Source organism: Streptomyces sp. NPDC049813, from assembly GCF_044465085.1.
Classification (GTDB): Bacteria; Actinomycetota; Actinomycetes; order Streptomycetales; family Streptomycetaceae; genus Streptomyces.
Genome location: NZ_JBITLI010000002.1, coordinates 303,378 through 416,335, shown reverse-complemented (window position 1 = coordinate 416,335; position 112,958 = coordinate 303,378). Strand labels below are relative to the sequence as shown.

The window sequence follows — 112,958 nt, the reverse complement described above, 5'->3', positions numbered from 1 at the left end:
CGATCGTGCAGGGCGTCGACCACGTCGTCCCGGTCGACATCTACCTGCCCGGCTGCCCGCCCCGGCCCGAGATGCTGATGGACGCGATCCTCAAGCTCCACCAGAAGATCCAGTCGTCCAAGCTCGGCGTGAACGCCGAGGAGGCGGCCCGCGAGGCGGAGGAAGCGGCGCTCAAGGCGCTCCCGACGATCGAGATGAAGGGGCTGCTGCGGTGAGTGACGCGCAGAACGACGGGGTCAATCCCGAGAAGGACCTGGAGGCCGCCAACCTCCCAGGGCAGCGCGGCGACCAGGGCGAGGAGATCCGCGTCCAGCGCGGCATGTTCGGCGCGAACAACGGCGGTGACACCTCCGGGTACGGCGGCCTCGTCCGCTCGGTCCGCCTCCCCGGCGAGAGCGCCCGCCCCTACGGCGGCTACTTCGACGAGGTCGCCGACGAGCTGGAGGGCGCCCTGGAGGAACAGGGTCTCGTCCCCGCCAACGCCATCGACAAGACGGTCGTCGACCGCGGCGAACTCACCTTCCACGTCGCACGCGAGCACCTGGTCCGCGTCGCACAGACCCTGCGCGACGACCCGGCCCTGCGCTTCGAGCTGTGCACGGGGGTGAGCGGCGTCCACTACCCCGGCGACAAGGGCCGGGAGCTGCACGCCGTCTACCACCTGCGCTCGCTCACCCACGGCCGGCTGATCCGGCTCGAGGTCTCCGCGCCCGACGCGGACCCGCACGTCCCGTCCCTGGTCGCCGTCTACCCGACCAACGACTGGCACGAGCGCGAGGCGTACGACTTCTTCGGCATCGTCTTCGACGGCCACCCCGCGCTGACGCGGATCATGATGCCGGACGACTGGCAGGGCTTCCCGCAGCGCAAGGACTACCCGCTCGGCGGCATCCCCGTCGAGTACAAGGGCGCCCAGATCCCGGCTCCCGACCAGCGGAGGTCGTACAGCTGATGACCACTCCCCACGCGCAGGAACAATTCTCGTCGGCGCGCGCGACCACCGAAGGGACCGTCTACACGGTCACCGGCGGCGACTGGGACGAAGTCGTCCAGTCCGCCGTCAAGTCCGACGACGAACGCATCATCGTCAACATGGGCCCCCAGCACCCGTCCACGCACGGCGTGCTGCGGCTGATCCTGGAGATCGACGGCGAGACGGTGACCGAGGCCCGCTGCGGCATCGGCTACCTGCACACGGGCATCGAGAAGAACCTCGAGTACCGCACGTGGACGCAGGGCACCACCTTCGTGACGCGCATGGACTACCTGACGCCGTTCTTCAACGAGACGGCGTACTGCCTGGCCGTCGAGAAGCTCCTCGGCATCGAGGACGCGATCCCCGACCGCGCGAGCGTCATCCGGGTCCTGCTCATGGAGCTGAACCGGATGTCCTCGCACCTGGTCTGCATCGCCACCGGCGGCATGGAGCTCGGCGCGACCACGATCATGATCTACGGCTTCCGTGATCGTGAACTCATTCTCGACCTCTACGAGCTCATCACCGGCCTGCGCATGAACCACGCGTACGTCCGGCCCGGCGGACTCGCCCAGGACCTGCCGCCCGGCGCGGTGGACCAGCTCCGCGAGTTCGTGAAGAAGATGAAGAAGAACCTCCCCGAGTACGACAAGCTCGCCACCGGGAACCCCATCTTCAAGGCCCGCATGCAGGACGTCGGCCACCTCGACCTCGCGGGCTGCATGGCCCTCGGCGCCACCGGCCCGATCCTGCGCTCCGCGGGACTCCCGCACGACCTGCGCAAGACGGACCCGTACTGCGGCTACGAGACCTACGACTTCGAGGTCCCGACCGCCGACACCTGCGACTCCTACGGGCGCTTCCTGATCCGCCTGGAGGAGATGCGCCAGTCGCTGCACATCGTCGAGCAGTGCCTGGACCGGCTCGCCCCCGGCCCGGTGATGGTCGGCGACAAGAAGATCGCCTGGCCCGCCCAGCTGGCCCTCGGACCGGACGGGCTCGGCAACTCGCTCGACCACATCAAGAACATCATGGGCACCTCCATGGAGGCCCTCATCCACCACTTCAAGCTGGTGACCGAGGGCTTCCGCGTCCCGCCGGGACAGGCGTACACCGCCGTGGAGTCGCCCAAGGGCGAGCTGGGCGTGCACGTCGTCTCCGACGGCGGCACCCGCCCCTCCCGGGTCCACTTCCGCGACCCGTCCTTCACCAACCTGCAGGCGATGGCGGCGATGTGCGAGGGCGGCCAGGTCGCCGACGTCATCGTCGCCGTCGCGTCCATCGACCCCGTGATGGGAGGCGTCGACCGGTGACCACCAGTCCCACGGAATCCTCGGGGCAGGGCGTCAGCCTGGGCATGCCCCGACTGCCCGCGCCCGCGTACCCGGACGACGTCCGAGCCCGCCTGGAGAGCGACGCGAAGGAGATCGTCGCCCGCTACCCCGGCTCCCGCTCGGCGCTGCTCCCGCTGCTCCACCTCGTCCAGTCGGAGGAGGGGCACGTCACCCGCACCGGCATGCAGTTCTGCGCGGACGTGCTCGGCCTGACCACCGCCGAGGTGACGGCCGTCGCCACCTTCTACTCCATGTACCGGCGGGCGCCCGGCGGCGACTACCAGGTCGGCGTCTGCACGAACACCCTGTGCGCCGTCATGGGCGGCGACGCCATCTTCGAGTCGCTCCAGGAGCACCTCGCCGTCGGCAACGGCGGCACCACCGACGACGGCAAGGTCACGCTCGAACACATCGAGTGCAACGCGGCCTGCGACTTCGCCCCCGTGGTGATGGTCAACTGGGAGTTCTTCGACAACCAGACCCCCGAGTCCGCCAAGCGCCTCGTCGACGACCTGCGTGCCGGAGCGGAGGTGTCCCCCACCCGGGGTGCCCCCCTGTGCACCTTCAAGGAGACCGCGCGCATCCTGGCCGGCTTCCCCGACGAGCGCCCGGGCGCCGTCGAGGCGAGCGGCAGCGCGGGGCCCGCGTCCCTGATCGGGCTGCGGCTCGCCAAGGGCGAGACGCAGCCCGCGCGCGTGGTCCACCCGCGCTCGGCCGCCGTCGAGGGCGACGCACCGCACGAGCCGTCACCCAGCGAGCATCTGAGCTCGCACGACGCGCCGCAGGACACATCGGCCTCCGACCCGTCCCACCCGGCGGGTCCCGCCGCCGAGGAGGGGGAGTGATGACCTTGGCAGCCGAGATCGACAACAACGACACCAGCCCGGAGAAGGTGCTCGCACCGGTCCTTTCCGCCTTCTGGGACGAGGACAAGTCCTGGTCCTTGGATGTGTACCGCCGGCACGACGGTTACGAGGGGCTGCGCAAGGCCCTCGCGATGGAGCCGGACGATCTGATCGCCTATGTGAAGGACGCGGGGCTCCGCGGGCGTGGTGGCGCCGGGTTCCCGACCGGGATGAAGTGGCAGTTCATCCCGCAGGGAGACGGCAAACCGCACTATCTAGTTGTCAACGCCGACGAATCGGAGCCGGGGACCTGCAAGGACATCCCGCTCCTGTTCGCCAATCCGCACAGCCTCATCGAGGGCATCGTGATCGCCTGTTACGCGATCCGTTCCGCGCACGCGTTCATCTACCTGCGCGGTGAAGTGGTCCCCGTCCTGCGGCGGTTGCACGAGGCCGTGCGCGAGGCCTACGCCGCGGGGTACCTCGGGCAGAACATCCTCGGGTCCGGTCTCGACCTTGAGCTCACCGTGCACGCCGGCGCGGGCGCGTACATCTGTGGTGAGGAGACCGCACTCCTGGACTCGCTCGAAGGCCGGCGTGGTCAGCCGCGACTGCGTCCCCCCTTCCCTGCCGTCGCGGGCCTGTACGCCTGCCCCACTGTGGTGAACAACGTCGAGTCCATCGCGTCGGTTCCCGCGATCCTGAACCGGGGCAAGGACTGGTTCCGCTCGATGGGCAGCGAGAAGTCGCCCGGCTTCACGCTCTACTCGCTCAGCGGCCACGTCGCCTCGCCCGGCCAGTACGAGGCCCCGCTCGGCATCACGCTGCGCCAGCTCCTCGACATGAGCGGCGGCATCCGCCCGGGCCACCGCCTCAAGTTCTGGACCCCGGGCGGCAGTTCCACGCCGATGTTCACCGAGGAGCACCTCGACGTGCCCCTCGACTACGAGGGCGTCGGCGCCGCGGGCTCGATGCTCGGCACCAAGGCGCTCCAGTGCTTCGACGAGACGACCTGCGTGGTGCGCGCGGTCACGCGGTGGACCGAGTTCTACGCCCATGAGTCCTGCGGCAAGTGCACGCCCTGCCGCGAAGGGACGTACTGGCTCGTGCAGTTGCTCCGCGACATCGAGGCCGGCAAGGGCACCCTGGCCGACCTCGACAAGCTGAACGACATCGCCGACAACATCAACGGCAAGTCGTTCTGCGCCCTCGGCGACGGCGCCGCCTCGCCGATCTTCTCCTCGCTCAAGTACTTCCGCGACGAGTACGAGCAGCACATCACGGGCAAGGGCTGCCCCTTCGATCCCGCCCGCTCGACGCTCTGGGCGGACGGCACCGACCAGCACCGCACGGAGGTGAACGCATGACCGTCACGACCAGCGCTCCCTCCGGGGGCGGCGAGGCGGCGGGGCCGTCGAAGGCCGTCGAAGAAACAGTCTCGCTGACGATCGACGGGATCGGGATCAGCGTGCCCAAGGGCACCCTGGTCATCCGGGCCGCCGAACTGCTCGGCATCGAGATCCCCCGGTTCTGCGACCATCCGCTCCTCGACCCGGCCGGCGCCTGCCGCCAGTGCATCGTGGAGGTGGAGGGCCAGCGCAAGCCGATGGCGTCCTGCACCATCACCTGCACCGACGGCATGGTGGTCAAGAGCCAGCTCACCTCACCCGTCGCCGAGAAGGCGCAGCACGGCGTGATGGAGCTGCTGCTCATCAACCACCCGCTGGACTGCCCGGTCTGCGACAAGGGCGGTGAGTGCCCGCTGCAGAACCAGGCGATGTCGCACGGCCAGTCCGAGTCGCGCTTCGAGGGCAAGAAGCGCACCTACGAGAAGCCGGTGCCGATCTCCCCGCAGGTGCTGCTCGACCGCGAGCGGTGCGTGCTGTGCGCGCGCTGCACCCGGTTCTCCAACCAGATCGCGGGCGACCCGATGATCGAGCTGATCGAGCGCGGCGCGCTCCAGCAGGTCGGCACGGGCGAGGGCGACCCCTTCGAGTCGTACTTCTCCGGGAACACCATCCAGATCTGCCCGGTCGGCGCGCTGACCTCGGCGGCGTACCGGTTCCGCTCCCGCCCCTTCGACCTGGTGTCGTCGCCGTCGGTGTGCGAGCACTGCGCCGGGGGCTGCGGGACCCGCACCGACCACCGGCGCGGCAAGGTCATGCGGCGCCTCGCGGCGAACGAGCCCGAGGTCAACGAGGAGTGGATCTGCGACAAGGGCAGGTTCGGCTTCCGGTACGCGCAGCGGCCGGACCGGCTGACGACGCCCCTGGTGCGGGACGCCGAGTCGGGGGCTTTGCGGCCCGCGTCCTGGCCGGAGGCGCTGGAGACCGCCGCCCGCGGGCTCGCGACGGCGCGCGGCCGTGCCGGGGTGCTCACCGGCGGCCGGCTGACCGTCGAGGACGCCTACGCGTACAGCAAGTTCGCGCGGGTCGCCCTCGCCACGAACGACATCGACTTCCGCGCGCGCGTGCACAGCAGCGAGGAGGCCGACTTCCTGGCCGCGCGCGTCGCGGGGCGCGGCCGTGATCTGGACGGCAGCGGCGTCACGTACACGAAGCTGGAGAAGGCGCCCGCGGTGCTCCTCGTCGGCTTCGAGTCGGAGGAGGAGGCGCCCGGCGTCTTCCTCAAGCTCCGCAAGGCCTGGCGCAATCACGGCCAGCGGGTCTTCTCGATCGCCACGCACGCGACGCGCGGCCTGGAGAAGGCGGGCGGCACGCTGCTGCCCGCCGCGCCCGGCACCGAGACCGAGTGGCTGGACGCGCTCGCCTCCGGCGCCGGCCTGGAGGAGGCGGGCGCGGCCGTCGCGCAGGCGCTGCGCGCCGAGGGCGCCGTGCTCGTCGTCGGCGAGCGGCTCGCGGCCGTCCCCGGCGGCCTCACCGCCGCGGTACGCGTCGCGTCGGCGACCGGCGCCCAGCTGGTGTGGATCCCGCGCCGGGCCGGTGAGCGCGGCGCCGTGGAGGCGGGCGCGCTGCCGTCGCTGCTGCCGGGCGGCCGTCCGGCGACCGACCCGCGCGCGCGGGACGAGGTCGCCGCCGCGTGGGGGGTGGCCGAACTGCCGCACCGCTACGGGCGCGACACCGGCCAGATCGTCGAGGCCGCCGCCACCGGCGAGCTGCGGGCCCTGCTCGTGGCGGGCGTCGAGATCGCCGACCTGCCCGACCCGGCACGCGCGCGTGAAGCGCTTCACGAGGCCGGTTTCCTGGTCTCCCTGGAGCTGCGGCCCAGCGAGGTCACCGAGCACGCGGACGTCGTGCTGCCGGTGGCCGCGGTCGCCGAGAAGGCGGGCACGTTCCTCAACTGGGAAGGCCGCGCGCGGCTGTTCGAGGCCGCGCTCAAGCCCGATCAGATGACGCGCCGCGTCGCGCCCACGGACGCGCGCGTGCTGCAGATGCTGGCCGACGCCATGGACGTCCACCTGGGGCTGCCGGACCTGCGCGCCGCGCGCGGCGAGCTGGACCGCCTGGGCAGCTGGGACGGGCCGCACGCGAGCGAGCCGCTGGAGACCGGCGGGCAGCCGCCGCGGCCGGCCGTCGGCGAGGCCGTCCTCGCCGGGCACCGGCTCCTGCTCGACCAGGGCCGTCTCCAGGACGGCGACGAGGCGCTCGCCGGTACGCGGCACGCCGCCCGCGCGCGCGTGTCCGCCGCCACCGCCGCCGAGCTGGGGGTGGCGGACGGCGCCGTGCTGGCCGTCACCGGTCCCGCGGGCGCGGTCGCACTGCCCCTGGAGGTGACGCGGATGCCGGACCGGGTGGTGTGGCTGCCGCTGAACTCCACGGGCGGCGGCGTCGCTTCGGACACCGGCGCCGTCCCCGGCGACCTGGTGAAGATCGGCCCGGCGCCCGCCGCGGCCCCGGAGGTGCAGTCATGAGCCCCACGGCACTGAGCCCGCTGGCGAGCGAGGACCTGTCGATGTTCGGCACCGACCCGTGGTGGCTGGTCGTCGTCAAGGCGGTGTTCTGCTTCGCCTTCCTGATGGTGACCGTGCTCTTCTCCATCGTGTGGGAGCGCAAGGTCGTCGCCTGGATGCAGCTGCGCATCGGGCCCAACCGGCACGGCCCCTGGGGCATGCTCCAGTCGCTCGCCGACGGCATCAAGCTGATGCTCAAGGAAGACCTGATCGTCAAGCGCGCGGACAAGGTCGTCTACATCCTCGCGCCGATCGTCGCCGCGATCCCCGCCTTCATGGCGATCGCCGTCATCCCCTTCGGCCCGGCCGGCAACGAGGTCTCGATCTTCGGCCACCGGACGGCGATGCAGCTCACGGACCTGCCGATCGCGATGCTCTACATCCTCGCGGTCGCCTCCGTGGGCATCTACGGCATCGTCCTCGCCGGCTGGTCCTCCGGCTCCACCTACCCGCTCCTCGGCGGGCTGCGCTCCTGCGCGCAGATGATCTCCTACGAGATCGCGATGGGCGCCGCGTTCGCCTCGGTGTTCCTGTACTCGGGTTCGATGTCGACCTCGGAGATCGTCGCCCAGCAGCACGACCGCTGGTACATCGTGCTGCTGCCGGTCTCGTTCCTGATCTACATCGTGACGATGGTCGGGGAGACCAACCGCGCCCCGTTCGACATGCCGGAGTCCGAGGGCGACCTGGTCGGCGGGTTCAACACCGAGTACTCGTCCATCAAGTTCGCGATGTTCATGCTCGCCGAGTACGTGAACATGGTGACGGTCTCGGCGGTGTCCGTGACGCTCTTCCTGGGCGGCTGGCGCGCACCGTGGCCGGTCTCCACGTTCTGGGAGGGCGCCAACCACGGCTGGTGGCCGCTGCTCTGGTTCGTCGTCAAGGTCCAGCTGCTGCTGTTCTTCTTCATCTGGCTGCGCGGCACGCTCCCGCGGGTCCGCTACGACCAGCTGATGAAGCTCGGCTGGAAGGTGCTGATCCCGGTCTCCGTGGTGTGGCTGATGCTCGTCGCGACGGTGCGGACCCTGCACAACGAGAACTACGACTTCGCCGACATCGCCCTCTACATCGGCGGCGCGATCCTCGTGATCCTGCTGCTCTCGTTCGTCGTGGACATCTTCCGCGACCGGGGGCACAAGCGGCGCGCCGAGGCCGAGGAGCCCGCCGCCTTCGACCCGATGGCGGGCGGCTTCCCGGTGCCTCCGCTGCCCGGCCAGACCCTGCCCCCGGTGCCGCGCCGACGCTCCCGCCACGAGCGGGAGTTGGTTGTCAGTGGTGGCCCCGATACTCCGAGTGACGAATCACTTGGCGGATCTCGTGACGGAAAGGAGGCGTCCGATGGCTGACGAGAAAGACACCAACCCGGGGTTCCAGAACCCCGTCGCCGGATTCGGCGTGACCTTCAAGGCCATGTTCAAGAAGCGGCTGACCGAGCAGTACCCGGAGCAGGAGAAGGTCACCGCTCCCCGCTTCCACGGCAGGCACCAGCTCAACCGCCATCCGGACGGCCTGGAGAAGTGCGTCGGCTGCGAGCTGTGCGCGTGGGCCTGCCCGGCGGACGCCATCTACGTGGAGGGCGCGGACAACACCGAGGAGGAGCGCTACTCCCCGGGCGAGCGCTACGGCCGCGTCTACCAGATCAACTACGCCCGCTGCATCCTGTGCGGGTTGTGCATCGAGGCGTGCCCCACCCGGGCGCTCACGATGACGAACGAGTTCGAGCTGGCCGACAGCAGCCGGGCCAACCTGATCTACACCAAGGAGCAGCTGCTCGCCGGGCTCGACGAGGGCATGGTCGACTCGCCGCACTCGATCTTCCCCGGCATGGACGAGCAGGACTACTACCGGGGCCTGGTCACCGAGGCCGCGCCCGGCACCGAGCGCCAGGTGGCGCTCAGCAAGGGGGAGACGCCCCAGGAGGCCGCCTCGACCTTCGGTGACGGCGAGCCCGCGTCCGAGCAGGTGATCCACTGATGTCGCAGCTCGCCGCCGCGGCGACGCTCGCCTCCGGCACCTCCACGGGCGAGGCCGTCCAGTTCTGGGTCCTCGGCACGGTCGCCGTCATCGGCGCCCTGTGCACGATCCTGATGCGCAAGGCCGTGCACAGCGCGCTCTGCCTGGCCGGGACCATGATCATCCTCGCGGTGTTCTACCTGGCCAACGGCGCGTACTTCCTGGGCATCGTGCAGATCGTCGTCTACACCGGCGCGATCATGATGCTCTTCCTCTTCGTGGTCATGCTCGTCGGCGTCACCGCCGCGGACTCCCTGAAGGAGACCATCAAGGGGCAGCGCTGGCTGGCCGCCCTGTGCGGTCTCGGCTTCGGTGTCCTGCTGGTCGCGGGCGTCGCGAACGCGTCGCTTTCGCAGTTCAACGGCCTCGGCAAGGCGAACGCGAACGGGAACGTGGAGGGCCTCGCCGCCCTCATCTTCACCAAGTACGTCTTCGCCTTCGAGATCACCGGCGCCCTGCTCATCACGGCCGCGGTCGGCGCGATGGTGCTCACGCACCGCGAGCGCACCGAGCGGGCCAAGACCCAGCGCGAGCTGGCCGAGCAGCGCGTCCGCGAGGGCAAGCACCTGCCGCCGCTGCCCGCCCCCGGCGTCTACGCCCGGCACAACGCGGTGGACATCGCCGGCCTGCTGCCCGACGGCACGCCCTCGGAGCTGACGGTGATGGGGACGCTGCGCGAGCGCGGCCAGATCCGGGACGTGTCCGCCGCGGCGCTGAGCGATCTCAAGGCCCTGGAGCAGCGGTCCGCCGAGCGGCTGGAGCGCACGGACCGCGACAGCGCCGCGCAGGCCGAGGAGGCGTCCAAGTGAATCCCGTCAACTACCTCTATCTCGCCTGCCTGTTGTTCACGATCGGTGCCACCGGCGTGCTCATCAGGCGGAACGCGATCGTGGTGTTCATGTGCGTCGAGCTGATGCTGAACGCGTGCAACCTCGCCTTCGTCGCGTTCTCCCGGATGCACGGCAACCTCGACGGCCAGATCATCGCGTTCTTCACGATGGTCGTCGCCGCCGCGGAGGTCGTGGTCGGGCTCGCGATCATCGTGTCGCTGTTCCGTTCCCGCCACTCGGCCTCGGTCGACGACGCCAGCCTGATGAAGCTGTAAGGGGCCGCGAACCACATGAATGCAGAGAACTTGATTGCGCTGCTGGTAGCGGCGCCCCTGCTGGGAGCCGCCGTCCTGTTGTGCGGCGGGCGGGCGCTGGACCGGGTGGGCCATCTGCTCGGCACGCTGCTCGCGGCCGCCTCCTTCGTGATCGCCGTCGTCCTGTTCACGGACATGCTCGGCAAGGACGCGGAGGAGCGCACGCTCACCCAGCACCTGTTCAGCTGGATCCCGGTCGAGGGCTTCCAGGCGGACGTCGCCTTCCAGCTGGACCAGCTGTCGATGACGTTCGTGCTGCTGATCTCCGGGGTCGGCACGCTGATCCACCTGTACTCGATCGGCTACATGGAGCACGACGAGCGGCGCCGCCGCTTCTTCGGCTACCTGAACCTGTTCGTCGCGGCGATGCTCCTGCTGGTCATCGCCGACAACTACCTGCTGCTGTACGTCGGCTGGGAGGGCGTGGGCCTCGCCTCGTACCTGCTCATCGGCTTCTGGCAGCACAAGCCGAGCGCGGCCACGGCCGCGAAGAAGGCGTTCCTGGTCAACCGGGTCGGCGACATGGGCCTGTCGATCGCGATCATGCTGATGTTCACCACGTTCGGCACGTTCGCCTTCAAGCCCGTGCTCGACAGCGTCGGTGACACGGGCGAGGGCAAGCTGACCGCGATCGGGCTGATGCTGCTGCTCGCCGCGTGCGGCAAGTCGGCGCAGGTCCCGCTCCAGTCCTGGCTCGGCGACGCGATGGAGGGCCCGACCCCGGTCTCCGCCCTCATCCACGCCGCGACCATGGTGACCGCCGGCGTCTACCTGATCGTCCGCTCCGGGGCGCTCTTCGACGCGGCGCCCCACGCGCAGCTCGTCGTCACCGTCGTCGGCGCGGTCACGCTGCTGTTCGGTGCGATCGTCGGTTGCGCGAAGGACGACATCAAGAAGGCCCTGGCGGGCTCGACGATGTCGCAGATCGGCTACATGGTGCTCGCCGCGGGCCTCGGCCCCATCGGCTACGTCTTCGCGATCATGCACCTGGTGACGCACGGCTTCTTCAAGGCCGGGCTCTTCCTCGGGGCCGGTTCGGTCATGCACGGCATGAACGACGAGGTCGACATGCGCAGGTACGGCGGCCTCCGCAAGTACATGCCGGTCACCTTCGTGACGTTCGGACTCGGGTACCTCGCGATCATCGGCTTCCCCGGCCTGTCCGGCTTCTTCTCCAAGGACAAGATCATCGAGGCGGCGTTCGCCAAGGGCGGCACGGAGGGCTGGATCCTCGGCTCCGTCGCGCTGCTCGGCGCCGCGATCACCGCGTTCTACATGACCCGCGTGATGATCATGACCTTCTTCGGCGAGGAGCGCTGGAAGAACCGCGCGACCGCCTCGCCGGAGCAGCCCAGCGCGGAACCCGCCGCCGAGACGCGCGGCGCCCACGACGAGCCGCACCCGCACGAGTCGCCGTCGTCCATGACGATCCCGATGATCGTGCTGGCCGTCGGCTCGGTCTTCGCCGGTGGCTTCTTCTCGATCGGCGACCGCTTCCTGCACTGGCTGGAGCCGGTCACCGGGCACAGCCACGGGCACGCGCCCGTCAGCGCGGGCGTGGTCACCGGCGCCACCATGGTCTGCCTGGTCGTCGGGGTCGGCCTGGCCTGGCTCCAGTACGGGCGCAAGGCGGTCCCCGCGGTCGCCCCGCGCGGTTCGCTGCTCACCCGCGCGGCCCGCCGCGACCTCCTCCAGGACGACTTCAACCACGTCGTCCTGGTCCGCGGCGGCGAGCACCTCACCCGCTCGCTGGTCTACGTCGACCACACCCTGGTCGACGGGGTGGTCAACGGGACGGCGGCGTCGGTGGGCGGCCTCTCCGGCCGGCTGCGCAAGCTCCAGAACGGCTACGTGCGCTCGTACGCCGTCTCGATGTTCGGCGGTGCGGCACTCATCGTCGCCGTGACCCTGCTGATGAGGGCGGTCTGATACCGATGTCCTTTCCTCTGCTGACAGCGACGGCGGTGCTCCCGGCCGTGGGGGCCATCGCCACGGCCGCCGTGCCGGCGAAACAACGCACCGCGGCCAAATGGCTCGCCCTCCTGGTCTCGGTCGGGACGCTGGTGCTCGCGGCGCTGGTCGCGATCCGCTTCGACCCGGACGGCGGCCGCTACCAACTCACCGAATCGCACGCGTGGATCGCCGACTTCGGTGTCCGCTACGAAGTGGGCGTGGACGGCATCGGGGTCGCGCTCGTCGCGCTGACCGCGCTGCTGATGCCGTTCATCATCCTCGCCGGCTGGCACGACGCGGATCCGCAGGAGACCGGGAACAGCAGGTGGCGGCCGACGCAGGGCTTCTTCGCCCTGATCCTGCTGGTCGAGGCGATGGTGATCATCTCCTTCGAGGCCACCGACGTCTTCGTCTTCTACATCTTCTTCGAAGCCATGCTCATCCCGATGTACTTCCTCATCGGCGGCTTCGGGGACCGGGCCCACGCGGGCACCGAGGAGAACGCGGCGGCGCAGCGCTCGTACGCGGCCGTGAAGTTCCTCCTCTACAACCTCGTCGGCGGTCTCATCATGCTGGCCGCCGTGATCGGCCTCTACGTGGTGGCGGGGAACTTCTCGCTCCAGGAGATCGCCGAGGCCCGGGCCAACGGTTCGCTCTCCATGGCGACCAGCACCGAGCGCTGGCTCTTCCTCGGGTTCTTCTTCGCCTTCGCGGTGAAGGCCCCGCTGTGGCCGCTGCACACCTGGCTGCCGAACGCGATGGGGGAGGCCACCGCCCCGGTCGCCGTGCTGATCACCGCGGTGGTCGACAAGGTCGGCACGTTCGCGATGCTCCGCTTCTGCCTCCAGCTCTTCCCGGAGGCCAGCAAGTGGGCGACGCCGGTCATCCTGGTGCTCGCCCTGATCAGCATCGTCTACGGCGCACTGCTCGCCGTCGGCCAGCGCGACATCAAGCGCCTGGTGGCGTACGCGTCGATCTCGCACTTCGGCTTCATCATCATGGGCATCTTCGCGATGACCAGCCAGGGCCAGTCCGGCGCGACGCTCTACATGGTCAACCACGGCATCTCGACGGCCGCGCTGATGCTCGTCGCCGGCTTCCTGATCTCGCGGCGCGGCTCGCGGCTCATCGCGGACTACGGGGGCGTGCAGAAGGTCGCCCCGGTGCTCGCCGGCACGTTCCTGATCGGCGGTCTCGCCACGCTGTCGCTGCCGGGGCTCGCCCCGTTCGTGAGCGAGTTCCTGGTCCTGGTCGGCACGTTCGCGCGCTACCCGGTGATCGGCATCATCGCCACCGTCGGCATCGTGCTCGCCGCGCTCTACACGCTGGTCCTCTACCAGCGCACCATGACCGGCCCGGTGAAGCCCTCGACCGAGGGGATCGCCGATCTGCGGGTGCGTGAGCTGGCGGTCGTGGTGCCGCTGATCGCCGTGCTGATCTTCCTGGGTGTGTACCCGAAGCCGCTCACCGAGCTGGTGAACCCGGCCGTCAAGCACACCATGTCCGACGTCCAGAAGAAGGACCCGAAGCCGGAAGTGGAGGCGGCCCACAAGTGAGCGCTTCAGCCGTCCACAGCCTGTGGACAACCGCCGCCGACCCGATCTCCAAGATCGACGCGCCGAAGATCGAGTACGGGCAATTGTCCCCGACCTTGATCGTCATCGGTGCCGCCGTCCTGGGGGTCCTGGTCGAGGCCTTCGTGCCCCGCAAGTCCCGCTACTACGTACAGGTGTTCCTCTCCGTCGTCGCGCTCGCCGCCGCCTTCGCCGCGGTCGTCGGGCTCGCGGCCGGCGGGTACGGCACCACGAAGGCGCACATCGCCGCCATGGGCGCGATCGCCGTCGACGGCCCGGCCCTCTTCCTGCAAGGCACCATCCTGCTGGCGGGCCTCGTCGCGATCTTCACGTTCGCCGAGCGCAGGCTCGACCCGGAGGCGCACGGCAACCGCGTCGACTCGTTCGCCGCGCAGGCCGCGTCCGTGCCCGGCAGCGACAGCGAGAAGGCCGCCGTCAAGGCCGGGTTCACCACCACCGAGGTGTTCCCGCTCGCGCTCTTCGCGATCGGCGGCATGCTGGTCTTCCCCGCGGCGAACGACCTGCTGACGCTCTTCGTCGCCCTGGAGGTCTTCTCCCTCCCGCTGTACCTGCTGTGCGCTGTGGCCCGCCGCAAGCGGCTCATGTCGCAGGAGGCCGCGGTCAAGTACTTCCTGCTGGGCGCGTTCGCCTCGGCGTTCACCCTGTTCGGCATCGCGCTCCTGTACGGCTACGCGGGCTCGGTCTCGTACGCCACCATCGCGAGCGTCGCCGACGGCACGGTGCAGAACGTCGACCCGGCGCTCGCCGACACCATGGGTAACGACGCGCTGCTGCTCATCGGCATGGCCCTCGTCGTCATGGGCCTGCTCTTCAAGGTCGGCGCCGTCCCCTTCCACATGTGGACCCCGGACGTCTACCAGGGCGCCCCGACACCGGTCACCGGCTTCATGGCGGCCGCCACCAAGGTCGCCGCGTTCGGCGCGCTCCTGCGGCTGCTCTACGTCGTCCTGCCCGGCCTGCGCTGGGACTGGCGGCCGGTCATGTGGGCCGTAGCCATCGTCACGATGCTCGCGGGCGCGGTCGTCGCCATCACGCAGACCGACATCAAGCGGCTCCTCGCCTACTCGTCGATCGCGCACGCCGGATTCATCCTGGCGGGTGTCATCGCGACCAGCCCGGACGGCGTCTCCTCGGTCCTCTTCTACCTGGGCGCCTACTCCTTCGTCACCATCGGCGCCTTCGCCGTGGTGACGCTGGTGCGCGACGCGGGCGGCGAGGCGACGCACCTGTCGAAGTGGGCGGGGCTCGGGCGGCGCTCGCCGCTGGTGGCGGCGGTCTTCGCGATCTTCCTGCTCGCCTTCGCGGGCATCCCGCTGACCTCCGGGTTCGCGGGGAAGTTCGCGGTCTTCAAGGCGGCGGCCGAGGGGGGTGCGGGCGCGCTCGTCGTGGTCGGTGTCATCTCGTCGGCGATCGCCGCGTTCTTCTACATCCGCGTGATCGTCCTCATGTTCTTCAGCGAGCCGAAGGCGGACGGTCCGACCGTCGCCGTGCCGTCGCCGCTGACCATGACGACGATCGCGGTCGGTGTCGCGGTCACGGTCGTGCTCGGCGTCGCGCCGCAGTACTTCCTGGACCTCGCGAGCCAGGCGGGCGTCTTCGTCCGCTGAGCGGCCGACGACGGCCGGCCGCCGTCCGCGTGGAGCCCGGTCCCCGGGGTGGGGCCGGGCTTTTCGCTGCCCGCGCGCCCCCAGCCTGTGGATAACTTCGTGGGCTGTCGGTGCGGACCCCTATCGTTGCGGGAGACGTCGGGCCACGACGCGTGGGGGACAGGCGAGGAATGGGACTGAGGGTATGAGCGAGGTGACGGAGCGCGAGGGCGTCGGGCGCGCCGACGGCAGCGGTGGCGTCGAGGACGCCGGCGGCGCCGGCGGTGGTGCCGGCGGCCCCGGGGGCGCCGGTGGCGTCCGCAGCGCGGCGCTGGACACGCTGCACCGCGTCTTCGGGTACGACGCCTTCCGCGGCGAGCAGGAAGCGGTCATCGACCAGGTGGTGAGCGGCGGGGACGCCGTCGTCCTCATGCCGACCGGCGGCGGCAAGTCGCTCTGCTACCAGATCCCGGCCCTCGTCAGGCCCGGCACCGGGGTCGTCGTCTCGCCGCTGATCGCCCTGATGCAGGACCAGGTGGACGCGTTGCGGGCGCTCGGTGTGCGCGCGGGGTTCATGAACTCGACGCAGGACTTCGACGAGCGGCGCGTCGTCGAGGCCGAGTTCCTCGCGGGCGAGCTGGACCTGCTGTACCTGGCGCCCGAGCGGCTGCGGCTCGACACCACGCTCCAGCTGCTCTCCCGCGGCCGGATCTCCGTCTTCGCCATCGACGAGGCGCACTGCGTCGCCCAGTGGGGCCACGACTTCCGCCCCGACTACCTGGCCCTCGAGGTGCTCGGGCAGCGCTGGCCGGACGTCCCGCGGATCGCCCTGACCGCGACGGCGACGCACGCCACGCACCAGGAGATCACCCAGCGGCTCGGCATGCCGGACGCCAAGCACTTCGTCGCCAGCTTCGACCGGCCCAACATCCAGTACCGGATCGTCGGCAAGGCCGACCCGAAGAAGCAGCTGCTCGCCTTCCTCCAGCAGGAGCACGAGGGCGACGCGGGCATCGTGTACTGCCTGTCGCGCAAGTCGGTCGAGGCGACCGCCGAGTTCCTGTGCCGGAACGGGATCACGGCGGTGCCTTACCACGCCGGTCTCGACGCGGGGACGCGCGCGGCGCACCAGTCCCGCTTCCTGCGCGAGGAGGGCCTGGTGGTCTGCGCGACCATCGCGTTCGGCATGGGCATCGACAAGCCGGACGTCCGCTTCGTCGCCCACCTGGACCTGCCGAAGTCCGTGGAGGGGTACTACCAGGAGACGGGCCGCGCGGGCCGCGACGGGCTGCCGTCGACGGCCTGGATGGCGTACGGCCTCCAGGACGTCGTCCAGCAGCGGAAGATGATCAACATGGGGGAGGGCGGCGAGGCGTTCCGCCGCCGCGCCTCGGCCCACCTCGACTCGATGCTGGCGCTGTGCGAGACGGCGCAGTGCCGGCGCGCCCAGCTCCTGACGTACTTCGGCCAGGAGGCGCCCGGCGCCTGCGGGAACTGCGACACGTGCCTGACCCCGCCGGAGACCTGGGACGGCACGGTCGCCGCGCAGAAGATCCTCTCCACGGTGGTGCGGTTGCAGCGGGAGCGGGGGCAGAAGTTCGGCGCGGGCCAGATCATCGACATCCTGCGGGGCAAGCGCACGGCCAAGGTGATCCAGTTCGACCACGACCAGCTCTCCGTCTTCGGCATCGGTGAGGAGCTCGCCGAGGACGAGTGGCGGGGCGTGGTGCGGCAGTTGCTCGCGCAGTCCCTCATCGCGGTCGAGGGCGAGTACGGGACGCTGGTGCTGACCGAGGAGAGCGGGAGCGTGCTCGGGCAGCAGCGGGAGGTGCGGCTGCGCAAGGAGGCGCCGAAGGCGGTGACGCGGGCCGCCGCGCGGGAGCGGCGGGCCAAGTCGCCCGCGGCCGACCTGCCGGCGGAGTTGATGCCCGTCTTCGAGGCGCTGCGGTCCTGGCGCGGCGCGCAGGCGAAGGAGAACGGGGTCCCGGCGTACGTCATCTTCCACGACGCGACGCTCAAGGAGATCGCCACGCAACGGCCCACGTCGCTGGCGCAGTTGGGCACGATCGGCGGGGTCGGCGAGAAGAAGCTGGCGACGTGGGGGGAGGGCGTGCTTCTCGCGCTGGCCGCGCTGGACGAGGGCGGGGCTGAGCCCGGGTCCGGCTCCCGGTCCGGCCCCGATGTGCCGGGGCAGGGCCGGGGCCAGGCACCGGCCCGGGCCAAGGTCCCGGGTCGGGCCCCGGCCGCCGAGGCGGAGCCGGACTTCGGGCCCGAGCCGGATTTTGGGCCGGAGCCGGAGGACATCGACTGGTGACATGGCCTCCGGCGGTTGGGGCGGTTGGGGCGGTTGGGGCCGGTGGGGAGTTGGGGTGCCGTAGCGCCGTTGCCGGTCGTTGAGGGGTTTGGCGGGTGCCGCGCCGTCGTGGTTGCTCGCGCCGTTCCCCGCGCCCCTGGCGGGGCGCTGGTTCGTTGGCGGGTGCGGCGCCGTCGTGGTTGCTCGCGCCGTTCCCCGCGCCCCTTTCGGGGCGCCGTTCCTCGTGCCCCTTATGGGGCGGGGGTGATGCGGCCCCTTACCTCGCCGAGGGCCACGCGGGTGCCTTGGGGGCCCGGGGCCCAGGCCGTGAGGGTGATCACGTCGCCGTCCTCCAGGAAGCCCCGCTTGCCGTCGGGGAGTTCGAGAGGGTGCTGCCCGTTCCAGGTCATCTCGATGAGTGAGCCGCGCTCGTTCTCCTCGGTGCCGCTGACGGTGCCGGAGCCGTAGAGGTCGCCGGTGCGCAGGGAGGCGCCGTTGACCGTCATGTGGGCCAGCATCTGCGCGCCGGTCCAGTACATGCCGGCGAAGGGGGGCTCGGAGACGACGTGGCCGTTGAGGGTGACCGTGATGCGCAGGTCGTAGCCGGCGGGGTCGAGGCCCGGGTCGCTGTCGTCCAGGTAGGGCAGGAGCGGGACGGTGCGTTCCGGGGCGGGCACGCGGGCCGCGTCCAGGGCGTCGAGCGGCGTCACCCAGGCGGAGACCGACGTGGCGAAGGACTTGCCGAGGTGCGGGCCGAGCGGGACGGTCTCCCAGGACTGGATGTCGCGCGCCGACCAGTCGTTGAGGAGGCAGAGCCCGAAGACGTGGTCCCGGTAGGAGGAGAGCGGCACGGCGGTGCCCTGCGCGGAGGGCGTCCCGACCACGTAGCCGACCTCCGTCTCGATGTCGAGGCGGACCGAGGGGCCGAAGACGGGGGCCGGATCACCGGGGCCCTTGCGCTGGCCGCGGGGGCGCACGACGTCGGTCCCGGAGACGACGACGGTGCCGGACCGGCCGTGGTAACCCACCGGCAGGTGCTTCCAGTTGGGCTTCAGGGGCTCCTCGTCGGGGCGGAAGAGGCGGCCCAGGTTCGACGCGTGGTTCTCGGAGGCGTAGAAGTCGACGTAGTCCGCGACCGTGAAGGGCAGGTGCAGCGTGACCGCGGAGAGCGGGCGCAGCAGCGGCAGGACGGTCTCGCGGTGGGCGGGCACCGTCACCCACGCGGTCAGCGCGCGGCGCACGTCGGACCAGGCGGTGCGGCCCGCCGCCAGCAGCGGGTCGAGGCTGGGCCGCGCCAGGAGCGAGACGTAGGGGGAGCCGAGGGCCGCGGCTGCCGCGCCCGCGTCGAGGACGTGGTCGCCGAGGCGGACACCGACCCGGCGTTCGCCGTCGGCCCCCTCGGAGAAGACGCCGTAGGGGAGGTTGTGCGGGCCGAAGGGGTCGCCCTCGGGGAGGTCGAGCGGGGTGTGCTCGGACGTGCCAGCCATGCCTACCTGCCTCACTGTTCATCGATTGGCGCTCACGTTACGGGGCGCACGCGGGTTCGGGCAGTGCCCCGCAGCGGGCCCGGGCCGCGCGGCACCCGGCCCCTTGGCGCCCCTTTACCACACCCGTGCCACAAGGCCGGTAGTCGTGGGCCCAGGCGGGCGATCGGTCCGTATTCTTCGGATCATGCCCGCACCCGCATATGCCCTCATCGCCACCGACCTGGACGGAACGCTGCTGCGCGACGACGACACCGTCTCCGACCGCACCCGGGCCGCGCTCGCGACCGCCGTCGGGGCGGGGGCCCGGCACATCGTGGTGACGGGCCGGCCCGCGCCCCGGGTCAGGCCGCTCCTCGGCGGCCTCGGCCCCGGCGGGGGAGGGCTCGCCGTCTGCGCGCAGGGGGCGCAGTTGTACGACGCGGCGCGGGACCGGCTGGTGTGGTCGCTCACCCTCGACCGGGAGCTGGCCGAGCAGGCGCTCGGGAAGATCGAGGCGGAGGTCGGGCAGGTGCACGCGGCCGTCGACCAGGACGGCGTCGACGGCCTCACGCTCATCGAGCCGCAGTATCTGATGCCGCACCCCACGCTCCCCGCCGTGCGGGTGCACCGCCGCGCCGACCTGTGGGCGGCCCCCATCAGCAAGGTGCTGCTGCGCCACGACACCCTGGGCGACGACGAACTGGCGGCCGTGGCCCGCGCGGCGGTCGGTCCGCTCGCCTCCGTCACCATGTCGGGCCCCGGCACCGTCGAACTCCAGCCGCACGGCGTGACGAAGGCGACCGGGCTGAGCCTGGCCGCCCAGCGCCTGGCCGCGGGCCCGGAGTCCACGCTCGCCTTCGGTGACATGCCGAACGACGTCCCGATGTTCGGCTGGGCGGCGCGCGGCGTCGCCATGGCCAACGCCCACCCCGACCTCAAGGCGGTGGCCGACGAGGTGACCTCGACGAACGAGGAGGACGGGGTGGCGGAGGTACTGGAACGGGTCTTCGGCTAGGAACCCGAGCGGCCCGGCGCGACCCGGCCGCGCGCGAGCGCCCCGGCTCACCCGGACTCCGAACGCGGCCCAGCCGTGCGCGAGCCCCCGTCTCACCCGGCCCGGCCCCGTCCGACCGTCCCGCTCTCACCCCGCCGTACGCGGAATGCGCTCCTCCCACGTCCGGTGGAACACCACCTCGTCCCCGTCCCGGCACACCACCTCACTCGACGTGACGAAATCGGTCGCCGTGCAGGTGATCTCGGAGCGGGTCTGCACCTGCGCGTCCCAGCCGAGTTCGGGCCGGTGCAGCCGGATCGTCCAGTCGGAGCGGGTGCGCGCGGAGAGCGGGTCGTCCTCCTGGATCACGTACGTCTCCACGGCGTCCTCGGTGAACTCCAGGCCGTCCGGGTAGACGCGCGTGCCGCCGTAGCGGGGGTCGACCTCCAGGCGCCACTCGCCCTTGGCCACGTCGCGCACGACGAGCCGCTCGGGCCGCGGCTCGTCCAGCGAGGCCGGGTACACGACCCCGAGCGGCTCGGACTGCTCGGGCGCGGCGAAGGAGACCGCGGGGCCCAGGTCGCCGGAGCGCACCGGCAGCCGCAGCGCGCTGCCCGCCGGGTTCAGGGTGAACCCGGCCTCCGAGCCGGGCTGCGGCCAGATCCAGGGCCAGTACGCCGAGGAGACGGCGAGCCGGATGCGGTGGCCGGCGGGGAAGGTGTGGCCGATGCCGTTGAGCTGGAAGGTGACGTCCTCGGTGGTGCCGGGCAGCCAGGGCACGGACGCCGCCCGGCCGTGGCGCGAGCCGAGGTTGAGGACGCCGCGGGTGACCAGCGTGGAGGAGCCGTCCGGCGCGATGTCGCACAGCCGCGCCACGACCTGGCCGCGCGGCACCTGGCAGGTGAGCCGCAGGGTGACCTCGGGGCGGCCGAGGACCCGTACGTCCTCGGGCACCTCGAACTCGAAGCAGGCCGATTTCGCGTCCTCGTCCCGCTGGTCGGGCGGCAGGTCCGCGTCGTTGCCGAACGGGAAGAAGCGGCCCGCGTCCAGGCCCGTGCGCTGCGGGGAGCGGACCAGGACAGGGCTGCCCTGGAGCGCGTAGGAGACGGGGGTGACGTTCGGGGACGGCCAGGACGGCTCGCCGACCCAGCGGCCCGGCAACTCCTCGTAGACCGTGGCCGGGGGGTGCGCGTCGCTGATCCACGAGCGGAGCGTGGGCTCGGCCATCACGTCGGTGGGGTCGTCGCCCTTGAGCCAGTGGTCCCACCAGCGCAGCGTCTCCTGGAGGAAGCCGATCGCCGGGCCCGGCGGCAGGCCGCGGTCCGGGTACTGGTGCGACCAGGGACCGATGATGCCGCGCACCTGCGTGTCGGGGAGCGCCTCGACGAGGCGGAGCACGGTGTCGCGGTACGGGTCGTGCCAGCCGCCCACCGCGAGGACGGCCGCCTTGATCGCGGAGTAGTCCTCGCAGACGCTGCCGTGGCGCCAGTAGGCGTCGCGGGTCTGGTGGCCAAGCCAGGTGTGGATGAACGGTTCGACGCCCTCCAGCCGGTCGGTCCACATGGTCCGCCAGCGGTCGCCGACGAACTGCGGGTCAGGCGGGCGCGAGACGAACGCGAGCATGGTCGCCGCCCACGCGTGCATGTCCACCGCGAGGACGGAACCTCCCATGTAGTGCACGTCGTTGTCGTAGCGGTCGTCCGCGGAGCAGACCGTGACGATCGCCTTGAGCGGCTCGGGGGCGAGGGCCGCGATCTGCAGGGAGTTGAAGCCGCCCCAGGAGATGCCGAACATGCCGACCTTCCCGTTCGACCAGGGCTGCCCCGCCAGCCAGTGGACGACCTCGACGCCGTCCCCGAGCTCCCGCTCGTCGTACTCGTCGCCCGGCATGCCCTCGGAGTTGCCGTGGCCGCGCACGTCGACGCGGACGGAGGCGTAGCCGTGCCCCGCGTACCAGGGGTGGCGCTGCCAGTCGCGGGGCGCCGTCCAGTCGGAGAGCCGGTAGGGGAGGTATTCGAGGAGGACCGGGACCGGTTCGTCGGTGACGGGGCGCCAGATGCGCGCGAAGAGCGTCGTGCCGTCGGAGAGGGGTACGCGGATGTCCTCGCGGGTGGTCCCGTAGGGGAATGTCGTCCGGATCTTCGGAGTGCTCATGGGAGAACCTCGATGGCGTCGGTGGCTTCAGTGAACGGGGTGCATGGTGCGGCGCAGCCACGGCGCCAGGGCGATGACGGCGGCTCCGACGGCGACGGCGACGGCGCCGTTGACGCCGAAGTAGGCGGGGTCGGAGACCTTGCCGTAGAGCTTCACGGTCTGGGCCTGGATGCCGTTCGCGAGGGCGAGCGAGAGGAACCAGAGCGACATGGTCTGGCTGGCGAAGGCCCGCGGGGCGAGCTTCGTCGTCGCGGACATGCCGGACGTCTCCACGAGGATGTCGCCGAGGCCGAGCAGCAGGTAGGAGCCGACGATCCACCAGACGGCCATCGTGTACGTGTCGTCGCTGTGGCCGGACGTCGGCAGGACCATGAGCAGGAACGACAGACCGCCCAGGATCACACCGAAGGCGATCTTGTTCGAGGCGTGCGGCTGGCGGGTGCCCATCCGGGCCCAGACGGCGGCGACGACGGGGGCCAGGGCGACCTCGAAGGCGCCGAGCGCGGAGGCGTACCAGCCGGCCGGGAAGTCGAAGCCGAAGATGGTCGTCTCGGCGTTCGACGAGGCCAGCAGGATCATCGTCGAGTACGCCTGGAAGAGGATGAAGTTGAAGGCGACCGAGGCGACGAACAGCACCAGGTAGGGGCGCAGCCGACCGCGCTCCTCGGCGCTGACGCGCGGGCTGCGGAACATGACGGTGAAGTAGACGACCGGCGCGATCACCGAGATGACCGTGAGGCAGTCGACGAACCGGTCCATGGTGAGCCAGCCGGCCAGCGAGAGCAGGACCGCGACCGCGGCCACCACGACGGCGCCGGCGGCGATCATCCGCAGCGCGCGGCGCATCCCCTCGGGCGCCAGCGCGTACTCGGCGGCGTGCTTGCGCCCGGCCAGGTGGCGCCGCCCGGCGACGTACTGGATCAGGCCGAGGGTCATGCCGACGGCGGCGGCCGAGAAGCCCCAGTGCCAGCCCTTGTGGTCGCCGAGCCAGCCGGTGATCAGCGGGCCGGCGAAGGCACCGATGTTGATGCCCATGTAGTACAGCGCGAAGCCAGCGTCGCGGCGCTCGTCGTCGGTGCGGTAGAGCTTGCCGACCATGGAGGCCACGTTCGGCTTGAGCAGGCCGGTGCCGGCGCTGATCAGGCCGAGGCCGATCCAGGTCATCGTCGCGGTGGGCACGGCCATCGAGTAGTGGCCGCAGGCGATGAGGACGCCGCCCCACAGCACGGCGCGGTACGAGCCGAGGATGCGGTCGGCGAGCCAGCCGCCGCCGACGGAGACCAGGTAGACGAGGGTGCCGTACGCCGCCGAGACCGAGGCGGCGGTGCCGGGCGCCATGCCCATGCCGCCGTGTGCGACGGTGTCGGCGAAGAACAGCACGAGAATCGCCTGCATGCCGAGGAACGAGAAGCGTTCCCAGACCTCCAGGCCCGACAGCACGAGCAGGCCGCGCGGCTGCCCGAAGAAGGCGGTGTCGTCGCCCGGCGGGGGCTCGGCCGCGGGGCCGGTGGGGACAGTGGTGCGGGACAAAGTGCGTACTCCCGGTCGTATGGGCTGATCAAGAACATACCGGGGGTGTCCGCGGGCCGCCTGGTCCGGCTTGTCCGGGCAGGCGCCCCCGGTGATCGAAACGGGACCGGATACGCTGACTTGAGTGATGGCAGCGACACATCGACAAACCGTGTCATCGACCGAATGATCGACCGAGTTCGCCATGTGATCGTCAGCAGACAGGAGAACCTCTCGTGACCGTCGTCGGGACTTTCGGTCTTAGCGTGCGGGACCAGGCCCTCGAAGCCGATGTCCAGGCAGGCCTGACGGCCGTCGAGGAGGGGCTGCTCGAAGCGACCAAGAGCGAGGTCCCCTTCATCACGGAGGCCGCCCAGCACCTGGTGCGGGCCGGCGGCAAGCGGTTTAGGCCGCTGCTGGTGACGCTCGCCGCCCAGTTCGGCGACCCGTACGCGCCGGGCATCGTGCCCTCCGCCGTCGTCGTGGAGCTGACCCACCTCGCGACGCTCTACCACGACGACGTGATGGACGAGGCCGACGTGCGGCGCGGCGTGCCCAGCGCCAACCAGCGGTGGGACAACTCCGTCGCCGTCCTGACCGGGGACTTCCTCTTCGCCCGCGCCTCGCACATCCTCGCCGACCTCGGCCCGGACGCGGTCCGCATCCAGGCCGAGGCGTTCGAACGCCTGGTCACCGGCCAGATCCTGGAGACCGCGGGCCCGGCCGACGGCCGCGACCCGGTCGACCACTACCTGGACGTGCTCAGCGGCAAGACGGGCTCCCTGATCGCGGTGGCCTGCCGCTTCGGCGCCATGATGTCCGGCGCCGACGAGACGGTCGTCGACGTGCTGACCCAGTACGGCGAGCGGCTCGGCGTCGCCTTCCAGCTCGCCGACGACGTGCTCGACATCGCCTCGGACTCGCACGAGTCCGGCAAGACCCCCGGCACCGACCTGCGCGAGGGCATCCCCACGCTGCCGGTGCTGCGGCTGCGCGAGCGCGCCCGCCTGCTCGGACTGCCCGAGGACCAGGCGCTGGTGGAGCTGCTCGACTCCGACCTCGCCGACGACGCCCGGCTGGCCGAGGCGATCGCCCGGCTGCGCGCCCACCCGGCCCTGGAGCAGGCCCGCCGCGACACCGTGCGGTACGCGCAGGAGGCCCGCGCGGCGCTCGCCCCGCTGCCGGAGTGCGAGGCGAAGGCGGCGCTGGTGGAGCTCTGCGACGCGGTGGTCCACCGGGCGGGCTGAACCGCCCCGACGCCGAGGTGAGCGGCGCCGTCCCCCAGTACGGGCCCTAGGGGTCGGGGGCGGCGCCGCTCCGTCATGTCATCCCGTAGGTGTACGCGGAGTTGATCCCGCGGTCTGACGTATCGGGGTGGCCGGTTTGGTCAGATTGTGTACACCACTCCTGACCAATCCGGGTGACAATGGCGGCTGGGAGTGGACGAGCGCGCGGAGCGTCCGGCAGGCAGACGACGTGTGCACAGGACCGTAGGCCGCCGCCTACGTGTGCACAGGACCGTAGGCCGCCGCCGAACACGGAGGTAGGGCAACAGCATGGCACCGTACGAATCCGAAGACAGCCAGGGCGCGGGGCGCCGCAAGCTGGCCCGGTACGCGGTCCCCGTGGCCGTGGTCGGGGTGGCCGCGGCGACGATCGGTCTCGTCCCGGCGCTCGCCGACTCGGGCGACCCGGATCTGCCGAAGATCACCGCCAGGGAACTGATCGAGAAGATCGCCGCGTCGGACACCGAGCAGCTGTCCGGCACCGTGAAGATCCACACGGATCTGGGCCTGCCGTCGCTGGGCGGCGCGACCCCCGGCCTCGGCGGCCGGGACAAGGGCTCCTCCTCCGCGGACCCGCGGGAGAAGCTGACCGAACTGGCCACCGGCACGCACACGCTGCGGGTAGCGGCGGACGGCGAGGAGCGGCAGAAGCTGTCGGTCCTGGACGACGCGTCCGAGTACAGCGTGATCCACGACGGCGCGGACGTATGGGCGTACGACAGCGCGTCCGACGAGGCCTACCACGCCCGCGAGGGCGCCCGCGGAGCCGGCGACCGGGCGGAGAAGGGCCCCTCCGGGGTCCCGGCCACGCCGAAGCAGCTGACGGACGAGGTCCTGAAGGCGTCCGGTGCCACCACCTCGGTCACGGTCGACGGCACGGCGCAGATCGCCGGACGCGACGCGTACCGGCTGCGGATCGCGCCCAAGCAGTCCGGTTCGACGGTCGGCGCGGTCACGGTCGCCGTGGACGCGAAGACCGGTACGCCGCTGAAGTTCACGCTGACCCCGGCGAGCGGCGGGGCGGCGGTGGTCGACGCCGGCTTCACCAAGGTCGACTTCGCCAGGCCCGCCGCGTCCACCTTCGACTTCGAGCCGTCGAAGGGCACCAAGGTCACCGAGGCCGACGAGCTGCCCGCGCAGGACCGGGGCAAGGCCGGGCGGGCACCGCAGGACGCCGCGCGACTGGACGGCCTGAAGGTGCTCGGCAAGGGCTGGACCTCGGTCGCCGAGCTGAAGCTGCCCGGCGACTCGGGTATCGGCGCCCTGGCCTCCGGCTCCGCGCCGGGCGGCATGCCGGCCGACGCGCAGACGTTCCTCGACTCCCTGGGCGACAAGGTGACGGGGACGTTCGGGTCCGGCACGGTGTACTCGACCCGCCTGGTGAACGTGCTGATCACCGAGGACGGGAAGGTCTACGCGGGCGCGGTGACCAAGGAGGCACTGGTGAAGGCGGCCGACGCGCGCTGAGGTACGGCCGCGAGCGGCGGTGGCGAGGGGGCGGTGTGCACGGTGCCCCCTCGCCACCCTCATGACGAGGGAGGGGCATGGCGCCGGTCATCGAGACCCGCGAGCTCACCAAGCGGTACCGCGGCGGCCAGTTGGCCGTCGACCGGCTGAGCCTGACCGTCCCCGAAGGCGCCGTCTTCGGCTTCCTCGGCCCGAACGGCTCCGGCAAGACCACCACCATCCGGATGCTGATGGGGCTCATCGCCCCGACCTCGGGCACCGCCCAGGTCCTCGGCCGGCCCATGCCGCGCGCCACCCGCACGGTCCTGCCGCAGGTCGGCGCGCTCATCGAGGGTCCCGCCCTGTACGGCTTCCTGACCGGCCGCGACAACCTGCTGCGGCTGGACGCGGCGGACCCGGGGGCCGACCCCCGCACCCGTGCGGCGCGGGCCGCCGCGGCCCTGGACCGGGTCGGCCTGACGGCCGCCGCGGCCAAGAAGGCGAAGGCGTACTCACTGGGCATGAAGCAGCGCCTGGGGCTGGCCGCGGCGCTGCTGCGGCCCCGCCGCCTCCTCGTCCTCGACGAGCCGACGAACGGCCTCGACCCGCAGGGCATGCGCGAGATCCGGGCGCTCGTACGGGAGCTGGCGTCGGACGGCACCACCGTCTTCCTCTCCTCCCACCTCCTGGACGAGATCGAGCAGGTCTGCACGCACGCCGCGGTGATGGCCCGGGGCCGCCTGCTCACCCAGGGGCCGGTGACGGACCTCGCCGCGACCGCCCGCGGGCGGCTGACGATCACCACCCCCGACACGGCGGAGGCGGCGCGCGTCCTGAAGGAACACGCGGTCCCGCTCCTCGCGACGACCGACACCGGGCTGACGGCCGAACCGCCGCCCGCCGCCACGGACCTGGCGGAGCTGAACAAGGCCCTGGTCACCGCGGGCGTACGCGTCAGCGGCTTCGCCCTGGAGCGGGCCTCGCTGGAGGACGCGTTCGTCGCCCTGACCGGAGAGGGCTTCGATGTCGCAGGCTGACCCGGTCCGCACCGCCCCGCGATCCCACCCGCTGTGGACGCTCGGCCTGCTGCGCAGCGAGCTGACGACGACGTTCCGCCGCTGGCGCACGCTCGCCCTGCTCGCGGTCCTCGCGGCCGTCCCGGTCCTGATCGGGGTGGCCGTGAAGATCGAGACCGGCGACGGCCAGGGGCTCGGCGGCGGGCCCCAGGGCGGCGGCCCCGCCTTCCTCGCGCAGATCACCAACAACGGCCTCTTCCTGGTCTTCACCGCGCTGGCCGCGACGCTCCCGTTCTTCCTGCCCATGGCCGTCGGGGTCGTCGCGGGCGACGCGGTGGCGGGCGAGGCCGGCGCGGGAACGCTGCGCTACCTCCTCGTCGCCCCGGCGGGCCGCACCCGGCTGCTGCTCACCAAGTACGCGGCGGTGGTGGCCTTCTGCGGGGTGGCGACGCTGGTCGTGGCGGTCTCGGCGCTGATCACCGGTGCGCTCCTGTTCCCGCTCGGCGACGTGGTCACGATCTCCGGCACGCGCATCGGCTACGGCGAAGGGCTCGGCCGGGCCCTGCTGATCGCCCTCACCGTCGCCGCGTCCCTCACCGGCGTGGCGGCCCTCGGCCTGTTCGTCTCCACGCTCACCAACAGCGGGATCGCGGCGATGGCCACGACGGTGGGCCTGCTGATCACGGTCCAGATCCTCGACCAGATCCCTCAGCTGCACGCCATCCAGCCATATTTCTTCTCGCACCACTGGCTGTCCTTCGCCGATCTGATGCGCGACCCGGTCTACTGGGACGACCTGGTCAAGAACCTCGGACTCCAGGCGCTGTACGCGGCGGTGTTCGGCTCGGCGGCCTGGGCGCGCTTCATGGCGAAGGACATCACCGTCTAGGACGCGTACGGGAAGGCGGCGAGCGGCGCCTCCCGCGCGAAGAAGGTCTTGGCCCGCACCAGCGCCCGCTCGTCGGCGCGTACGTCCCCGGGCTTGCTGCCGTTGCCGAGCAGGACGCCGCCGAAGCGCATGCCGAGGTACGCGGCGGAGTTGCGCAGGGTGCCGACGAGCGGGTCGGCGACGACCTCCTCCTGGTGCGCGAGCGCGGTCACGCCCCACAGGGTGCGCCCGGCGAGGGTGGCCTTGAAGTCGACGCCGGGCGTGCGCAGCCAGCCCGACCAGTGGTCGAGGTAGCGCTTGGTGGCGGCGGAGACCGAGTACCAGTACAGGGGCGAGACGATGACGATGTCGGTGGCGGCGAGGGTGGCGTCGAGCAGCAGCGCGACGTCGTCGCCCTCGGGGCGCACGTGGTCGCTGTCGTGCCGCAGATCCGCGAAGTCGGGGAGCGGATGGGCGGCGAGGTCGATCCAGCGCTGCTCCACGTCCGGCGGCAGCTGCTCGGCGGCGGCGCGGGCGAGGATCTCGGAGTTGCCGCCGGGCCGGCTGCTGCCGAGGACGAAGAGGAAGTGACGGCCGGTCATGGTGGGCCCCCTGGTTCGCAGACGTGGCTGCACATACTTACTTGCGCGTGCAGTATATGCACACGCAAGTAAGTACGGGAAGGGGGTCGCGGGCCGCTACCCGGCGAGCCCCCACAGGGCGTAGGCGATGGCGTCGCTGTTGCGGTCGAGGGCGGTCGTGTCGATGTTGGCGGCGGTGTCGCAGGCGGAGTGGTAGCAGGCGTCGAAGGGCTTGCCCGCGGTGCCGCCCCACTTCTGGGCCTGGGCGCTGGTCTTGCGGTAGTCGGCGCCGCTGAACAGGCCGCCGACCGGGATGCCCGCGCTCTTGAAGGGGGCGTGGTCCGAGCGGCCGTCGCCCTCGGTCTCGATCTCGGTGGGGACGCCCAGGCCGGCGTAGTAGTCCTTGAAGACCTTCTCCAGGGCGGGGTCGTCGTCGTACACGAAGTAGCCGGGGTTGGGGGAGCCGACCATGTCGAAGTTCAGGTATCCGGCGATCCGCGAACGGTCGGTCACCGACAGGGAGTTGACGTAGTTCCGGGAGCCGACCATGCCGAGCTCCTCCGCGCCCCACCAGGCGAAACGCAGGTGCTTGGCGGGCTTGAACTGGGTCCTGGAGACCGCGAGCGCGGCCTCCAGGACGGCGGCGGAGCCCGAGCCGTTGTCGTTGATGCCGGGTCCCGCGGTGACGCTGTCGAGGTGGGCGCCGGCCATGACGACCTGGCTGGTGTCGCCGCCGGGCCAGTCGGCCACGAGGTTGTAGCCGGTGCGGCCGCCGGAGGTGAACTGCTTGACGGAGGTGGTGAACCCGGCCGCGTCCAGCTTCCCCTTCACGTAGTCGAGGGAGGCCTTGTAGCCGGGGCGGCCGTGGGCGCGGTTGCCGCCGTTGGCGGTGGCGATGGACTGGAGCTGGGTGAGGTGGGCCTTGACGGAGGCCACGGGGATGTCGGGGGCGGCGAGGGTTCTCGGGGCGGGGGCCGCGCCGGCGGTGAGGGGGGTGGCTGCGGCGGTGATCAGGGCGGCGGCGGCGAGCAGGGCGGTGGTCGCCAGCCGCGGGCGTATGGGGCTGGGGTGCAGGGGCATGTGGGGGCTCCTGGTTCTCCCGGGTGAACGGGGATCGGGGTGGCCCGATGGTCCTGGGAGCCCTGACGTACCGTCAAGAGCGGTTTCCGGTCAGGGGGGTTCGGTTATCGGGCGGGGTTCTTGGGGGGCGGTGTTTCGGCGGGGCCCAGTTGCCATGCGAGTCCGGCGCGGGGTGCCGCGGGCGGGGTCGTTCTGGGGCCCTGTTCGGATCGCGCGTCCGGCGCTTGGGTGCCGCCTTGCCCACCCTGCCGCCCTGGGGGTCCCCCCGGACGGAGTCTGGGGGAGGCAGATTGCCCGAGGCGGGGCGGGTGCCGGGGGCGGGGTTGTTGCAGGGCCCTGCTTCGGTAGCGCGTCCGGCGCTGGGGTGCCGCCTTGCCCACCCTGCCGCCCTGGGGGTCCCCCCGGACGGAGTCTGGGGGAGGCAGATTGCCCAAGGCGAGGCGGCTGCCCATGGCGGGGCGGCTGCCCGAGGCGGGGCGAGGCGGGGCGGGGCTGGGGCGTGGGTGCGTCAGTCGACGACGGGCGCTCGCCCCGGGCCGGATGGTCCACCGGGGCGCGGGCGCGTGCGAGACGTACGGGTGGGGACGGGTCGGTGTGCCCCCGCAGGACACCGCTGGGACCAGGCACCGGGTCAGAGCCTCTGGGCGGACAGCAGGGGGTCAGACCGAACCGGCCGAGGAGGTACACCGACCCGGCCCCGCCCAACCCACCACCGCCCCCAGGCGCACCCCGCCACGCCCCGGCCGCGCCTCACTGCAGGCAGAACTCGTTCCCCTCCGGATCAGCCATGAGCAGCCACCGCCCCCCAGCCGCCTCGACGAAGCGCGTCACGCTCGCCCCGAGCCCCACCAGCCGTTCCGCCTCCGCGTCGCGGCGCTCCTCCCCGGCGTGCACGTCGATGTGGAGCCGGTTCTTGCCGGACTTGGGCTCGGGCACCCGCTGGAACAGGATCCGCCGCCCCAGCCCCGTCCCGGTCCGCTCGTCGACGGGGTCGCCGGGGTGCCGCACGGCGACCAGGTCGCGGAAGGCCCGCCGCCCCCACCGCTCGACGGTCTCGCTCTCCGGCACGGCCCCGACGCCGAGCAGCTGCGCGATCAGCGCGGCGTTGTCCTCGATCTCGTAGCCGAGCGCGGCACCCCAGAACTCCGCCTGCGCATGCGGATCACCGGCGTCGACGACAAGCTTCCATTCAAAGGTCATGCCTCACTTATAGGGGGCGGACGGGCACCGCGCCCCCGTCCGCCACCCCCGCGGCGGCGACCGCAGCCGCCTCCGATTCCGCAGCGGCCTCCGCCGCGGCCCGCGCCAGAGCGACCCGCCCCGCCCGAGCGGAGCGCAGCGCGTCCCAGGTCAGCAGCGCCAGCGCCAGCCACACCAGGCCGAACCCGGCCCACCGCTCGGGCGGCATCGCCTCGTGGAAGTAGGCGATGCCGAGCAGGAACTGGAAGACGGGCGCGAGGTACTGCAGGAGCCCGAGGGTGGAGAGCGGCACGCGGATGGCGGCGGCACCGAAGCAGACCAGGGGCACGGCGGTGACCAGCCCCGTGGAGGCGAGGAGCAGCGCGTGCCCGCTCCCTTCCGTGGCGAAGGTCGAATGCCCCTGCGCTCCCAGCCACAGCAGATAGCCCAGCGCGGGCAGGAACTGGACGGCGGTCTCGGCGGCGAGCGATTCGAGCCCGCTGAGGTTGACCTTCTTCTTCACGAGCCCGTACGTGCCGAAGGAGAACGCGAGGACGAGGGAGATCCAGGGCGGCCGGCCGTACCCGACGGCGAGCACGAGCACGGCGAGGAGTCCCACGCCGACGGCGGTCCACTGGGCGGGCCGCAGCCGTTCCTTGAGGAGGAGGACGCCCAGGGCGATGGAGACGAGGGGGTTGATGAAGTACCCCAGCGAGGCCTCGACCACGTGCCCGGAGTTCACGGACCAGATGTAGACGCCCCAGTTGACGGTGATGACGGCGGCGCCGAGGGCGACGAGCCCCAGCCGCTTCGGACTGCGCAGCAGCTCCCCGGCCCACGCCCACCTGCGGACGAAGAGCATCGCGACGCCCACGAAGGCCAGCGACCACACCATGCGGTGGGCGAGGATCTCCACCGACCCGGCGGGCTTGAGCAGCGGCCAGAAGAGGGGCACGAGGCCCCACATCCCGTACGCCGCGAACCCGTTGAGGAGCCCGGTGCGCCCCTCGCGGCGCCGCTCCGCTTCTCCTGCCGCCCCGTCCTGCACGGACCCTCCTCATGACACCCGGCAGCCCCGTGGCGGCCACCGAGCAAGGTAGCGCCGCGAGGCGGCAGGTGTCATGTCCGTATCGCCATACGGTCCTGACGCGGGACTGGTGGGCCCGGTGGGGGCCGGTGGAACCGGTGGAGCCGGTGCGGTCGGTGCGGTCGGTGCGGCCGGTGCGGCCGGTGCGGCCGGTGCGGCCGGTGCGGTCGGTGGGCCCGGTGGGCCCGGTAGGGCTGGTGCGGCCGGTGGGGCCCGGAGCGGGGCCCGGGATCCCGGCCCCCGGACTACTTCGGCGCGTCGGCGAGCGCCACGGCGACGGCGTCGGCAAGCGGCGTGGTGGGCCGCCCGATGAGCCGGGCCAGGTCCCCCGTGCGGCGGGCGAGGAGCCCGCGCCCGATGGCGGCGTCGACGTCGACGAGGATGTCGGCGAAGGGGGCGGGGAGCCCGGCGCCGACGAGGATCTCCCGGTTCTGCTCGGGCGTCACGGGGCGGTGGACGATGGACCGGCCGGACTGCCGGGCGACCTCGGCCGCGTACTCGGTGAGGGTCCAGGCGACGTCGCCGCTCAGCTCGTAGGCGGTGTTGTCGTGGCCCTCGCCGGTGAGCACGGCGACGGCGGCGGCCGCGTAGTCGGCGCGCGAGGCGGAGGCGACGCGGCCGCCGTCGGTGGAGGAGAGGACGGCGCCGTGCTCCAGGACGGGGCCGAGGTTCTCGGTGTAGTTCTCGTGGTACCAGCCGTTGCGCAGGAAGGTGTACGTCAGGCCGGAGTCGAGGACGGCCTGCTCGGTGACCTTGTGCTCGTCGGCGAGGGCGAAGTCGGCGTCGGGGCCGCCGAGGACGCCGGTGTAGGCGAGGGAGCGGACGCCCGCGGTCCGCGCGGCGTCGATGACGGCCCGGTGCTGGGCCACGCGCTGCCCGACCTCGCTGCCGGAGATCAGCAGGACCTTGTCGCCGGCGCGGAAGACGCCGTCCAGCGTCTCGGGGGCGCTGTAGTCGGCGACGCGCAGCTCCACGCCGCGGGCGGCGAGCGGAGCGGCCTTCTCCTTGTCGCGGACGACGGCGGCGATCTCTCCGGCCGGGACGCCCGCGTCGAGCAGCCCCGCGACGACGAGACGGCCGAGGTGACCGGTGGCTCCGGTGATGACGAGGCTCATGACGGGTTTCTCCTTGTGTGGGGTGGTTCTCTCCTCACCGTAAGACCGGCACTGTGGAATAGAAAGTACCCACTTTGAAGTAAGGTACCTACATGAAGGTAAGTGGATGGGTCACGGCCGGGGAGGGGCTCTGCCCCCAGCGCCTGGTGCTGGAGCACGTGACGAGCCGCTGGGGCGTCCTGGTGCTGCTGGCGCTGCGGGAGCGCTCGTTCCGCTTCAGCGAGCTGCGCCGGGAGATCGGCGGGGTCAGCGAGAAGATGCTGACGCAGACGTTGCAGACCCTGGAGCGGGACGGGATGGTGCACCGGGACGCGAAGCCGGTGATCCCGCCGCGCGTCGACTACACGCTGACGGAGCTGGGCCGGGAGGCCGCGGACCAGGTGGGCGCGCTGGCGGAGTGGACGGACCGGCGGATGGCGGCGGTCACCGCGGCGCGCCGGAGCTACGACGAGGCGCGCTCCGGCTGACGGCCGGAGCGCGAGCCCCTTCCGGCGGGCGTCAGCCCACCACGGTCCAGGTGTCGCCCCCGGCGAGCAGCGCCGCGAGGTCGCCCTTGCCGTTGTTCTCGATGGCCGCGTCGAGCTGGTCGGCCATCAGGGTGTCGTAGACGGGCCGTTCGACGTCGCGCAGGACACCGATCGGGGTGTGGTGCAGGGTGTCGGGGTCCGCGAGGCGGGAGAGCGCGAAGGCGGTGGTCGGCGACGCGGCGTGCGCGTCGTGGACCAGGATCCGCGACCGGTTGTCGTCGGTGACGGCGACGACCGCGAGGTCCCCGGTGGCCGGGTCGCGGACGACGCCCTTGGAGCCGTCGGCCCCGAAGGTGATCGGCTGCCCGTGTTCGAGCCGGATGACGGCTTCCTCGGCCTGCTGCTTGTCCTTGAGGACCTCGAAGGCGCCGTCGTTGAAGATGTTGCAGTTCTGGTAGATCTCGACCAGGGCGGTGCCGGGGTGGTCGGCGGCCCGGCGCAGGACCTCGGTGAGGTGCTTGCGGTCGGAGTCGACGGTCCGGGCCACGAACGACGCCTCGGCGCCGAGCGCCAGCGAGACGGGGTTGAAGGGCGCGTCGAGGGAGCCCATCGGCGTGGACTTGGTGATCTTGCCGACCTCGGAGGTGGGGCTGTACTGCCCCTTCGTCAGGCCGTAGATGCGGTTGTTGAAGAGCAGGATCTTCAGGTTCACGTTCCGGCGCAGGGCGTGGATGAGGTGGTTGCCGCCGATGGACAGCGCGTCGCCGTCCCCGGTGACGACCCACACCGACAGGTCCCGGCGGGAGGAGGCGAGCCCGGTGGCGATGGCGGGGGCACGGCCGTGGATGGAGTGCATCCCGTACGTGTTCATGTAGTACGGGAAGCGGGAGGAGCAGCCGATGCCGGAGACGAAGACGATGTTCTCCTTGGCCAGGCCGAGTTCGGGCATGAAGCCCTGCACGGCGGCCAGGACCGCGTAGTCGCCGCACCCCGGGCACCAGCGCACTTCCTGGTCGGACTTGAAGTCCTTCATGGACTGCCGGCCCTCGGCCTTGGGGACGAGCGACAGCAGCGTCTCCGTGGCGCGGGCCCCGCCCCCGGCGGCGTCCGTCGACTCAGGGGCCTCGGGGGCCTCGTTGAGCTGCGTTTCAGCCATCGATGGTCTCCTTCAGAGCCGTGGCGAGCTGCTCGGCCTTGAACGGCATTCCGTTGACCTGGTTGTAGCTGTGGGCGTCCACCAGATACCTGGCCCGGACCAGGGTGGCGAGCTGGCCGAGGTTCATCTCGGGGATGACCACCTTCTCGTAGCTCCGGAGGATCTCGCCCAGGTTCCGGGGGAAGGGGTTGAGGTGGCGCAGATGGGCCTGGGCGATCGACTCGCCGGCGCCGCGCAGCCTGCGCACGGCCGCGGTGATCGGTCCGTAGGTCGAACCCCAGCCGAGCACCAGGGTGTCGGCGCCGCCGGGGTCGTCGACGGTGAGGTCGGGGACCCGGATGCCGTCGATCTTGGCCTGGCGGGTGCGGACCATGAAGTCGTGGTTGGCCGGGTCGTAGGAGATGTTGCCCGTGCCGTCCTGCTTCTCGATCCCGCCGATGCGGTGCTCCAGACCTGGCGTGCCCGGCACCGCCCACGGCCGCGCGAGGGTCTCGGGGTCCCGCTTGTAGGGCCAGAAGACCTCGGTGCCGTCGGCCTGTGTGTGGTTCGGGCCGGAGGCGAACTGGGTGCGCAGGTCCGGGAGTTCGTCGATCTCGGGGATGCGCCACGGCTCCGAGCCGTTGGCCAGGTAGCCGTCCGAGAGCAGCATGACCGGGGTGCGGTAGGTGACCGCGATCCGGGCGGCCTCCAGCGCGGCGTCGAAGCAGTCCGCCGGGGTGTGCGGCGCGACGATCGGGACGGGCGCCTCGCCGTTGCGCCCGTACATCGCCTGGAGCAGGTCGGCCTGCTCGGTCTTGGTCGGCAGCCCGGTCGAGGGCCCGCCGCGCTGGATGTCGACGACCAGGAGCGGCAGTTCGAGCGAGACGGCGAGCCCGATCGTCTCGGACTTGAGCGCCACGCCCGGGCCGGAGGTGGTGGTCACCGCGAGCGCGCCGCCGAACGCCGCGCCGAGCGCCGCCCCGATCCCGGCGATCTCGTCCTCGGCCTGGAAGGTGCGTACGCCGAAGTTCTTGTGCCGGGAGAGCTCGTGCAGGATGTCGGAGGCCGGGGTGATCGGGTACGAGCCGAGGTACAGCGGCAGGTCCGCCTGGCGGGAGGCGGCGATCAGGCCGTACGAGAGGGCCAGGTTCCCGGAGATGTTGCGGTAGGTGCCGGTGGGAAACGCGGTGGTGGCGGGGGCGATCTCGTAGGAGACCGCGAAGTCCTCGGTGGTCTCGCCGAAGTTCCACCCGGCGTGGAAGGCCGCCAGGTTCGCCTTCATGATCTCGGGCTTCTTGGCGAACTTCTGCTTCAGGAACTTCTCGGTGCCCTCGGTGGGCCGGTGGTACATCCACGACAGCAGGCCGAGCGCGAACATGTTCTTGGAGCGCTCGGCCTCCTTGCGGGACAGCTCGAACTCCTTGAGCGCCTCCACGGTCAGCGTGGTCAGCGGCACCGGGTGCACGGCGTAGCCGTCCAGCGAGCCGTCCTCCAGGGGCGACACGGCGTACCCGACCTTGGCCATGGCGCGCTTGCTGAACTCGTCGGTGTTGACGATGATCTCGGCGCCGCGCGGCACGTCCGCGATGTTCGCCTTGAGCGCGGCGGGGTTCATCGCCACCAGCACGTTCGGCGCGTCGCCCGGGGTGAGGATGTCGTGGTCGGCGAAGTGGAGCTGGAACGACGAGACGCCGGGCAGGGTCCCGGCGGGGGCGCGGATCTCGGCGGGGAAGTTCGGCAGCGTCGACAGGTCGTTGCCGAAGGTGGCGGTCTCCGAGGTGAACCGGTCGCCCGTGAGTTGCATACCGTCACCGGAGTCGCCCGCGAAGCGGATGATCACCCGGTCCAGACGCCGGACGCCCTTGCCCGGCTGATCCGCGGCTGAGCGCTGTTCTCCGACCACTGCACTGTCGGTCCCGTCGGCCTGTGCGGCTGGGCTACTGACCTTGCTGGTCACTGAACTGGACCTCCCTAGAGGCGGCTGTGCGGGCAGGCCCGTCCCACTGGCCTCCCCCCGGCTCCACCCTACGTCCGCGAGGGGCGGCTTTCCTTGAAGGTTCGCGCAATGGACCTGGAATCGAGACGGCGTGTCGTCCCGGTTTGCCATGATCCACCGACCCCCCGGAGCCTTGCTCGAAGCGATCTGGAAGACGCGCCGCGCCTGCCTCCCGGTTCTGCGCCCGGTTCCGCCGCCACGCCATCTGACAGGGTGTCAGATGGCGTGCTCCCGTGGTAGCCCGTCCGGTCAGGATCTGAGGTAGGTGAGAACGGCCAGAACGCGCCGGTGGTCCCCGTCGCTCGGCGAGAGCCCCAGCTTCAGGAAGATGTTGCTCACGTGCTTCTCGACGGCGCCGTCGCTGACCACGAGCTGGCGCGCGATGGCCGAGTTGGTCCGGCCCTCCGCCATCAGGCCGAGGACCTCGCGCTCGCGCGGCGTGAGGTTGACGAGGACGTCCTGCTTGCGGCTGCGCCCGAGCAGCTGCGCGACCACCTCCGGGTCGAGCGCCGTGCCCCCCTCCGCGACGCGGACCACCGCGTCCACGAACTCCCGCACCTCGGCCACCCGGTCCTTCAGCAGGTACCCCACGCCGTGGCTGGAACCGGCGAGCAGCTCGGTGGCGTACTGCTCCTCGACGTACTGCGACAGGACCAGGACCCCGAGCCCGGGGTAGCGCCCGCGCAGCTGCACCGCGGCCCGCACCCCCTCGTCCGTGTGCGTCGGCGGCATCCGTACGTCCGCGACGACCACGTCCGGCAGCTGGTCCTGCGCGCCCAGGTCGGTGATGGTCTTGACCAGCGCCTCCCCGTCCCCGACCCCGGCGACGACCTCGTGGCCGCGGTCGGTCAGCAACCGGGTCAGGCCCTCCCTGAGCAGCACTGAATCCTCGGCGATGACCACCCGCACCCTGTCCTCCATGTTTTTCGGCCCCCCAGCGCCGCCGCGCACCTGTCACGGCGGCCAGTTCTGACAGGGACCAGCATCCCAGCATCCGGGCCGGGGCGGGCCCGAGCCGGCAGAACGGGGGTACATACGTGCGACCGGTCCGGGCGGGGCCGCGGTGGCCCCGCCCGGACCGGCCGGCGGTTCACTTCCCCGGTGTCACGCGCGGCGCCACGGCAGCTCCGCCGTGACCCTGGTCGGACCGGCCGCCGGGGAGTCGACCAGGAGGATGCCGTCGACCGCGTCAAGGCGTTCGGTCAGCCCCGCGAGCCCCGAGCCCGCGGTGGCGTCGGCGCCGCCGACCCCGTTGTCGGTCACCTGGAGCATGAGCCGCTCGCCCGACCGCCACACGTCGACCGTGGCCCGCGTGGCGCGGCTGTGCTTGCTGATGTTCTGCAGCAGCTCGGAGACGGTGAAGTAGGCGATGCCCTCGATGGCCGGGGCCGGCCGCTCCCGCAGGTCGACCTCGACCGCCACCGGGACCGTGCACCGCGAGGCGACCGAGGAGAGGGCGGCGTCCAGGCCGCGGTCGGTGAGGACCGCCGGGTGGATGCCGCGCGCCAGGTCCCGCAGCTCCTGCAACGCCGTCTTCACCTCGCCGTGCGCCTCGTCGACCATGCGGGCCGCCGTGTGCGGGTCCTCGCTCAGCTTCTCCTTGGCGAGACCGAGATCCATGGCCAGGTTGACCAGGCGGGCCTGCGCGCCGTCGTGCAGGTCGCGCTCGATGCGCCGCAGGTCCGCGGCGGCCGTGTCGACGACGACACCCCGGTCCGACTCCAGCTGCACCACGCGTGTCGCGAGCTTCGACGGGCCGAGCAGCCCGGCGACCAGCACCCGGTCCACGGTCGTCAGCGCCCGCACGATCCACGGCGTCGCCAGCGTCACCAGCAGGCCCACCACCGCGGTCAGCGTGATCTCGAACGGGTTGTTCAGGTACACGGAGTGCGATTCGTCGCCGTACAGCTGCAGGCCCGCCTGGCCCGCGTACATCGGGAAGACCCACTGCCACAGCGGATACGTCAGCAGCGACCAGCCCGTCGTCCAGAACGCGACCGCGACCGAGAAGGAGAACACCGCCCACGGGAAGTGCAGCACCGTGTACAGCAGATGACGCCAGGAGGCCCCGCTCTTGAGCGTCGCGCCCATCCACGCCAGCGGCCCGCCCGAGCGCGGCCGCACCGGCTCCGGCGTCCCGATCTCCAGACCGAGCAGCCCCCGCGCCCGCGCCCGCTCCAGGGCGCCGATGCCGCGCGCCCCGGCCAGTGCCGCCGCGAGCACCGGCACCCCGACGAACGTGACGAGCAGCCCGGCCCCCAGCGACATCATCGTCACCGACCAGGTGAACGCCGCGATCGCGACCGGCAGGCCGAGCAGCACATAGCCGAACTCCCGCCAGGCGCGGCCCTCGACCGGCGCCCGCAGCCCGGCGGGCAGCCGGCCGAGCCCGCGCCGCCGGGGACGGCGCTCGTCGTCGTACGAGTACTCGCTGCGGTATCCGTACTGCTCCGTGGCCATGAGTGCCATCCGTTTCTGCTGAGGGGCCGCTGCTGTCCTTCCAGACTCCCCGGGCGCGCGGCCCGGGACCATGCGGCGGGTCGGCGTCTTGGACCGGGGGTTTTCCCTACCTCCGGACCCGGGCCACCGCTACGCCCGGGACCGGTCGCGCCAGGGCAGCTCGGCGGTGACCGTCGTGCCGCCGCCGTCCGGCGAGTCCACGACGAAGAGGCCGTCGACCGCGCCGAGCCGCTCCGCGAGCCCGGACATGCCCGTGCCCTTGTCGAGGCTGGCACCGCCCTGCCCGTCGTCCCGCACCTGGATCAGCAGCCGCTCCGCGGACCGCCACACGTCGACCGAGGCCGTCGTGGCGCGGCTGTGCTTGCTGACGTTCTGCAGCAGCTCGGAGACGGTGAAGTAGGCGATGCCCTCGATGGCCGGGGCCGGCCGCTCCGCCAGCTCCGCCGTCACCTTCACCGGCACCGTGCACCGCGAGGCCACCGAGGAGAGCGCCGCGTCCAGGCCGCGGTCGGTGAGGACCGCCGGGTGGATGCCGCGCGCCAGGTCCCGCAGCTCCTGCAGGGCCAGCTTCACCTCGCCGTGCGCCTCGTCGACCATCTCGGCCGCCGCGTCCGGGTCCTCCAGGAGCTTCTCCTTGGCAAGGCCGAGCCCCATGGCCAGGTTGACCAGGCGGGCCTGGGCGCCGTCGTGCAGATCCCGCTCGATCCGGCGCAGGTCCGCCGCCGCCGTGTCCACGACGACCCCGCGGTCCGACTCCAGCTCCTCGATCCGGCGCTCCAGCTCGTCCGAGGGCGACAGCAGGCCGCGCACCATCGCCCGGTCGGCGTTGGTCAGCCCGCGCACCACGAACGGCAGCACCGGCCACAGCACGAAGAGGCCGACGAGCGTCACCGCGAAGGTCAGCACCCCCCACGGCAGCCGGATCACCTCGTACAGCACGGCCCGCCAGCCCACCGAGTCCTTCAGCCCGTTCCACAGCCAGCCGAAGAAACCGTCCCCGCGGCGCCGCGGCAGCGGACTCGGCTCGTCGATCCGCACCCCGAGCAGCTTGCGGGCCCGCGCCCGCTCCGCCCGGCCGAGCAGGCGCGCCCCGGAGAGCCCCGCCGCGATCAGCGGCAGCCCGATCACGGTGACGGTCAGCCCCGCGCCGACCGCCAGCAGCGTCACCGCGTACACGAAGCCGAGCACGGCGAGCGGGAAGCTGCTCAGGAGATACGCGATCTCCTTCCAGGTGTGCCTGCCGTAGGCGAGACGCGGCGGGGGCGGCGACGGGCGCTCGCCCGCGGAGCCGAGGGAGTCGAGTGGGTCGGTCATAGCCGAAAGGGTGCCCTGCGCCGCCGCCGCCGCGCCATGAGGCGGACCGCCGGGGACGAACGGGGGATAACCCCACCCCCGGGCCCCCACGGAGGTCGCGCACCGCACCGGGCTGCTTACCCTCCCTTTAACAGGCCCTAGACTCCCGTGCGTACATCGTCGAACACGAACACGCGAGGGGCGACAGACGTGCCGACAGACGTGGCGACGGACGTGACGGGCCCGGCCGTGACCGTCAGCGCGGCGGACTACTTCCACTCGTACTCGGTGGTCGGGCTGCTCGCCGTCGTCGGCGTGCTCTTCGTCGCCGTGGCCTTCGGCGCCGGCCGCCTGCTGCGCCCCGTGGTCCCGACCCCCGAGAAACTCCTCACCTACGAGTGCGGAGTCGACCCCGTCGGCGACGGCTGGGCCCACACCCAGGTCCGCTACTACGTCTACGCCTTCCTCTACGTGATCTTCGCCGTCGACTCCGTCTTCCTCTTCCCCTGGGCGACGGTCTTCGCCGCGCCCGGATACGGCGCGACGACGCTCGTGGAGATGTTCCTCTTCCTCGGCTTCCTCGCCGTGGGCCTGCTGTACGCATACAAGAAGGGCGTCCTCACATGGACGTGAGCCGCGCGACCCCCGAGTCCGCTCCCGTTCTCCTGCCGGAGCCGAAGCGGCTCGGCGTGCTCTCCCGCCTGGCCCCCGAGCCGATGAAGGTGGTCCTCAACTGGGGCCGCCGGTACTCCCTGTGGGTCTTCAACTTCGGGCTCGCCTGCTGCGCCATCGAGTTCATCGCCGCGTCCATGGCCCGGCACGACTTCATCCGGCTCGGCGTCATCCCGTTCGCGCCCGGCCCGCGCCAGGCCGACCTGATGGTCGTCTCCGGCACGGTCACCGACAAGATGGCGCCCGCCGTGAAGCGGCTGTACGAGCAGATGCCCGAGCCCAAGTACGTCATCTCCTTCGGCGCCTGCTCCAACTGCGGCGGCCCGTACTGGGACTCGTACTCCGTGACCAAGGGCGTCGACCAGATCATCCCCGTCGACGTGTACGTGCCCGGCTGCCCGCCCCGCCCGGAGGCACTGCTCCAGGGCATCCTCAAGCTCCAGGAGAAGATCGCCCGCGAATCGCTCGGCGAGCGGTACGCCTCCGCGGACGCGGCGGCCGGGCGTCCCTCCGCGGCGGCGCTGAGCAGCGGCCTGGTGCAGCCGCCCGCCCCGGGCGGTGACCGATGAGCTGGCTGCCGGACCCCGTCGAGGACCTGTTCGGCGCGGACGCCACCGCCGAGGAGGCCTACGACCTGCTGACGGTCGACGTCCCCGCCGCCTCGTGGACCGAGGCGCTCCGTACGGCCCGTACGACGCTGGGCTGCACCTACTTCGACTGGCTGAGCGCCGTCGACGAACCGGAGCTCGGTTTCCGCGTCTGCGCGCACGTCGCCGCCGTCGCCCCCGGTTCCGTACGCCGCCTGCTGCTGCGTACGACCGTGCCGCACGCCGCGCCGGTGCTCGCCTCGGCCGTCGGGGAGTACGCGGGCGCGGCCTGGCACGAGCGCGAGACGCACGAGATGTTCGGCATCGGCTTCGACGGCCACCCGCACCTGGTCCCGCTGCTGCTGCCGGACACCTTCGAAGGCCACCCGCTGCGCAAGGACTTCGTCCTCGCGGCACGCGTCGCGAAGGCCTGGCCCGGCGCGAAGGAGCCGGGGGAGTCCGAACACGGCGGCCCCAAGCGCCGCCAGATGCTCCCGCCCGGCGTACCCGACCCGAACGAGTGGGGCCCGCTGAAGGGCCAGCTGCCGGCGGCTCCGGCGCGGCCTGCGCGGGGGGTGCGTCCTGCGCGGGGTGCGGGGCCTGGGCGGGGTGCGGGTCCTGTGCAGGGTGCGGGGGCCGCGGGTGGTGCGGGTGCGGGTGCGGCTGGTGCCGGTGCGGCCGGTGCCGGTACTGGCCCGGGGGAGCGTCCGGCGCGGCGGTCGCGGTCGGCGAGCGAGGGGTCGGCGAGCCAGTCGGTGGCCCCGGCCGCCGCGGAGGCCGCCGCGCCGCCCGCCACGGACGCCCCCGGGAGCCAGGCGCGTCCGGCGCGGCCCGCCCGGCGAGCGCGCAGTGTGTCCGAGGGCTCGGCGAGCCAGCGGCCGGCGGCGGGTGACGGCCCGGCCGCGACCGGCGCACCGGCCGCGCCGCGCTCCTCCGACGCCCCCTGGCACCACGCCAAGCCGGCCTTCGACGAGCCGGACCCGGCCGGGTCCGGCTCGGACGGGTCGGACTCGACCGGGTCGGACTCGACCGGGTCGGACTCGACCGGGTCGGGCCCGGACGGGGCCAGCGGCAGGAAACCTGGCGGCGGCGGCACCGGCGGCGCCGACACCGGCGGCGCTGACACCGGCGGCGCTGACACCGGCCGCGGGGACGCCGAGCCGGGCCCTGCCCGCACCGGACCCGAACCGACGGATCCGGCCCCCGACAGCGATGGCGACAGCGACGACACCACCACCACCACCGAGGGAGGCCCGCAGTGAACGACGTTCTCGACGTCGCCCTGCGCCTCGTCCTCGTCTTCGTCGCCTTCCTGGTGCTGCCCCTGGCCGTGGGCCAGACCGAGCACAAGGTCATGGCCCACATGCAGGGGCGGCTCGGCCCCATGTACGCGGGCGGCTTCCACGGCTGGGCCCAACTCGTCGCCGACGGCGTCAAGTTCGCCCAGAAGGAGGACGTGGTCCCGGCCGACGCCGACCGCCGCGTCTTCCAGCTCGCCCCCGCCGTGGCCCTGCTGCCGTACCTCCTCGTCCTCCTGGCGATCCCGGTCGGCCCCGGCGACGGCGCGGTCGGCCAGGCCATCGACGCGGGCATCTTCTTCGTGCTCGCGGTGATGGGCGTCGGCGTGCTCGGCTCGCTGATGGCGGGCTGGGCCAGCGCCAACAAGTTCTCCCTCCTCGGCGGCCTGCGCACCGCGGCCCAGCTCCTCGCCTACGAACTGCCCATGCTGCTCGCGGCGGCCTCCGTCGCGATGGCGGCGGGCACCGTCTCGCTGCCCGGCATCCTCGACGCCTTCGAGTGGTGGTGGCTGCCGTGGCAGATCGTGGGCGCCCTGGTCTTCTTCGTGGCGGGCCTCGCCGAACTGCAACGCCCGCCCTTCGACATGCCCGTCGCCGACTCCGAGATCATCTTCGGCGCGTACACCGAGTACACCGGGCTGCGTTTCGCGCTCTTCCTGCTCGCCGAGTACGCGGGCATCGTCGTCCTGTGCGGCCTGACCACGGTCCTCTTCCTGGGCGGCTGGCACGGTCCCTGGGGCGCCGACGGCCTCGGCTGGGTGTGGACGCTGCTGAAGACGGCGGTCCTCGCCTTCGTCGTGATCTGGCTGCGCGTGTCCTACCCGCGGCTGCGCGAGGACCAGCTCCAGAAGCTCGCCTGGACCACGCTCATCCCCCTCGCCCTCGCGCAGATCGCGCTCACCGGAATCGTGAAGGTGGCGATCGACTAGTGCCTCCGTTCCCCGGGTCCGGCCTGGCCAAGGGCCTCGCCGTCACCCTCCGTACGATGACGCGGAAGACCGTCACCGAGCAGTACCCGGACGTCCAGCCCGAACTCCCGCCCCGCACCCGCGGCGTGATCGGCCTGTTCGAGGAGAACTGCACGGTCTGCATGCTGTGCGCACGCGAGTGCCCCGACTGGTGCATCTACATCGACTCGCACAAGGAGACGGTCCCGCCCGCCGTCGAGGGCGGCCGGGAACGCAGCCGCAACGTCCTCGACCGCTTCGCCATCGACTTCTCCCTCTGCATGTACTGCGGCATCTGCATCGAGGTGTGCCCCTTCGACGCGCTGTTCTGGTCCCCGGAGTTCGAGTACGCCGAGACGGACATCCGCGACCTCACCCACGAACGCGACAAGCTCCGCGAGTGGATGTGGACGGTCCCGTCCCCGCCCGCGCTCGACCCGTCGGCCGAGGAACCCAAGGAACTCGCGGCGGCCCGCAAAGCAGCGGACAAACTGGCCACGGCCCAGGCGGCCCAGGCGGCCCAGGCGGCCCAGGCGGCCGAGGCGGCCCAGTCCGCGCAGCCGGGCCGGGCCCCTGGGCCCGCGTCAACCACTCAGGCCCCCGGGCCCGCCGAGCCCTCGCGGCCCGCTGAGGCCCCTGGGCCTGCCGAGTCCTCGCGGCCTGCCGAGGCCCCTGGGCCCGCCCAGGCTCCCGGGACCGCCGAGCCCCCGCAGAAGGGCCAGGCCCCGGGGCGCGCCGAGCCCCCGCAGACGGGCCAGGCCCCCGGGCGTGCCGAGCCCCCGCAGACGGGCCAGGCCCCCGGGCGCGCCGAGCCCCCGCAGACGGGCCAGGCCCCCGGGCCCGCCGAACCCCCGCAGACGGGCCAGGCCCCCGGCCCCGCCCAGGCCACCGACTCCGACGACCCCGGAGGGGAGACGCCCGCATGACCCCCGCCGCAACGGCGGCCTCGGCCGCCCTCACCACGGCCGCCGACAGCCACGGGTTCCTCTCCCCGACCGGCGTCGAGATCGCCTTCCTCCTCGTCGGCCTGGTCACCTTCGGCGCCGCGCTCGTCACCGTCACCACGAAGCAACTGGTGCACGCCGCCCTGTGGCTGGTCGTCGCCCTCGGCGGGCTCGCCGTCGAGTACCTCCTGCTCACCGCCGAGTTCATCGCCTGGGTGCAGGTCCTCATCTACGTCGGTTCCGTCGTCGTCCTCCTCCTGTTCGGGCTGATGCTGACCCGCGCCCCCATCGGCCGCTCACCGGACGCGGACAGCCCCAACCGCTGGGCCGCCCTGACCGTGGCCCTCGCCGCCGCGGCCGCCCTGGTCTGGGTCGTCGTCGACGCCTTCCGCACGACCTGGATCGACCTGGACGTGGCCGCCGAGGGCAACACGGCCGTGACCGGTTCCATCCTGTTCCGCCACTGGGTGCTGCCCTTCGAGGCCCTCTCGGTCCTCCTCCTCGCGGCCCTGGTCGGCGCGATCGTCCTGTCCCGCAAGAAGAACGCGGCCGAGTCCGGGACCGACGCGGCGCCGGACGCCGGCACCGCACCCGCCCGCCGGGAGGGCAACCGCTGATGCACCTCGCCTATCCCGCCGTCCTGGCTGCCCTCCTCTTCTGCACGGGCCTGTACGGAGTCCTGGCCCGCCGCAACGCGATCCTCGTCCTGATGTCCGTCGAGCTGATGCTCAACGCCGTCAACCTCAACCTCGTCGCCTTCGACGTCTGGCTGCGCGACGCCCTGCACTCCGGACAGGCCCTGACCCTGTTCACCATCGCCATCGCCGCCGCGGAGATCGGCATCGGCCTGGCGATCGTCCTGGCCGTCCACCGCAACCGCGGGACCGCGGACATCGACCGGCTCCGCGACTCCGCCGAACCCCACGACCCGGACGACGACCCGGGCGACGCCCCGGGTGCCCCGGGCGCCGACCCGCACGACCCCTCCGCCACCCCGGCCGCAGCCGACGTCGCGGACAAGAAGGCCGAGGCCACCGCGTGACCACCACGACCCTCGCCGTCCTCGTCCCCCTCCTGCCGTTCCTCGGCGCGGCCGCGGGCCTCCTGCTCGGCCGCACCGCCCCCGGCTTCGTCCGCCCGCTGGCCGTGCTGCCGACCCTGGCCGCCCTGGTCCTCGGCGTCGTGGTCGCCGTCCAGCGGGGCGGCGGTACCGGCAACGGCACCGCGGCCCTCGACGCGCACACCGAGCTCACCCCGACCGGCTCCGTGCCAATCGAACTCGCCCTGCACATCGACGGCTTCGCCGCCCTCGTCGCCGTCCTCGTCGGCCTGGTCGCGACCTGCGTCCAGCTCTACTCGACCGGCTACCTCCGCGACGACCCGCGCTACCCCTCGTACGCCGCTCTCGTCTCGCTCTTCACCTCCGCGATGTTCCTCGTCGTCTACTCGGGCGACCTGATGGTGCTGCTGGTCGGCTGGGAAGTCATGGGCATCTGCTCGTACTTCCTCGTCGGCCACTACTGGGAGACCCCCGAGGCACGGGCCGCCTCCCTCAAGGCCTTCCTCGTCACGAAACTCGGCGACGTCCCCTTCCTGATCGGCCTGTTCGCCCTCGCCGCGGACGCCGGCTCCTTCCGCATCACGACGATCCTGGGCAAGGTCGCCGGCGAGGGCGGCCTCGACCACCCGACCCTGATCGCCCTGCTCCTCCTCGCGGGCGTGGCGGGCAAGTCCGCGCAGTTCCCGCTGCACACCTGGCTGCCCGACGCGATGGCGGGCCCCACGCCCGTCTCCGCGCTGATCCACGCGGCGACGATGGTCGCCGCCGGCGTCTACTTCGTCGCCCGCCTCCTCCCGGTCTTCGCCGCCTCGCGGGCGGCCCTGATCGTGCTGGCCGTCATGGCCGCCGTGACCATGGCGGGCTCCGCGCTCGCCGCCCTCGCCCAGGACGACATCAAACGCGTCCTCGCGTACTCGACGGTCGGCCAGCTCGGCTACATGACCGGCGCCCTCGCCGTCGGCGACCGCGACGCCGCCGTCTTCCACCTCCTCACGCACGGCGCCTTCAAGGCCGTGCTGTTCCTCGGGGCGGGCGTGGTCATCCACGCCGCCGGCACCAACTCACTGGCCGCGATGGCCCGCACGGGCAAGCTGCGCGACCGCGTCCCCGACGCCTTCTGGACGATGACCGTGGCGCTGCTCGCGCTCGCCGCGATCCCGCCCTTCAGCGGCTTCTTCTCCAAGGAGGCCGTCCTGGGCGCCGCCGAGCACACCGCCACCGGCCACGAGCACGGCGTCCCGGCCGCGTCCGGCTGGATCGTCCTCGTCGCGGGTCTGGTCACGGCCCTGCTCACCGCCGCCTACGCGACCCGGCTGTGGCTGCTCGCCTTCAACGGCCGGGGCACACCCGCCCCGGACCACGGCAGGCAACCGGCCGTGATGAACGTCGTCCTGTGGATCCTCGCGGTCCCCTCCCTCGCCTTCGGCCTGGCCACCGGCGTCCTGCCCGACTGGTTCGACGGCCGCTCGCTCACCCCGACCCTGACCACCTCCGTCATCGGCACCGGTTTCGCGCTCGTCGGTGCCCTCGTCACCTATGGGGCCTGGCGCCACACCACGGCGATGACCGCGCGCCGGTACCCGCTCGGCGCGGTCGCCGTCGACACCGGGGCGGGCGACGGCGGCCTCGTCGAGGCCGAGGCCATCGCCACGCACACGGCCGCCTACGGAGACATCGCGGGCGCCGCCGACCCCGCCGACCCGGGCCGCCTGCTGCTCGGCCCGCTGCACCGGCACGCCGCCGCCGGCTTCCACCTCGACGCCGGCTACGCGGCCCTCTTCGTCCGCCCGGTCCAGGCCGCCGCCGCGCTGGTCCGCTTCCTCGACCACGCGGTCGTCGACACGTACGTGCGCGCCGCCGCCGAAACCCCCAAGGCGCTGGGCTGGGCCGTGCGCCGCGCCCAGACCGGCAACGTGCAGACCTACCTCAGCGCACTGCTCGCGGGCACTGTCGTCCTGGTGGTCGCCGTCGTCCTCGTCGCCACCGCCGGAGCGTGAGCAGCCGTGATCGATATCAGCGAATCCGTGATGCAGTTCCTTCTCGCATTGATCGTCGTCGGGCCGCTCATCGGCGCCGTCGCCGCTCTCCTGCCCGCCCCGCCCGGACTGAAGGGGAACTCCCCGGACCGGGCCGTGCTCCGCCACGGCGTGACCGTGACCGGCGTGATCCTCATCGCCGCGCTCGTCCTCGCGCTCGGCTTCGACCACGACCACCCGTCGAGGATGCAGGCCACGACCGACATCAGCTGGATCCCGGCGCTCGACGTGCGGATCCACCTCGGCGTCGACGGCATCTCCCTCCCCCTTCTGGTGCTCACCGCGCTGCTGACCTTCCTGTGCGCGCTGTACTCCTTCCTCAAGCCGCGACACGAGCCGGCGAGCGGGCCGTCCCCCAAGGCCTTCGTCGCCCTCGTCCTGGTGCTGGAATCGGGCACGCTGGCCAGCTTCGCCGTGCTCGACCTGCTCCTGTTCTTCCTCGCGTTCGAAATGGTGCTCGTCCCGATGTACTTCCTCATCGCGCGGTGGGGCGGCGCCGGACGCACCGCCGCCGCGTGGAAGTTCATCCTCTTCACGCTGCTCGGCTCGGTCGTGATGCTCCTCGGCCTCCTCCTTATCGGTGTTAAGTCGGGCACGTTCGACATGATGGCACTCGCCACTGACAACGGCTCGGGACTGACCACATCGGTGCAGGTCATCGCGGTTCTGGCGGTCGGGATCGGGCTGGCCGTGAAGACCCCGATGTGGCCGTTGCACAGCTGGCTGCCGGACGCGCACACCGCCGCCCCGACCGTCGGCTCGGTCCTCCTCGCCGGCGTCCTGCTCAAGATGGGTACGTACGGGTTCGTCCGGATCCTGCTGCCCATCGCCCCCGACGGGATGCGGACCTTCGCGCCCTACCTCGCCGCGCTCGCCGTCATCGGGATCATCTACGGCTCCCTGGCCTGCCTGAACCTCGCCAAGCAGGGCGCGAAGGGCGATCTCAAGCGCCTCATCGCCTACTCCTCCGTCGGCCACATGGGCTTCGTCCTGCTCGGCATCGCCACGATGAGCCCGACCGGGGTGAACGGCGCCCTGTTCGCCAACATCGCCCACGGCCTCATCACCGGCCTCCTCTTCTTCCTCGTCGGCGCGCTCAAGGACCGGACCGGCACCAGCGACCTCGACACCCTCTCCGAGCAGGGCGGCATGGCCCTCTACGGCAAGGCCCCTCGCCTCGGCGGACTGCTCGCGTTCGCCGCCGTCGCCTCGCTCGGCCTGCCCGGACTCGCCGGATTCTGGGGCGAGATGCTCGCCCTGTTCGGCGCGTTCCGGCCCGCCGACGGCCTCAGCCGCCCGGCGTTCCTCACGTTCATGGCGATCGCCGCACTCGGCACCCTGCTCACCGCCGCGTACATGCTGACCGTGGTCCGCCGCGTCTGCATGGGCCCGCGCGACCGCGACGCGCCGGCCCTCGCCGACGTGCGCGGATACGAGGCCGCCGCCTGGACCCCGCTCGCCGCCCTCACCGTCCTCGCGGGTCTGTGGCCCACCGCCCTGCTCGGCCTCACCGACCCGGCCGTGCAGAAGCTCCTCGCAGGAGGCCTCCAGTGACCGCCGTCGCCGCGCCCTCGGTGGCGTCCCTCGTCCAGTCCGTCGACTGGGTCGCGATCGCCCCGCCCACGATCGCCGCGGTCGTCGCGCTCGCCGTCCTGGTCGCCGACCTCTTCCTGGCCGACCGGCGCAAGCCCCTCCTCGGCTGGGTCTCCGTGGCGGGCCTGGCCGCGGCGGGACTGTCCCTGCTCCCGCTCATCGGCGACGCGCGCTCCACGTTCTGCCTCGACACAGCCCAGAAGACCTGCAGCTACACCGCCGACCGCTTCACCCTCGTCATCCAGTTCCTGGTCCTCGCGGGCGCCCTGCTCACGGCCCTGCTGTCGATCAGCACCCTGAAGGACGCGAAGCTCGCGGACAAGCCGCTCCCCGAAGGGGAGTTCTGGTTCCTGCTCCTGTCCTCCGCGGCGGGCGCCGCCCTGCTGCCCGCCTCCCGCGACCTGGCCACGCTGGTCGTCGCCCTGGAAGTCGCCTCACTGCCCGCCTTCGCCCTGGTCGGCCTCAAGCGCGACGACCGCAGGTCCTCCGACGCGGCCCTGAAGTTCTTCCTGTCGTCGGTGACCGCGACCGCCGTCAGCCTCCTCGGCGTGAGCTTCGTCTACGCGACCACGGGCACCCTGCACCTCACCGAGGTCGCCACCGAACTCACCCACGTGGACGGCCAGTTCCACACCCTCGCGCAGGCCGGGGTCGCCCTCACCCTCGTGGGCTTCGCCTTCAAGACGGCAGCCGTACCGTTCCACTTCTGGGTGCCGGACACCTACGTGGGCGCGCCGCTGCCGATCGCCGCCTACTTGTCGGTCATCGGCAAAGCGGTGGGCTTCACCGGCCTCATCCTTGTCACCGTCGTCGCGTTCCCGTCCTACGCCGACGTGTGGGGCCCGGCACTCGCGGCCCTGGCCGCCCTGACGATGACCGTCGGCAACGTCGCGGCGCTGCGCCAGCAGGCCACACGCGCGTACAGCGCCGTCCGCCTCCTCGCCTGGTCCTCGGTCGGCCAGGCGGGCTACCTCCTGGTGCCCATCGCGTCGGCCGCCTACACGGACGACCCCCAGAAGTCGATCGGCTCCACCCTCGCCTACGCCCTCATGTACGCCGCCGTGAACCTGGGCGCCTTCGCCGTGGCGGCCCTGGTGGCCGGGACGAAGCCGCTGAACCGCCTCAGCGACTACCGCGGCCTGTACGCCGCCCGCCCGCTCGCCGCGCTCGTCCTGGGCTTCTTCCTGCTGTGCCTGGCGGGGCTGCCGCCGGGCGTCATCGGGCTCTTCGCGAAGGTCACGGTCTTCTCGGCGGCCGTCGAGGCCGGCCTGGGCTGGCTCGCCGTGGTGATGGCCGTGAACGTCGTCATCGCACTCTTCTACTACCTCCAGTGGACCGCGGCCCTCTTCCGCGCCCCTGAAGGCGAGCCGGCCGCGTACCGCGCCTCCTTGCCGCTCACGGCCGCCATCGCGGTCACGGCCGCCGTAGGAGTCGCCCTCTCCGGAGCTCCACAATTGATCCTTCACTTTGTGGACAGTGGACTGTTCTCATGACGCAGCAGACTCGTAAAGCACCTGTTTGGTACGTTTCTGGGCCACCCCGAACAGGCATCATCCCCCTCACTCTTCCCAGGAGCAGCAGCGTGCTGAGCGGTTTCAAGGACTTCATCCTTCGCGGCAACATCGTGACCATGGCGGTGGGTCTCGCCGTCGGATCGGCGTTCACGGCGCTGGTGACGGCCTTCACCGCCGCGTTCATCACCCCGCTCCTCGGCTGGGCCACCGGCTCCATCGGCACCTACTCGGACGCCTACTTCACCCTCGAAGGCGTCCGCTTCCCCTACGGGAAGCTCATCAACGCGGGCATCGCCTTCCTGATCACCGCCGCGGTGCTCTACTTCCTGATCGTCGTGCCGATGATGAAGATCACGGCCCGCGCCGACCGCAACAAGCCGATCGACATCAAGGCCGCCCTGCGCGACTGCCCCCGCTGCTTCAGCCAGATCCCCGGCATCGCCACCCGCTGCCCGAACTGCACCAGCGAGATCGAGCCCGACGAGAAGGCCATGGAGATCGCGGGCATCATGCCCCGCCAGCAGCGCTGACCCGTACGGCCTACACCCGCCGCCCCCGCCCGGGCGCGCGCAAGGGAACTCGTCCCCCTCGTCTGGCGTTGACCAGTACGGGAGGGTCCACTGGACGTAGGCACCAGCAGCCACCCGCACCGAACCGCGGGCCCAGTGGAAGCAGCAAGCAAGCAGTGGGTTCCCCTGCCGCACCATCAGGAGGGCGTACCGTGCACCGCCGGCACAACGGGTTGAAGACAGCCGTACTCCTCGGGGGCCTGTCCGCCCTCATTCTCGTCATCGGCAGCTTCTTCGGCCGTACAGGGCTCGTCATCGGACTGGTCATCGCGATCGGGACGAACGCGTACGCGTACTGGAACAGCGACAAGCTGGCCCTGCGCGCGATGCGGGCCCGCCCGGTCAGCGAGTTCGAGGCACCCGCGCTCTACCGCATGGTCCGCGAGCTCTCCACCCAGGCCCGCCAGCCCATGCCCCGGCTGTACATCTCCCCGACGGAGGCGCCGAACGCGTTCGCGACGGGCCGCAACCCGCGGAACGCGGCGGTGTGCTGCACCGAGGGAATCCTGCGCCTCCTGGACGAGCGGGAGCTGCGCGGTGTCATCGGGCACGAACTGAGCCACGTCTACAACCGCGACATCCTGATCTCCTCGGTGGCCGGCGCCCTCGCCTCCGTGATCATGTTCCTGGTCAACTTCGCGTGGCTGATCCCGATCGGCCGTTCGAACGACGACGACGGCCCCGGCATCTTCGGCATGCTCCTGGTCATGATCCTGGGCCCGCTCGCCGCCTCCCTCATCCAGCTCGCCATCAGCCGCTCCCGCGAGTACGAGGCGGATGCCTCCGGCGCCCAGCTGACCGGCGACCCGCTGGCCCTGGCCGGCGCCCTGCGCAAGCTCGACGCGGGCACCAAGCAGCTCCCCCTGCCGCCGGAGCCGCGCATCGAGACGGCGAGCCACATGATGATCGCCAATCCCTTCCGGCCCGGTCAGGGGATGTCCAAGATGTTCTCCACGCACCCGCCCATGGCGGAGCGCATCGCCCGGCTCGAACAGATGGCAGGTGGCCACCGATGAAGACGATCCTGAATGTCATCTGGCTCATCCTCAGCGGCTTCTGGCTGTTCCTCGGCTACGTGTTCGCGGGCCTGCTGCTGTGCATCACGATCATCGGCATCCCGTTCGGCGTGGCCGCATTCAGGATCGGCGTCTACGCCCTGTGGCCCTTCGGGTACACGACGGTCGAGCGCCGGGACGCGGGCGCGCCGTCCTGCGTGGGCAACGTGCTGTGGCTGATCCTCGCCGGCTGGTGGCTGGCGCTGGCCCACATCCTCACCGGCATCGCCCTGTGCGTCACGATCATCGGCATCCCGTTCGGCCTGGCCAACTTCAAGCTGATCCCGGTGTCGTTGATGCCCCTGGGCCGCGACATCGTCCCCACGGACCGCCCCTTCACGGCCGGCTGAGCCGCCGCGCCACCTGGGCTCCACGATCGGCGCAACCGTTCCCCGCCTGTTTCACGTCCTTCTGGGCAGCAGCGCAGATGAAGCGACAGCGCGCACTCGGCACTCCAGAAGGGCACCACACGGCATGGGCATCATCAGCTGGATCATCCTCGGACTGCTGGCCGGTGCCATCGCCAAGATCCTGCTCCCGGGCCGCGACCCGGGCGGCCTGATCGGCACCACGCTCATCGGCGTCGCGGGCGCCTTCATCGGCGGCTGGATATCGTCCCGCTGGCTCGACCGCCCCATCACCAAGGACTTCTACGACGGCGCCACGTGGGTCTCCGCGATCGGCGGCGCGCTCGTCCTGCTGATCGTCTACCGCATCTTCTTCGGCGACTCCCGCAGCCGCCGCTGAGGCCCTCCGCGGCAGACGAAGGGGCGGCACCCGGCCGGGTGCCGCCCCTTCGTCCAGGTAGGCGGAGAGAACTCCCCACTGCCTACGCGCAGACCTACCGGTAGTTCACGTACTGCAGCGCGAAGTCGAAGTCCTGGCCCTTGAGCAGCGCCTGCACGGCCTGGAGGTCGTCACGGCTCTTGGAGCTGACCCGCAGCTCATCGCCCTGCACCTGCGCCTTGACGCCCTTGGGGCCCTCGTCACGGATGATCTTCGCCACCTTCTTGGCGTTCTCCTGGGAGATGCCCTCCTCGATGGAGGCGAAGATCTTGTACTCCTTGCCGGAGAGCTGCGGCTCACCGGCGTCCAGCGCCTTCAGCGAGATGCCCCGCTTGACCAGCTTGGACTGGAAGACGTCGAGGATGGCCTTGACCCGCTCCTCGGAGTTGGCCTCCATCAGGATCTTCTCGCCTGACCAGGAGATGGAGGCGCCCACGTTCTTGAAGTCGTAGCGCTGCGAGATCTCCTTGCCGGCCTGGTTGAGGGCGTTGTCGACCTCCTGCCGCTCGACCTTCGAGACGATGTCGAAACTGGAGTCGGCCATGTCCTGTGGCTCCTTGTATCGGGGACTGATCGGTTTCCGATCGGGTTCTGGTCGGGCGCTCGCCGAAGCGGTGGCGCCGCGCCTAAAGCCTAGCCACCGCCCGGCGCCCCTCCGTCGATCAATCGGGTGGCGAAGCACCCCCGTGCATCAGGTATTGTTTACGTCGTTGCCAGGGAGCACCGCCACCGAGCGGGGCCCGGGGCAGCGAACCCCAGGCGGTGTGCCCGAGCGGCCAAAGGGAGCAGACTGTAAATCTGCCGGCTCAGCCTTCCCAGGTTCGAATCCTGGCGCCGCCACACTTGGGGGAAGCCCCCTCCGGATTCCGGAGGGGGCTTCGTCGTGTCCGGGGGCCGACGCGCCGGGGGAGTGCGGCACCGAGTCGTCGGGGCCCGCCCGCCCCGCCGGTCCGCGCGGCCCAGACGAGGGCCTGGGAGCGCCCTCAGGCCCGTCCCGTACGCCTCACCACCCCCGCCCCGGCGCACGGCCGTCCCGGAGCCCCACACGGCCGTCCAGCCACCCGCTCCCCGCAAGGGCGCCCCACTCCACCCCGGCCAGCACTGTGCAAGCAGCACCCTTGTGTGACGCATGGGGCGGCTCTAGGGTGAACCGCCTTATTGCATACGGGTGTTCGATCCCGAGGGGGCGAGGGGGAGGCATGGAGATCAAGAAGACCGTGATCCGTGAGGAAGAACGCACCAACCGCAGGCCGGCCATCATGGAGAAGCGGCCGACTCGCTGAGCTACCAAGAAGAGAGCGGCATGCGCGTTCAGCTGGTGACCATGCCCTGGCACCCGATCGACCTGCCCTCCCTCCAGGTGGGCCTGCTGCACCAGCTGCTGCGGCAGGTCCGCCCCGGTGACGAGGTGCGCGAGTTCCACGGCTCACTGCGCTGGGCGGAGTTCCTGCTCACCCGCTCGGATGGCCGACTGCGCCCTGGCGACTACGAGGCGATCGGCAGTGACGCGATCTTCCACGGACTCGGCGACTGGGTCTTCTCCGGAGTGCTCTACGAGGACGAGGGCTGGGGCGTCGAGAAGCTCCACGCGTACGCGCGCGGGCGCCGGCTCTGTGCCGACACACTCGACACCGTCTCCCGGATGCGGGCGCACGCCGCCGCCTACATAGACCTGTGCGCCGACGAGGTCCTCGCCCACGACCCCGACGTCGTCGGTTTCACCACCACCTTCATGCAGAACGTGCCCTCCCTCGCGCTCGCCCGCGCACTCAAGCGCCGCCGCCCCCACCTCACGGTCGTCCTCGGCGGCAGCAACTGCGACGGCCCCATGGGCCACGCCCTGCACCGCAACCACCCCTACGTCGACCACGTAGTGCGCGGCGAGGGCGAGTACGCCTTCCCGGCGCTCCTGGCCCACCTCGACGCCGGGACGCCGCCCGAGGACGTACCGGGCCTGTGCTGGTGGGACGGCTCGCAGGGGCCCGCGGTGAGCCGTGCCAACATCGAGACCCGCCGCACCGTGGCCCCCGCCGACATCCCCTCGCCCGACTACGACCAGTGGCAGGCGGAGATCGAGGCCTCCCCGGTCATCGGGTACGTGTACCCGAAGCTGGTCGTCGAAGGGGCCCGCGGCTGCTGGTGGGGCGAGAAGCACCACTGCACCTTCTGCGGGCTCAACGGCTCCGCCATGGCCTTCAGGTCCAAGCCCGGCGAGCGGCTGTGGGACGAGATCGACCGGCTGGTGCGCCGCCACCGCCTCCTCGACGTCGTCACCGTCGACAACATCATCGACATGGCGTACTTCAAGGACTTCCTGCCGCGCGCGGCCGAGAGCGGCTGGGACCTGCGGATGCACTACGAAGTGAAGTCCAACCTCAGCAAGGAGCAGATCGCCCTGCTCGGCGAGGCCGGAGCCGTCCTGCTCCAGCCCGGCATCGAGAGCCTCAGCGACCGCGTCCTCGACCTCATGGACAAGGGCGTCACCGGCGCCCGCAACATCCGTACGCTGCGCGAGTTCGACAACCACGCGATCACCTGTACCTGGAACTATCTCTACGGCTTCCCGGGCGAGACCACGGACGACTACGCGCGCGTGCTCGACCAGCTGCCGGCCCTCGTCCACCTCCAGCCGCCCGGCGGCGCCCACCGCATCCAGCTGGAACGCTTCAGCCCGCACTTCACGAACCCCGCCCTGGGCTTCGCCGCACGCCGCCCCGCGGAGATGTACGGACACGTATACGACCTGCCGGAGCACGAACTGGCCGACCTGGTCTACCTGTTCGACACCGAGGACGCGGGGATCGGCGGGGACACGGAGGACCGGCTCCTCGCGGGCGTCGCCCAGTGGCGAGCCGGGCACGACGTGTCCTCCCTCGTCATGGAGGAGGCGGGTGACGACCGGGACGCCCTCCTGGTACGTGACCGGCGGCAGGGGTGGCCGCAGCGCACCTACTGGTTCAGCGGCTGGCAGGCCGCGGCCCTGCGCCACCTGGAGGACGGCCGCACCGAACCGGCCCTCCACCGCAAGCTGACCGCCGACGGCCACGAGGTCCCTGCCGAGGAGGTCGGCAGCTGGCTCGCCGACGCCCTCGCGCTCGGTCTGCTCTTCCGCGACGACCGCACCTACGTCTCCCTGCCGACCCGGACCGCCCCGATCCGCGTCGACCGCGAGGTCGGCGCCGTACCGACCGCGCCGCTCACGGCGACGCCGCCCCTGGCCTCCGTCTCCGGGACGGTGGCCGGATGACCGCCCCGGACGGTACCGGACGTGGCCCGATCGGCACCCGGCCTCCCCGGCCCGACGCCCGCCCCCTCGGGCTCGACATCCGGCCTCCCCGGCCCGACGCCCGCCCCTCCGGGCCCGACACCCGGCCCTCCCACCCCCACACGCAGCCCACCGGCCCGACGGTCCTGCCCCCCACCGTCCCCCACCACCTGACCGGCACCGACGTCCATGTGACCGAGCCGCTGCAGCTGCCCCTGCGCGCGGGCGCGGACCGGGACCGCCGGGGGGACGGGGGACACCGGGGGGACGGCCGCGCCGCCACGCAGGCGGTCCAGTTCCTGCGCGAGTGCCTGAGCCACGGACTGCGTGTTACGTATGACGTCCGACCTGGTACGTATAACCTCCGCGCTCTGCGCCACCTGCCCCCGCCCGCCGAACGCCCGGCGGAAGCAGCGGAGTTGACCGCCTGGCGGGCCGGACACGCCTACGGGATGCTCTACCACCGCCGCGGCCCGGACTTCGTGACCGTCATGGACCGCAGGGAGCGCCCCGCGTCACTGCGCTTCACCCTCGACCACCCCGACCTCCTGAGCGCCTTCGACGCGCTGCACGAGGCCATGCCGCTCGACGCGCTGCCGCCCGTACAGCGGGAGGCGGCCGACCTGCTGGCGGCCGAACGGCTCGCCCTGATCGTCGACGGCTGGGCGGTGGCACTGCCGCCCCGGCTGCGCCGCTGGCCCGTGCCCTGCACGGGGATCTGACGGGTGACCACGGCCACGGCCGACGACACCGCGCTGGGGCGGCACCGCCCCTTCCTGCTGCTGTGCGGCGAGCAGATCGCCAGTTCGCTCGGCCGGCAGATCACCGCGCTCGCCCTGGCGCTGCTGGCGGTGACGGGCCTGGACGCGGGTCCGCTCGGCGCGGCCTCGGTGCTCGCGCTGACGTACCTGCCAGGGGCCCTGCTGAGCCCGCTGGCCGGGGTCCTCGTCGACCGGGTGCGGCTGCGGAACCTGCTCGCCGCGGTGACCTGCGCCCAGGCCCTCGTCGTCGGTTCCGTCCCGGCCGCGGCCGCGGCGGGCGGCCTGACCCGCGGGCACCTGTACGGCGTCGCCGTCGTCTCCGGCGCCCTGACCTTCACCCTCTCCGTGGCACTCCAGGCAGCCCTGCCCCGCGTCGTGCCACCCGGCCGCCTGCTCGGCGCCAACTCCGCGCTGACGGCGGCCCGTACGAGCGGTCAGATCGGCGGCCCCGCGCTCGGCGGCGTCCTGGTCGGGCTCGTCGGCCCGGCCCCGGCCCTCCTCGCGGGCAGCGCCGCCTACGCGGTGGAGGCGCTGCTGGTGCTCGCCCTGCCGGCCACGCTCAACCTACGTAGGAGGCGCGGCGCGAACTCCCCCTTGGATGCGCTCTGCGCGGGCCTCACCGCTGTCCGCAGCCAGCCGCGACTGCGCCGCATGGTCGTCTCCGGTGCGGGTCTCAACCTGGGCAGCGGTGCCGCGACCGGTCTGTACGTCTTCTATGCAGCTCGCGAACTCGGGCTGACCGCCTGGCAGTTAGGCGTGACGTACGCGGTCTACAGTGCGGCCACGGTCGCGGGCGCGCTGCTCGCGCGCCGGTTCGCCCGCACGGCGGGACTGTGGCAGGCCACCCGGATGTGCGGCGTCGTCGCGGGCGCCGCGGTGTTCCTCATCCCGGCGGCGTCGCTCGGCCCCGCGTTCGTGCTCCTGCTCGCCTACCAAGTCACGTACGGACTCTCCGGCACGGTCTGGATGATCTCCATGACGACGACGCAGCAACAGGTCACGCCGGAGGAGATGCAGGGCAGGGTGGCCGGGCTGGTGCAGTCCGTGCTGCTGGCGGGGGTCCCGGTCGGGGCGTTCGCGGGCGGCGCGCTGGCGACCCGGCTCGGCAACGTGCCCGTCCTGCTGGGCTCGGCGACGGCGGCACTCATCTCGGCGGCGACGCTCTGGGCGCCGTTACGGGCTCCCGGGGCCGACGCGGCGGACCCGGCGGACCGGACCGGCCTGCGTGACCCCGCGGACCGGACGGACCCGCTCGACCCCCTCGACCCGCCCGGAGGCCTCCCGAACCGGCCCTGAGCGGCGCGCCCACCGCCAACCGCGGGTCCCGCCGTGTGCCCGGGCGGCTGACGACGCAGACTTGACCCATGTCTTCGCCCTCCACGTCGACCGCGTCCGCAGCGTCCCGCCGTCGCACCTGTCCCGAGTGCCGGCGCGACATCGCCGTCGTCGGCGGCCGTTTCGCCCGTCACGACCCGCCGGGGGCCCGCGCCGCGGGCGAACTGGTCTCCTGCCCCGGCTCCCGCCGCAGGGCGCAGCTCGGCGCCGTGCAGGACACGCTCGACGGATACGCGGTCCCGTACGTCCCCGGACAGCTGCCGCTCTTCTGAGGACAAGCCTCCCGAGAGGGCCTGCCAGGGACCACGTACGACGAGCCTCCTGAGAGGCCCTGCCAGAGACCGCGTACGACGAGCCTCCTGAGAGGCCCTGCCAGAGACCGCGTACGACGAGCCTCCCGAGAGGCCCTGCCAGGGACCGCGTACGGGACCCGTCAGTTCCCGGCGACCGACTTCACAGCCACCGTCACCGGCGCCGAACCGGAGACCAGTTCGAGCGTCAGCCCCGCGGTGCCGGGCGTGTCCACCAGCTCGGCGATGACCGCGGCCACGTCGTCGCGCGGGACCGACCCGCGCCCGGTCGAGGCCTCCAGACGGACCAGCCCGGTGCCGGCGTCGTCGGTCAGGGAGCCGGGCCGCAGGATCGTCCAGTCCAGGCCCGTACGGCGGCGTACGTCGTCGTCGGCCGCGCCCTTGGCCCGCAGGTACACGTCGAAGATCTCGTCGCCCTGGTGCGAGGCGTCCGCGCCCATGGACGAGATCACGATGTACCGGCGCACCCCGGCCCGCTCGGCCGCGTCGGCGAAGAGCACGGCGGCGTCCCGGTCCACGGTGTCCTTGCGGGACGTGCCGCTGCCCGGGCCCGCGCCCGCAGCGAAGACGGCCGCGCCCGCGCCCTGGAGATGCGCGGCGACCTGCTCCACCGACGCCGACTCCAGGTCGCACAGGACCGGTTCCGCACCGGCCGCGCGCAGGTCGTCGCCCTGCTCGGCGTTGCGGATGATCCCCGCCACCTCGTCCCCGCGCGCGGAGAGCACCCGCTCCAGCCGCAGCGCGATCTGACCGTGACCCCCAGCAATGACAATGCGCATGCTTCCGACCGTACGCCCGGCGGCGAAAGTTCACCGCGCAACCACGCCCCGGCTCGCCGAGCACCCACCTACCGCACGCAGTGGCCCGCACTCACGCGCGCGTGCCCCCGACGCTCCGTGCTGCCCCCGGACAGACCCGCCCTACGCCGGCCCGCCGCCTTCGTACTTGGCCGTCCGTCCCTGCCGTGGCAGATCGAGCGCCACCGCTGCCGCGGAGTCGCAGTACTCCCGTACGGCGCTGGTCCGCGCCACCACCCGCCCCCGGTGCACGACGATGCGGCTGTAGGCGAGGGACAGGGCCGCAGCCAGCCGTTCGCCCCGTACGGCGAGGAGTTCCGCGGGGAAGCCCGCCTCCAGGCGCACCTCCGGCAGCCCCATCGCGGCCCGGGCCGCCGAACTCACCGCCTCGTACGCGTCCTCGGCCCGCATCCCGTGGCGCGAGGCCAGCAGGTACGCGGCCTCCAGGGGGTCGCCCCGGCCGACCGGGTTCGACAGGTCCCGCAGTGCCCCGCTGCCGGCGGCCACCCGCACCCCCGCCGCGCGCAGCAGCCGGACCGGCGCGACCTCCCGGCTGTCCACCCCCGCGCAGCCGCTCTGCGGCAGGCACACCGCCATCACGCCGGCCGACGCGAGCCGGTCCACGGCGCGCCGCGCCGCCTCGCCCGGCACCCGCGCAAGACCGCCCAGAGGCCCGACGACGACCCCGGAACGCAGCCCGGCCGCGGCCGCCGCGAGCCGGCCGAGCCGCACCGGGTCGGCGCCGTCCGTGTGCAGGTCCACCGGGCAGCCGTGCTCGGCGGCGACCTCAAGGACGGCCTCTACGTAGCCCGTTGGGTCGGGGTCCAGGTCCGGGCAGCCGCCCACTACGGATGCGCCCATCTTCACCGCGTCCCGCAGCATCGCGAGCCCGTCCGCCCCGGCCAGCCCGGTCAGCAGCCGGGGCATCGCCACGGTCCGCAGATCCGCGAGGCCCACCAGCGAACGCCGCGCCTTCAGAGCGGCCTCCATCGAACCGAGCCCCTCCATGTCGCCGATCCGCACATGGGAGCGCAACGCGGTGGCTCCGTGCCCGAGTTGCAGCAGCGCGGACTCGGTGGCGCGGCGCTGGACGTCTCCCGCGTCGTAGGAGACGGGCCCGTCGCTGTCGGCGGACAGGGCCGTGTCGCCGTGGGCGTGCGGCTCGGCGGGAGCGGGCAGCAGCAGGTACCCGGAGAGGTCCACGCGCGCGGTGCGGGCGGTCAGGCTGCCGACCGTGCCGACCGCCTCGATGCGCCCGCCGCCCAGCCGCACGTCCACGGTCCTGCCGTCGGCGAGCCGGGCACCGCACAGCAGCAGGCCGGAGCTGTCCGGCGCGTCACCCGGAGAGCCGGGGGAGCCGGGGGAGGGGGGCTGCTGAGGCGGGGTGTCGGGCATCGCGCTCCAGGGGGCTCGTCGGGCTCGTGCTGCGGACAAGATCACGCAGGGGGTGGGACGAGCCTAGGACGGCCGCGCGGGAGCGTCGCGGAGGCCGAATTAGTCGTACAGATGGGGTCCGTGAGGCGGGGGCGCAGGCCGCCCGAAACGGATTTGGGCGATCGGCGGGCAACCGTGTAATGTCTTCATCGCTCGCCCCAATAGCTCAGTCGGTAGAGCGTCTCCATGGTAAGGAGAAGGTCTGCGGTTCGATTCCGCATTGGGGCTCTGGTGTGAAGTTCCCTCACCCTCTGGTGAGGGGTCATCGCATCACAGCGGTGTAGCTCAGTCGGTAGAGCAAGCGGCTCATAATCGCTGTGTCACCGGTTCAAGTCCGGTCACCGCTACTGACAGTAGCCGATTGTGGGGTCGGTCCTTCGATCGGCTACTCTTTTATGCGTTAAACCTGTCCCATCCGTTCGTCAAGGAGCACTCACGTGGCTGCCACCGACGTCCGCCCGAAGATCACGCTGGCCTGCGTGGAGTGCAAGGAGCGGAACTACATCACCAAGAAGAACCGGCGTAACGACCCGGACCGACTGGAGATGAAGAAGCACTGCCCGCGTTGCAACGCGCACACCGCGCACCGCGAAACGCGATAAATCAGGCTCGTACACGAGGCCGTCCCCGTAAGGGGGCGGCCTCGTGTCGTTGACACACCCAGGAGGTGCCGAGTCCATGGCGCTCGACCAGTCCTTCGTGGGGCGGACCTACCCGCCCACCGCACCGTACGAGGTCGGCCGGGAGAAGATCCGCGAGTTCGCCGAGGCCGTGGGGGACCCCAACCCCGCCTACGTCGACCGCGAGGCCGCCCAGCGACTCGGTCACGCGGACGTGATCGCCCCGCCCACCTTCGTCTTCGCGATCTCCTTCAAGGCCGCGGGCGACGTCGTGCACGACCCGGAGCTGGGGCTCGACTACAGCCGCGTCGTCCACGGCGACCAGAAGTTCGCCTATACGCGCCCGGTGCGCGCGGGCGACAAGTTGACGGTGACCTCGACCATCGAGGGCATCAAGTCCCTCGCGGGCAACGACATCATCGACGTCCGCGGCGAGGTCCACGACGAGGCGGGCGAGCACGTCGTGACCGCCTGGACCAAGCTCGTCTCGCGCGCCGCCGAGGAGGCCTGATCATGGCGACGACCATCACCTACGCGGACGTCGAGGTCGGCACCGAGCTGCCGGCGCAGACCTTCTCCGTGACCCGCGCCACCCTCGTCCAGTACGCGGGTGCCTCCGGTGACTTCAACCCGATCCACTGGAACGAGAAGTTCGCGGTCGAGGTCGGCCTGCCGGACGTGATCGCGCACGGCATGTTCACCATGGCCGAGGCGATCCGCGTCGTCACCGACTGGACCGGCGACCCGGCCGCCGTCGTCGAGTACGGCGTCCGGTTCACCAAGCCGGTCGTCGTCCCGAACGACGACAAGGGCGCCGAGATCGCCGTCAGCGCCAAGGTCGCGGCCAAGCTCGACGACAACCGCGTCCGGATCGACCTGACCGCCATGAGCGCGGGCCAGAAGGTCCTCGGCATGTCGCGGGCGGTCGTCCAGCTCGCCTGACGGGCCTCCAGGGCGGCGCCAGGGCCGCGGCCCTGCCCGCCGCTTCGTAGCAGAGAGTAAGGGGCGTTCTCCTGCAGGACGCCCCTTACGTGTGTCCTCGCCCACATCTATGGAGCTGCACGGCTCCCCTTGACGTAGATAGTGATTGGCCACTAACTTAATCGCATGGTCAGGATGAGTGCCGAGGAGCGACGCGAGAGCGTCGTTCGCGCGGCGATGATCGAATTCGCCCGCGGTGGCTACAAGGGGACGTCCACCGAGGCGATCGCCAAGCGTGTAGGGGTGTCGCAGCCTTATCTCTTCCGGCTCTTCCCGGACAAGGAGGCCATCTTCCTCGCGGCGGCCCGGCGCTGCTGCGAGCGGACCACGGAGGTCTTCCAGGTGGCCTCCGAGGGGCTCGACGGCGAAGCCGCCCTGCACGCGATGGGAGCGGCGTACCAGGCGCTCATCGCCGACGACCCCGAAGTGCTGCTCATGCAGATGCAGATGTACGTCGCTGTCGCCTCGGCCGAGGCCGGGGGCGACCGGGAGTTCGGGGAGACGCTGCGGGCCGGCTGGATGGAGATGTACGACACCGTCCGGCTGGCGCTGGGAGCGGACGTCGGGGACACCACCCAGTTCCTCGCCTACGGCATGCTCGTCAACGTCCTGGTCTCCATGGGCTTCCAGCCCGGCCACCGGGTCTGGACCGGCTTCTACGAGACGGTGCAGCCGCGGCAGTGAGTGCGCGTGCCTGGAGGGCGCGCATTCGCTTGGCCGCAAAAGTTAGTCATCAATAACTAACCAAAGATCACTGGGGGAACCAATGTCATCAGCACTGCCGCCTCGGCCCGCACCGCGCGGGGGAGCCGTCTGGGCCCTCGTCATCACCAGCGTCGCCGGTTTCATGGCGGCACTCGACAACCTCGTCGTCACCACCGCGCTGCCCTCCATCCGCACGGACCTCGGCGGCGCCCTCGACGACCTGGAATGGACGGTCAGCGCCTACACGCTGACCTTCGCCGTCCTCCTGATGTTCGGCGCCGCGCTCGGTGACCGGTTCGGCCGCAGGCGCCTCTTCCTGGTCGGCCTCACCGTGTTCACCGGCGCCTCCGCCGCCGCGGCCATGGCCACCGGGATCGAGTCGCTCATCGCGGCCCGCGCCGTTCAGGGCGTCGGCGCCGCGATCATGATGCCGCTGACGCTGACCCTGCTGACCGCGGCCGTCCCGGCGGCCAAGCGCGGGATGGCGTACGGCATCTGGGGCGCCGTCAACGGCCTGGCCGTCGCCTCGGGGCCGCTCATCGGCGGCAGCCTCACCGAACACGTCTCCTGGCACTGGATCTTCTGGCTGAACGTCCCGCTGGGCCTGGTCCTGCTGCCCCTCGCCCGGCTGCGCCTGACCGAGTCCCACGGCTCCGGCGCGCCTCTGGACATCATGGGCACCGTCCTCGCCAGCGGGGGCCTCTTCGGCATCGTCTACGCCCTCGTGCGGGCGCCCCTGGACGGGTGGACCAGCCCCGTCGTCCTGCTCGGCCTCTTCGCCGGAGCCGCGCTGCTGGCCGGGTTCGTCCGCCACGGCATCCAGGGCAAGAACCCCATGCTCCCCATGCGCCTCTTCCGCTCCCGCGCGTTCGCCGGGATCAACGCCGCGAGCCTGCTGATGTTCCTCGGCATGTTCGGGTCGATCTTCCTGCTCAGCCAGTTCATGCAGGGGGTGCTCGGCTACTCGCCGACCGAGGCGGGCCTGCGGATGCTGCCGTGGACCGGGATGCCGATGCTGGTCGCCCCGGTCGCCGGATACCTCTCCGACCGGATCGGCGGCCGCCCGGTCGTCGCGACCGGCCTGTTCCTCCAGGCCGTCGGGCTCGCCTACTACGCCCTGACGATCGCACCCGACGTCTCGTACACCGCCCAGCTGCCGGCGCTGGTCATCAGCGGCATCGGGATGTCCCTGTACTTCGCCCCCGCCTCCAACCTGGTCATGTCCAGCGTCCGGCCGCACGAGCAGGGCATCGCCTCCGGCTCCAACAACGCCCTGCGCGAGGTCGGCGGCGCGCTCGGCATCGCGGTGATGTCGTCGATCTTCGCGGCGCACGGCGCCTACGACTCCGCGCAGCACTTCGTGGACGGCATACAGCCCGCCCTGTGGGTCGGTGCCGCGGCTGTCGCCGTGGCCGGCGTCGCCACGCTCTTCATCCCGCGCCGCACCCCTACGAAGGTGGCGGGGGACAGCGCACCGGCCCCCGTCCTGGAGAACGCCTGACACCCGGCATCCGTACGCACCGGAAGGACGGCCTGCCGCGCTTCCCATGACACCAGGACCGGTACCGGGGCCTCCTGGCCCGGGGACGGCCCCGCCCGCGCGGCGGGGCCGTTCTCGTACCCTGGGGCGCGTGCAGGAACTCCACGACGCCCCCCTCGCCCCCCTGACCACCTTCCGGCTCGGCGGCCCCGCCGCCCGGCTGCTCACCGCGACGACCGACGCCGACGTGGTCGCCGCGGTGCGCGAGGCCGACACGGCCGGCACCCCGCTGCTGATCATCGGCGGCGGCAGCAACCTGGTCATCGGCGACCAGGGGTTCGCCGGTACCGCCCTGCGCATCGCCACCAAGGGCTTCTCGCTCGACGGCACGAAACTCGAACTGGCCGCGGGCGAGGTGTGGACCGACGCCGTGGCGCGCACCGTCGAGGCGGGGCTCGCGGGCATCGAGTGCCTCGCCGGGATCCCGGGCTCGGCCGGCGCCACGCCGATCCAGAACGTGGGGGCGTACGGCCAGGAGGTCTCCGCCACGATCACCGAGGTCGTCGCCTACGACCGCACGGCGGGCGAGACGGTCACGCTGGCCAACGCCGACTGCGCCTTCTCCTACCGCCACAGCCGCTTCAAGGCCGAACCCGACCGCTACGTAGTGCTGCGCGTGCACTTCGAGCTGGAGGACGCGGGCGGACTGAGCGCGCCCATCAAGTACCCGGAGACCGCGCGCACCCTCGGGGTCGAGGCCGGGGACCGGGTCCCCGCCGCCACCGCGCGCGAGACCGTCCTGAAGCTGCGCGCGGGCAAGGGCATGGTGCTCGACCCGGAGGACCACGACACCTGGTCGGCCGGCTCGTTCTTCACCAACCCGATTCTTACGGAGGCGGAGTTCGCCGCCTTCCGCGCGCGCGTGGCCGAGCGGCTCGGCCCCGACGCCAAGGCGCCCGCGTTCCCGGCCGGGGAGGGGCTCACCAAGACCTCGGCGGCCTGGCTCATCGACAAGGCCGGCTTCACGAAGGGGTACGGCACCGGTCCGGCCCGCATCTCCACCAAGCACACGCTCGCCCTGACCAACCGCGGCGCGGCCACCACCGAGGACCTGCTCGCTCTCGCCCGCGAGGTCGTGGCGGGCGTCCGCGAGGCCTTCGGCGTGACGCTGGTCAACGAGCCGGTCACCGTCGGCGTGCGGCTCTGAGCTGCGCGTTCTCATTGACCCGGGCGATCCTCGCCCCGGATAGTGGCGGCGTCGAGACGATCGACACGCACATCAGGGGTGGGGACCACACATGCAGGAGAACGACGGGCAGTCCGTGCTGCTCGCCCACGAACGCGCCCAGGCGCTGCTGCTCGCGGGAGAACCGGCGCGGGCGCGCGCCGAGGCGCAGCGAGCCCTGGACGAGCACGGGCCGCACGCGGCCCTCTATGCGGTCCTGGGCCGGGCCCACCGGGCGGAGGACGAGGACGACCACGACACCGCGGCGGAGCGCGCCTACCGGGCCGGGCTCGCGCACTTCCCGGACGATCTGGACCTGCTCGCCGGGTACGCCGAGCTGGGCCTCGCCAGTGACGTCATGGAGCAGCCGGGGCGAGAGGCGCGCGGCCGGCAGGCGGCGGACCGGCTGCGGGAGCTGGCGCCGGGTTCGCCGCAGGCGCTGCGTGTCGGGGAGGTGGCCGGGAGCGGCGGCGGGCCCCGGCAGCCGTCACTCGAACACGCCCAGCGCTACGACGCCAGGGCGGCGCTGAACAGCGGCGTAGCCCTCGATGTCGTGGCCGGGCAGGCCCGGGAGGCCGCTCGTGCCTGGCCCTGCGACCGGCGTCTCGCGGTCCGTGCCGAGACCCTGGCCGCGCTCGCCTCTCCCACCAGGTCCCGCACCTTGGTCGCGGCGGTGCTGAGGTCCCCGTACCGGACGGCGTTCGTCCTGTGCGGGGCGCTGTCCGCCTGGCTGCTCGCCGTGCCCGCGCTCGGCCTGCCCTGGCCGTACTGCCTGTTCGGGCTGGTCGTGACCGTCCCCGTCGGGATGGAGCGGGCCCTGCTGGGACGGGCGCGCCGCACGGCCGAGCGGCGGCTCCCCGCCGGGTACGCCGCACCGGCGCCCGGCGCACCCGACATTCCGCTCCCCACGCGTCGCGAGCGGGCCGCGCTGGGGCTGGTGCTCACGATCACGGCCGCGGCGGTGTGCGGGTCCGTGGGGTGGCAGTACATGCGGGCGACGGAGTACCCCCACTACGTGGCGGTGGTGCCGCGGTCCTTCCATGGCGTCCCGCTGAGCGAGAACGATCCCATGAACGCGTACATGGACTCCTACTTCGCGGACATGCCGATGCCGTCCGGCGCGCGGACGTTCTCGGGCTTCTACAAGGACGAGGATTCCGGTGCCGGGATCCTCCTCGTAGGGGCGACGGGTGATCTGCACGCCGAGGACCCCGACGATCTGCTGGCGGTCGTGGGGGAGGGCGGGGCCCCTCTCGGGATCGGCGTACAGGACTCCTGGAGCGCCGATCCGGGGCCGCTCGGTGGGCGGATGGTGTGCACGACATACGGCGCGGCCGTGGGCGGCATGGGTATCTGCACCTGGATCGACAAGGGGAGCGTCGGCATGGTGATGGGCGGTCTCACTGGCTCCGGCGACCGTGCGGTGCTGGCCCGGCTGACCAGAGAGCTGCGCCGCGCCACCCTGATGCCCGCGGAGAGAGGCGCGGCCTAGGAGGCGCTCAGTACGCCACCCCTACGCCTTGCTTGACCGTCGCCGGGTCCTCCACCGCCGCCAGCATCGCGTGGGCCACGTCCGCGCGGGAGATGAAGCGGCCCGAGCGCGGAAAACCGCCCACGACGGTGCGGTACGAACCCGTCAGGGGCTTGTCCTGGAGCCGCGGCGGCCGCACGGAGGTCCAGTCGGTCGCGCTGGCGGCCAACGCCGCCTCCATGGCCGTCAGATCGACGTAGATGCCCTTGAGGAGCGCGTCGACCACCTTCATCACCGCGCGGTCCCGCAGCGGCTGGTCCGCGGGCTGCGGGCCGACCGGGGCCGCGCTGACCACCACCAGCCGGCGCACGCCCTCCGTCTCCATCGCCTCCAGGACCGACCGGGTCAGCCGCGTCGCGATCCCCGCGTCCGCGCGCTTGCGGGCCCCGAGACCCGACAGCACGGCGTCGCGGCCCGCGACCGCGGGCCGCAGCGACCCGGGATCCATGAGATCCCCGCGGAACACCTCAAGGCCCGCGCCCGTCACCGTGAACCGCGCCGGGTCCCGCACCACCGCCGTCACCTGGTGCCCGGCCGCCAGGGCCTGCCGGACGATCTCCTGTCCGATGCCGCCCGTGGCACCGAAAACCGTGAGCTTCATGGTCAACCCCCAGATGTGCGTCCGTCGGTGGGTGAGTGTTCACTCACCCTGTCCCGCCCTTAGGGTGAGTGAGTACTCACCCACGCGTCAAGCTCTCCGGAGGCCCGCCATGGACCAGCAACCGGCCCGGGCCCGCATCATCGAGGCGGCCCACGACCTCATGCGGGACATCGGCCTCGTGCGCACCACCACCAAGCAGATCGCCCTGGCCGCCGGATGCTCGGAAGCAGCGCTCTACAAGTACTTCGCCAACAAGGAAGAGCTCTTCGTGACCGTGCTGCGCGAGCGGCTGCCGAAGCTGGGCTCGCTCTTCGGCCGGCTGCTCACCGAGAGCGCGGAGAACCCCGGGCGCACGGTCGAGGAGAACCTCACCGACATCGCGCGCGAAGCAGCCCTCTTCTATGAGCAGACGTTTCCGATGGCTGCCTCCCTGTATGCGGAGCCGCAGCTGAAAAGGCGTCATGAAGACGTCATGCGCGAACTGGGCACCGGACCGCACCGGCCGATCCAGGGACTCGACGCCTACTTGCGCGCCGAACAGCGGGCGGGCCGCATCAGCGCCGACGCCGACACGTATGCGGCCGCTTCCCTCCTCCTCGGGGCCTGCGCCCAGCGCGCCTTCGCCTACGAGATGTCCCCGGACGGCCGGCCGCCCCAGTCGGTGGACGACTTCGCGACCCACATCGCGCGCACCCTGCTCACAGGAATCGCATAGGGTCTCTTCGTTCCAGGGGAGGGATCTTTCGATGCGTGCAGCGGTACGCCGTACGGCCATGTCCGCGGCGAGCGCGGTCCTGGTGGCCCTGTTCGCGACGACCGGATGCGGCCGGGCCGCCCAGAGCGACGACGACAGCGACCACGCGGCCGCCGACGAGACCGCCTACACCGCCGTCGGCCAACTGCCCGAGCGACTCGCCCCCGACGCCACCACCGTCGTCGTCGGCTCGCCGGCGGCCGGTACCCGGGTGCGTCTCTACGAGGACATGCGCTGCCCTGTATGCGAGGAGTACGAGGTCGGGGGCGGCGGCGCGGCGCTGCGCACGCTCACGCTGAAGGGCGAGGTCAGGGCCGAGTACACCCTGGCGTCCTTCCTCGACGACCGGCTGGGCGGCGGCGGCTCGCAGCGCGCCGCCAACGCCCTGCGGGCGGCCCTGGCCCAGGGCAGGTTCATCGAGTTCCACGACGTCCTCTTCGCCCACCAGCCCGAGGAGTCCGTCGACGGCTACACCGACGCCTTCTTGCTGCGTATGGCGTCCCGCGTGCGGGGACTGCGCGGCGCGGAGTTCGACACGGCGGTGCGGACCATGAAGTACCGCACCTTCGTGACCGCGTCGCAGGCGGCCTACGAGCGGGACGGAGTGCGCGGGACGCCCACCTTCGCGGTCAACGGCGACGTCGTCCCCGACCACCTGCGCGGTGCCATGTTCGAGAAGGAGCTGCTGCCGGTGGCGGTCCGGCTGCTGGCCTCCGGAGTCACCCCGTCGCCGCGGGAGCCGTGACGCTCAGGCGGTCAGCCACGCGTCCACCCCGCCCAGCAGCTTCTCCTTGACGTCCTCGGGCGCCGCCGAGCCGCGCACGGACTGCCGCGCCAGTTCGGCCAGCTCGGCGTCGGAGAAGCCGTGGTGGCGGCGCGCGATGTCGTACTGCGCGGCCAGCCGCGAGCCGAACAGGAGCGGGTCGTCGGCGCCCAGCGCCATCGGCACGCCGGCCTCGAAGAGGGTGCGCAGCGGCACGTCCCCGGGCTTCTCGTAGACGCCGAGCGCCACGTTCGACGCCGGGCACACCTCACAGGTCACCCCGCGGTCCGCGAGCCGCTTCAGCAGCCGCGGGTCCTCCGCTGCCCGCACCCCGTGCCCGATCCGGGTGGCGTCCAGGTCGTCGAGGCAGTCCCGCACGGACGCCGGCCCGGTCAGCTCACCGCCGTGCGGCGCGGACAGCAGGCCCCCCTCGCGCGCGATGTGGAAGGCCCGGTCGAAGTCCCGCGCCATGCCGCGCCGTTCGTCGTTGGAGAGCCCGAACCCGACGATGCCCCGGTCCGCGTACCGCACGGCCAGGCGCGCCAGCGTACGGGCGTCCAGCGGGTGCTTCATGCGGTTGGCGGCGACCAGGACGCGCATCCCGAGGCCGGTGTCCCGCGAGGCCCGGTCGACGGCGTCGAGGATGACCTCCATCGCGGCGATCAGCCCGCCGAGCCGGGGCGCGTACGACGTCGGGTCCACCTGGATCTCCAGCCACCCCGACCCGTCCGCGATGTCCTCCTCCGCGGCCTCGCGCACCAGGCGCTGGATGTCCTCGGGGGCCCGCAGGCAGGAGCGCGCCGCGTCGTAGAGCCGCTGGAAGCGGAACCAGCCGCGCTCGTCGGTGGCCCGCAGCTTCGGCGGTTCCGCGCCGGTCAGGGCGTCGGGCAGCCGCACGCCGTACTTGTCGGCGAGTTCGAGCAGGGTGGTGGGCCGCATCGACCCGGTGAAGTGCAGATGCAGGTGGGCCTTGGGCAGCTGATGTACATCACGTCCGACACGCTCCATCCCAAGATCCTGCCGTACACACATGTCGTACCGGTAGCGGCTGTCCCCGTTCGGGGCCCCGCCCGAACGAAGAAACGGGCCGCTTCCTTACGGAAGCAGCCCGTTCTCACGGCGTGCGGCAGCGGGTCAGGCCTGCGCCTCGGCCAGCAGCTTCTGGATGCGCGAGACGCCCTCGACGAGGTCCTCGTCGCCCAGCGCGTACGAAAGGCGCAGGTAGCCGGGGGTGCCGAAGGCCTCACCCGGAACCACGGCGACCTCGGCCTCCTCCAGGATGAGCGCCGCCAGCTCGACCGAGTCCTGCGGGCGCTTGCCGCGGATCTCCTTACCGAGGAGCCCCTTCACGGACGGGTACGCGTAGAAGGCGCCCTCCGGCTCCGGGCAGACGACGCCGTCGATCTCGTTGAGCATCCGCACGATCGTCTTGCGGCGCCGGTCGAAGGCCTCGCGCATCTTCTCCACGGCGGTCAGGTCGCCGGAGACGGCGGCGAGCGCGGCCGCCTGCGCCACGTTGGAGACGTTCGACGTGGCGTGCGACTGGAGGTTCGTCGCCGCCTTCACGACGTCCTTCGGGCCGATGATCCAGCCCACGCGCCAGCCGGTCATCGCGTACGTCTTCGCGACACCGTTCACGACGATGCACTTGTCGCGCAGCTCGGGGAGGATCGCCGGCAGCGAGGTGAACGTGGCGTCCCCGTAGACGAGGTGCTCGTAGATCTCGTCCGTCATGACCCACAGACCGTGCTCGACGGCCCAGCGGCCGATCGCCTCGGCGTCGGCCTCGCTGTAGACGGCGCCCGTCGGGTTCGACGGCGAGACGAAGAGCACGACCTTCGTGCGCTCCGTGCGGGCGGCCTCCAGCTGCTCGACGGAGACGCGGTACCCGGTCGTCTCGTCGGCCACGACCTCCACCGGCACACCGCCCGCGAGCCGGATCGACTCCGGGTAGGTGGTCCAGTACGGCGCCGGGACGATGACCTCGTCGCCCGGGTCGAGGATCGCGGCGAACGCCTCGTAGATGGCCTGCTTGCCGCCGTTGGTCACCAGGATCTGCGAGGCGTCGACCTCGTAGCCGGAGTCGCGCAGCGTCTTCGCGGCGATCGCGGCCTTCAGCTCGGGCAGGCCGCCGGCCGGCGTGTAGCGGTGGAACTTCGGGTTCTTGCACGCCTCGATGGCCGCCTCGACCACATAGTCGGGCGTCGGGAAGTCGGGCTCACCGGCCCCGAACCCGATCACCGGACGCCCGGCGGCCTTGAGGGCCTTGGCCTTGGCGTCGACGGCGAGGGTCGCGGACTCGGAGATGGAACCGACGCGGGCCGAGACCCGGCGCTCTGTAGGAGAGGAACCAGCAGACGGAGAAGGAGTTGCAGCGCTCATCACCCCATCGTTCCAGACCGGAAACCCGCCTGGCACACGGGTTTGGCAGACCAGCCGATCCGCTCTTGATCCACGGGAGATCCGGATCTGTTCGACGGAGGGCCGCGGAGCACGTACACTCACTGCTCGTTGGCCTTCACCGGCCGCACCTTCCAAGCGCACTCCGTGCATCTGGGCGGATGCGGTACGTTGGGGGAAACAAAGGGTCGTAGCTCAATTGGTAGAGCACTGGTCTCCAAAACCAGCGGTTGGGGGTTCAAGTCCCTCCGGCCCTGCTCACACTCCTTCGCCAGGATGTGTGCGGATTGTACGTACTGCATTGCACCGCCGTGCGGCTCAACCGGGCGCGGCACGGCCACGACCCGGAATCAGGTGAGGACGAGTGACGGACGCCGTGGGCTCCATCGACATGCCTGATGCCCAGGATGAGGCGCCGGAGTCCAAGAAGAAGGCCCGCAAGGGCGGCAAGCGCGGCAAGAAGGGTCCCTTCGGCCGCCTCGCTCTCTTCTACCGCCAGATCGTCGCGGAGCTCCGCAAGGTCGTCTGGCCGACTCGCAACCAGCTCACCACGTACACCACCGTGGTGATCGTGTTCGTCGTCATCATGATCGGCCTGGTGACCGTGATTGACTATGGGTTCAACCATCTCGTCAAGTACGTCTTCGGCTGAGCCGACAGCGGAGGGCGCCGGGACCGGCGCCCCTTTCGCATGTTCCACCCCTATGTATCCAGGAAGAAGCAGCCACAGTGTCTGACCCGAACCTGAACGAGGCGACCGAGCCCGTCGAGCCCGTTGAGGACGAGCTCGACATCGTCGAGGCGGCAGACGCCGAGGAGCCGGACCAGGCCGAGGCTGCCGACAGCGCCGCCGGCGAGCCCGCCGAGGAAGCGGCCGTCGAGGCCGACACCGACGGCGACACCGAGACCGACGCCGCTGACGAGGCCGTCGCCGCCGAGAGCGCCGACGACACCGCGGACACCGACGCCTCCGACGTCTCGGAGAGCGCCGATGACTCCGAGGACGACGAGGCCGACGCGGCCGAGGCCGAGGACGTCGTCGAGGAGCCCGTCGACCCGGTCGCCGCCCTCCGCGACGAGCTGCGCGGCCTGCCCGGCGAGTGGTACGTGATCCACACCTACGCGGGCTACGAGAAGCGCGTGAAGGCCAACCTCGAGCAGCGTGCCGTCTCGCTGAACGTCGAGGAGTTCATCTACCAGGCCGAGGTCCCCGAAGAGGAGATCGTCCAGATCAAGAACGGCGAGCGCAAGAACGTCCGGCAGAACAAGCTGCCCGGTTACGTTCTCGTCCGCATGGATCTGACGAACGAGTCCTGGGGCGTCGTCCGCAACACCCCCGGCGTCACCGGCTTCGTGGGCAACGCCTACGACCCGTACCCGCTGACCCTGGACGAGATCGTCAAGATGCTCGCCCCGGAGGCCGAGGAGAAGGCCGCCCGCGAGGCCGCCGAGGCCGAGGGCAAGCCGGCTCCGTCCCGCAAGGTCGAGGTCCAGGTCCTGGACTTCGAGGTCGGCGACTCGGTCACCGTCACCGACGGCCCGTTCGCGACGCTGCAGGCGACGATCAACGAGATCAACGCCGACTCGAAGAAGGTCAAGGGCCTCGTCGAGATCTTCGGCCGCGAGACCCCGGTCGAGCTGAGCTTCGACCAGATCCAGAAGAACTAGTACCGACCAGCACCTTCTGGACACACGCTTCCGAACAGGTCAGACGGGCTCTTCAAAGCCCTTCTGACCTGCTCGGTTTTTAGCTGCGCATGGATACCCGTTATCTTTGTGCGGTATGCCTCCATCCGGATGATCCGGACGATCATTCACCACGATGGCGGCTGAACACTCTCACTAAGACCCGGAGAGAGAGCACATGCCTCCCAAGAAGAAGAAGGTCACGGGGCTCATCAAGCTCCAGATCCAGGCCGGCGCTGCCAACCCGGCCCCGCCGGTCGGTCCCGCGCTGGGCCAGCACGGCGTCAACATCATGGAGTTCTGCAAGGCCTACAACGCCGCGACCGAGTCGCAGCGTGGCTGGGTCATCCCGGTGGAGATCACGGTCTACGAGGACCGCTCCTTCACCTTCATCACCAAGACCCCGCCGGCCGCGAAGATGATCCTCAAGGCCGCTGGTGTCGAGAAGGGCTCCGGCGAGCCGCACAAGACCAAGGTCGCGAAGATCACCGACGCGCAGGTCCGCGAGATCGCCACCACGAAGATGCCCGACCTCAACGCCAATGACCTGGACGCCGCGTCCAAGATCATCGCCGGCACCGCCCGTTCCATGGGCATCACGGTCGAGGGCTGACCCCACCCCCGTAGGACAGACCGTGGAAGGGCCTGCTCGGCCCGGACCACGACTCCTCAGAACACACAGGAGCAGAAGTGAGCAAGCGCAGCAAGTCTCTCCGCGCTGCGGACGCCAAGATCGACGCGGACAAGCTCTACGCCCCGCTCGAGGCCGTCCGTCTCGCCAAGGAGACCTCCACGTCGAAGTTCGACGGCACCGTCGAGGTCGCCTTCCGCCTGGGCGTTGACCCGCGCAAGGCCGACCAGATGGTCCGTGGCACCGTGAACCTCCCGCACGGCACCGGCAAGACCGCCCGGGTCCTGGTCTTCGCGACCGGTGACCGTGCAGCGGCCGCGGAAGCCGCGGGCGCCGACATCGTCGGCTCCGACGAACTGATCGCGGAGATCGCGCAGGGCAACCGCCTGAACGAGTTCGACGCCGTCGTCGCCACCCCGGACCTCATGGGCAAGGTCGGCCGTCTCGGCCGCGTGCTCGGTCCCCGTGGCCTCATGCCGAACCCGAAGACCGGCACCGTGACCCCGGACGTGGCCAAGGCCGTGAACGAGATCAAGGGCGGCAAGATCGAGTTCCGCGTCGACAAGCACTCGAACCTGCACTTCATCATCGGCAAGGCGTCCTTCGACGACAGCCAGCTGGTGGAGAACTACGGCGCGGCGCTGGAGGAGATCCTCCGTCTGAAGCCGTCCGCCGCCAAGGGTCGCTACATCAAGAAGGCCGCGATCAGCACCACGATCGGCCCCGGCGTTCCGGTCGACCCGAACCGCACCCGCAACCTCCTCACCGAGGAGGACCCGGCGGCGGTCTGAGCTGCTTGGCTCGCCTCAAGTCGGCGACGGGCCCCGCACCTTCCGAGGTGCGGGGCCCGTTCCTCTTTTCCGCTCCGTCCGGGTGCGGTGCTGCGCTAGCGTCGCGGTGACCGACCGGGGGAGCGGATGGCAGCACTGACGTACGTACGAAAGGTCCTGGGCGCCACCGCGATATGCGGGCTGCTCGCGGCCTGCGGTGGGCAGCAGGCGAGGGACCAGGGAGCCGTCGACGCACTGCGCACGGCCCGCGAGAAGGTGGACGCGGCGGGATCGGCGCGGATCGACGCGACGATGGACAGCGGCGACCGGCTCGCCTCGCACAGCGCGGGCACGCTGCGCTGGTCCGGCGGGGTCGAGGGCACGCTCACGGTGCGCGTCACCGGGGGCGCCCTGGCGGCCTCCACCCGGAAGCTGGGCGGCGATCCGTCCCAGACGCGCTTCCTGCCGGACGCGTACTACACGAGGATGACCGACGCGTTCGCCACCGCGCAGGGCGGCCGGCACTGGATCCGCCACCCGTACGACGCGGGCACCGACCCGAGCCCGGCCGACTCCCTGCGCACGCTCGCCGCCGCGACCGACGTGCGCAAGGTGGGCGAGGAGACCGTGCACGGCCGGCGCACCTGTCACTACGGGGGCACCTCCGGCGGGCAGCGGATCGACGTCTGGATAGACGACCGCCACCTCCTGGTGCGGCGCACCCAGCGGGCCGGTGACTTCTCCAGCACCGTCCGGTACCGCGACTGGGGCACCTCCGTCGCCGCCGCCGGGCGCCCGCCCGCGGGGGACACCGTGGACATCGAGGACGTGGCGAGCGGCCGGTAATGCGCCGCCCGTTGTCAGAGGCGTCGGTTATTGTGCGATCAGTACAGGTGTTCCTAGGGGTGGGGTCGAGATGACTGTTGTACGACGTACGGTCGGTGCCGCGGCTGTGACCGCGCTGCTGTGTACCGGGGCTGTGGCCTGCGGGAACGACAAGGACGGCCAGGCTGAGAGCGTTTCGCAGTCGCACGCGCAGGCGACGCGGGCGCTGACGGCGGCGTACCAGAAGACCGCCGAGGCCAAGTCCGCCAAGGTCGAGATGACCATGAAGACGCCGGCCTCGCTCGGTGGCGGCGGCACCATGAAGATGTCCGGCACGATGGGCTGGGACCCGACGGTGATGGACATGACGATGTCCGGTTCCGCGTTCACCGCCGCCGACCCGGACGCGCCGGAGAGCATCCGCATGGTCTGGCAGGACAACGCCATGTACATGGACATGGGCGCCAAGGCCGCCAAGGAGATGGACGGCAAGCGCTGGATGAAGATGGACCTCGGCGCCGCCGCGAAGGCGTCCGGCGACGAGAAGCTCACCCGCCAGATGACCGGCAGCTTGGACAGCATGAACCAGGACCCGGCGGAGCAGATCGCGGTCCTCCTCGACTCCCCGAACCTCAAGCACCTCGGCCCGGCCGAGATCGACGGCGCGCAGACCCAGCACTACAAGGGCAAGCTGACCGTCGACGAGATGATGGCGAAGAACGATTCGCTGAAGGTCCTCAGCAAGACCGAGCGCGACCAGATGCTGAAGAACGTCAAGAAGGCCGGCATCAAGGACTACGACACCGAGCTGTGGGTCAACGAGGACGACCTGCCGGTGCGTATGGACGTCACCATGGACAGCTCCCAGGGCGCCGTCGACATGTCGATGCGGTACTCGGACTACGGCGCTGCGGTCGCGGTCGACGTACCGCCCGCTGGCCAGACCTTCGACCTCATGGAGATGCTCAAGAAGATCGGCGGCGCGATGGGCGACCTGGGCTCGGACTCGGACGCGGGCCTGGACTCGGACAGCGCCGTCTGAGCGGATTTGCCTGACGTCCGTCCCGTCACGTAACCTTCCACAGAAGCCAAAGACCGCTGGTCGTTGCCGTGCGCTCGTCAGAGAGCGCGGTGGCCGAAGGATCCGCTGAATTTGCGGACGACCCGCGCAGGTGACCGTGGAAGTGCTCCCGAGTCCGCAAGGATCCGGTCGAGCTCACGCCCCGTGCGCCTGCGCCGGGGCGTTTCGTCGTCCCAGCCTCCTTTTGAGCGGTCCTCATCACCCGGAAGGAGGCTGACGCTCTATGCCGACGCCCGACAAGGCTGCCGCGGTAGCCGAGCTCACGGACAAGTTCCGCAGCTCGAACGCCGCTGTGCTGACCGAGTACCGGGGTCTCACCGTGGCCCAGCTCAAGCAGCTGCGCCGTTCGCTCGGTGAGAACTCCGAGTACGCCGTGGTGAAGAACACGCTGACCAAGATCGCGGCCAACGAGGCCGGGATCGACACGCTGGACGACCTCTTCACGGGTCCGACGGCGGTTGCCTTCGTCACCGGTGACCCGGTGGAGTCGGCGAAGGGTCTTCGTGACTTCGCCAAGGACAACCCGAACCTCGTCATCAAGGGCGGTGTCCTTGACGGCAAGGCGCTGTCCGCCGACGAGATCAAGAAGCTCGCGGACCTCGAGTCCCGCGAGGTTCTGCTCAGCAAGCTGGCCGGTGCCTTCAAGGGCAAGCAGTCCCAGGCTGCTCAGCTCTTCCAGGCGCTGCCCTCGAAGTTCGTCCGCACCGCGGAGGCGCTTCGTGCCAAGCAGGCCGAGCAGGGCGGTGCCGAGTAATTCGGCTCGCACATTGACCGCTGCCGCGTAGGCGGAGGTCGTAGCGGGCCGACTGTACGCCCGCCTCACTTGTACATCCGGCACCAGCCGAATTAGTGGAAGGATCGCCCATCATGGCGAAGCTCAGCCAGGAAGACCTGCTCGCCCAGTTCGAGGAGATGACCCTCATCGAGCTCTCCGAGTTCGTGAAGGCCTTCGAGGAGAAGTTCGACGTCACCGCCGCCGCGGCCGTCGCCGTCGCCGGTCCCGCCGCTGCCGGTGCCCCGGCCGAGGCCGAGGCCGAGCAGGACGAGTTCGACGTCATCCTCACCGGCGCCGGCGAGAAGAAGATCCAGGTCATCAAGGTCGTGCGCGAGCTCACCTCCCTGGGCCTCAAGGAGGCCAAGGACCTCGTCGACGGCACCCCGAAGCCGGTCCTCGAGAAGGTCGCCAAGGACGCCGCCGAGAAGGCCGCCGAGTCCCTCAAGGCCGCCGGCGCCTCCGTCGAGGTCAAGTGACCTCGCGAGTCTGCTGACTCCTTTTTGGTGAAACTGCTCCGCTGAGAGCTGTAACACCGACGTACCGCAGGGCGATCACCCAACTGGGTGGTCGCCCTTCGGCGTTGTCTGGCTCGCAGGCCGAGGGTGCTGGGCACTGTCGGTGGCGCGGGATATGGTGATCTTCGTTGTGCCTGGCGCCGCCCCTGTTCGCCAAGAGGGGGCCTTGACGAACCGCACGCAGCGCGCAATTCTCAGGACGCGTCGTCACAACGATCCGGATCCGAGGCATGGATCGGCGACGAAGAGGGCAGTAAGGATGTGCGCACAGCGCACAAGGCATGCCGCAGACGGTGGACGGTTGAGAACAACGAGGGTGTCAAAAAACCCGCACTGGACATCAGTGGGCCTTCTGGCTACACTGTCCCTTTGCGCTGCCTGTTAGCTGCTCCCTGCCCGTCACCAGGGGCATGCCCTCGCTTGAGCACAGTGGACTGAATCAGCCCTGACCTGGCCTTTCGGCCGAGTCCGGGACGGCTCCGTCACTCTGCCCGGCTGGGACCGGTACGCGCGTAGTGAGTCCGAGCCCTCGGAAGGACCCCCTCTTGGCCGCCTCGCGCAACGCCTCGACCGCGAATACGAACAACGGCGCCAGCACCGCCCCGCTGCGCATCTCCTTTGCAAAGATCAAGGAGCCCCTCGAGGTTCCGAACCTTCTTGCGCTGCAGACCGAAAGCTTTGACTGGCTGCTCGGCAATGACGCGTGGAAGGCTCGTGTCGAGGCGGCTCTCGAAAGCGGACAGAACGTCCCCACCAAGTCCGGTCTGGAGGAGATCTTCGAGGAGATCTCCCCGATCGAGGACTTCTCCGGGTCGATGTCTCTGACCTTCCGCGACCACCGCTTCGAGCCTCCGAAGAACTCGATCGACGAGTGCAAGGAGCGCGACTTCACGTTCGCCGCCCCGCTCTTCGTCACCGCCGAGTTCACCAACAACGAGACCGGCGAGATCAAGTCCCAGACGGTCTTCATGGGCGACTTCCCGCTCATGACCAACAAGGGCACCTTCGTCATCAACGGCACCGAGCGTGTCGTGGTGTCCCAGCTGGTCCGCTCGCCGGGTGTCTACTTCGACTCCTCCATCGACAAGACGTCCGACAAGGACATCTTCTCGGCCAAGGTCATCCCCTCGCGTGGTGCCTGGCTGGAGATGGAGATCGACAAGCGCGACATGGTCGGTGTCCGCATCGACCGCAAGCGCAAGCAGTCCGTCACCGTCCTGCTCAAGGCTCTCGGTTGGACGACCGAGCAGATCCTCGAGGAGTTCGGCGAGTACGAGTCCATGCGCGCCACCCTGGAGAAGGACCACACCCAGGGCCAGGACGACGCGCTGCTCGACATCTACCGCAAGCTCCGCCCGGGCGAGCCGCCCACGCGCGAGGCCGCTCAGACGCTGCTCGAGAACCTCTACTTCAACCCGAAGCGCTACGACCTCGCGAAGGTCGGCCGCTACAAGGTGAACAAGAAGCTCGGCGCGGACGAGCCGCTGGACGCCGGCGTGCTCACCACCGACGACATCATCGCCACGATCAAGTACCTGGTGAAGCTGCACGCCGGTGAGGTGGAGACGGTCGGCGAGTCCGGTCGTTCGATCATCGTCGAGACCGACGACATCGACCACTTCGGCAACCGCCGTATCCGTAACGTCGGTGAGCTCATCCAGAACCAGGTCCGTACGGGTCTCGCCCGTATGGAGCGCGTCGTGCGCGAGCGCATGACCACGCAGGACGTCGAGGCGATCACCCCGCAGACCCTGATCAACATTCGCCCGGTCGTGGCGTCGATCAAGGAGTTCTTCGGTACGTCGCAGCTGTCCCAGTTCATGGACCAGAACAACCCGCTCTCGGGCCTGACGCACAAGCGTCGTCTCAACGCCCTGGGCCCGGGTGGTCTCTCCCGTGAGCGGGCCGGCTTCGAGGTCCGTGACGTGCACCCCTCGCACTACGGCCGCATGTGCCCGATCGAGACGCCCGAAGGCCCGAACATCGGTCTGATCGGTTCGCTCGCCTCGTACGGCCGGATCAACGCGTTCGGCTTCATCGAGACGCCGTACCGCAAGGTCACCGACGGTGTCGTGGGCGACGAGGTCGACTACCTCACCGCCGACGAGGAGGACCGGTTCGTCATCGCCCAGGCCAACGCGCCGCTGAGCGATGAGTTCCGCTTCGAGGAGGCCCGCGTCCTGGTCCGCCGTCGTGGCGGAGAGGTCGACTACGTCCCCGGTGACGACGTCGACTACATGGACGTCTCGCCGCGCCAGATGGTGTCGGTCGCGACCGCGATGATCCCGTTCCTCGAGCACGACGACGCCAACCGTGCCCTCATGGGCGCGAACATGATGCGTCAGGCCGTCCCGCTCATCAAGAGCGAGGCGCCGCTCGTCGGCACCGGCATGGAGTACCGCTGCGCCACCGACGCCGGCGACGTGCTCAAGGCCGAGAAGGACGGTGTGGTCCAGGAGGTCTCCGCGGACTACATCACCATCACCAACGACGACGGCACGTACACCACGTACCGCCTGCACAAGTTCTCCCGCTCGAACCAGGGCACCTCGGTCAACCAGAAGGTCGTCGTCGACGAGGGCGCCCGCGTGATCGAGGGCCAGGTCCTGGCCGACGGTCCCGCCACCGAGAACGGCGAGATGGCGCTCGGCAAGAACCTGCTGGTCGCGTTCATGCCGTGGGAGGGTCACAACTACGAGGACGCGATCATCCTGTCGCAGCGCCTCGTGCAGGACGACGTCCTCTCCTCGATCCACATCGAGGAGCACGAGGTCGACGCCCGTGACACCAAGCTCGGCCCGGAGGAGATCACCCGGGACATCCCGAACGTCTCCGAGGAGGTCCTCGCCGACCTCGACGAGCGCGGCATCATCCGGATCGGTGCCGAGGTCGTCGCCGGCGACATCCTCGTCGGCAAGGTCACGCCCAAGGGCGAGACCGAGCTGACCCCGGAGGAGCGCCTGCTCCGCGCGATCTTCGGTGAGAAGGCGCGCGAGGTGCGCGACACCTCGCTGAAGGTGCCGCACGGTGAGATCGGCAAGGTCATCGGCGTCCGCGTCTTCGACCGTGAAGAGGGCGACGAGCTGCCGCCGGGCGTGAACCAGCTGGTCCGCGTCTACGTGGCGCAGAAGCGCAAGATCACGGACGGCGACAAGCTCGCCGGCCGCCACGGCAACAAGGGTGTCATCTCCAAGATCCTCCCGATCGAGGACATGCCCTTCCTTGAGGACGGCACCCCGGTCGACATCATCCTCAACCCGCTGGGTGTCCCGTCCCGAATGAACCCGGGACAGGTCCTGGAGATCCACCTCGGCTGGCTCGCCAGCCGCGGCTGGGACGTCTCCGGCCTCGCGGACGACTGGGCGCAGCGCCTCCAGGCCATCGAGGCCGACAAGGTCGAGCCCGGCACGAACGTCGCCACCCCGGTGTTCGACGGTGCGCGTGAGGACGAGCTGGCAGGCCTGCTCAACCACACGATCCCGAACCGCGACGGCGAGCGCATGGTGCTCCCGACCGGTAAGGCCCCGCTGTTCGACGGCCGCTCCGGCGAGCCGTTCCCGGAGCCGATCTCGGTCGGCTACATGTACATCCTCAAGCTCCACCACCTGGTCGACGACAAGCTCCACGCCCGGTCGACCGGTCCGTACTCGATGATCACCCAGCAGCCGCTGGGTGGTAAGGCCCAGTTCGGTGGCCAGCGCTTCGGTGAGATGGAGGTGTGGGCGCTGGAGGCGTACGGCGCCGCGTACGCCCTCCAGGAGCTGCTGACGATCAAGTCCGACGACGTGACCGGCCGCGTGAAGGTCTACGAGGCCATCGTCAAGGGCGAGAACATCCCCGAGCCCGGCATTCCTGAGTCCTTCAAGGTCCTCATCAAGGAAATGCAGTCCCTGTGCCTCAACGTGGAGGTGCTGTCCTCGGACGGCATGTCCATCGAGATGCGCGACACCGACGAGGACGTCTTCCGCGCAGCGGAGGAGCTCGGCATCGACCTGTCCCGGCGCGAGCCGAGCAGCGTCGAAGAGGTCTGACGGGAGTCCGGCCGGGGGCTCGTAGCGAGCCCCCGGCCGACCCCGGGACCCCCGTTTCAGACCACAGACTTACAACCCTGAGAGGGATTGACGCATAGTGCTCGACGTCAACTTCTTCGATGAGCTCCGGATCGGTCTGGCCACCGCTGACGACATCCGTCAGTGGAGCCACGGCGAGGTCAAGAAGCCCGAGACCATCAACTACCGCACGCTCAAGCCGGAAAAGGACGGGCTCTTCTGCGAGAAGATCTTCGGTCCCACCCGGGACTGGGAGTGCTACTGCGGCAAGTACAAGCGTGTCCGCTTCAAGGGCATCATCTGCGAGCGCTGTGGCGTCGAGGTCACCCGCGCCAAGGTGCGCCGTGAGCGGATGGGCCACATCGAGCTCGCCGCTCCCGTCACGCACATCTGGTACTTCAAGGGCGTCCCGTCGCGTCTGGGCTACCTGCTCGACCTCGCCCCGAAGGACCTCGAGAAGGTCATCTACTTCGCCGCGTACATGATCACGTACGTGGACGAGGAGCGCCGTACCCGCGACCTGCCCTCCCTGGAGGCGCACGTCCAGGTCGAGCGTCAGCAGGTGGAGAACCGCCGCGACTCCGACCTGGAGGCCCGCGCCAAGAAGCTCGAGACCGACCTGGCCGAGCTGGAGGCCGAGGGCGCCAAGGCCGACGTGCGCCGCAAGGTGCGCGAGGGTGCCGAGCGCGAGATGAAGCAGCTGCGCGACCGTGCGCAGCGCGAGATCGACCGTCTGGACGAGGTCTGGTCGCGCTTCAAGAACCTCAAGGTCCAGGACCTGGAGGGCGACGAGCTCCTCTACCGCGAGCTGCGTGACCGCTTCGGCACGTACTTCGACGGTTCGATGGGTGCCGCGGCGCTGCAGAAGCGCCTGGAGTCCTTCGACCTCGACGAGGAGGCCGAGCGCCTCCGCGAGATCATCCGTACCGGCAAGGGCCAGAAGAAGACCCGTGCGCTCAAGCGCCTCAAGGTCGTCTCCGCGTTCCTGCAGACCAGCAACAGCCCCAAGGGCATGGTGCTCGACTGCGTGCCGGTCATCCCGCCGGACCTGCGTCCGATGGTGCAGCTGGACGGTGGCCGCTTCGCGACCTCCGACCTGAACGACCTGTACCGCCGCGTGATCAACCGCAACAACCGCCTGAAGCGCCTTCTCGACCTCGGTGCGCCCGAGATCATCGTGAACAACGAGAAGCGCATGCTCCAGGAGGCCGTCGACGCGCTCTTCGACAACGGCCGTCGTGGTCGCCCGGTCACGGGCCCCGGCAACCGTCCGCTGAAGTCGCTGTCCGACATGCTCAAGGGCAAGCAGGGTCGTTTCCGTCAGAACCTGCTCGGTAAGCGTGTGGACTACTCCGCGCGTTCCGTGATCGTCGTCGGTCCGCAGCTGAAGCTGCACCAGTGCGGTCTGCCGAAGGCCATGGCGCTGGAGCTCTTCAAGCCGTTCGTGATGAAGCGCCTGGTCGACCTGAACCACGCGCAGAACATCAAGAGCGCCAAGCGGATGGTCGAGCGCGGCCGCACGGTCGTCTACGACGTCCTCGAAGAGGTCATCGCCGAGCACCCGGTTCTGCTGAACCGTGCGCCGACGCTGCACCGCCTCGGCATCCAGGCCTTCGAGCCGCAGCTGGTCGAGGGCAAGGCCATCCAGATCCACCCGCTCGTCTGCACCGCGTTCAACGCGGACTTCGACGGTGACCAGATGGCCGTGCACCTGCCGCTCTCCGCGGAGGCGCAGGCCGAGGCCCGCATCCTGATGCTGTCCTCGAACAACATCCTCAAGCCCGCCGACGGCCGTCCGGTGACGATGCCGACCCAGGACATGGTCCTCGGTCTGTTCTTCCTCACCACCGACGGTGAGCTCCGTGACACCAAGGGCGAGGGCCGCGCGTTCGGCTCCGTCGCCGAGGCGATCATGGCGTTCGACGCCGGCGAGCTGGCGCTGCAGTCGCAGGTCGACATCCGCTTCCCGGTGGGCACCATCCCGCCGCGCGGCTGGACCCCGCCGGCCGCCGAGGAGGGCGAGCCCGAGTACCAGGCGGGCGACAGCTTCCGGCTGCGTACGACCCTGGGCCGCGCGCTCTTCAACGAGCTGCTGCCCGAGGACTACCCGTTCGTCGACTACTCGGTGGGCAAGAAGCAGCTCTCCGAGATCGTCAACGACCTGGCCGAGCGCTACCCCAAGGTCATCGTGGCGGCGACGCTCGACAACCTGAAGGCGTCCGGCTTCTTCTGGGCGACCCGCTCCGGCGTCACCGTGGCCATCTCCGACGTCGTCGTTCCCGAGGCGAAGAAGGAGATCGTCGCCGGGTACGAGGCGCAGGACGAGAAGGTCCAGAAGCAGTACGAGCGCGGTCTCATCACGAAGGAAGAGCGCACTCAGGAGCTCATCGCGATCTGGACCAAGGCGACCAACGAGGTCGCCGAGGCGATGAACGCGAACTTCCCGAAGACCAACCCCATCTTCATGATGGTCGACTCGGGTGCCCGAGGAAACATGATGCAGATGCGCCAGATCGCCGGTATGCGCGGTCTGGTGTCGAACGCCAAGAACGAGACGATCCCGCGCCCCATCAAGGCCTCCTTCCGTGAAGGCCTGTCGGTGCTCGAGTACTTCATCTCGACCCACGGTGCTCGTAAGGGTCTGGCGGACACCGCGCTGCGTACGGCCGACTCGGGTTACCTCACCCGTCGTCTGGTCGACGTCTCGCAGGACGTCATCATCCGCGAGGAGGACTGCGGCACCGACCGCGGTCTGCGCCTCAAGATCGCCGAGCGTGGCGCCGACGGCGTGCTGCGCAAGACGGACGACGTCGAGACGAGCGTCTACGCCCGCATGCTGGCCGAGGACATCGTCGTGGACGGCAAGGTCATCGCGCCGGCCAACGTCGACCTCGGTGACGTGCTCATCGACCAGCTGGTCCTGCACGGCGTCGAGGAGGTCAAGACCCGTTCGGTCCTGACCTGTGAGTCGGCGGTCGGTACCTGTGCGTACTGCTACGGCCGTTCGCTCGCCACCGGCAAGCTGGTCGACATCGGTGAGGCGGTCGGCATCATCGCCGCCCAGTCCATCGGTGAGCCCGGTACCCAGCTGACGATGCGTACCTTCCACACCGGTGGTGTGGCCGGTGACGACATCACCCAGGGTCTGCCCCGTGTCGTCGAGCTCTTCGAGGCTCGTACGCCGAAGGGTGTCGCCCCGATCTCCGAGGCCGCGGGCCGTGTCCGCATCGAGGAGACCGAGAAGACCAAGAAGATCGTCGTCACCCCCGACGACGGCAGCGACGAGACGCCGTTCCCGATCTCGAAGCGTGCCCGTCTGCTGGTGGGTGAGGGCGACCACGTCGAGGTGGGCCAGAAGCTCACCGTGGGTGCCACCAACCCGCACGACGTGCTGCGCATCCTGGGTCAGCGTGCCGTCCAGGTCCACCTGGTCGGCGAGGTCCAGAAGGTCTACAACTCGCAGGGTGTGTCGATCCACGACAAGCACATCGAGATCATCATCCGGCAGATGCTGCGCCGCGTGACGATCATCGAGTCCGGCGACGCGGAGCTGCTGCCGGGCGAGCTCGTCGAGCGCTCGAAGTTCGAGACCGAGAACCGTCGTGTGGTCACCGAGGGCGGTCACCCCGCCTCCGGCCGTCCGCAGCTGATGGGTATCACCAAGGCCTCGCTGGCGACGGAATCCTGGCTGTCGGCCGCCTCCTTCCAGGAGACGACCCGAGTCCTGACGGACGCGGCGATCAACGCCAAGTCCGACAGCCTCATCGGCCTCAAGGAGAACGTCATCATCGGTAAGCTCATCCCGGCCGGTACGGGTCTGTCCCGCTACCGCAACATCCGGGTGGAGCCCACCGAGGAGGCCAAGGCCGCGATGTACTCGGCCGTCGGCTACGACGACATCGACTACTCGCCGTTCGGCACGGGCTCCGGCCAGGCCGTTCCGCTGGAGGACTACGACTACGGTCCGTACAACCAGTAAGCGAGTCGCTGTTCGAACCGCAGGGCGGTCACCCCGTAACGTTCCGGGGTGGCCGCCCTGCGGCGCGTTGCCGCATGATGGAGGGCACAAAAGTGTCCGGGTCCCGGGGGAGTGGTCTCGTGTCGAATTCTTCGTGGCAGCCGGCGCCCTGGCCGCCGCAGCACCTGTCGGGGGCGCAGCCGTCGATGCTGGCCGCGCATGCGGACCGGGAGCGGGCGGTGGACGTGCTGCGGGCCGGGTTCGCCGAGGGGCGGCTGGCGCAGGGGGAGTACGAGAACCGGGTCGAGCGGGCCTATCAGGCGCGGACCGTGGGGGAGCTGAGCGTGCTCGTCGCGGACCTGCCGCAGGGGCCCGTACCGCAGCAGGCGCAGCCGTATCTCCCGGGCCCGCCGGTGCCGCGGACGTTCCTGCCGGCGCCGCCGCTGCCCGCCCCGACCAACGGGAAGGCCATCGGGGCGCTGGTGTGCGGGGTCTCGACGTTTTTCACGATGGGGGCGACCGGGATCCCCGCGGTGGTCCTGGGGCACATCTCCCGCCGTGAGATCCGGCGGAGCGGGGAGCAGGGCGACGGGATGGCCGTCGCGGGGCTGGTGCTCGGGTGGCTCTCCGTGGCGGGCTGGGCGCTGATGCTCGCGTTCGTGATCGTGGCGACGGCGTCCAGCGGCGGCTGAGCCGCGCCCGGCGTGTCCTGGCTGTGGGGTTTTGTTTTGACCACAGCGTATGAGATAGGTACGCTCAGACCTTGTGCCTGGGGTGTGCCTGGGCTCGTGTGCGTGTCTTCAGCCGCACGGCGAGTCCCGATCGATGCCGTTCAAGGTGGAGATCAAAGGTCACCGCAATCTGCCGCGTTCCCGCTTCGGTGCGGGGGTGCGCAGTATTCGACACACCCGACCGCGTGGGTCGGCGACGTTCCAGGTTAGTTTCACGATCGGCACACAGAAACCGGAGAAGTAGTGCCTACGATCCAGCAGCTGGTCCGGAAGGGCCGGCAGGACAAGGTCGAGAAGAACAAGACGCCCGCGCTCGAGGGTTCGCCCCAGCGCCGTGGCGTCTGCACGCGTGTGTTCACGACCACCCCGAAGAAGCCGAACTCGGCCCTCCGTAAGGTCGCGCGTGTGCGTCTGACCTCCGGCATCGAGGTCACGGCCTACATCCCGGGTGAGGGACACAACCTGCAGGAGCACTCCATCGTGCTCGTGCGTGGTGGCCGTGTGAAGGACCTGCCTGGTGTTCGTTACAAGATCATCCGCGGCTCCCTCGACACCCAGGGTGTCAAGAACCGCAAGCAGGCCCGCAGCCGCTACGGCGCCAAGAAGGAGAAGTAAGAATGCCTCGTAAGGGCCCCGCCCCGAAGCGCCCGGTCATCATCGACCCGGTCTACGGTTCTCCTCTGGTGACCTCCCTCATCAACAAGGTGCTGCTGAACGGCAAGCGCTCCACCGCCGAGCGCATCGTGTACGGCGCCATGGAGGGCCTGCGTGAGAAGTCGGGCAACGACCCGGTCATCACGCTGAAGCGCGCGCTGGAGAACATCAAGCCGACCCTCGAGGTCAAGTCCCGCCGTGTCGGTGGCGCCACCTACCAGGTGCCGATCGAGGTCAAGCCGGGTCGCGCCAACACCCTCGCGCTCCGCTGGCTCGTCGGCTACTCGCGTGCCCGTCGTGAGAAGACGATGACCGAGCGTCTGACGAACGAGCTGCTCGACGCCTCGAACGGCCTCGGTGCGGCCGTCAAGAAGCGCGAGGACACGCACAAGATGGCCGAGTCCAACAAGGCCTTCGCGCACTACCGCTGGTAGTCGCTACCCACATCGAGACCGAGAGAAGACTGAAGCCTTATGGCTACCACTTCACTTGACCTGGCCAAGGTCCGCAACATCGGGATCATGGCCCACATCGACGCGGGCAAGACGACGACGACCGAGCGGATCCTGTTCTACACCGGTGTGTCGTACAAGATCGGTGAGGTCCACGACGGCGCCGCCACGATGGACTGGATGGAGCAGGAGCAGGAGCGTGGCATCACGATCACGTCCGCTGCCACCACCTGTCACTGGCCGCTCGAGAACGACGACTACACGATCAACATCATCGACACCCCGGGGCACGTCGACTTCACCGTCGAGGTGGAGCGTTCGCTGCGCGTCCTCGACGGTGCCGTGACGGTGTTCGACGGTGTCGCCGGCGTTGAGCCGCAGTCCGAGACGGTGTGGCGTCAGGCCGACCGTTACGGCGTGCCGCGCATCTGCTTCGTCAACAAGCTGGACCGCACGGGTGCCGAGTTCCACCGCTGCGTCGACATGATCGTCGACCGCCTCGGTGCGACCCCGCTCGTCATGCAGCTGCCCATCGGTGCCGAAGCCGACTTCAAGGGCGTCGTCGACCTCGTCACGATGAAGGCGTTCGTCTGGTCGGCCGAGGCCGCCAAGGGCGAGGCGTACGACATCGTCGACATCCCCGAGACGCACGTCGAGGCCGCTGCGGAGTACCGCGGCAAGCTCCTCGAGGCCGTCGCGGAGAACGACGAGGAGATGATGGAGCTGTTCCTGGAGGGCACCGAGCCCACCGTGGAGCAGCTGCACGCCGCCGTGCGTCGCATCACCATCGCCTCCGGCAAGGGCGGCGACACCACCGTCACCCCCGTCTTCTGTGGCACCGCGTTCAAGAACAAGGGCGTCCAGCCCCTGCTCGACGCCGTCGTGCGCTACCTGCCGACCCCGCTCGACGTCGAGGCCATCGAGGGCCACGACGTCAAGGACCCCGAGGTCGTCGTCAAGCGCAAGCCGTCGGACGACGAGCCGCTGGCCGCTCTCGCCTTCAAGATCATGAGCGACCCGCACCTCGGCAAGCTCACCTTCGTCCGGGTCTACTCGGGCCGCCTGGAGTCCGGCACCGCGGTGCTGAACCCCGTCAAGGGCAAGAAGGAGCGCATCGGCAAGATCTACCGCATGCACGCGAACAAGCGTGAGGAGATCGAGTCGGTGGGCGCCGGTGACATCGTCGCCGTCATGGGTCTGAAGCAGACCACCACGGGCGAGACGCTCTGTGACGACAAGCAGCAGGTCATCCTGGAGTCCATGGACTTCCCGGCGCCTGTCATCCAGGTCGCCATCGAGCCGAAGTCCAAGGGTGACCAGGAGAAGCTGGGTGTCGCCATCCAGCGGCTCTCGGAGGAGGACCCCTCCTTCCAGGTTCACTCGGACGAGGAGACCGGCCAGACCATCATCGGTGGTATGGGCGAGCTTCACCTCGAGGTGCTCGTCGACCGCATGAAGCGCGAGTTCCGCGTCGAGGCGAACGTCGGCAAGCCCCAGGTCGCGTACCGCGAGACGATCCGTCGGGCCGTCGAGCGCGTGGACTACACCCACAAGAAGCAGACCGGTGGTACCGGTCAGTTCGCCAAGGTGCAGATCGCGATCGAGCCCATCGAGGGCGGCGAGGCGTCGTACGAGTTCGTGAACAAGGTCACCGGTGGCCGCATCCCGCGGGAGTACATCCCGTCGGTGGACGCCGGTGCGCAGGAGGCCATGCAGTTCGGCATCCTCGCCGGCTACGAGATGACGGGCGTCCGCGTCACGCTTCTCGACGGTGCCTACCACGAGGTCGACTCCTCCGAGCTGGCCTTCAAGATCGCCGGTTCGCAGGCCTTCAAGGAGGCCGCGCGGCAGGCGAAGCCCGTGCTCCTCGAGCCGATGATGGCCGTCGAGGTCACCACGCCCGAGGACTACATGGGCGATGTCATCGGTGACATCAACTCCCGCCGTGGCCAGATCCAGGCCATGGAGGAGCGCAGCGGCGCTCGCGTCGTGAAGGGCCTCGTGCCCCTCTCGGAGATGTTCGGCTACGTCGGAGACCTCCGCAGCAAGACGTCGGGTCGCGCAAGCTACTCAATGCAGTTCGACTCCTACGCCGAGGTTCCGCGGAACGTCGCCGAGGAGATCATCGCGAAGGCCAAGGGCGAGTAACTCACCCGAGTACACGCTTTAGGCTTGACACCATCCGCCGGGGATCGACCCCATAAGGCAAGATCCCTGGCGGCTGGCTTCCCAGCAAAGATCACCTGGCGCCGATGAAGCAAGGCGTACAGAACCACTCCACAGGAGGACCCAGTGGCGAAGGCGAAGTTCGAGCGGACTAAGCCGCACGTCAACATCGGCACCATCGGTCACATCGACCACGGTAAGACGACCCTCACGGCCGCCATTACCAAGGTGCTGCACGACGCGTACCCCGAGCTGAACGAGGCCTCGGCCTTCGACCAGATCGACAAGGCTCCCGAGGAGCGCCAGCGCGGTATCACGATCTCGATCGCGCACGTCGAGTACCAGACGGAGACGCGTCACTACGCGCACGTCGACTGCCCCGGTCACGCGGACTACATCAAGAACATGATCACGGGTGCCGCGCAGATGGACGGCGCCATCCTCGTGGTCGCCGCCACCGACGGCCCGATGCCGCAGACCAAGGAGCACGTGCTCCTGGCCCGCCAGGTCGGCGTTCCGTACATCGTCGTCGCCCTGAACAAGGCCGACATGGTGGACGACGAGGAGATCCTGGAGCTCGTCGAGCTCGAGGTGCGTGAGCTCCTCTCCGAGTACGAGTTCCCGGGCGACGACCTTCCGGTCGTCAAGGTCTCCGCTCTGAAGGCCCTCGAGGGCGACAAGGAGTGGGGCAACTCGGTCCTCGAGCTCATGAAGGCCGTGGACGAGAACATCCCGCAGCCCGAGCGCGACGTCGACAAGCCGTTCCTGATGCCGATCGAGGACGTCTTCACGATCACCGGTCGTGGCACCGTCGTCACCGGCCGCATCGAGCGTGGTGTCCTCAAGGTCAACGAGACCGTTGACATCGTGGGCATCAAGCAGGAGAAGACCACCACCACGGTCACCGGCATCGAGATGTTCCGCAAGCTGCTCGACGAGGGCCAGGCCGGTGAGAACGTCGGTCTGCTCCTCCGTGGCATCAAGCGCGAGGACGTCGAGCGCGGCCAGGTCATCATCAAGCCCGGTTCGGTCACGCCGCACACCGAGTTCGAGGCCCAGGCCTACATCCTGTCGAAGGACGAGGGTGGCCGTCACACCCCCTTCTTCAACAACTACCGCCCGCAGTTCTACTTCCGCACCACGGACGTGACCGGCGTCGTGACCCTCCCCGAGGGCACCGAGATGGTCATGCCGGGCGACAACACCGAGATGAGCGTCGCGCTCATCCAGCCCGTCGCCATGGAGGAGGGCCTCAAGTTCGCCATCCGTGAGGGTGGCCGGACCGTCGGCGCCGGCCAGGTCACCAAGATCAACAAGTAAGTCCGCTTACTTGCTGGGTCTTGTCGAGCCCTTCGGGGGTTCCCTTCGGGGGGCTTGACGCCTGGTAGCTCCTGCGAGCTCTGAAAGGGCCCGTACGACTTCGGTCGTACGGGCCCTTTTGCGTGCCCGGGTGCCGGCGGGCTCACGCCTGGGTCGTCGCCGGGCGCCACAGCCAGGGGCGGGCGTCGGGGGAGAGCCCGGCCGCGGTGGGGCCCTGCCTGCCCGCGCTCAGCGCCGGGCCGTCCAGGGTGGCCGGGGCGGTGGCCGGGCGGATGCGGCGGCCGGCGGTGAGGAGCTGGACGCGGCCGGAGAGGTCGCGGCCGAGGAGGTGGGGGCCGGCCGCGACCACCGGGCCGTAGCCGGGGAAGCGCACGGCGGGGCCGCCCGGTGAGAGCAGGCGCTCGGAGGCCGGTGGCCGGTAGTAGAGCCGGCCGCCCGCCGCGGCTATCGCGTCCGCGGGAGCGGGCAGTCCGGGCAGCGGGTCCGCGCCGCCGGGCGTCCAGTGGTGGACGGTGTGGCGCCCGGGCGCGTACACGTGCACCTGCCCGTCGTCGCCGACCACCGCGGTCAGTCCGTCCTGCACGGGCCCGCCGCCCAGGTCGCGCCACGGGGACCAGACGGGCCGGTCGGCGGCGCGGACGCGGGTGCTAATGCCCTGGTCGGCGTTGCGGACGAAGAGGTGGACGCGGCCGTCGGGCGCGGTGACCGTGACCGGGACGCCGATGCGACGGCCGCGGTCCGGGTCCGCTTCCGGGTTGCCGAGGCTGGTCCAGGAGCCGTACGTGCGCGCTCCGCGCTGCTCCAGGGCGACGATCTCGCGCACCTGGGTCGCGCCCCGGCCGGCGAGCGCGGCCAGGCGCAGGCCGCACACGAGGTGGCGGCCGTCTTGGAGCGCGGTGGCGCTCAGCACCGGGGCGAGCGGGCCGCCCCCGAGGTCGACCGGGTCGCCGAACGCGCCGTCCTTCTCGTCGTAGCGGACCGCGCGCAGCCCCAGGACGCCGTACGCGATGAGCGTGGCGTCGGTGTGCTCCTGGAGGGCCAGGCGCGGGCCCGGGTAGCGGTAGTGGGTGGCGCGGACCCAGCCCTTGCGGTTGGTGAGGGGGCGGTCGCCGCCCACGTTGTAGTCGCCGCAGCCCGCGGGGTTGCCGCACTCCCAGTCGGGGGCGGCGCCGTACGGGACCAGGTGCGCGGCCTTCCCGGCCAGGACCCGCGGCGGGAGGTTCTTGGGCCAGTGGCGGTTGTAGTAGCCGCGGAAGGCGGTGGCCAGGAAGGCGGGCGGGCCGCCCGCGCCCTCCTGGGCCCAGCGGATCAGCGCGGCCCAGCTGAAGCCGGCCACGGCGGTGTGGTCGGCGTGGTCGGAGTAGCCGGGCTGCTCGCTGTCGCGGAGCTGCGTGCGACGGTCGCTGAGCTGGATGTCGGGGTCCGGGTCGAGGGTCTGTACGAGCGTCGGCCGGTACCGCTGGAAGAGCGCGACAAGGACGTCGATGAGGGACTCGTGGTCGTACGTCTGCACGGTCCGCAGCGGGGAGCCCTCGGGGACGAGGGTGCGCAGGGACAGGCCGCGCTCGCGCCACAGCGCGGGGACGCCCATGTGGCCGGCCGGGGTGTGCATGGCGAGGTCGAGGTGGATCAGCTCGACGCGGCGGCCCCGGTGTTCGAGGGTGCTGCGCTCGGCCTGGAACCCGCCCGGCAGGCGCAGGACGCCGTTGTCCCAGCGGGTGAGGACGGGCAGGCCCAGCTGGGACGCGTACGACTGGCGCAGGCCCTGGTGACGGGCGGCGGAGTAGGCCGCCTTGTCGGGGGCGGGGGTGCGGTCGGCGGGCGTCTTGTTCCTGCCGTCGGCCTCGCCGGCCGTGACGTAGACGCAGACCAGCGGGGTGCCGGCGGCGAGCGCGTGCTGCGTGTCCGGGTTCATGAAGTACAGGTCGTCGTCGGGGTGGGCGAGGACCTGCATCAGCAGCGCCCGCTCGGCCTGCGCGGCGGCGCGGCCGGTGGCGGGGGAGGGGGCGGTGACCTCGGGCGGGGCGGCGCCCGTGCGGGAACAGGCGGCGAGCGTGCCCCCGGCCGCGGCGGCGGCGAGCGCGGCGCCGGTGGCGAGGAGGCCGCGGCGCGAGGGGCCCGGGGGGCGCCCTGGCCGCGGTCCGTGCTCCAGGGGTGTTCCGGACCCGGATATCGCAGGTCGCTTCCGCACGGTGGTGCTCACTCCGTCCGCTGGGGAGGCAGCGGTGGGTGGAGCGCTCGCCTCTGGTTCAGGTGGTGCTGCTGTGTTTCACCTGTTCAGAGGCGGGACGGGGGGCTCGGGTTCCCTGTACGTACATGTTCTGTTCCACGGGCCGTCGGGTGCCGGGGTCAGCGGTAGCGGATCACGTGCAGGGCGCGGACGCCCGTTTCGTCCAGGGTGACCTGGTCCTCCGTGGAATTGTCGAAGAGGAGGACACCGGTCTCCGTGGTCAGGGCCGTCACCAGCCAGCCCACCGCTTCGCGGCCCCGGCCGTCCGTACGGCGGACCCAGATCAGGGCGCGCGAGCCCGCCGGGTAGGCGGAGACCTCTTCCGCCGCCGACTGCCAGCGCTGGTGGTCGGAGGTGGACAGGACCGGGCCCAGCTCGGCGAGGGTCGGCTCGAACCAGTACGCGCGGCCGGGGGCCGGGGGCGGGGGGAACGCGCCCGTGCCCGGGGTGCCGCCCTGGTCCCAGTGGGCGAGCCAGGTCCAGGGCGCCGCGTTCGGGACGTGGAAGGGGGCGGCCGCGTCCTTCGGCACGACGACCGTCGCGTCCAGCAGGGTGTCCTGCCAGCGGCCGGTCCGCAGGTGGCGCCGGGTGTCGCAGGAGAACACCCAACCCCGTCGCGTCTCGTCACCGGGGCCGGGCTCGACCAGCTCCACCTCGCCGCCGTACGCGCTGTCGAGCCACTGCCGCGCCTTGTCGCGAGCGGCCTCGAAGTCGGGTGCGGCCCGCTCCCACGGCGTCCGGGAGGCGCCCGGCGTCGCGCGTACGAGGACCAGTTCGCGCACGCCGTCGGTGTCGAGGCGGGCCAGCGAGGAGGTCAGTCCGTCGAGGAAGACGACGCGGCCCTTGTTGTTGTGCGCGTACAGGAGGTGCCCGGACACCTCGTGCCCGGCGACCTCGCGGCGCACCCACACGACACCCCGGGTGTCGGGTCCCGGCTCGGCGATCGCCTGCACGGCCTCGTCCCAGCTGCTCACCGGCACCGGTGCGAACTCCGGGAAATAGCGCCGCAGCATCCGCTCCCACCAGCCCGGCGCCTCGTCCGACGGCTGCCACGGCAGCGGTGTCGAGGGCCCGCCGTCGATCATCGCGTGCACCGTGACCAGGCAGCCGCGGGCGTTGATCCGGCGCTGCTGGTGCGCCACGCGGGCGACGGCCTCGTCGTGCGTCGCCGCGGGCATCAGGTCCCCGAACGGGGCGCTCGGCGACGGGTGGAAGGGGCTGCTGCCGTCCCTCGGCACGACCACGGAGGCCGCGAGCATGGGGGTGCCCGGGTAGCCGGGCTGGGGCAGCGTGCGGCAGGCGAAGAGCCAGGCGGCGGGGGACTCGTGCACGGGGTGCGGGGCGGCCAGCTCCACGAGGCCCCGGTAGGTGTGGTGGAGCCAGGTCGCGGCGGCGTCGGCGGGAGTGGGCATCAGGGGGCGAGCCTTACTTGGGGGGCCAGTTGCCGGTGGCCTGCATGTCCAGGTACTCCGCCGGCGGCGGAAAGGTCGGCGGGAAGTGCGTCGGCGAGCCGTCGTGCGGGACGACGAGCAGGGAGGTGAAGGGGGCCTGCGCCGGATCCCCGGTGTCGATGTGCTCCTGGAAGTCGAACCGCACGGTCCACGCGTACGGATGGTGCGTGACCGTGTCCGGGAGCACGACCACGGAGGCGGCCCGGTCCGGATAGGCGATGTTCTTCAGGAATTTCTCCGCGGCCGACACGGCCTCGTCCTTGGTCACCATTTAGGGAGCTCCATTGCGATACGGAATGTGCCCGATTCCGGAGACATTCTGTTCCAGTCTGCCGAGGGTGCCGCTCTGGCCGTCCAGGAAAACGACTCCGTGGGGGGTGTTCACGGCATTGAAGACGTGGGCCGAGCCGTCCGGCCGGCTGATGTAGACCGCGCTGCGCGAGCCCTCCCCGCGGGCCTGGAGGTCGCGGACGATGTCATCGTAGTCATTGACCATGTCGTAGTGGCCCTTGGCCCGGTTGGGCAGTCCGAGCTGCTCGGGCGGGATGTGGTCGCCCGCCTGCTTGGGGGCCGCGCTGACGTCGATGCCGTCCAGCCTGCGGTCGACGGTCACCGTGTTGTGGCTGCAGTTCAGGGTGTAGCCGGGCTGGCCGGTGTTGTTGACGTCCTTGAGCCACGGGTACTCGGAATCGAGGAATTCCTGCGCTTTGTGCGGGTCGACCGAGTCCCAGTGAATGGCCTTCTCTTTGACATGCGGGGTGCTCTGCGCGAGGTCGTCCCACTTCTTCGGGGCCGCTCCCGCCGCCTCGTCCGCGTATTTCGCGCCGCCCTTCGCGACCTGGGAGGCGCCCGACTCCAGGCCCTCCTTCATCGCCATCCGCATGCCGCCACGGGCAAGGCCCGCGCCCTTGGTGCCGATGAGTTCGGGCAGGAGGCGGCCGACGAATTCGGAGGGGTCTTTCTTGAAGCCGTCGACGGCGGCGGTGACGATGCGTTCGGGGTGGGCGGCGGTGGAGACGAGGCCGGAGAGCGTCATGGAGACGTTCTGCATGTACGCGGCCGGGTGGGTGAGGTTGTAGGGGTCGGTGGGGTTGAGGCCGCGGGCGAAGTTGACCAGGCCCGCGGTGCCTTTGAGGGCGCCGCCGACAACGTGGGTGAGTTCGGTGTTGACGGCCTGGTAGCCGTCGACGAGGTTGTTGCCGAGTCGGTCCAGGGGCGGGGGCTCGGCCGGGGCGTGCGCGAGGGCGGCCTTGACCTTGGCCTGGGCGTCGGAGGCGGCCGTGTTGCGCTGCTTGCGGGCGGTGCCGAGCTTGTCCCGGGCGGCCTGGATGTCGGCCTTGCCGGGGTCGTGGAACGGCTCCGGCTCCGGGCCGGGGTCCTGGTCCGCCTTGATCTTGGCGTTGTAGGCGTCGATCTTCTTGTTGTAGGCGTCGACGGCGTTCTCGGAGGACTTCTTGCCCTTCTTGTAGAGCTCGATGGCCTCCTTCGCCTGGCTCTGCGCCCACGTGACGGTGTCGGCGTAGGACTCCAAGGCGCCGGCCGCGCTCTCGCAGGCGTCGGAGGCCTGCGCCCACTTCGTGGGGTGCATCTCGAACTTCTTGCGGAACGCGTCGCCGCCCTCGCCCCGCCAGTGGCCGGAGTCGACCTTGCGCATCCCGGAACTGACGTGGTCGAAGGCGGTGTGGAAGTCCTTGAGGTGCTTGGCGGACTCGCGGATCTTGTCGGGGTTGCCGTGGACGAGCTCGTTGGCTTCCTCGGTCTGGCCGAGTTGCTGCTCGCCGGGGGTGGCGCCGAGGTCGGAGGCGACGTCGTCGCCCCAGTCCTCGACGGCGTCGGCCGCACCGTGCGCGCCGACGTAGTCCAGCCCGTCGCCGATCTTGTTCGTGCCCCAGTCGACGCCTTCGCCGACGAGCTTCTTGCCCGCGTCGATCCCGTCTTCCAGCTTGCCGAGACCGTCGTTGACGCCGTCCTTGAGAGCCCCGCCCGCGTCCTTCAGACCGTTGCCGATGTCACCGAGAAGACCCACGGCTACTGACCCCCGCCCTGCTGTTGTTCGGCGGCTTCGGCCCGCGCCTCGGGGGAGGGGCCGAAGGTGTCGTCGAGCCACTTGTCGTACTCGGCGTCGGACATGCCCGCGGCGCCGTGCAGGTTCTCCGGGTTGAGCCCCATCGGGCCGACGGTGTGCGAGGTCATGACGTCGCGGCCGGCGTCCTTCCAGCCCTGCTCACTGTTGGCCAGTGCCTGGTCGAAGGACTCCTTGCTGTAGTCCACGCCGCCGTACGCACCCGATTTCGCGATGTCGCCCCAGCCCTGCTGGGTGACCTCGTCCTCGGAGGCGTACGGGTTGCCGATCGCGGCGTTCGTGACGACCTTCAGCGAACCCTCGACGTACTGCTCGGTCTCGTAGTAGGTGCCCGCCGACAGGCCGGTCTTGACCGCGAACGCGTTGCCCTCGTTGACCAGCGAGCGCACCCCCCACTCCCACCGCTCGCAGAAGCTCTTGAAGTCGCCCGTCAGGCCCTCATGGCCCAGCTCCAGGCCGGACAGCGCGATGTCACCGAAGCCGCGCCCGGCGCCGGCCTCGCCGACCATGCCGAGTTCCTTCAGCTCCGCCAGCGCCTCGGTCAGCCCCTTGGCGACCAGGCCCAGGCCGTCCGCCTGGAGGTCCTTGCCCCCGGCGCCGCCGCCACCGCCCGTCACAGGCCGGCCCCCCGCTCGTTCTCGGGCAGGTCACGGTCGACCGCCACCTCGTCCGGCACGATGCCCATGACCGGCGGGAAGACCATCCCGTCCGGCCCGTCCGCGCAGTCCAGCGCGACCCCGCACGGCACTCCGGCCGCCGGGACGGCGACATCGAGGAGCTTCGCGCCCAGCACCGTCCGGTACGTCCACTCGCGGGAGAACTCACCGCGCGCCTGTGCGTAGCGGGCCAGCGCCTGCTCGTCGGAGAACGCCAGGATGAACCGGATCCCGTTCAGATCGGCGGTCAGCATGGCCTGATCGCCGTCGATGCCGCCAGGCTCACCGCCCAGCGGCACCAGCACCGCCGTCCGCCGGAACTCGCCCAGCAGTTCGGCGAACCGCCGTTTGCGCGCCGCCACTTCGGGATCCTCGGGCGACGGGGGCCCGGCGCCGGGCGACTCGCTCGCGGCCTCGGCGCCAGCTCCGGCCGCAGTCACGGCCTCGGCGCCAGCTCCGGCCGCAGTCACGGCCTCGGCTTCAGCTCCGGCCTCGGCCCCGGCCTCAGTGACGGCCTCGGCAGCGATCCCGGCCTCGGCCCCGGCCGCGGGGTCGCCCTCGGTCACGGCTCCGGCCCCGGTCGCGCCCGGTGCCTCCCTGGCCGGTCCGCGGACCGGCTCCGTCTGGTCCGCGTAATCCGCGAGACGTGATCTTGGCATCCGCGGCGGTTCGGCCGCCGCACCCCCGTGCTCCGACATGCCGCACATCATCACAGCCGCACCCCACCGGGGCGCAAGCACCCCGCACCCCACCGGGGCGCAAGCACCCCGGTCCACACGGACCGGCCACCCGGGTTTGACCTCGGTCACACAGGGGGTAATCTCTACCGCTTCGATTGGCCCCCGGCATGCCCCGTATGGCAGACTGTCGGGGTTGCTCGGTTGAGTGCCGATGCTGCGCGCCTCCCGCCGGGAGGACCGGAAGCGAGTCCCACAGTACTCGTCGCCTCATCTGCCGTAGGGCCCGCAAAGGCCCGCAGGCAGCGCTGGGGCGGACGTACGGGAATCTTTCGGGAAGTGCGGTGCGGTGGCTGAACCAGGCACCCGGTGGGTTTCTTCCCCCGGACCCGCGGCCTTGGGCCGCAGCCCCCTTAGCAGGGAAATCCGTACGGATATTTCTGTCAGCGGGACTGCGACACGCCCGACCGCGTGGGGCGGAGGAAGTGTGAAACAGGGCCCCCGGGTTCCAGAGCGTCACGAGAGACAGGACTACTAAGTAGCCATGGCGGGACAGAAGATCCGCATCCGGCTCAAGGCCTACGACCACGAGGTCATCGACTCCTCGGCGAAGAAGATCGTCGAGACGGTGACGCGTACTGGTGCGTCGGTCGCGGGCCCGGTGCCGCTGCCTACCGAGAAGAACGTGTACTGCGTCATCAAGTCGCCGCACAAGTACAAGGACTCGCGCGAGCACTTCGAGATGCGCACGCACAAGCGCCTGATCGACATCCTCGACCCGACGCCGAAGACCGTTGACTCCCTCATGCGACTCGACCTTCCGGCCGGCGTCGACATCGAGATCAAGCTCTGAGGGCCGGTGATCTGAAGATGACTAAGCAGATCAAGGGCATCCTGGGCGAGAAGCTCGGCATGACGCAGGTGTGGGACGAGAACAACCGCGTCGTTCCGGTCACCGTCGTCAAGGCCGGCCCGAACGTCGTGACCCAGGTCCGCACGAACGACGCGGACGGCTACGAGTCCGTCCAGATCGCGTTCGGCGAGATCGACCCGCGCAAGGTGAACAAGCCCCTCAAGGGCCACTTCGCCAAGGCCGACGTCACCCCCCGTCGTCACCTCGTCGAGATCCGTACCGCTGGTGCCAGCGAGTACACCCTCGGCCAGGAGATCACCGCTGAGACCTTCGAGTCCGGCGTCAAGGTGGACGTGACCGGCAAGAGCAAGGGCAAGGGCTTCGCCGGTGTCATGAAGCGTCACAACTTCAAGGGCCTCGGCGCCGGTCACGGCACCCAGCGCAAGCACCGCTCGCCGGGCTCGATCGGTGGCTGCGCCACCCCGGGTCGTGTGTTCAAGGGCCTCCGCATGGCGGGCCGCATGGGCAACGAGCGGGTCACCACCCAGAACCTGACCGTTCACGCCGTTGACGCGGAGAAGGGCCTGCTCCTCATCAAGGGCGCGGTTCCTGGTCCGAACGGCGGCCTCGTCCTGGTCCGCACCGCGGCCAAGGGGGCCTGAGGACTATGAGCACCATTGACATTCTGTCGCCCTCCGGCGACAAGACCGGGACCGTTGAGCTCCCGGCCGAGATCTTCGATGTAGAGAAGATCAGCGTTCCGCTGCTCCACCAGGTTGTCGTCGCGCAGCTGGCCGCGGCCCGTCAGGGCACGCACAAGGTCAAGCGTCGTGGCGAGGTCCGTGGTGGCGGTAAGAAGCCTTACCGCCAGAAGGGCACCGGCCGCGCGCGCCAGGGTTCGACCCGTGCGCCGCAGTTCGCCGGCGGTGGCGTCGTCCACGGCCCCACGCCGCGTGACTACTCGCAGCGGACCCCGAAGAAGATGAAGGCCGCGGCCCTGCGCCACGCCCTCACCGACCGGGCCCGCAACGCTCGCATCCACGTCGTCACCGGCGTCGTGGACGGCGGAGTCTCCACGAAGGCCGCCAAGTCGCTGCTCGGCAAGATCTCGGAGCGCAAGAACCTGCTCCTCGTGATCGACCGCGCCGACGAGGCCTCGCTGCTCTCCGCTCGCAACCTGCCCCAGGTCCACATCCTGGAGCCGGGCCAGCTGAACACGTACGACGTTCTCGTCTCGGACGACGTGGTCTTCACCCAGGCCGCTTTCGAGTCCTTCGTGTCTGGCCCCAAGGCCGCTGACACCGAAGGGAGCGAAGCCTGATGGCTACGCGTCACCCGAGCATCGCCTCGAAGGCCGCCAAGGCCGCCAAGGCCGCGCGCGTCGCCAAGGCGAAGCGCCACGCCACCGAGGGCAAGAACACCGTTGAGACGCCGCTGAGCAAGAGCTTCACGGACCCCCGTGACGTCCTCGTCAAGCCGGTCGTCTCCGAGAAGAGCTACGCGCTCCTCGACGAGGGCAAGTACACCTTCATCGTCGACCCGCGTGCCAACAAGACCCAGATCAAGCAGGCCGTCGAGGCGGTCTTCTCGGTCAAGGTCTCCGGGGTCAACACGATCAACCGGCAGGGCAAGCGCAAGCGGACCCGCACCGGCTTCGGCCAGCGTGCGAACACTAAGCGCGCGATCGTGACCCTCGTTGAGGGCGACCGTATCGACATCTTCGGCCAGGCCTCCTAACGGAGCGCCCTGGTCCGAATATCGGACGAGGACTGAGAAATGGGAATCCGCAAGTACAAGCCGACTACGCCGGGGCGTCGTGGCTCCAGCGTCGCCGACTTCGTCGAGGTCACGCGGTCCACGCCGGAGAAGTCGCTGGTCCGCCCGCTGCACAGCAAGGGCGGCCGTAACAACGCCGGTCGTGTGACCGTTCGCCACCAGGGTGGCGGACACAAGCGCGCCTACCGAGTGATCGACTTCCGTCGGCACGACAAGGACGGCGTGCCGGCGAAGGTCGCGCACATCGAGTACGACCCGAACCGCACCGCGCGCATCGCGCTTCTGCACTACGCAGACGGCGAGAAGCGCTACATCATCGCTCCGCGTGGCCTGTCGCAGGGTGACCGGGTTGAGAACGGCCCCGGGGCCGACATCAAGCCGGGCAACAACCTTGCGCTGCGCAACATCCCGGTCGGTACCACGATCCACGCGATCGAGCTCCGTCCGGGCGGCGGCGCCAAGTTCGCCCGCTCCGCCGGTGCCTCCGTGCAGCTGCTCGCGAAGGAGGGCTCGATGGCCCACCTCCGTATGCCGTCCGGTGAGATCCGTCTGGTCGACGTGCGCTGCCGCGCCACGATCGGCGAGGTCGGCAACGCCGAGCAGTCGAACATCAACTGGGGCAAGGCCGGCCGCAAGCGCTGGCTCGGTGTTCGCCCGACCGTTCGCGGTGTGGCGATGAACCCGGTCGACCACCCGCACGGTGGTGGTGAGGGCAAGACCTCCGGTGGTCGCCACCCGGTCTCCCCGTGGGGTCAGAAGGAGGGTCGTACTCGCTCGCCGAAGAAGGCTTCGAGCAAGTACATCGTCCGCCGCCGCAAGACGAACAAGAAGCGCTAGGAGCGGGTTTAGATGCCGCGCAGTCTCAAGAAGGGACCCTTCGTCGACGGCCACCTCGTCAAGAAGGTGGACGCTCAGAACGAAGCAGGTTCCAAGAACGTCATCAAGACCTGGTCCCGCCGCTCGATGATCATCCCCAGCATGCTGGGCCACACGATCGCGGTGCACAACGGCAAGACCCACATCCCGGTGTTCGTCACCGAGTCGATGGTCGGCCACAAGCTCGGCGAGTTCTCGCCGACGCGCACCTTCCGGGGTCACGTCAAGGACGACCGGAAGTCGAAGCGCCGCTAAGGCGGGGTGGAATCGACTATGACAAACACCGAAGGGACAACCATGGAAGCCAGGGCCCAGGCGCGGTACATCCGCGTCACGCCCATGAAGGCCCGCCGCGTGGTGGACCTCATCCGTGGCATGGATGCCACGGAGGCTCAGGCGGTCCTGCGTTTCGCCCCGCAGGCCGCGAGCGTGCCGGTCGGCAAGGTGCTGGACAGCGCCATTGCCAACGCCGCGCACAACTACGACCACACCGACGCCTCTTCGCTGGTCATCAGCGAGGCGTATGTGGATGAGGGCCCGACCCTGAAGCGGTTCCGTCCGCGCGCTCAGGGCCGTGCCTACCGGATCCGTAAGCGGACCAGCCACATCACCGTGGTCGTCAGCAGCAAGGAAGGAACCCGGTAATGGGCCAGAAGGTAAACCCGCACGGGTTCCGGCTCGGTGTCACGACCGACTTCAAGTCGCGTTGGTACGCCGACAAGCTGTACAAGGACTACGTCAAGGAAGACGTCGCCATCCGTCGGATGATGACGTCCGGCATGGAGCGCGCCGGCATCTCGAAGGTGGAGATCGAGCGCACCCGTGACCGCGTGCGGGTGGACATCCACACCGCTCGTCCCGGCATCGTCATCGGCCGCCGTGGCGCCGAGGCCGACCGCATCCGCGGCGACCTCGAGAAGCTCACGGGCAAGCAGGTCCAGCTGAACATCCTCGAGGTCAAGAACCCCGAGGTCGACGCTCAGCTCGTGGCCCAGGCCGTCGCGGAGCAGCTGTCCTCCCGCGTCTCCTTCCGTCGTGCCATGCGCAAGAGCATGCAGTCGGCGATGAAGGCGGGCGCCAAGGGCATCAAGATCCAGTGTGGCGGTCGTCTCGGCGGTGCCGAGATGTCCCGTTCGGAGTTCTACCGCGAGGGCCGTGTGCCCCTGCACACGCTCCGCGCCAACGTGGACTACGGCTTCTTCGAGGCCAAGACGACCTTCGGCCGCATCGGCGTGAAGGTCTGGATCTACAAGGGCGACGTCAAGAACATCGCCGAGGTTCGCGCCGAGAACGCCGCGGCCCGCGCCGGCAACCGTCCGGCCCGTGGCGGCAACGACCGCCCGGCCCGTGGTGGCGGCCGTGGTGGCGAGCGTGGCGGTCGCGGTCGTAAGCCGCAGCAGTCGGCTCCGGCCGCCGAGGCCCCCAAGGCTGAGGCGCCCGCCGCTGCTCCGGCTGCTGAGAGCACCGGAACGGAGGCCTGACCGAAATGCTGATCCCCCGTAGGGTCAAGCACCGCAAGCAGCACCACCCGAAGCGCAGCGGCATGTCCAAGGGTGGCACGCAGGTTGCGTTCGGCGAGTACGGCATCCAGGCGCTGTCCCCGGCCTACGTGACGAACCGTCAGATCGAGGCCGCTCGTATCGCCATGACGCGTCACATCAAGCGTGGCGGCAAGGTCTGGATCAACATCTACCCGGACCGTCCCCTCACCAAGAAGCCCGCCGAGACCCGCATGGGTTCCGGTAAGGGTTCTCCGGAGTGGTGGGTCGCCAACGTCAAGCCCGGACGCGTGATGTTCGAGCTGTCGTACCCCAACGAGAAGATCGCGCGTGAGGCGCTGACTCGCGCGGCCCACAAGCTGCCGATGAAGTGCAAGATCGTCAAGCGCGAGGCAGGTGAAGCGTGATGTCGACCGGTACCAAGGCGTCCGAGCTGCGCGAGCTGGGCAACGAGGAGCTTGTCGGCAAGCTCCGCGAGGCCAAGGAAGAGCTGTTCAACCTCCGCTTCCAGGCGGCGACGGGCCAGCTCGAGAACCACGGCCGGCTCAAGGCCGTCCGTAAGGACATCGCCCGGATCTACACCCTCATGCGTGAGCGTGAGCTCGGCATCGAGACGGTGGAGAGCGCCTGATGAGCGAGAAGAACGTGACTGAAGAGACTGCCGCCCGCGGCTTCCGCAAGACCCGTGAGGGTCTGGTCGTCAGCGACAAGATGGACAAGACCGTCGTCGTCGCCGTCGAGGACCGCGTCAAGCACGCCCTGTACGGCAAGGTCATCCGCCGTACGAACAAGCTCAAGGCGCACGACGAGCAGAACGCTGCCGGTGTCGGCGACCGCGTCCTCCTGATGGAGACGCGTCCGCTGTCCGCCACCAAGCGCTGGCGCATCGTCGAGATCCTCGAGAAGGCCAAGTAATTCTCTGAGGCATTCCTCAGGGTTCGTTCCGCCAGGCTCGGCAGGGGTTCCGTAACGGAACCCCTGCCGGGAACCGGCAGACAAACAGGAGATAGACGTGATCCAGCAGGAGTCGCGACTGCGCGTCGCCGACAACACGGGTGCGAAGGAAATTCTCACCATCCGTGTTCTCGGTGGCTCGGGTCGCCGCTACGCGGGCATCGGTGACGTCATCGTCGCCACCGTCAAGGACGCGATCCCCGGTGGCAACGTGAAGAAGGGTGACGTCGTCAAGGCGGTCATCGTTCGCACCGTCAAGGAGCGCCGCCGTCCGGACGGCTCGTACATCCGCTTCGACGAGAACGCCGCCGTCATTCTGAAGAACGACGGCGACCCTCGCGGCACCCGTATCTTCGGCCCCGTCGGCCGTGAGCTGCGCGAGAAGAAGTTCATGAAGATCATCTCGCTCGCGCCGGAGGTGCTGTAAGCATGAAGATCAAGAAGGGTGATCTGGTTCAGGTCATCACCGGCAAGGACAAGGGCAAGCAGGGCAAGGTCATTGCCGCTTACCCGCGCGACGAGCGCGTCCTGGTCGAGGGTGTCAACCGGGTCAAGAAGCACACCAAGGCCGGTCCGACGGCTTCCGGCTCGCAGGCCGGCGGCATCGTGACCACCGAGGCCCCGATCCACGTTTCCAACGTCCAGCTGGTCGTGGAGAAGGACGGCAACAAGGTCGTCACGCGCGTCGGTTACCGCTTCGACGACGAGGGCAACAAGATCCGCGTTGCCAAGCGGACGGGTGAGGACATCTGATGACTACCACCACGAACCCGCGTCTGAAGCAGAAGTACCGCGACGAGATCAAGGGCAAGCTGCAGGACGAGTTCTCCTACGAGAACGTCATGCAGATCCCCGGCCTCGTCAAGATCGTGGTCAACATGGGTGTGGGTGACGCCGCGCGTGACTCCAAGCTCATGGACGGTGCCGTCCGTGACCTGACCACCATCACCGGTCAGAAGCCGGCCATCACCAAGGCCCGCAAGTCCATCGCGCAGTTCAAGCTGCGTGAGGGTCAGCCGATCGGTGCCCACGTCACGCTCCGTGGCGACCGCATGTGGGAGTTCCTGGACCGCACCCTGTCGCTCGCGCTGCCGCGCATCCGCGACTTCCGTGGTCTGTCCCCCAAGCAGTTCGACGGCCGTGGCAACTACACCTTCGGTCTCACGGAGCAGGTCATGTTCCACGAGATCGACCAGGACAAGATCGACCGCGTCCGGGGTATGGACATCACCGTGGTCACCACGGCGACCAACGACGACGAGGGCCGCGCCCTCCTTCGTCACCTCGGCTTCCCGTTCAAGGAGGCGTAAGCGAGATGGCGAAGAAGGCTCTGATTGCCAAGGCTGCTCGTAAGCCCAAGTTCGGTGTGCGTGCCTACACCCGCTGCCAGCGCTGTGGCCGCCCGCACTCCGTGTACCGCAAGTTCGGCCTGTGCCGCGTCTGCCTTCGTGAGATGGCTCACCGCGGCGAGCTGCCGGGCGTGACCAAGAGCTCCTGGTAGTCCCCGCTTTTCGGGACTGCTTGGATCTCTCGGTAAGCAAAGGGTCGGCAGAGGCATCCGCTCTCATGGCTTAGGCTAGGAGGGTTGGGTGCGCTCTGCCGCCCTGACCGCCCGCGGGCGTTGCCCGCACATGATGCTTACTACGCCGTAGGTCCCCGCGCCGCACCCGTCCCGCCCCTGTGTGGGGAGAGGGATGGCGCATACAGGAAACCCCGGCGAGAGAGGCCGAAGGCCAATTCATGACCATGACTGATCCGATCGCAGACATGCTTACGCGTCTGCGGAACGCGAACTCGGCGTACCACGACACCGTGGCTATGCCGCACAGCAAGATCAAGTCGCACATCGCCGAGATCCTCCAGCAGGAGGGTTTCATCACCGGCTGGAAGGTCGAGGACGCCGAGGTCGGCAAGTCCCTCGTCCTGGAGCTGAAGTTCGGCCCGAACCGTGAGCGTTCGATCGCCGGCATCAAGCGGATCTCCAAGCCGGGTCTGCGCGTTTACGCGAAGTCCACCAACCTGCCCAAGGTCCTCGGTGGCCTCGGCGTGGCGATCATCTCCACGTCGCACGGTCTCCTGACCGGCCAGCAGGCAGGCAAGAAGGGCGTGGGTGGGGAAGTCCTCGCCTACGTCTGGTAGCGGAAGGGAACGGAGGAAACAGCTATGTCGCGTATTGGCAAGCTCCCCATCACGGTTCCCGCCGGCGTGGACGTCACCATCGACGGCCAGACGGTCTCGGTGAAGGGCCCCAAGGGCAACCTGAGCCACACCATCGTCGCGCCTATCGAGATCGCCAAGGGTGAGGACGGCGTCCTGAACGTCACCCGCCCCAACGACGAGCGTCTGAGCAAGGCCATGCACGGCCTGTCCCGCACGCTGGTGGCGAACATGATCACCGGCGTGACCACGGGTTACGTGAAGAAGCTCGAGATCAGCGGTGTCGGTTACCGCGTTCTGGCGAAGGGCTCCAACCTGGAGTTCTCGCTCGGCTACAGCCACCCGATCCTGATCGAGGCGCCCGAGGGCATCTCGTTCAAGGTCGAATCGGCGACCAAGTTCTCGGTCGAGGGCATCGACAAGCAGAAGGTCGGCGAGGTTGCGGCCAACATCCGCAAGCTGCGCAAGCCCGACCCGTACAAGGCCAAGGGCGTCAAGTACGAAGGCGAAGTCATCCGCCGCAAGGTCGGAAAGGCGGGTAAGTAAGCCATGGCATACGGTCAGAAGATCGCTAAGGGCGACGCTTACAAGCGCGCTGCTATCAAGCGGCGGCACATCCGTATCCGTAAGCACATCTCGGGTACGGCCGAGCGTCCGCGCCTGGTCGTGACGCGCTCGAACCGCAACATCGTCGCCCAGGTGATCGACGACGTGAAGGGTCACACCCTCGCGTCGGCGTCCACGCTGGACACGTCGATCCGCGGTGGCGAGGGCGACAAGTCCGCCCAGGCCAAGTCGGTCGGCGCCCTGGTCGCCGAGCGCGCCAAGGCCGCCGGTGTCGAGGCTGTCGTGTTCGACCGTGGTGGCAACCAGTACGCCGGGCGCATCGCCGCCCTGGCGGACGCCGCCCGCGAAGCCGGCCTGAAGTTCTGAGGCCCCGTCGCGCAGCGACTATGTCACTGCGTAGCTAGCGGAAAAAGAGAGAGGTTAATCCAATGGCTGGACCCCAGCGCCGCGGAAGCGGTGCCGGTGGCGGCGAGCGGCGGGACCGGAAGGGTCGCGACGGTGGCAACGCCGCCGCCGAGAAGACCGCGTACGTCGAGCGCGTCGTCGCGATCAACCGCGTCGCCAAGGTTGTGAAGGGTGGTCGTCGCTTCAGCTTCACCGCGCTGGTCGTGGTGGGCGATGGTGACGGCACCGTCGGTGTCGGTTACGGCAAGGCCAAGGAGGTGCCGGCCGCCATCGCCAAGGGTGTGGAGGAGGCCAAGAAGCACTTCTTCAAGGTCCCCCGTATCCAGGGCACCATCCCGCACCCGATCCAGGGTGAGAAGGCTGCCGGCGTCGTGCTGCTCAAGCCCGCGTCCCCGGGTACCGGTGTTATCGCCGGTGGTCCGGTGCGCGCCGTGCTCGAGTGCGCCGGCGTTCACGACATCCTGTCGAAGTCGCTCGGCTCCGACAACGCGATCAACATCGTGCACGCGACCGTGGAGGCCCTGAAGGGCCTGCAGCGTCCCGAGGAGATCGCGGCCCGCCGTGGTCTGCCCCTCGAGGACGTCGCTCCCGCGGCTCTGCTCCGTGCGCGTGCCGGGGCTGGTGCGTAATGGCGCAGCTCAAGATCACGCAGACGAAGTCGTACATCGGCAGCAAGCAGAACCACCGTGACACCCTGCGCTCCCTCGGTCTCAAGGGGATCAATACGCAGGTCGTCAAGGAGGACCGCCCCGAGTTCCGCGGCATGGTGCACACCGTCCGCCACCTCGTGACGGTTGAGGAGGTCTGATCATGGCGGAGAACAACCCGCTGAAGATCCACAACCTCCGTCCGGCCCCCGGCGCCAAGACCGCCAAGACCCGTGTCGGTCGTGGTGAGGCGTCGAAGGGTAAGACGGCCGGTCGTGGTACCAAGGGCACCAAGGCCCGTTACCAGGTTCCGGAGCGCTTCGAGGGTGGCCAGATGCCCCTCCACATGCGTCTCCCGAAGCTCAAGGGCTTCAAGAACCCGTTCAAGACCGAGTTCCAGGTCGTGAACCTGGACAAGCTGTCCTCGCTCTACCCCGAGGGTGGCGAGGTCACGGTCGAGGGCCTGGTCGCCAAGGGTGCCGTGCGCAAGAACAGCCTCGTCAAGGTCCTGGGCCAGGGCGAGATCTCCGTGGCGCTGCAGGTGACGGTCGACGCCGTCTCCGGCTCCGCCAAGGAGAAGATCACCGCCGCGGGCGGTACGGTCACCGAGCTCGTCTGATCTCAGACGCCGTCTCGATGGCATGAGCGATCCCTACCGGGGATACCCCACAAAAGGGGTATCCCCGGTTGGTCGTTCCTAGGGGGCCATGTCCGCCGGTAAGGTGGCGTCCGCTGTTAATTTCCGGGCCAGTTGAGTGCTCCCGGCACCAATCCCGGATGTTGACCGTTACCTATTCGTCGAATCCTCAAGACCGTCACCTCTGACGCACGCGCGCGGGGGTCGCAGGAGGCACCGTGCTCACCGCGTTCGCCCGGGCGTTCAAGACGCCCGACCTGCGCAAGAAGCTGCTCTTCACACTGGGCATCGTCGTGATCTACCGGCTCGGGGCGCACATCCCGATCCCGGGCGTGGATTACTCGAACGTCCAGACGTGCATGGACGTGGCCAACTCCAGCACCGGCCTGTTCGGTCTGGTCAACATGTTCAGCGGTGGCGCGCTGCTGCAGATCACGGTCTTCGCGCTCGGCATCATGCCGTACATCACCGCGAGCATCATTCTGCAGCTGCTCACCGTGGTGATCCCGCGCCTCGAAGCCCTCAAGAAGGAGGGTCAGGCCGGTACCGCGAAGATCACGCAGTACACCCGGTACCTGACCGTGGCGCTCGCCATCCTTCAGGGCACGGGCCTCGTCGCCACCGCCCGTACCGGCGCCCTGTTCCAAGGGTGCCCCGTCGCGAGTCAGATCGTGCCGGACCAGTCGATCTTCATCACCATCACGATGGTCATCACGATGACCGCCGGCACCTGCGTGATGATGTGGCTCGGTGAGCTGATCACCGACCGCGGCATCGGCAACGGCATGTCGATCCTGATGTTCATCTCGATCGCCGCCACCTTCCCGTCCGCGCTGTGGGCCATCAAGCAGGGCGGCTCGCTGGCCGACGGCTGGATCGAGTTCGGCACCGTCATCCTGGTCGGCCTCGTCATGGTCGGCCTGGTGGTCTTCGTCGAGCAGGCCCAGCGCCGGATCCCGGTGCAGTACGCGAAGCGCATGATCGGCCGCCGTTCCTACGGCGGTACGTCCACCTACATCCCGCTCAAGGTGAACCAGGCGGGTGTGATCCCTGTCATCTTCGCCTCGTCGCTGCTCTACATCCCGGCGTTGGTCGCCCAGTTCGCGGGTGGTGACTCGTCGTGGAAGCTGTGGATCGACGACCACCTGACCAAGGGAAATCACCCGATCTACATCGTTACGTACTTCCTCCTGATCGTGTTCTTCGCCTTCTTCTACGTGGCGATCTCGTTCAACCCCGAGGAAGTCGCGGACAACATGAAGAAGTATGGTGGCTTCATCCCGGGCATCCGGGCTGGCCGACCGACCGCTGAGTACCTTTCGTACGTGCTCAACCGGATCACCTGGCCGGGTTCGCTGTACTTGGGGCTGATCGCACTCGTACCGACGATGGCGTTGGTTGGTTTCGGGGCAAACCAGAACTTCCCGTTCGGCGGCACCAGCATCCTCATCATCGTGGGTGTCGGTCTGGAGACGGTGAAGCAGATCGAGAGCCAGCTCCAGCAGCGCAATTACGAAGGGTTCCTCCGCTGATGCGAATCGTCCTCGTCGGGCCGCCTGGTGCCGGCAAGGGAACGCAGGCCGCGTTCCTTGCCCAGAACCTGTCGATCCCGCACATCTCCACGGGCGACCTCTTCCGTGCCAACATCAGCCAGGGCACGGAGCTGGGCAAGCAGGCCAAGTCCTTCATGGACGCGGGCCAGCTGGTACCGGACGAGGTCACCATCGGGATGGCCAAGGACCGCATGGAGCAGCCGGACGCCGTGAACGGCTTCCTGCTCGACGGCTTCCCCCGGAACGTCTCGCAGGCCGAGGCGCTCGACGTCGCCCTGAAGACGGACGACGTGAAGCTGGACGCGGTCCTGGACCTGGAGGTCCCCGAGGACGAGGTGGTCAAGCGCATCGCCGGCCGCCGCATCTGCCGGAACGACTCGGCACACGTGTTCCACGTCGCGTACAAGCAGCCGAAGGCCGAGGGTGTCTGTGACACCTGCGGCGGCGAGCTGTACCAGCGCGACGACGACAAGGAAGAGACCGTGCGCAAGCGGCTCGAGGTCTACCACACGCAGACCGAGCCCATCATCGGCTACTACCGGGAGCAGGGGCTCGTGAAGACGATCTCCGCGCTCGGCAAGGTCGAGGAGGTCACGGCGCGGGCCATGGAGGCCCTGGGCCGCTAGTCCCGCTCTTCTCCCGTACGTCGCCTAGGCCGCGGTTCCCTGTCCCGGGGGCCGCGGCCTTAGTGTTGGTGGTGTACGTATCCCTCGTACCGGATGACGGAGAGCGCAGGCCCCCATGGTGCAGATCAAGACCCCCGACCAGATTCGCAAGATGCGGGAGGCGGGGCTTGTCGTCGCGGCGATCCACGCCGCGACCCGTGAGGCGGCCGTGCCGGGCGCGACCACCAAGGACCTGGACGAGGTCGCCCGCAAGGTGATCGCCGAGCACGGGGCGAAGCCGAACTTCCTCGGGTACGGCGGGTTCCCCGCGACCATCTGCACCTCGAAGAACGAGGTGGTGGTGCACGGCATCCCGAGCGAGAAGGTCGTCCTGGAGGACGGCGACATCATCTCCATCGACGCGGGCGCGATCATCGACGGCTGGCACGGGGATGCGGCGTACACCGCGTTCGTCGGCTCCGGGCACTCCGCGGAGCTGATCGAGCTGTCCCGGGTGACCGAGGAGTCGATGTGGGCCGGGATCGCGGCCATGAAGCAGGGCAACCGCCTGGTCGACATCTCCCGCGCGATCGAGACGTACATCCGGCGCCAGCCCAAGCCCGGCGGCGGCAAGTACGGCATCGTCGAGGACTACGGCGGCCACGGCATCGGCACCGAGATGCACATGGACCCGCACCTGCTGAACTACGTCGAGCGGCGCCGCGGCAAGGGCCCCAAGCTCGTCCCCGGCCTCTGCCTCGCGATCGAGCCCATGGTCTCCCTCGGCACCCCCCGTACGGAGGTCCTGGAGGACGACTGGACGGTCATCACCACGGACGGCACCTGGTCCTCGCACTGGGAGCACTCGATCGCCCTGACGGAGGAGGGCCCCCTGGTCCTCACCGCCCCGGACG

111 protein-coding genes and 4 tRNA genes (1 of these 115 only partly in view) are annotated in these 112,958 nt (G+C 70.4%); 90 read left to right on the top strand and 25 right to left on the bottom strand.

Annotated features, from left to right (window positions below; translation table 11 throughout):
* The 14 genes from ACIBW6_RS05985 to recQ all read left to right on the top strand — a co-directional run.
* Positions 1–215, top strand: the 3' end of a protein-coding gene (locus tag ACIBW6_RS05985; protein WP_356491345.1) for an NADH-quinone oxidoreductase subunit B family protein. The gene continues 340 nt to the left of window position 1, outside the view; 215 of the gene's 555 nt are visible here — the last part of the coding sequence; the start codon falls outside the window, past its left edge; its stop codon occupies positions 213–215.
* A complete protein-coding gene (locus ACIBW6_RS05980; RefSeq protein WP_399057082.1) occupies positions 212–952 on the top strand; it encodes an NADH-quinone oxidoreductase subunit C in 741 nt (246 codons plus the stop codon). The genes ACIBW6_RS05985 and ACIBW6_RS05980 overlap by 4 nt, the downstream gene beginning before the upstream one ends.
* On the top strand, positions 952–2,289 hold the full coding sequence (locus ACIBW6_RS05975) for an NADH-quinone oxidoreductase subunit D (RefSeq protein WP_399057080.1): 1,338 nt from the start codon (positions 952–954) through the stop codon (positions 2,287–2,289). Before ACIBW6_RS05980 ends, ACIBW6_RS05975 begins: the two co-directional genes overlap by 1 nt.
* Before the next feature lie 44 nt (positions 2,290–2,333).
* A complete protein-coding gene (gene nuoE, locus ACIBW6_RS05970) occupies positions 2,334–3,155 on the top strand; it encodes an NADH-quinone oxidoreductase subunit NuoE (RefSeq protein WP_399057691.1) in 822 nt (273 codons plus the stop codon).
* Entirely contained in the window at positions 3,155–4,522 is a 1,368-nt protein-coding gene (gene nuoF / locus ACIBW6_RS05965) for an NADH-quinone oxidoreductase subunit NuoF (RefSeq protein WP_399057078.1), read from the top strand. The genes nuoE and nuoF overlap by 1 nt, the downstream gene beginning before the upstream one ends.
* Positions 4,519–7,026 carry an NADH-quinone oxidoreductase subunit G gene (locus ACIBW6_RS05960; protein ID WP_399057076.1) on the top strand — a complete coding sequence of 836 codons (2,508 nt, stop codon included), beginning with the start codon at positions 4,519–4,521 and terminating at the stop codon, positions 7,024–7,026. Before nuoF ends, ACIBW6_RS05960 begins: the two co-directional genes overlap by 4 nt.
* A gap of 11 nt (positions 7,027–7,037) precedes the next feature.
* Complete coding sequence (nuoH, locus tag ACIBW6_RS05955; RefSeq protein WP_399057689.1) at positions 7,038–8,411, top strand: NADH-quinone oxidoreductase subunit NuoH; 1,374 nt, start codon at positions 7,038–7,040, stop codon at positions 8,409–8,411.
* Entirely contained in the window at positions 8,404–9,039 is a 636-nt protein-coding gene (nuoI, locus tag ACIBW6_RS05950; protein ID WP_399057074.1) for an NADH-quinone oxidoreductase subunit NuoI, read from the top strand. Before nuoH ends, nuoI begins: the two co-directional genes overlap by 8 nt.
* Positions 9,039–9,887 carry an NADH-quinone oxidoreductase subunit J gene (locus ACIBW6_RS05945; protein ID WP_399057072.1) on the top strand — a complete coding sequence of 283 codons (849 nt, stop codon included), beginning with the start codon at positions 9,039–9,041 and terminating at the stop codon, positions 9,885–9,887. The genes nuoI and ACIBW6_RS05945 overlap by 1 nt, the downstream gene beginning before the upstream one ends.
* Complete coding sequence (nuoK, locus tag ACIBW6_RS05940) at positions 9,884–10,183, top strand: NADH-quinone oxidoreductase subunit NuoK (protein ID WP_361552021.1); 300 nt, start codon at positions 9,884–9,886, stop codon at positions 10,181–10,183. Before ACIBW6_RS05945 ends, nuoK (ACIBW6_RS05940) begins: the two co-directional genes overlap by 4 nt.
* Positions 10,184–10,198: 15 nt before the next feature.
* Positions 10,199–12,151, top strand: a complete 1,953-nt coding sequence (gene nuoL, locus ACIBW6_RS05935) for an NADH-quinone oxidoreductase subunit L (RefSeq protein ID WP_399057069.1) — start codon at positions 10,199–10,201, stop codon at positions 12,149–12,151.
* Between the two features lie 5 nt (positions 12,152–12,156).
* Positions 12,157–13,731, top strand: a complete 1,575-nt coding sequence (locus ACIBW6_RS05930; protein WP_399057067.1) for an NADH-quinone oxidoreductase subunit M — start codon at positions 12,157–12,159, stop codon at positions 13,729–13,731.
* Entirely contained in the window at positions 13,728–15,377 is a 1,650-nt protein-coding gene (gene nuoN / locus ACIBW6_RS05925; RefSeq protein ID WP_399057066.1) for an NADH-quinone oxidoreductase subunit NuoN, read from the top strand. Before ACIBW6_RS05930 ends, nuoN begins: the two co-directional genes overlap by 4 nt.
* 184 nt (positions 15,378–15,561) lie before the next feature.
* Positions 15,562–17,670, top strand: a complete 2,109-nt coding sequence (gene recQ, locus ACIBW6_RS05920) for a DNA helicase RecQ (protein ID WP_399057063.1) — start codon at positions 15,562–15,564, stop codon at positions 17,668–17,670.
* 230 nt (positions 17,671–17,900) lie between these two features.
* Here recQ and fahA read toward each other — a convergent pair whose 3' ends face one another.
* Positions 17,901–19,136: a fumarylacetoacetase gene (gene fahA / locus ACIBW6_RS05915; RefSeq protein WP_399057061.1), complete on the bottom strand. Its 1,236-nt coding sequence runs from the start codon at positions 19,134–19,136 to the stop codon at positions 17,901–17,903.
* 184 nt (positions 19,137–19,320) lie between these two features.
* Between fahA and ACIBW6_RS05910 the strand changes: the two genes are divergently transcribed.
* Positions 19,321–20,130 (top strand): HAD family hydrolase, encoded by an 810-nt coding sequence (locus ACIBW6_RS05910; protein WP_399057059.1) that lies wholly within the window; start codon positions 19,321–19,323, stop codon positions 20,128–20,130.
* Positions 20,131–20,256: 126 nt separating this feature from the next.
* Here ACIBW6_RS05910 and ACIBW6_RS05905 read toward each other — a convergent pair whose 3' ends face one another.
* Complete coding sequence (locus ACIBW6_RS05905; RefSeq protein WP_399057057.1) at positions 20,257–22,263, bottom strand: CocE/NonD family hydrolase; 2,007 nt, start codon at positions 22,261–22,263, stop codon at positions 20,257–20,259.
* A gap of 27 nt (positions 22,264–22,290) precedes the next feature.
* Positions 22,291–23,793: a peptide MFS transporter gene (locus tag ACIBW6_RS05900; protein ID WP_399057055.1), complete on the bottom strand. Its 1,503-nt coding sequence runs from the start codon at positions 23,791–23,793 to the stop codon at positions 22,291–22,293.
* A gap of 215 nt (positions 23,794–24,008) precedes the next feature.
* Here ACIBW6_RS05900 and ACIBW6_RS05895 point away from each other — a divergent pair, with 215 nt between their 5' ends.
* The 4 genes from ACIBW6_RS05895 to ACIBW6_RS05880 all read left to right on the top strand — a co-directional run bounded on the left by ACIBW6_RS05895 (position 24,009) and on the right by ACIBW6_RS05880 (position 28,409).
* Positions 24,009–25,019, top strand: coding sequence for a polyprenyl synthetase family protein (locus ACIBW6_RS05895; protein ID WP_399057053.1), 1,011 nt, complete (start codon positions 24,009–24,011; stop codon positions 25,017–25,019).
* Positions 25,020–25,328: 309 nt separating this feature from the next.
* Complete coding sequence (locus ACIBW6_RS05890; RefSeq protein ID WP_399057050.1) at positions 25,329–26,525, top strand: outer membrane lipoprotein carrier protein LolA; 1,197 nt, start codon at positions 25,329–25,331, stop codon at positions 26,523–26,525.
* A gap of 77 nt (positions 26,526–26,602) precedes the next feature.
* Positions 26,603–27,541 carry an ABC transporter ATP-binding protein gene (locus ACIBW6_RS05885; RefSeq protein ID WP_399057048.1) on the top strand — a complete coding sequence of 313 codons (939 nt, stop codon included), beginning with the start codon at positions 26,603–26,605 and terminating at the stop codon, positions 27,539–27,541.
* Positions 27,528–28,409, top strand: coding sequence for an ABC transporter permease (locus tag ACIBW6_RS05880; RefSeq protein ID WP_399057046.1), 882 nt, complete (start codon positions 27,528–27,530; stop codon positions 28,407–28,409). The genes ACIBW6_RS05885 and ACIBW6_RS05880 overlap by 14 nt, the downstream gene beginning before the upstream one ends.
* On the opposite strand, the gene ACIBW6_RS05875 is transcribed toward ACIBW6_RS05880, so the two are convergent.
* From ACIBW6_RS05875 to ACIBW6_RS05855, 5 genes are all read right to left on the bottom strand, one after another.
* A complete protein-coding gene (locus tag ACIBW6_RS05875; protein ID WP_399057044.1) occupies positions 28,406–28,990 on the bottom strand; it encodes a flavodoxin family protein in 585 nt (194 codons plus the stop codon). The two genes, ACIBW6_RS05880 and ACIBW6_RS05875, sit on opposite strands and share 4 nt — an antisense overlap.
* Positions 28,991–29,086: 96 nt before the next feature.
* Complete coding sequence (locus tag ACIBW6_RS05870) at positions 29,087–30,049, bottom strand: M28 family metallopeptidase (RefSeq protein ID WP_399057042.1); 963 nt, start codon at positions 30,047–30,049, stop codon at positions 29,087–29,089.
* 750 nt (positions 30,050–30,799) lie between these two features.
* Positions 30,800–31,249: a VOC family protein gene (locus ACIBW6_RS05865; protein ID WP_399057040.1), complete on the bottom strand. Its 450-nt coding sequence runs from the start codon at positions 31,247–31,249 to the stop codon at positions 30,800–30,802.
* 7 nt (positions 31,250–31,256) lie between these two features.
* Positions 31,257–32,276: an EamA family transporter RarD gene (rarD, locus tag ACIBW6_RS05860; RefSeq protein ID WP_399057038.1), complete on the bottom strand. Its 1,020-nt coding sequence runs from the start codon at positions 32,274–32,276 to the stop codon at positions 31,257–31,259.
* Positions 32,277–32,560: 284 nt separating this feature from the next.
* Positions 32,561–33,430, bottom strand: coding sequence for an SDR family oxidoreductase (locus ACIBW6_RS05855; RefSeq protein ID WP_399057036.1), 870 nt, complete (start codon positions 33,428–33,430; stop codon positions 32,561–32,563).
* Positions 33,431–33,522: 92 nt separating this feature from the next.
* Between ACIBW6_RS05855 and ACIBW6_RS05850 the strand changes: the two genes are divergently transcribed.
* Positions 33,523–33,897: a winged helix-turn-helix transcriptional regulator gene (locus ACIBW6_RS05850; protein ID WP_399057034.1), complete on the top strand. Its 375-nt coding sequence runs from the start codon at positions 33,523–33,525 to the stop codon at positions 33,895–33,897.
* Positions 33,898–33,928: 31 nt separating this feature from the next.
* Here ACIBW6_RS05850 and ACIBW6_RS05845 read toward each other — a convergent pair whose 3' ends face one another.
* The 5 genes from ACIBW6_RS05845 to ACIBW6_RS05825 form a co-directional block, all read right to left on the bottom strand.
* Positions 33,929–34,930 (bottom strand): 2-oxoacid:ferredoxin oxidoreductase subunit beta, encoded by a 1,002-nt coding sequence (locus ACIBW6_RS05845; RefSeq protein WP_399057687.1) that lies wholly within the window; start codon positions 34,928–34,930, stop codon positions 33,929–33,931.
* Between the two features lie 115 nt (positions 34,931–35,045).
* Positions 35,046–36,989 carry a 2-oxoacid:acceptor oxidoreductase subunit alpha gene (locus ACIBW6_RS05840; RefSeq protein ID WP_399057032.1) on the bottom strand — a complete coding sequence of 648 codons (1,944 nt, stop codon included), beginning with the start codon at positions 36,987–36,989 and terminating at the stop codon, positions 35,046–35,048.
* 288 nt (positions 36,990–37,277) lie between these two features.
* Positions 37,278–37,949, bottom strand: a complete 672-nt coding sequence (locus ACIBW6_RS05835) for a LuxR C-terminal-related transcriptional regulator (protein ID WP_399057030.1) — start codon at positions 37,947–37,949, stop codon at positions 37,278–37,280.
* A 183-nt stretch (positions 37,950–38,132) separates the two neighbouring features.
* Positions 38,133–39,488 carry a sensor histidine kinase gene (locus ACIBW6_RS05830; RefSeq protein WP_399057028.1) on the bottom strand — a complete coding sequence of 452 codons (1,356 nt, stop codon included), beginning with the start codon at positions 39,486–39,488 and terminating at the stop codon, positions 38,133–38,135.
* Positions 39,489–39,617: 129 nt separating this feature from the next.
* Complete coding sequence (locus ACIBW6_RS05825; protein ID WP_399057026.1) at positions 39,618–40,802, bottom strand: sensor histidine kinase; 1,185 nt, start codon at positions 40,800–40,802, stop codon at positions 39,618–39,620.
* A gap of 189 nt (positions 40,803–40,991) precedes the next feature.
* On the opposite strand from ACIBW6_RS05825, the gene ACIBW6_RS05820 reads away from it, so the two are divergent.
* The 14 genes from ACIBW6_RS05820 (at position 40,992) to ACIBW6_RS05755 (ending at position 53,803) form a co-directional block, all read left to right on the top strand.
* Positions 40,992–41,414 carry an NADH-quinone oxidoreductase subunit A gene (locus tag ACIBW6_RS05820; protein ID WP_399057024.1) on the top strand — a complete coding sequence of 141 codons (423 nt, stop codon included), beginning with the start codon at positions 40,992–40,994 and terminating at the stop codon, positions 41,412–41,414.
* Positions 41,405–42,022, top strand: coding sequence for an NADH-quinone oxidoreductase subunit B (locus tag ACIBW6_RS05815; protein ID WP_399057022.1), 618 nt, complete (start codon positions 41,405–41,407; stop codon positions 42,020–42,022). The genes ACIBW6_RS05820 and ACIBW6_RS05815 overlap by 10 nt, the downstream gene beginning before the upstream one ends.
* On the top strand, positions 42,019–43,302 hold the full coding sequence (locus ACIBW6_RS05810; protein WP_399057020.1) for an NADH-quinone oxidoreductase subunit C: 1,284 nt from the start codon (positions 42,019–42,021) through the stop codon (positions 43,300–43,302). The genes ACIBW6_RS05815 and ACIBW6_RS05810 overlap by 4 nt, the downstream gene beginning before the upstream one ends.
* The gene (locus ACIBW6_RS05805; protein WP_399057018.1) at positions 43,299–44,267 is read left to right on the top strand and encodes an NADH-quinone oxidoreductase subunit H; all 969 of its coding nucleotides are present in this window, start codon (positions 43,299–43,301) and stop codon (positions 44,265–44,267) included. The genes ACIBW6_RS05810 and ACIBW6_RS05805 overlap by 4 nt, the downstream gene beginning before the upstream one ends.
* 56 nt (positions 44,268–44,323) lie before the next feature.
* Entirely contained in the window at positions 44,324–45,211 is an 888-nt protein-coding gene (locus ACIBW6_RS05800) for a 4Fe-4S binding protein (protein WP_399057016.1), read from the top strand.
* Positions 45,208–45,846 carry an NADH-quinone oxidoreductase subunit J gene (locus ACIBW6_RS05795; RefSeq protein WP_399057014.1) on the top strand — a complete coding sequence of 213 codons (639 nt, stop codon included), beginning with the start codon at positions 45,208–45,210 and terminating at the stop codon, positions 45,844–45,846. The genes ACIBW6_RS05800 and ACIBW6_RS05795 overlap by 4 nt, the downstream gene beginning before the upstream one ends.
* Complete coding sequence (nuoK, locus tag ACIBW6_RS05790) at positions 45,846–46,271, top strand: NADH-quinone oxidoreductase subunit NuoK (RefSeq protein WP_399057012.1); 426 nt, start codon at positions 45,846–45,848, stop codon at positions 46,269–46,271. The genes ACIBW6_RS05795 and nuoK (ACIBW6_RS05790) overlap by 1 nt, the downstream gene beginning before the upstream one ends.
* Entirely contained in the window at positions 46,268–48,286 is a 2,019-nt protein-coding gene (locus ACIBW6_RS05785) for an NADH-quinone oxidoreductase subunit L (RefSeq protein WP_399057010.1), read from the top strand. Before nuoK (ACIBW6_RS05790) ends, ACIBW6_RS05785 begins: the two co-directional genes overlap by 4 nt.
* A 6-nt stretch (positions 48,287–48,292) precedes the next feature.
* A complete protein-coding gene (locus tag ACIBW6_RS05780) occupies positions 48,293–49,879 on the top strand; it encodes a NuoM family protein (RefSeq protein ID WP_399057008.1) in 1,587 nt (528 codons plus the stop codon).
* Positions 49,876–51,411, top strand: coding sequence for an NADH-quinone oxidoreductase subunit N (locus ACIBW6_RS05775; protein WP_399057006.1), 1,536 nt, complete (start codon positions 49,876–49,878; stop codon positions 51,409–51,411). Before ACIBW6_RS05780 ends, ACIBW6_RS05775 begins: the two co-directional genes overlap by 4 nt.
* Positions 51,412–51,500: 89 nt before the next feature.
* The gene (locus tag ACIBW6_RS05770; RefSeq protein ID WP_399057004.1) at positions 51,501–51,962 is read left to right on the top strand and encodes an MscL family protein; all 462 of its coding nucleotides are present in this window, start codon (positions 51,501–51,503) and stop codon (positions 51,960–51,962) included.
* A 191-nt stretch (positions 51,963–52,153) separates the two neighbouring features.
* Positions 52,154–53,017 (top strand): zinc metalloprotease HtpX, encoded by an 864-nt coding sequence (htpX, locus tag ACIBW6_RS05765; RefSeq protein ID WP_399057002.1) that lies wholly within the window; start codon positions 52,154–52,156, stop codon positions 53,015–53,017.
* Entirely contained in the window at positions 53,014–53,406 is a 393-nt protein-coding gene (locus tag ACIBW6_RS05760; RefSeq protein ID WP_399057000.1) for a YccF domain-containing protein, read from the top strand. Before htpX ends, ACIBW6_RS05760 begins: the two co-directional genes overlap by 4 nt.
* 124 nt (positions 53,407–53,530) lie before the next feature.
* Positions 53,531–53,803, top strand: coding sequence for a GlsB/YeaQ/YmgE family stress response membrane protein (locus tag ACIBW6_RS05755; RefSeq protein ID WP_399056998.1), 273 nt, complete (start codon positions 53,531–53,533; stop codon positions 53,801–53,803).
* Between the two features lie 94 nt (positions 53,804–53,897).
* Here ACIBW6_RS05755 and ACIBW6_RS05750 read toward each other — a convergent pair whose 3' ends face one another.
* Positions 53,898–54,386, bottom strand: a complete 489-nt coding sequence (locus tag ACIBW6_RS05750) for a YajQ family cyclic di-GMP-binding protein (protein WP_399056996.1) — start codon at positions 54,384–54,386, stop codon at positions 53,898–53,900.
* Between the two features lie 214 nt (positions 54,387–54,600).
* Between ACIBW6_RS05750 and ACIBW6_RS05745 the strand changes: the two genes are divergently transcribed.
* The 5 genes from ACIBW6_RS05745 (at position 54,601) to ACIBW6_RS05725 (ending at position 59,475) form a co-directional block, all read left to right on the top strand.
* A tRNA-Tyr gene (locus tag ACIBW6_RS05745) sits at positions 54,601–54,682 on the top strand.
* A gap of 463 nt (positions 54,683–55,145) precedes the next feature.
* Entirely contained in the window at positions 55,146–57,089 is a 1,944-nt protein-coding gene (locus tag ACIBW6_RS05740; protein ID WP_399056994.1) for a RiPP maturation radical SAM C-methyltransferase, read from the top strand.
* A complete protein-coding gene (locus tag ACIBW6_RS05735; protein WP_399056992.1) occupies positions 57,086–57,829 on the top strand; it encodes a DUF5825 family protein in 744 nt (247 codons plus the stop codon). The genes ACIBW6_RS05740 and ACIBW6_RS05735 overlap by 4 nt, the downstream gene beginning before the upstream one ends.
* Positions 57,830–57,832: 3 nt before the next feature.
* The gene (locus ACIBW6_RS05730) at positions 57,833–59,164 is read left to right on the top strand and encodes an MFS transporter (RefSeq protein ID WP_399056990.1); all 1,332 of its coding nucleotides are present in this window, start codon (positions 57,833–57,835) and stop codon (positions 59,162–59,164) included.
* A gap of 68 nt (positions 59,165–59,232) precedes the next feature.
* Positions 59,233–59,475: a hypothetical protein gene (locus ACIBW6_RS05725; protein ID WP_399056988.1), complete on the top strand. Its 243-nt coding sequence runs from the start codon at positions 59,233–59,235 to the stop codon at positions 59,473–59,475.
* A 161-nt stretch (positions 59,476–59,636) separates the two neighbouring features.
* On the opposite strand, the gene ACIBW6_RS05720 is transcribed toward ACIBW6_RS05725, so the two are convergent.
* Positions 59,637–60,293: an SDR family oxidoreductase gene (locus tag ACIBW6_RS05720; protein ID WP_399056986.1), complete on the bottom strand. Its 657-nt coding sequence runs from the start codon at positions 60,291–60,293 to the stop codon at positions 59,637–59,639.
* Positions 60,294–60,434: 141 nt separating this feature from the next.
* On the bottom strand, positions 60,435–61,706 hold the full coding sequence (locus ACIBW6_RS05715) for an amidohydrolase family protein (RefSeq protein WP_399056984.1): 1,272 nt from the start codon (positions 61,704–61,706) through the stop codon (positions 60,435–60,437).
* A gap of 194 nt (positions 61,707–61,900) precedes the next feature.
* Here ACIBW6_RS05715 and ACIBW6_RS05710 point away from each other — a divergent pair.
* From ACIBW6_RS05710 to ACIBW6_RS05670, 9 genes are all read left to right on the top strand, one after another.
* Positions 61,901–61,973, top strand: a tRNA-Thr gene (locus ACIBW6_RS05710).
* Positions 61,974–62,019: 46 nt separating this feature from the next.
* Positions 62,020–62,092 (top strand) — tRNA-Met (locus ACIBW6_RS05705).
* A gap of 90 nt (positions 62,093–62,182) precedes the next feature.
* Entirely contained in the window at positions 62,183–62,347 is a 165-nt protein-coding gene (gene rpmG, locus ACIBW6_RS05700) for a 50S ribosomal protein L33 (RefSeq protein WP_004571794.1), read from the top strand.
* Positions 62,348–62,423: 76 nt separating this feature from the next.
* On the top strand, positions 62,424–62,876 hold the full coding sequence (locus ACIBW6_RS05695) for a MaoC family dehydratase N-terminal domain-containing protein (protein ID WP_399056982.1): 453 nt from the start codon (positions 62,424–62,426) through the stop codon (positions 62,874–62,876).
* Between the two features lie 2 nt (positions 62,877–62,878).
* Positions 62,879–63,307, top strand: coding sequence for a MaoC family dehydratase (locus ACIBW6_RS05690; RefSeq protein ID WP_399056980.1), 429 nt, complete (start codon positions 62,879–62,881; stop codon positions 63,305–63,307).
* 165 nt (positions 63,308–63,472) lie between these two features.
* On the top strand, positions 63,473–64,030 hold the full coding sequence (locus ACIBW6_RS05685; RefSeq protein WP_399056978.1) for a TetR/AcrR family transcriptional regulator: 558 nt from the start codon (positions 63,473–63,475) through the stop codon (positions 64,028–64,030).
* Between the two features lie 82 nt (positions 64,031–64,112).
* Positions 64,113–65,552 (top strand): DHA2 family efflux MFS transporter permease subunit, encoded by a 1,440-nt coding sequence (locus tag ACIBW6_RS05680; RefSeq protein WP_399056976.1) that lies wholly within the window; start codon positions 64,113–64,115, stop codon positions 65,550–65,552.
* Between the two features lie 130 nt (positions 65,553–65,682).
* Positions 65,683–66,738 carry a UDP-N-acetylmuramate dehydrogenase gene (locus tag ACIBW6_RS05675; RefSeq protein WP_399056974.1) on the top strand — a complete coding sequence of 352 codons (1,056 nt, stop codon included), beginning with the start codon at positions 65,683–65,685 and terminating at the stop codon, positions 66,736–66,738.
* 91 nt (positions 66,739–66,829) lie between these two features.
* Positions 66,830–68,248: a tetratricopeptide repeat protein gene (locus tag ACIBW6_RS05670; RefSeq protein WP_399056972.1), complete on the top strand. Its 1,419-nt coding sequence runs from the start codon at positions 66,830–66,832 to the stop codon at positions 68,246–68,248.
* A 7-nt stretch (positions 68,249–68,255) separates the two neighbouring features.
* Here the strand turns inward: ACIBW6_RS05670 and ACIBW6_RS05665 are convergent, their stop codons facing one another.
* Positions 68,256–68,888: an NAD(P)-dependent oxidoreductase gene (locus ACIBW6_RS05665; RefSeq protein ID WP_399056970.1), complete on the bottom strand. Its 633-nt coding sequence runs from the start codon at positions 68,886–68,888 to the stop codon at positions 68,256–68,258.
* A gap of 109 nt (positions 68,889–68,997) precedes the next feature.
* Here ACIBW6_RS05665 and ACIBW6_RS05660 point away from each other — a divergent pair, with 109 nt between their 5' ends.
* Both ACIBW6_RS05660 and ACIBW6_RS05655 read left to right on the top strand, forming a co-directional pair.
* Positions 68,998–69,603, top strand: a complete 606-nt coding sequence (locus ACIBW6_RS05660; protein ID WP_399056968.1) for a TetR/AcrR family transcriptional regulator — start codon at positions 68,998–69,000, stop codon at positions 69,601–69,603.
* 31 nt (positions 69,604–69,634) lie between these two features.
* Positions 69,635–70,387, top strand: coding sequence for a DsbA family protein (locus ACIBW6_RS05655; RefSeq protein ID WP_399056966.1), 753 nt, complete (start codon positions 69,635–69,637; stop codon positions 70,385–70,387).
* Between the two features lie 3 nt (positions 70,388–70,390).
* Here the strand turns inward: ACIBW6_RS05655 and ACIBW6_RS05650 are convergent, their stop codons facing one another.
* Together ACIBW6_RS05650 and ACIBW6_RS05645 are read right to left on the bottom strand one after the other, a co-directional pair.
* On the bottom strand, positions 70,391–71,413 hold the full coding sequence (locus ACIBW6_RS05650; RefSeq protein WP_399056965.1) for an adenosine deaminase: 1,023 nt from the start codon (positions 71,411–71,413) through the stop codon (positions 70,391–70,393).
* Positions 71,414–71,539: 126 nt separating this feature from the next.
* Positions 71,540–72,787 carry a pyridoxal phosphate-dependent aminotransferase gene (locus tag ACIBW6_RS05645; RefSeq protein WP_399056963.1) on the bottom strand — a complete coding sequence of 416 codons (1,248 nt, stop codon included), beginning with the start codon at positions 72,785–72,787 and terminating at the stop codon, positions 71,540–71,542.
* A gap of 202 nt (positions 72,788–72,989) precedes the next feature.
* On the opposite strand from ACIBW6_RS05645, the gene ACIBW6_RS05640 reads away from it, so the two are divergent.
* The 16 genes from ACIBW6_RS05640 to tuf all read left to right on the top strand — a co-directional run bounded on the left by ACIBW6_RS05640 (position 72,990) and on the right by tuf (position 92,418).
* Positions 72,990–73,062 (top strand) — tRNA-Trp (locus ACIBW6_RS05640).
* A gap of 107 nt (positions 73,063–73,169) precedes the next feature.
* Positions 73,170–73,457: a preprotein translocase subunit SecE gene (gene secE, locus ACIBW6_RS05635; RefSeq protein ID WP_324772782.1), complete on the top strand. Its 288-nt coding sequence runs from the start codon at positions 73,170–73,172 to the stop codon at positions 73,455–73,457.
* A gap of 77 nt (positions 73,458–73,534) precedes the next feature.
* Positions 73,535–74,473 (top strand): transcription termination/antitermination protein NusG, encoded by a 939-nt coding sequence (nusG, locus tag ACIBW6_RS05630; RefSeq protein ID WP_399056960.1) that lies wholly within the window; start codon positions 73,535–73,537, stop codon positions 74,471–74,473.
* A gap of 196 nt (positions 74,474–74,669) precedes the next feature.
* The gene (gene rplK / locus ACIBW6_RS05625) at positions 74,670–75,104 is read left to right on the top strand and encodes a 50S ribosomal protein L11 (protein WP_324772778.1); all 435 of its coding nucleotides are present in this window, start codon (positions 74,670–74,672) and stop codon (positions 75,102–75,104) included.
* A 77-nt stretch (positions 75,105–75,181) separates the two neighbouring features.
* Positions 75,182–75,913 (top strand): 50S ribosomal protein L1, encoded by a 732-nt coding sequence (gene rplA, locus ACIBW6_RS05620; RefSeq protein ID WP_399056958.1) that lies wholly within the window; start codon positions 75,182–75,184, stop codon positions 75,911–75,913.
* Positions 75,914–76,039: 126 nt separating this feature from the next.
* Entirely contained in the window at positions 76,040–76,738 is a 699-nt protein-coding gene (locus tag ACIBW6_RS05615; protein ID WP_399056956.1) for a hypothetical protein, read from the top strand.
* 70 nt (positions 76,739–76,808) lie between these two features.
* The gene (locus ACIBW6_RS05610) at positions 76,809–77,759 is read left to right on the top strand and encodes a hypothetical protein (protein ID WP_399056954.1); all 951 of its coding nucleotides are present in this window, start codon (positions 76,809–76,811) and stop codon (positions 77,757–77,759) included.
* 262 nt (positions 77,760–78,021) lie between these two features.
* Positions 78,022–78,552, top strand: a complete 531-nt coding sequence (rplJ, locus tag ACIBW6_RS05605; protein WP_399056952.1) for a 50S ribosomal protein L10 — start codon at positions 78,022–78,024, stop codon at positions 78,550–78,552.
* 113 nt (positions 78,553–78,665) lie between these two features.
* Positions 78,666–79,049, top strand: coding sequence for a 50S ribosomal protein L7/L12 (gene rplL, locus ACIBW6_RS05600; protein WP_324772769.1), 384 nt, complete (start codon positions 78,666–78,668; stop codon positions 79,047–79,049).
* A gap of 584 nt (positions 79,050–79,633) precedes the next feature.
* The gene (gene rpoB / locus ACIBW6_RS05595) at positions 79,634–83,119 is read left to right on the top strand and encodes a DNA-directed RNA polymerase subunit beta (protein ID WP_399056949.1); all 3,486 of its coding nucleotides are present in this window, start codon (positions 79,634–79,636) and stop codon (positions 83,117–83,119) included.
* Between the two features lie 97 nt (positions 83,120–83,216).
* Entirely contained in the window at positions 83,217–87,116 is a 3,900-nt protein-coding gene (locus ACIBW6_RS05590) for a DNA-directed RNA polymerase subunit beta' (RefSeq protein ID WP_399056947.1), read from the top strand.
* 119 nt (positions 87,117–87,235) lie between these two features.
* Positions 87,236–87,787, top strand: coding sequence for a DUF1707 and DUF4190 domain-containing protein (locus tag ACIBW6_RS05585; RefSeq protein WP_399056945.1), 552 nt, complete (start codon positions 87,236–87,238; stop codon positions 87,785–87,787).
* Positions 87,788–88,069: 282 nt separating this feature from the next.
* Positions 88,070–88,441, top strand: coding sequence for a 30S ribosomal protein S12 (gene rpsL / locus ACIBW6_RS05580; protein ID WP_003948652.1), 372 nt, complete (start codon positions 88,070–88,072; stop codon positions 88,439–88,441).
* 2 nt (positions 88,442–88,443) lie between these two features.
* A complete protein-coding gene (gene rpsG, locus ACIBW6_RS05575) occupies positions 88,444–88,914 on the top strand; it encodes a 30S ribosomal protein S7 (protein WP_119286186.1) in 471 nt (156 codons plus the stop codon).
* 39 nt (positions 88,915–88,953) lie between these two features.
* Positions 88,954–91,080 carry an elongation factor G gene (fusA, locus tag ACIBW6_RS05570; protein ID WP_356491277.1) on the top strand — a complete coding sequence of 709 codons (2,127 nt, stop codon included), beginning with the start codon at positions 88,954–88,956 and terminating at the stop codon, positions 91,078–91,080.
* A gap of 144 nt (positions 91,081–91,224) precedes the next feature.
* Positions 91,225–92,418 carry an elongation factor Tu gene (tuf, locus tag ACIBW6_RS05565; protein WP_399056942.1) on the top strand — a complete coding sequence of 398 codons (1,194 nt, stop codon included), beginning with the start codon at positions 91,225–91,227 and terminating at the stop codon, positions 92,416–92,418.
* A gap of 142 nt (positions 92,419–92,560) precedes the next feature.
* On the opposite strand, the gene ACIBW6_RS05560 is transcribed toward tuf, so the two are convergent.
* The 6 genes from ACIBW6_RS05560 to ACIBW6_RS05535 form a co-directional block, all read right to left on the bottom strand.
* Complete coding sequence (locus ACIBW6_RS05560) at positions 92,561–94,609, bottom strand: PIG-L family deacetylase (RefSeq protein ID WP_399056940.1); 2,049 nt, start codon at positions 94,607–94,609, stop codon at positions 92,561–92,563.
* A gap of 158 nt (positions 94,610–94,767) precedes the next feature.
* On the bottom strand, positions 94,768–96,060 hold the full coding sequence (locus ACIBW6_RS05555; protein ID WP_399056938.1) for a YrhB domain-containing protein: 1,293 nt from the start codon (positions 96,058–96,060) through the stop codon (positions 94,768–94,770).
* Between the two features lie 13 nt (positions 96,061–96,073).
* Complete coding sequence (locus tag ACIBW6_RS05550; protein WP_399056936.1) at positions 96,074–96,370, bottom strand: YrhB domain-containing protein; 297 nt, start codon at positions 96,368–96,370, stop codon at positions 96,074–96,076.
* Positions 96,371–98,125, bottom strand: a complete 1,755-nt coding sequence (locus ACIBW6_RS05545; protein ID WP_399056934.1) for a putative T7SS-secreted protein — start codon at positions 98,123–98,125, stop codon at positions 96,371–96,373.
* A 2-nt stretch (positions 98,126–98,127) separates the two neighbouring features.
* Positions 98,128–98,799, bottom strand: a complete 672-nt coding sequence (locus tag ACIBW6_RS05540) for a hypothetical protein (RefSeq protein ID WP_399056932.1) — start codon at positions 98,797–98,799, stop codon at positions 98,128–98,130.
* Complete coding sequence (locus ACIBW6_RS05535; protein WP_399057685.1) at positions 98,796–99,278, bottom strand: hypothetical protein; 483 nt, start codon at positions 99,276–99,278, stop codon at positions 98,796–98,798. Before ACIBW6_RS05535 ends, ACIBW6_RS05540 begins: the two co-directional genes overlap by 4 nt.
* A gap of 781 nt (positions 99,279–100,059) precedes the next feature.
* Here ACIBW6_RS05535 and rpsJ point away from each other — a divergent pair.
* The 24 genes from rpsJ to map all read left to right on the top strand — a co-directional run.
* The gene (gene rpsJ, locus ACIBW6_RS05530; protein WP_003948644.1) at positions 100,060–100,368 is read left to right on the top strand and encodes a 30S ribosomal protein S10; all 309 of its coding nucleotides are present in this window, start codon (positions 100,060–100,062) and stop codon (positions 100,366–100,368) included.
* A 17-nt stretch (positions 100,369–100,385) separates the two neighbouring features.
* Positions 100,386–101,030 (top strand): 50S ribosomal protein L3, encoded by a 645-nt coding sequence (rplC, locus tag ACIBW6_RS05525; protein ID WP_399056930.1) that lies wholly within the window; start codon positions 100,386–100,388, stop codon positions 101,028–101,030.
* Positions 101,031–101,035: 5 nt separating this feature from the next.
* Entirely contained in the window at positions 101,036–101,689 is a 654-nt protein-coding gene (gene rplD, locus ACIBW6_RS05520; RefSeq protein WP_338697305.1) for a 50S ribosomal protein L4, read from the top strand.
* Positions 101,689–102,105, top strand: a complete 417-nt coding sequence (rplW, locus tag ACIBW6_RS05515) for a 50S ribosomal protein L23 (RefSeq protein WP_164304029.1) — start codon at positions 101,689–101,691, stop codon at positions 102,103–102,105. The genes rplD and rplW overlap by 1 nt, the downstream gene beginning before the upstream one ends.
* A gap of 39 nt (positions 102,106–102,144) precedes the next feature.
* On the top strand, positions 102,145–102,981 hold the full coding sequence (rplB, locus tag ACIBW6_RS05510; RefSeq protein WP_399056927.1) for a 50S ribosomal protein L2: 837 nt from the start codon (positions 102,145–102,147) through the stop codon (positions 102,979–102,981).
* Positions 102,982–102,993: 12 nt separating this feature from the next.
* Positions 102,994–103,275, top strand: coding sequence for a 30S ribosomal protein S19 (rpsS, locus tag ACIBW6_RS05505; protein WP_018528354.1), 282 nt, complete (start codon positions 102,994–102,996; stop codon positions 103,273–103,275).
* A gap of 42 nt (positions 103,276–103,317) precedes the next feature.
* The gene (rplV, locus tag ACIBW6_RS05500) at positions 103,318–103,665 is read left to right on the top strand and encodes a 50S ribosomal protein L22 (RefSeq protein ID WP_004571827.1); all 348 of its coding nucleotides are present in this window, start codon (positions 103,318–103,320) and stop codon (positions 103,663–103,665) included.
* A complete protein-coding gene (gene rpsC / locus ACIBW6_RS05495) occupies positions 103,665–104,501 on the top strand; it encodes a 30S ribosomal protein S3 (RefSeq protein WP_394433427.1) in 837 nt (278 codons plus the stop codon). The genes rplV and rpsC overlap by 1 nt, the downstream gene beginning before the upstream one ends.
* Positions 104,502–104,506: 5 nt before the next feature.
* Positions 104,507–104,926, top strand: coding sequence for a 50S ribosomal protein L16 (gene rplP / locus ACIBW6_RS05490; RefSeq protein WP_306320970.1), 420 nt, complete (start codon positions 104,507–104,509; stop codon positions 104,924–104,926).
* Positions 104,926–105,150, top strand: coding sequence for a 50S ribosomal protein L29 (rpmC, locus tag ACIBW6_RS05485; protein ID WP_399056924.1), 225 nt, complete (start codon positions 104,926–104,928; stop codon positions 105,148–105,150). The genes rplP and rpmC overlap by 1 nt, the downstream gene beginning before the upstream one ends.
* Positions 105,150–105,434, top strand: coding sequence for a 30S ribosomal protein S17 (gene rpsQ / locus ACIBW6_RS05480; RefSeq protein WP_156722919.1), 285 nt, complete (start codon positions 105,150–105,152; stop codon positions 105,432–105,434). The genes rpmC and rpsQ overlap by 1 nt, the downstream gene beginning before the upstream one ends.
* 97 nt (positions 105,435–105,531) lie before the next feature.
* On the top strand, positions 105,532–105,900 hold the full coding sequence (rplN, locus tag ACIBW6_RS05475) for a 50S ribosomal protein L14 (RefSeq protein ID WP_003974257.1): 369 nt from the start codon (positions 105,532–105,534) through the stop codon (positions 105,898–105,900).
* Positions 105,901–105,902: 2 nt separating this feature from the next.
* Positions 105,903–106,226, top strand: coding sequence for a 50S ribosomal protein L24 (rplX, locus tag ACIBW6_RS05470; RefSeq protein ID WP_018543913.1), 324 nt, complete (start codon positions 105,903–105,905; stop codon positions 106,224–106,226).
* Positions 106,226–106,783, top strand: coding sequence for a 50S ribosomal protein L5 (gene rplE / locus ACIBW6_RS05465; protein ID WP_361080959.1), 558 nt, complete (start codon positions 106,226–106,228; stop codon positions 106,781–106,783). Before rplX ends, rplE begins: the two co-directional genes overlap by 1 nt.
* Positions 106,784–106,788: 5 nt before the next feature.
* Complete coding sequence (locus ACIBW6_RS05460; protein WP_003956452.1) at positions 106,789–106,974, top strand: type Z 30S ribosomal protein S14; 186 nt, start codon at positions 106,789–106,791, stop codon at positions 106,972–106,974.
* Positions 106,975–107,213: 239 nt separating this feature from the next.
* Complete coding sequence (gene rpsH, locus ACIBW6_RS05455; RefSeq protein ID WP_028812365.1) at positions 107,214–107,612, top strand: 30S ribosomal protein S8; 399 nt, start codon at positions 107,214–107,216, stop codon at positions 107,610–107,612.
* 24 nt (positions 107,613–107,636) lie between these two features.
* Entirely contained in the window at positions 107,637–108,176 is a 540-nt protein-coding gene (gene rplF / locus ACIBW6_RS05450; protein ID WP_356491264.1) for a 50S ribosomal protein L6, read from the top strand.
* 3 nt (positions 108,177–108,179) lie between these two features.
* A complete protein-coding gene (gene rplR, locus ACIBW6_RS05445) occupies positions 108,180–108,563 on the top strand; it encodes a 50S ribosomal protein L18 (protein WP_018528362.1) in 384 nt (127 codons plus the stop codon).
* 62 nt (positions 108,564–108,625) lie between these two features.
* A complete protein-coding gene (gene rpsE, locus ACIBW6_RS05440; protein ID WP_399056919.1) occupies positions 108,626–109,231 on the top strand; it encodes a 30S ribosomal protein S5 in 606 nt (201 codons plus the stop codon).
* Entirely contained in the window at positions 109,231–109,410 is a 180-nt protein-coding gene (gene rpmD, locus ACIBW6_RS05435; RefSeq protein WP_013001408.1) for a 50S ribosomal protein L30, read from the top strand. Before rpsE ends, rpmD begins: the two co-directional genes overlap by 1 nt.
* 2 nt (positions 109,411–109,412) lie before the next feature.
* Complete coding sequence (gene rplO / locus ACIBW6_RS05430; protein WP_398206689.1) at positions 109,413–109,868, top strand: 50S ribosomal protein L15; 456 nt, start codon at positions 109,413–109,415, stop codon at positions 109,866–109,868.
* Positions 109,869–110,104: 236 nt separating this feature from the next.
* Positions 110,105–111,418 (top strand): preprotein translocase subunit SecY, encoded by a 1,314-nt coding sequence (secY, locus tag ACIBW6_RS05425; RefSeq protein WP_399056916.1) that lies wholly within the window; start codon positions 110,105–110,107, stop codon positions 111,416–111,418.
* Positions 111,418–112,065: an adenylate kinase gene (locus tag ACIBW6_RS05420; RefSeq protein WP_399056914.1), complete on the top strand. Its 648-nt coding sequence runs from the start codon at positions 111,418–111,420 to the stop codon at positions 112,063–112,065. Before secY ends, ACIBW6_RS05420 begins: the two co-directional genes overlap by 1 nt.
* A gap of 115 nt (positions 112,066–112,180) precedes the next feature.
* Positions 112,181–112,958, top strand: a 778-nt coding sequence (gene map / locus ACIBW6_RS05415; RefSeq protein ID WP_399056912.1) for a type I methionyl aminopeptidase, incomplete at its 3' end; no start/stop codon positions are given.

Bases quoted from the DNA above. Each gene is read 5' to 3' on its own strand.
- ACIBW6_RS05975 (WP_399057080.1), top strand. From the start codon at position 952: ATGACCACTCCCCACGCGCAGGAACAATTCTCGTCGGCGCGCGCGACC.
- nuoE (WP_399057691.1), top strand. From the start codon at position 2,334: ATGCCCCGACTGCCCGCGCCCGCGTACCCGGACGACGTCCGAGCCCGC.
- nuoF (WP_399057078.1), top strand. From the start codon at position 3,155: ATGACCTTGGCAGCCGAGATCGACAACAACGACACCAGCCCGGAGAAG.
- ACIBW6_RS05960 (WP_399057076.1), top strand. From the start codon at position 4,519: ATGACCGTCACGACCAGCGCTCCCTCCGGGGGCGGCGAGGCGGCGGGG.
- nuoI (WP_399057074.1), top strand. From the start codon at position 8,404: ATGGCTGACGAGAAAGACACCAACCCGGGGTTCCAGAACCCCGTCGCC.
- ACIBW6_RS05945 (WP_399057072.1), top strand. From the start codon at position 9,039: ATGTCGCAGCTCGCCGCCGCGGCGACGCTCGCCTCCGGCACCTCCACG.
- nuoL (WP_399057069.1), top strand. From the start codon at position 10,199: ATGAATGCAGAGAACTTGATTGCGCTGCTGGTAGCGGCGCCCCTGCTG.
- ACIBW6_RS05930 (WP_399057067.1), top strand. From the start codon at position 12,157: ATGTCCTTTCCTCTGCTGACAGCGACGGCGGTGCTCCCGGCCGTGGGG.
- recQ (WP_399057063.1), top strand. From the start codon at position 15,562: ATGAGCGAGGTGACGGAGCGCGAGGGCGTCGGGCGCGCCGACGGCAGC.
- fahA (WP_399057061.1), bottom strand. From the start codon at position 19,136: ATGGCTGGCACGTCCGAGCACACCCCGCTCGACCTCCCCGAGGGCGAC.
- ACIBW6_RS05910 (WP_399057059.1), top strand. From the start codon at position 19,321: ATGCCCGCACCCGCATATGCCCTCATCGCCACCGACCTGGACGGAACG.
- ACIBW6_RS05905 (WP_399057057.1), bottom strand. From the start codon at position 22,263: ATGAGCACTCCGAAGATCCGGACGACATTCCCCTACGGGACCACCCGC.
- ACIBW6_RS05890 (WP_399057050.1), top strand. From the start codon at position 25,329: ATGGCACCGTACGAATCCGAAGACAGCCAGGGCGCGGGGCGCCGCAAG.
- ACIBW6_RS05885 (WP_399057048.1), top strand. From the start codon at position 26,603: ATGGCGCCGGTCATCGAGACCCGCGAGCTCACCAAGCGGTACCGCGGC.
- ACIBW6_RS05880 (WP_399057046.1), top strand. From the start codon at position 27,528: ATGTCGCAGGCTGACCCGGTCCGCACCGCCCCGCGATCCCACCCGCTG.
- ACIBW6_RS05875 (WP_399057044.1), bottom strand. From the start codon at position 28,990: ATGACCGGCCGTCACTTCCTCTTCGTCCTCGGCAGCAGCCGGCCCGGC.
- ACIBW6_RS05870 (WP_399057042.1), bottom strand. From the start codon at position 30,049: ATGCCCCTGCACCCCAGCCCCATACGCCCGCGGCTGGCGACCACCGCC.
- ACIBW6_RS05865 (WP_399057040.1), bottom strand. From the start codon at position 31,249: ATGACCTTTGAATGGAAGCTTGTCGTCGACGCCGGTGATCCGCATGCG.
- ACIBW6_RS05855 (WP_399057036.1), bottom strand. From the start codon at position 33,430: ATGAGCCTCGTCATCACCGGAGCCACCGGTCACCTCGGCCGTCTCGTC.
- ACIBW6_RS05850 (WP_399057034.1), top strand. From the start codon at position 33,523: ATGAAGGTAAGTGGATGGGTCACGGCCGGGGAGGGGCTCTGCCCCCAG.
- ACIBW6_RS05845 (WP_399057687.1), bottom strand. From the start codon at position 34,930: ATGAAGGACTTCAAGTCCGACCAGGAAGTGCGCTGGTGCCCGGGGTGC.
- ACIBW6_RS05835 (WP_399057030.1), bottom strand. From the start codon at position 37,949: ATGGAGGACAGGGTGCGGGTGGTCATCGCCGAGGATTCAGTGCTGCTC.
- ACIBW6_RS05830 (WP_399057028.1), bottom strand. From the start codon at position 39,488: ATGGCCACGGAGCAGTACGGATACCGCAGCGAGTACTCGTACGACGAC.
- ACIBW6_RS05825 (WP_399057026.1), bottom strand. From the start codon at position 40,802: ATGACCGACCCACTCGACTCCCTCGGCTCCGCGGGCGAGCGCCCGTCG.
- ACIBW6_RS05815 (WP_399057022.1), top strand. From the start codon at position 41,405: ATGGACGTGAGCCGCGCGACCCCCGAGTCCGCTCCCGTTCTCCTGCCG.
- ACIBW6_RS05810 (WP_399057020.1), top strand. From the start codon at position 42,019: ATGAGCTGGCTGCCGGACCCCGTCGAGGACCTGTTCGGCGCGGACGCC.
- ACIBW6_RS05800 (WP_399057016.1), top strand. From the start codon at position 44,324: ATGACGCGGAAGACCGTCACCGAGCAGTACCCGGACGTCCAGCCCGAA.
- ACIBW6_RS05795 (WP_399057014.1), top strand. From the start codon at position 45,208: ATGACCCCCGCCGCAACGGCGGCCTCGGCCGCCCTCACCACGGCCGCC.
- nuoK (WP_399057012.1), top strand. From the start codon at position 45,846: ATGCACCTCGCCTATCCCGCCGTCCTGGCTGCCCTCCTCTTCTGCACG.
- ACIBW6_RS05760 (WP_399057000.1), top strand. From the start codon at position 53,014: ATGAAGACGATCCTGAATGTCATCTGGCTCATCCTCAGCGGCTTCTGG.
- ACIBW6_RS05755 (WP_399056998.1), top strand. From the start codon at position 53,531: ATGGGCATCATCAGCTGGATCATCCTCGGACTGCTGGCCGGTGCCATC.
- ACIBW6_RS05750 (WP_399056996.1), bottom strand. From the start codon at position 54,386: ATGGCCGACTCCAGTTTCGACATCGTCTCGAAGGTCGAGCGGCAGGAG.
- ACIBW6_RS05740 (WP_399056994.1), top strand. From the start codon at position 55,146: ATGCGCGTTCAGCTGGTGACCATGCCCTGGCACCCGATCGACCTGCCC.
- ACIBW6_RS05735 (WP_399056992.1), top strand. From the start codon at position 57,086: ATGACCGCCCCGGACGGTACCGGACGTGGCCCGATCGGCACCCGGCCT.
- ACIBW6_RS05725 (WP_399056988.1), top strand. From the start codon at position 59,233: ATGTCTTCGCCCTCCACGTCGACCGCGTCCGCAGCGTCCCGCCGTCGC.
- ACIBW6_RS05720 (WP_399056986.1), bottom strand. From the start codon at position 60,293: ATGCGCATTGTCATTGCTGGGGGTCACGGTCAGATCGCGCTGCGGCTG.
- ACIBW6_RS05715 (WP_399056984.1), bottom strand. From the start codon at position 61,706: ATGCCCGACACCCCGCCTCAGCAGCCCCCCTCCCCCGGCTCCCCCGGC.
- ACIBW6_RS05695 (WP_399056982.1), top strand. From the start codon at position 62,424: ATGGCGCTCGACCAGTCCTTCGTGGGGCGGACCTACCCGCCCACCGCA.
- ACIBW6_RS05690 (WP_399056980.1), top strand. From the start codon at position 62,879: ATGGCGACGACCATCACCTACGCGGACGTCGAGGTCGGCACCGAGCTG.
- ACIBW6_RS05685 (WP_399056978.1), top strand. From the start codon at position 63,473: ATGGTCAGGATGAGTGCCGAGGAGCGACGCGAGAGCGTCGTTCGCGCG.
- ACIBW6_RS05680 (WP_399056976.1), top strand. From the start codon at position 64,113: ATGTCATCAGCACTGCCGCCTCGGCCCGCACCGCGCGGGGGAGCCGTC.
- ACIBW6_RS05670 (WP_399056972.1), top strand. From the start codon at position 66,830: ATGCAGGAGAACGACGGGCAGTCCGTGCTGCTCGCCCACGAACGCGCC.
- ACIBW6_RS05665 (WP_399056970.1), bottom strand. From the start codon at position 68,888: ATGAAGCTCACGGTTTTCGGTGCCACGGGCGGCATCGGACAGGAGATC.
- ACIBW6_RS05660 (WP_399056968.1), top strand. From the start codon at position 68,998: ATGGACCAGCAACCGGCCCGGGCCCGCATCATCGAGGCGGCCCACGAC.
- ACIBW6_RS05655 (WP_399056966.1), top strand. From the start codon at position 69,635: ATGCGTGCAGCGGTACGCCGTACGGCCATGTCCGCGGCGAGCGCGGTC.
- ACIBW6_RS05650 (WP_399056965.1), bottom strand. From the start codon at position 71,413: ATGGAGCGTGTCGGACGTGATGTACATCAGCTGCCCAAGGCCCACCTG.
- ACIBW6_RS05645 (WP_399056963.1), bottom strand. From the start codon at position 72,787: ATGAGCGCTGCAACTCCTTCTCCGTCTGCTGGTTCCTCTCCTACAGAG.
- rplK (WP_324772778.1), top strand. From the start codon at position 74,670: ATGCCTCCCAAGAAGAAGAAGGTCACGGGGCTCATCAAGCTCCAGATC.
- ACIBW6_RS05615 (WP_399056956.1), top strand. From the start codon at position 76,040: ATGGCAGCACTGACGTACGTACGAAAGGTCCTGGGCGCCACCGCGATA.
- ACIBW6_RS05610 (WP_399056954.1), top strand. From the start codon at position 76,809: ATGACTGTTGTACGACGTACGGTCGGTGCCGCGGCTGTGACCGCGCTG.
- rplJ (WP_399056952.1), top strand. From the start codon at position 78,022: ATGCCGACGCCCGACAAGGCTGCCGCGGTAGCCGAGCTCACGGACAAG.
- rplL (WP_324772769.1), top strand. From the start codon at position 78,666: ATGGCGAAGCTCAGCCAGGAAGACCTGCTCGCCCAGTTCGAGGAGATG.
- rpsG (WP_119286186.1), top strand. From the start codon at position 88,444: ATGCCTCGTAAGGGCCCCGCCCCGAAGCGCCCGGTCATCATCGACCCG.
- fusA (WP_356491277.1), top strand. From the start codon at position 88,954: ATGGCTACCACTTCACTTGACCTGGCCAAGGTCCGCAACATCGGGATC.
- ACIBW6_RS05555 (WP_399056938.1), bottom strand. From the start codon at position 96,060: ATGCCCACTCCCGCCGACGCCGCCGCGACCTGGCTCCACCACACCTAC.
- ACIBW6_RS05550 (WP_399056936.1), bottom strand. From the start codon at position 96,370: ATGGTGACCAAGGACGAGGCCGTGTCGGCCGCGGAGAAATTCCTGAAG.
- rpsJ (WP_003948644.1), top strand. From the start codon at position 100,060: ATGGCGGGACAGAAGATCCGCATCCGGCTCAAGGCCTACGACCACGAG.
- rplC (WP_399056930.1), top strand. From the start codon at position 100,386: ATGACTAAGCAGATCAAGGGCATCCTGGGCGAGAAGCTCGGCATGACG.
- rplD (WP_338697305.1), top strand. From the start codon at position 101,036: ATGAGCACCATTGACATTCTGTCGCCCTCCGGCGACAAGACCGGGACC.
- rplW (WP_164304029.1), top strand. From the start codon at position 101,689: ATGGCTACGCGTCACCCGAGCATCGCCTCGAAGGCCGCCAAGGCCGCC.
- rplB (WP_399056927.1), top strand. From the start codon at position 102,145: ATGGGAATCCGCAAGTACAAGCCGACTACGCCGGGGCGTCGTGGCTCC.
- rpsS (WP_018528354.1), top strand. From the start codon at position 102,994: ATGCCGCGCAGTCTCAAGAAGGGACCCTTCGTCGACGGCCACCTCGTC.
- rplV (WP_004571827.1), top strand. From the start codon at position 103,318: ATGGAAGCCAGGGCCCAGGCGCGGTACATCCGCGTCACGCCCATGAAG.
- rpsC (WP_394433427.1), top strand. From the start codon at position 103,665: ATGGGCCAGAAGGTAAACCCGCACGGGTTCCGGCTCGGTGTCACGACC.
- rplP (WP_306320970.1), top strand. From the start codon at position 104,507: ATGCTGATCCCCCGTAGGGTCAAGCACCGCAAGCAGCACCACCCGAAG.
- rpmC (WP_399056924.1), top strand. From the start codon at position 104,926: ATGTCGACCGGTACCAAGGCGTCCGAGCTGCGCGAGCTGGGCAACGAG.
- rpsQ (WP_156722919.1), top strand. From the start codon at position 105,150: ATGAGCGAGAAGAACGTGACTGAAGAGACTGCCGCCCGCGGCTTCCGC.
- rplX (WP_018543913.1), top strand. From the start codon at position 105,903: ATGAAGATCAAGAAGGGTGATCTGGTTCAGGTCATCACCGGCAAGGAC.
- rplE (WP_361080959.1), top strand. From the start codon at position 106,226: ATGACTACCACCACGAACCCGCGTCTGAAGCAGAAGTACCGCGACGAG.
- ACIBW6_RS05460 (WP_003956452.1), top strand. From the start codon at position 106,789: ATGGCGAAGAAGGCTCTGATTGCCAAGGCTGCTCGTAAGCCCAAGTTC.
- rpsH (WP_028812365.1), top strand. From the start codon at position 107,214: ATGACCATGACTGATCCGATCGCAGACATGCTTACGCGTCTGCGGAAC.
- rplF (WP_356491264.1), top strand. From the start codon at position 107,637: ATGTCGCGTATTGGCAAGCTCCCCATCACGGTTCCCGCCGGCGTGGAC.
- rplR (WP_018528362.1), top strand. From the start codon at position 108,180: ATGGCATACGGTCAGAAGATCGCTAAGGGCGACGCTTACAAGCGCGCT.
- rpsE (WP_399056919.1), top strand. From the start codon at position 108,626: ATGGCTGGACCCCAGCGCCGCGGAAGCGGTGCCGGTGGCGGCGAGCGG.
- rpmD (WP_013001408.1), top strand. From the start codon at position 109,231: ATGGCGCAGCTCAAGATCACGCAGACGAAGTCGTACATCGGCAGCAAG.
- rplO (WP_398206689.1), top strand. From the start codon at position 109,413: ATGGCGGAGAACAACCCGCTGAAGATCCACAACCTCCGTCCGGCCCCC.
- ACIBW6_RS05420 (WP_399056914.1), top strand. From the start codon at position 111,418: ATGCGAATCGTCCTCGTCGGGCCGCCTGGTGCCGGCAAGGGAACGCAG.